This window comes from Burkholderia theae (assembly GCF_048565265.1).
Classification (GTDB): domain Bacteria; phylum Pseudomonadota; class Gammaproteobacteria; order Burkholderiales; family Burkholderiaceae; genus Burkholderia; species Burkholderia theae.
On sequence record NZ_CP183461.1, the window covers coordinates 1186655 to 1301997 of the forward strand.

At 66.5% G+C, this 115343-nt stretch carries 97 protein-coding genes and 4 tRNA genes (2 of these 101 running past the window's edge); 67 read left to right on the forward strand and 34 right to left on the reverse strand.

The features are described 5' to 3' along the window. Positions 1–855, forward strand: the 3' portion of a protein-coding gene (gene rmuC / locus ACN22W_RS05595) for a DNA recombination protein RmuC (RefSeq protein WP_419686644.1). Its footprint begins 624 nt before the window's first position; the window shows 855 of its 1479 coding nt (coding positions 625–1479); the start codon falls outside the window, past its left edge; it ends in the stop codon at positions 853–855. A 90-nt stretch (positions 856–945) separates the two neighbouring features. On the opposite strand, the gene ACN22W_RS05600 is transcribed toward rmuC, so the two are convergent. The 6 genes from ACN22W_RS05600 to ACN22W_RS05625 all read right to left on the reverse strand — a co-directional run bounded on the left by ACN22W_RS05600 (position 946) and on the right by ACN22W_RS05625 (position 8209). Beyond that, positions 946–1431, reverse strand: coding sequence for an N-acetyltransferase family protein (locus ACN22W_RS05600; protein ID WP_419686645.1), 486 nt, complete (start codon positions 1429–1431; stop codon positions 946–948). Continuing rightward, on the reverse strand, positions 1428–1703 hold the full coding sequence (locus ACN22W_RS05605) for a hypothetical protein (RefSeq protein ID WP_006476519.1): 276 nt from the start codon (positions 1701–1703) through the stop codon (positions 1428–1430). The genes ACN22W_RS05600 and ACN22W_RS05605 overlap by 4 nt, the downstream gene beginning before the upstream one ends. Positions 1704–1742: 39 nt before the next feature. Next, a complete protein-coding gene (gene glp, locus ACN22W_RS05610) occupies positions 1743–3041 on the reverse strand; it encodes a gephyrin-like molybdotransferase Glp (RefSeq protein ID WP_419686647.1) in 1299 nt (432 codons plus the stop codon). Positions 3042–3153: 112 nt separating this feature from the next. Further along, a complete protein-coding gene (gene mobA, locus ACN22W_RS05615) occupies positions 3154–3771 on the reverse strand; it encodes a molybdenum cofactor guanylyltransferase MobA (protein WP_193097906.1) in 618 nt (205 codons plus the stop codon). A 35-nt stretch (positions 3772–3806) separates the two neighbouring features. Beyond that, positions 3807–4919, reverse strand: coding sequence for a GTP 3',8-cyclase MoaA (moaA, locus tag ACN22W_RS05620; RefSeq protein WP_419686648.1), 1113 nt, complete (start codon positions 4917–4919; stop codon positions 3807–3809). A 131-nt stretch (positions 4920–5050) separates the two neighbouring features. Further along, entirely contained in the window at positions 5051–8209 is a 3159-nt protein-coding gene (locus ACN22W_RS05625; RefSeq protein ID WP_419686649.1) for an Rne/Rng family ribonuclease, read from the reverse strand. Between the two features lie 721 nt (positions 8210–8930). Here ACN22W_RS05625 and ACN22W_RS05630 point away from each other — a divergent pair. The 4 genes from ACN22W_RS05630 to ACN22W_RS05645 are packed head-to-tail and all read left to right on the forward strand — an operon-like array spanning position 8931 to position 12003. After that, positions 8931–9935: an RluA family pseudouridine synthase gene (locus tag ACN22W_RS05630; RefSeq protein WP_129514054.1), complete on the forward strand. Its 1005-nt coding sequence runs from the start codon at positions 8931–8933 to the stop codon at positions 9933–9935. A gap of 5 nt (positions 9936–9940) precedes the next feature. Then, the gene (locus ACN22W_RS05635; RefSeq protein WP_048249561.1) at positions 9941–10600 is read left to right on the forward strand and encodes an HAD-IA family hydrolase; all 660 of its coding nucleotides are present in this window, start codon (positions 9941–9943) and stop codon (positions 10598–10600) included. After that, positions 10597–10998 (forward strand): Rieske (2Fe-2S) protein, encoded by a 402-nt coding sequence (locus ACN22W_RS05640; RefSeq protein ID WP_048249560.1) that lies wholly within the window; start codon positions 10597–10599, stop codon positions 10996–10998. Before ACN22W_RS05635 ends, ACN22W_RS05640 begins: the two co-directional genes overlap by 4 nt. Positions 10999–11010: 12 nt before the next feature. After that, positions 11011–12003: a S49 family peptidase gene (locus ACN22W_RS05645; RefSeq protein WP_129514056.1), complete on the forward strand. Its 993-nt coding sequence runs from the start codon at positions 11011–11013 to the stop codon at positions 12001–12003. Positions 12004–12054: 51 nt separating this feature from the next. On the opposite strand, the gene ACN22W_RS05650 is transcribed toward ACN22W_RS05645, so the two are convergent. Together ACN22W_RS05650 and ACN22W_RS05655 are read right to left on the reverse strand one after the other, a co-directional pair. Continuing rightward, positions 12055–12777, reverse strand: a complete 723-nt coding sequence (locus ACN22W_RS05650) for an SAM-dependent methyltransferase (RefSeq protein ID WP_048249558.1) — start codon at positions 12775–12777, stop codon at positions 12055–12057. Then, complete coding sequence (locus tag ACN22W_RS05655; protein ID WP_193097910.1) at positions 12774–13406, reverse strand: Maf-like protein; 633 nt, start codon at positions 13404–13406, stop codon at positions 12774–12776. Before ACN22W_RS05655 ends, ACN22W_RS05650 begins: the two co-directional genes overlap by 4 nt. A gap of 230 nt (positions 13407–13636) precedes the next feature. Between ACN22W_RS05655 and ACN22W_RS05660 the strand changes: the two genes are divergently transcribed. The 22 genes from ACN22W_RS05660 (at position 13637) to nagZ (ending at position 33424) form a co-directional block, all read left to right on the forward strand. After that, the gene (locus ACN22W_RS05660; protein WP_419686650.1) at positions 13637–14275 is read left to right on the forward strand and encodes a YceD family protein; all 639 of its coding nucleotides are present in this window, start codon (positions 13637–13639) and stop codon (positions 14273–14275) included. 98 nt (positions 14276–14373) lie between these two features. Beyond that, positions 14374–14553: a 50S ribosomal protein L32 gene (gene rpmF / locus ACN22W_RS05665; RefSeq protein WP_047900174.1), complete on the forward strand. Its 180-nt coding sequence runs from the start codon at positions 14374–14376 to the stop codon at positions 14551–14553. Between the two features lie 129 nt (positions 14554–14682). Continuing rightward, positions 14683–15789 carry a phosphate acyltransferase PlsX gene (plsX, locus tag ACN22W_RS05670; RefSeq protein ID WP_419686652.1) on the forward strand — a complete coding sequence of 369 codons (1107 nt, stop codon included), beginning with the start codon at positions 14683–14685 and terminating at the stop codon, positions 15787–15789. Continuing rightward, a complete protein-coding gene (locus tag ACN22W_RS05675) occupies positions 15790–16779 on the forward strand; it encodes a beta-ketoacyl-ACP synthase III (RefSeq protein WP_419686653.1) in 990 nt (329 codons plus the stop codon). Between the two features lie 83 nt (positions 16780–16862). Further along, positions 16863–17795, forward strand: coding sequence for an ACP S-malonyltransferase (gene fabD, locus ACN22W_RS05680; protein WP_193097912.1), 933 nt, complete (start codon positions 16863–16865; stop codon positions 17793–17795). 36 nt (positions 17796–17831) lie between these two features. After that, positions 17832–18581 carry a 3-oxoacyl-ACP reductase FabG gene (fabG, locus tag ACN22W_RS05685; protein ID WP_129514062.1) on the forward strand — a complete coding sequence of 250 codons (750 nt, stop codon included), beginning with the start codon at positions 17832–17834 and terminating at the stop codon, positions 18579–18581. Between the two features lie 144 nt (positions 18582–18725). Next, positions 18726–18965: an acyl carrier protein gene (acpP, locus tag ACN22W_RS05690; RefSeq protein WP_004197638.1), complete on the forward strand. Its 240-nt coding sequence runs from the start codon at positions 18726–18728 to the stop codon at positions 18963–18965. Positions 18966–19129: 164 nt separating this feature from the next. Further along, positions 19130–20362 (forward strand): beta-ketoacyl-ACP synthase II, encoded by a 1233-nt coding sequence (fabF, locus tag ACN22W_RS05695; RefSeq protein ID WP_129514063.1) that lies wholly within the window; start codon positions 19130–19132, stop codon positions 20360–20362. An 11-nt stretch (positions 20363–20373) separates the two neighbouring features. After that, complete coding sequence (locus ACN22W_RS05700; RefSeq protein WP_129514064.1) at positions 20374–20829, forward strand: hypothetical protein; 456 nt, start codon at positions 20374–20376, stop codon at positions 20827–20829. Between the two features lie 91 nt (positions 20830–20920). Then, positions 20921–21520: an RNA polymerase sigma factor RpoE gene (rpoE, locus tag ACN22W_RS05705; protein WP_006490873.1), complete on the forward strand. Its 600-nt coding sequence runs from the start codon at positions 20921–20923 to the stop codon at positions 21518–21520. An 86-nt stretch (positions 21521–21606) separates the two neighbouring features. Next, on the forward strand, positions 21607–22224 hold the full coding sequence (locus ACN22W_RS05710; protein WP_129514750.1) for a sigma-E factor negative regulatory protein: 618 nt from the start codon (positions 21607–21609) through the stop codon (positions 22222–22224). Positions 22225–22229: 5 nt separating this feature from the next. Next, a complete protein-coding gene (locus ACN22W_RS05715) occupies positions 22230–23282 on the forward strand; it encodes a MucB/RseB C-terminal domain-containing protein (RefSeq protein ID WP_174381896.1) in 1053 nt (350 codons plus the stop codon). A 16-nt stretch (positions 23283–23298) separates the two neighbouring features. Next, complete coding sequence (locus ACN22W_RS05720) at positions 23299–24801, forward strand: DegQ family serine endoprotease (RefSeq protein ID WP_419686703.1); 1503 nt, start codon at positions 23299–23301, stop codon at positions 24799–24801. Between the two features lie 7 nt (positions 24802–24808). After that, the gene (locus ACN22W_RS05725) at positions 24809–25045 is read left to right on the forward strand and encodes a glutaredoxin family protein (protein ID WP_193097916.1); all 237 of its coding nucleotides are present in this window, start codon (positions 24809–24811) and stop codon (positions 25043–25045) included. A 196-nt stretch (positions 25046–25241) separates the two neighbouring features. Continuing rightward, the gene (lepA, locus tag ACN22W_RS05730; RefSeq protein ID WP_412022220.1) at positions 25242–27035 is read left to right on the forward strand and encodes a translation elongation factor 4; all 1794 of its coding nucleotides are present in this window, start codon (positions 25242–25244) and stop codon (positions 27033–27035) included. Between the two features lie 16 nt (positions 27036–27051). Beyond that, positions 27052–27945, forward strand: a complete 894-nt coding sequence (gene lepB / locus ACN22W_RS05735; RefSeq protein WP_419686705.1) for a signal peptidase I — start codon at positions 27052–27054, stop codon at positions 27943–27945. Positions 27946–28098: 153 nt separating this feature from the next. Beyond that, the gene (gene rnc / locus ACN22W_RS05740; protein ID WP_419686707.1) at positions 28099–29325 is read left to right on the forward strand and encodes a ribonuclease III; all 1227 of its coding nucleotides are present in this window, start codon (positions 28099–28101) and stop codon (positions 29323–29325) included. A 60-nt stretch (positions 29326–29385) separates the two neighbouring features. Further along, entirely contained in the window at positions 29386–30285 is a 900-nt protein-coding gene (era, locus tag ACN22W_RS05745) for a GTPase Era (RefSeq protein ID WP_129514070.1), read from the forward strand. Then, positions 30272–31108, forward strand: coding sequence for a DNA repair protein RecO (gene recO, locus ACN22W_RS05750; protein ID WP_048249535.1), 837 nt, complete (start codon positions 30272–30274; stop codon positions 31106–31108). The genes era and recO overlap by 14 nt, the downstream gene beginning before the upstream one ends. Beyond that, the gene (gene pdxJ / locus ACN22W_RS05755) at positions 31105–31881 is read left to right on the forward strand and encodes a pyridoxine 5'-phosphate synthase (protein ID WP_129514071.1); all 777 of its coding nucleotides are present in this window, start codon (positions 31105–31107) and stop codon (positions 31879–31881) included. The genes recO and pdxJ overlap by 4 nt, the downstream gene beginning before the upstream one ends. Positions 31882–31950: 69 nt before the next feature. Beyond that, positions 31951–32379: a holo-ACP synthase gene (acpS, locus tag ACN22W_RS05760; RefSeq protein WP_048249532.1), complete on the forward strand. Its 429-nt coding sequence runs from the start codon at positions 31951–31953 to the stop codon at positions 32377–32379. 16 nt (positions 32380–32395) lie between these two features. Beyond that, on the forward strand, positions 32396–33424 hold the full coding sequence (nagZ, locus tag ACN22W_RS05765; RefSeq protein ID WP_419686709.1) for a beta-N-acetylhexosaminidase: 1029 nt from the start codon (positions 32396–32398) through the stop codon (positions 33422–33424). A gap of 189 nt (positions 33425–33613) precedes the next feature. Here the strand turns inward: nagZ and ACN22W_RS05770 are convergent, their stop codons facing one another. The 3 genes from ACN22W_RS05770 to earP form a co-directional block, all read right to left on the reverse strand. Continuing rightward, positions 33614–34999, reverse strand: a complete 1386-nt coding sequence (locus tag ACN22W_RS05770) for a sigma-54-dependent transcriptional regulator (protein WP_129514074.1) — start codon at positions 34997–34999, stop codon at positions 33614–33616. 268 nt (positions 35000–35267) lie between these two features. Beyond that, entirely contained in the window at positions 35268–35825 is a 558-nt protein-coding gene (efp, locus tag ACN22W_RS05775) for an elongation factor P (protein ID WP_047900193.1), read from the reverse strand. A 126-nt stretch (positions 35826–35951) separates the two neighbouring features. Beyond that, positions 35952–37145, reverse strand: a complete 1194-nt coding sequence (earP, locus tag ACN22W_RS05780; protein ID WP_419686711.1) for an elongation factor P maturation arginine rhamnosyltransferase EarP — start codon at positions 37143–37145, stop codon at positions 35952–35954. A 76-nt stretch (positions 37146–37221) separates the two neighbouring features. Between earP and uvrC the strand changes: the two genes are divergently transcribed. From uvrC to ACN22W_RS05815, 7 genes are all read left to right on the forward strand, one after another. Then, entirely contained in the window at positions 37222–39264 is a 2043-nt protein-coding gene (uvrC, locus tag ACN22W_RS05785) for an excinuclease ABC subunit UvrC (RefSeq protein WP_419686713.1), read from the forward strand. A gap of 99 nt (positions 39265–39363) precedes the next feature. Continuing rightward, on the forward strand, positions 39364–39951 hold the full coding sequence (gene pgsA, locus ACN22W_RS05790) for a CDP-diacylglycerol--glycerol-3-phosphate 3-phosphatidyltransferase (protein ID WP_011544951.1): 588 nt from the start codon (positions 39364–39366) through the stop codon (positions 39949–39951). Between the two features lie 142 nt (positions 39952–40093). Continuing rightward, positions 40094–40169, forward strand: a tRNA-Gly gene (locus ACN22W_RS05795). A gap of 52 nt (positions 40170–40221) precedes the next feature. Further along, positions 40222–40297, forward strand: a tRNA-Gly gene (locus tag ACN22W_RS05800). A gap of 51 nt (positions 40298–40348) precedes the next feature. Then, a tRNA-Gly gene (locus tag ACN22W_RS05805) sits at positions 40349–40424 on the forward strand. Positions 40425–40524: 100 nt separating this feature from the next. Beyond that, positions 40525–40598 (forward strand) — tRNA-Cys (locus ACN22W_RS05810). A 377-nt stretch (positions 40599–40975) separates the two neighbouring features. Next, on the forward strand, positions 40976–41959 hold the full coding sequence (locus ACN22W_RS05815) for a hypothetical protein (protein WP_419686715.1): 984 nt from the start codon (positions 40976–40978) through the stop codon (positions 41957–41959). 206 nt (positions 41960–42165) lie between these two features. Here ACN22W_RS05815 and ACN22W_RS05820 read toward each other — a convergent pair whose 3' ends face one another. Together ACN22W_RS05820 and ACN22W_RS05825 are read right to left on the reverse strand one after the other, a co-directional pair. Next, positions 42166–42714: an N-acetyltransferase family protein gene (locus ACN22W_RS05820; RefSeq protein WP_419686716.1), complete on the reverse strand. Its 549-nt coding sequence runs from the start codon at positions 42712–42714 to the stop codon at positions 42166–42168. A 46-nt stretch (positions 42715–42760) separates the two neighbouring features. After that, positions 42761–43384 carry a helix-turn-helix domain-containing protein gene (locus tag ACN22W_RS05825; RefSeq protein ID WP_419686718.1) on the reverse strand — a complete coding sequence of 208 codons (624 nt, stop codon included), beginning with the start codon at positions 43382–43384 and terminating at the stop codon, positions 42761–42763. A gap of 148 nt (positions 43385–43532) precedes the next feature. Between ACN22W_RS05825 and ACN22W_RS05830 the strand changes: the two genes are divergently transcribed. Together ACN22W_RS05830 and map are read left to right on the forward strand one after the other, a co-directional pair. Continuing rightward, complete coding sequence (locus tag ACN22W_RS05830; protein WP_048249522.1) at positions 43533–43769, forward strand: ParD-like family protein; 237 nt, start codon at positions 43533–43535, stop codon at positions 43767–43769. Continuing rightward, positions 43769–44575 carry a type I methionyl aminopeptidase gene (gene map, locus ACN22W_RS05835; protein WP_412022213.1) on the forward strand — a complete coding sequence of 269 codons (807 nt, stop codon included), beginning with the start codon at positions 43769–43771 and terminating at the stop codon, positions 44573–44575. Before ACN22W_RS05830 ends, map begins: the two co-directional genes overlap by 1 nt. 140 nt (positions 44576–44715) lie before the next feature. On the opposite strand, the gene ACN22W_RS05840 is transcribed toward map, so the two are convergent. After that, positions 44716–45219, reverse strand: a complete 504-nt coding sequence (locus ACN22W_RS05840) for a GAF domain-containing protein (RefSeq protein ID WP_419686720.1) — start codon at positions 45217–45219, stop codon at positions 44716–44718. Positions 45220–45322: 103 nt separating this feature from the next. Further along, positions 45323–46240, reverse strand: a complete 918-nt coding sequence (locus ACN22W_RS05845; protein WP_419686721.1) for a LysR family transcriptional regulator — start codon at positions 46238–46240, stop codon at positions 45323–45325. 109 nt (positions 46241–46349) lie between these two features. Here ACN22W_RS05845 and ACN22W_RS05850 point away from each other — a divergent pair, with 109 nt between their 5' ends. The 3 genes from ACN22W_RS05850 (at position 46350) to ACN22W_RS05860 (ending at position 49146) form a co-directional block, all read left to right on the forward strand. Continuing rightward, a complete protein-coding gene (locus ACN22W_RS05850; RefSeq protein WP_419686724.1) occupies positions 46350–47216 on the forward strand; it encodes a pirin family protein in 867 nt (288 codons plus the stop codon). 114 nt (positions 47217–47330) lie between these two features. Continuing rightward, complete coding sequence (locus tag ACN22W_RS05855; protein WP_419684184.1) at positions 47331–48551, forward strand: ISL3 family transposase; 1221 nt, start codon at positions 47331–47333, stop codon at positions 48549–48551. 103 nt (positions 48552–48654) lie between these two features. Then, positions 48655–49146, forward strand: a complete 492-nt coding sequence (locus ACN22W_RS05860) for a GNAT family N-acetyltransferase (RefSeq protein WP_419686726.1) — start codon at positions 48655–48657, stop codon at positions 49144–49146. 22 nt (positions 49147–49168) lie between these two features. On the opposite strand, the gene ACN22W_RS05865 is transcribed toward ACN22W_RS05860, so the two are convergent. From ACN22W_RS05865 to ACN22W_RS05875, 3 genes are read right to left on the reverse strand one after another with little or no spacing between them, the layout of a single operon-like run. Further along, a complete protein-coding gene (locus tag ACN22W_RS05865) occupies positions 49169–50038 on the reverse strand; it encodes a cytochrome c oxidase assembly protein (RefSeq protein WP_419686728.1) in 870 nt (289 codons plus the stop codon). 10 nt (positions 50039–50048) lie between these two features. Continuing rightward, positions 50049–50495: a copper chaperone PCu(A)C gene (locus tag ACN22W_RS05870; RefSeq protein WP_419686729.1), complete on the reverse strand. Its 447-nt coding sequence runs from the start codon at positions 50493–50495 to the stop codon at positions 50049–50051. A gap of 8 nt (positions 50496–50503) precedes the next feature. Next, the gene (locus ACN22W_RS05875) at positions 50504–51139 is read right to left on the reverse strand and encodes an SCO family protein (RefSeq protein ID WP_419686731.1); all 636 of its coding nucleotides are present in this window, start codon (positions 51137–51139) and stop codon (positions 50504–50506) included. A 278-nt stretch (positions 51140–51417) separates the two neighbouring features. On the opposite strand from ACN22W_RS05875, the gene otsB reads away from it, so the two are divergent. Both otsB and otsA read left to right on the forward strand, forming a co-directional pair. Next, entirely contained in the window at positions 51418–52170 is a 753-nt protein-coding gene (gene otsB / locus ACN22W_RS05880; protein ID WP_419686733.1) for a trehalose-phosphatase, read from the forward strand. Next, complete coding sequence (otsA, locus tag ACN22W_RS05885) at positions 52167–53546, forward strand: alpha,alpha-trehalose-phosphate synthase (UDP-forming) (RefSeq protein WP_419686735.1); 1380 nt, start codon at positions 52167–52169, stop codon at positions 53544–53546. The genes otsB and otsA overlap by 4 nt, the downstream gene beginning before the upstream one ends. A gap of 81 nt (positions 53547–53627) precedes the next feature. Here otsA and ACN22W_RS05890 read toward each other — a convergent pair whose 3' ends face one another. Continuing rightward, on the reverse strand, positions 53628–55460 hold the full coding sequence (locus ACN22W_RS05890; protein ID WP_419686737.1) for an ABC transporter ATP-binding protein: 1833 nt from the start codon (positions 55458–55460) through the stop codon (positions 53628–53630). A gap of 564 nt (positions 55461–56024) precedes the next feature. Between ACN22W_RS05890 and ACN22W_RS05895 the strand changes: the two genes are divergently transcribed. The 3 genes from ACN22W_RS05895 (at position 56025) to ACN22W_RS05905 (ending at position 58639) form a co-directional block, all read left to right on the forward strand. Then, on the forward strand, positions 56025–57089 hold the full coding sequence (locus tag ACN22W_RS05895) for a glycosyltransferase family 4 protein (protein ID WP_006751849.1): 1065 nt from the start codon (positions 56025–56027) through the stop codon (positions 57087–57089). Positions 57090–57325: 236 nt separating this feature from the next. Then, positions 57326–58135 (forward strand): hypothetical protein, encoded by an 810-nt coding sequence (locus tag ACN22W_RS05900; protein WP_419686738.1) that lies wholly within the window; start codon positions 57326–57328, stop codon positions 58133–58135. Between the two features lie 39 nt (positions 58136–58174). Then, entirely contained in the window at positions 58175–58639 is a 465-nt protein-coding gene (locus ACN22W_RS05905; protein ID WP_419686740.1) for a DUF2214 family protein, read from the forward strand. 123 nt (positions 58640–58762) lie between these two features. On the opposite strand, the gene gudD is transcribed toward ACN22W_RS05905, so the two are convergent. Beyond that, positions 58763–60115 (reverse strand): glucarate dehydratase, encoded by a 1353-nt coding sequence (gene gudD / locus ACN22W_RS05910; protein WP_419686742.1) that lies wholly within the window; start codon positions 60113–60115, stop codon positions 58763–58765. Positions 60116–60477: 362 nt separating this feature from the next. Here gudD and ACN22W_RS05915 point away from each other — a divergent pair, with 362 nt between their 5' ends. Then, a complete protein-coding gene (locus ACN22W_RS05915) occupies positions 60478–61239 on the forward strand; it encodes a FadR/GntR family transcriptional regulator (RefSeq protein ID WP_129514092.1) in 762 nt (253 codons plus the stop codon). 142 nt (positions 61240–61381) lie between these two features. On the opposite strand, the gene ACN22W_RS05920 is transcribed toward ACN22W_RS05915, so the two are convergent. From ACN22W_RS05920 to pdxY, 3 genes are all read right to left on the reverse strand, one after another. Continuing rightward, on the reverse strand, positions 61382–62530 hold the full coding sequence (locus ACN22W_RS05920; protein ID WP_048249499.1) for a branched-chain amino acid ABC transporter substrate-binding protein: 1149 nt from the start codon (positions 62528–62530) through the stop codon (positions 61382–61384). Between the two features lie 371 nt (positions 62531–62901). After that, complete coding sequence (locus tag ACN22W_RS05925; RefSeq protein ID WP_343491732.1) at positions 62902–65046, reverse strand: phosphocholine-specific phospholipase C; 2145 nt, start codon at positions 65044–65046, stop codon at positions 62902–62904. A gap of 268 nt (positions 65047–65314) precedes the next feature. Continuing rightward, the gene (pdxY, locus tag ACN22W_RS05930; RefSeq protein WP_048249496.1) at positions 65315–66175 is read right to left on the reverse strand and encodes a pyridoxal kinase PdxY; all 861 of its coding nucleotides are present in this window, start codon (positions 66173–66175) and stop codon (positions 65315–65317) included. Positions 66176–66346: 171 nt separating this feature from the next. Here pdxY and ACN22W_RS05935 point away from each other — a divergent pair, with 171 nt between their 5' ends. Continuing rightward, positions 66347–67408, forward strand: coding sequence for an alpha/beta fold hydrolase (locus ACN22W_RS05935; RefSeq protein WP_129514095.1), 1062 nt, complete (start codon positions 66347–66349; stop codon positions 67406–67408). A 36-nt stretch (positions 67409–67444) separates the two neighbouring features. Here the strand turns inward: ACN22W_RS05935 and ACN22W_RS05940 are convergent, their stop codons facing one another. After that, the gene (locus ACN22W_RS05940; protein WP_193097941.1) at positions 67445–68443 is read right to left on the reverse strand and encodes an LLM class flavin-dependent oxidoreductase; all 999 of its coding nucleotides are present in this window, start codon (positions 68441–68443) and stop codon (positions 67445–67447) included. Positions 68444–69082: 639 nt separating this feature from the next. Here ACN22W_RS05940 and hpnI point away from each other — a divergent pair. The 9 genes from hpnI to ACN22W_RS05985 all read left to right on the forward strand — a co-directional run bounded on the left by hpnI (position 69083) and on the right by ACN22W_RS05985 (position 77956). Continuing rightward, positions 69083–70255 (forward strand): bacteriohopanetetrol glucosamine biosynthesis glycosyltransferase HpnI, encoded by a 1173-nt coding sequence (gene hpnI / locus ACN22W_RS05945; RefSeq protein WP_193097942.1) that lies wholly within the window; start codon positions 69083–69085, stop codon positions 70253–70255. A gap of 157 nt (positions 70256–70412) precedes the next feature. Beyond that, a complete protein-coding gene (hpnJ, locus tag ACN22W_RS05950) occupies positions 70413–71834 on the forward strand; it encodes a hopanoid biosynthesis associated radical SAM protein HpnJ (RefSeq protein WP_419686746.1) in 1422 nt (473 codons plus the stop codon). A 3-nt stretch (positions 71835–71837) separates the two neighbouring features. Next, on the forward strand, positions 71838–72722 hold the full coding sequence (gene hpnK / locus ACN22W_RS05955; RefSeq protein ID WP_419686748.1) for a hopanoid biosynthesis-associated protein HpnK: 885 nt from the start codon (positions 71838–71840) through the stop codon (positions 72720–72722). Continuing rightward, positions 72719–73759: a lysylphosphatidylglycerol synthase domain-containing protein gene (locus tag ACN22W_RS05960; RefSeq protein ID WP_419686750.1), complete on the forward strand. Its 1041-nt coding sequence runs from the start codon at positions 72719–72721 to the stop codon at positions 73757–73759. Before hpnK ends, ACN22W_RS05960 begins: the two co-directional genes overlap by 4 nt. Before the next feature lie 87 nt (positions 73760–73846). Further along, entirely contained in the window at positions 73847–74404 is a 558-nt protein-coding gene (locus tag ACN22W_RS05965) for a hypothetical protein (protein ID WP_419686752.1), read from the forward strand. A gap of 264 nt (positions 74405–74668) precedes the next feature. Next, on the forward strand, positions 74669–75358 hold the full coding sequence (locus ACN22W_RS05970) for an ABC transporter permease (RefSeq protein WP_129514102.1): 690 nt from the start codon (positions 74669–74671) through the stop codon (positions 75356–75358). After that, the gene (locus ACN22W_RS05975) at positions 75355–76068 is read left to right on the forward strand and encodes an ABC transporter permease (RefSeq protein ID WP_419686753.1); all 714 of its coding nucleotides are present in this window, start codon (positions 75355–75357) and stop codon (positions 76066–76068) included. Before ACN22W_RS05970 ends, ACN22W_RS05975 begins: the two co-directional genes overlap by 4 nt. Before the next feature lie 21 nt (positions 76069–76089). Then, complete coding sequence (locus ACN22W_RS05980; RefSeq protein WP_048249483.1) at positions 76090–76890, forward strand: ABC transporter ATP-binding protein; 801 nt, start codon at positions 76090–76092, stop codon at positions 76888–76890. 22 nt (positions 76891–76912) lie between these two features. After that, positions 76913–77956 carry a GlxA family transcriptional regulator gene (locus ACN22W_RS05985; protein ID WP_343491728.1) on the forward strand — a complete coding sequence of 348 codons (1044 nt, stop codon included), beginning with the start codon at positions 76913–76915 and terminating at the stop codon, positions 77954–77956. A 719-nt stretch (positions 77957–78675) separates the two neighbouring features. On the opposite strand, the gene ACN22W_RS05990 is transcribed toward ACN22W_RS05985, so the two are convergent. Together ACN22W_RS05990 and ACN22W_RS05995 are read right to left on the reverse strand one after the other, a co-directional pair. Then, the gene (locus ACN22W_RS05990) at positions 78676–79293 is read right to left on the reverse strand and encodes a type VI secretion system amidase effector protein Tae4 (protein WP_419686755.1); all 618 of its coding nucleotides are present in this window, start codon (positions 79291–79293) and stop codon (positions 78676–78678) included. Beyond that, complete coding sequence (locus ACN22W_RS05995) at positions 79286–79867, reverse strand: PAAR domain-containing protein (RefSeq protein WP_419686757.1); 582 nt, start codon at positions 79865–79867, stop codon at positions 79286–79288. The genes ACN22W_RS05990 and ACN22W_RS05995 overlap by 8 nt, the downstream gene beginning before the upstream one ends. A 735-nt stretch (positions 79868–80602) precedes the next feature. Here ACN22W_RS05995 and ACN22W_RS06000 point away from each other — a divergent pair. The 7 genes from ACN22W_RS06000 to ACN22W_RS06030 all read left to right on the forward strand — a co-directional run bounded on the left by ACN22W_RS06000 (position 80603) and on the right by ACN22W_RS06030 (position 88924). Further along, entirely contained in the window at positions 80603–81835 is a 1233-nt protein-coding gene (locus ACN22W_RS06000; RefSeq protein WP_193097949.1) for an aspartate aminotransferase family protein, read from the forward strand. A 30-nt stretch (positions 81836–81865) separates the two neighbouring features. Further along, the gene (aruF, locus tag ACN22W_RS06005; RefSeq protein ID WP_419686758.1) at positions 81866–82918 is read left to right on the forward strand and encodes an arginine/ornithine succinyltransferase subunit alpha; all 1053 of its coding nucleotides are present in this window, start codon (positions 81866–81868) and stop codon (positions 82916–82918) included. Further along, a complete protein-coding gene (gene astA, locus ACN22W_RS06010) occupies positions 82915–83964 on the forward strand; it encodes an arginine N-succinyltransferase (RefSeq protein ID WP_419686760.1) in 1050 nt (349 codons plus the stop codon). Before aruF ends, astA begins: the two co-directional genes overlap by 4 nt. A 7-nt stretch (positions 83965–83971) precedes the next feature. After that, positions 83972–85435, forward strand: coding sequence for a succinylglutamate-semialdehyde dehydrogenase (gene astD, locus ACN22W_RS06015; RefSeq protein ID WP_129514112.1), 1464 nt, complete (start codon positions 83972–83974; stop codon positions 85433–85435). 14 nt (positions 85436–85449) lie between these two features. After that, entirely contained in the window at positions 85450–86790 is a 1341-nt protein-coding gene (astB, locus tag ACN22W_RS06020; RefSeq protein WP_419686762.1) for an N-succinylarginine dihydrolase, read from the forward strand. A gap of 7 nt (positions 86791–86797) precedes the next feature. Beyond that, positions 86798–87850: a succinylglutamate desuccinylase gene (gene astE / locus ACN22W_RS06025; protein WP_419687372.1), complete on the forward strand. Its 1053-nt coding sequence runs from the start codon at positions 86798–86800 to the stop codon at positions 87848–87850. A gap of 279 nt (positions 87851–88129) precedes the next feature. Next, positions 88130–88924 (forward strand): ABC transporter substrate-binding protein, encoded by a 795-nt coding sequence (locus tag ACN22W_RS06030; protein ID WP_129514115.1) that lies wholly within the window; start codon positions 88130–88132, stop codon positions 88922–88924. A 78-nt stretch (positions 88925–89002) separates the two neighbouring features. Here ACN22W_RS06030 and ACN22W_RS06035 read toward each other — a convergent pair whose 3' ends face one another. Further along, positions 89003–90499: an HDOD domain-containing protein gene (locus ACN22W_RS06035; protein WP_419686763.1), complete on the reverse strand. Its 1497-nt coding sequence runs from the start codon at positions 90497–90499 to the stop codon at positions 89003–89005. Positions 90500–90526: 27 nt separating this feature from the next. Beyond that, the gene (gene cdpA / locus ACN22W_RS06040; RefSeq protein WP_419687374.1) at positions 90527–92269 is read right to left on the reverse strand and encodes a cyclic di-GMP phosphodiesterase CdpA; all 1743 of its coding nucleotides are present in this window, start codon (positions 92267–92269) and stop codon (positions 90527–90529) included. A 278-nt stretch (positions 92270–92547) separates the two neighbouring features. On the opposite strand from cdpA, the gene ACN22W_RS06045 reads away from it, so the two are divergent. Next, a complete protein-coding gene (locus ACN22W_RS06045) occupies positions 92548–93096 on the forward strand; it encodes a peroxiredoxin (protein ID WP_419686765.1) in 549 nt (182 codons plus the stop codon). Positions 93097–93150: 54 nt separating this feature from the next. Here the strand turns inward: ACN22W_RS06045 and ACN22W_RS06050 are convergent, their stop codons facing one another. Then, the gene (locus ACN22W_RS06050) at positions 93151–93780 is read right to left on the reverse strand and encodes an SDR family oxidoreductase (RefSeq protein WP_419686767.1); all 630 of its coding nucleotides are present in this window, start codon (positions 93778–93780) and stop codon (positions 93151–93153) included. 283 nt (positions 93781–94063) lie between these two features. Here ACN22W_RS06050 and ACN22W_RS06055 point away from each other — a divergent pair, with 283 nt between their 5' ends. Beyond that, positions 94064–95530 (forward strand): NYN domain-containing protein, encoded by a 1467-nt coding sequence (locus ACN22W_RS06055; RefSeq protein ID WP_419686769.1) that lies wholly within the window; start codon positions 94064–94066, stop codon positions 95528–95530. A gap of 85 nt (positions 95531–95615) precedes the next feature. Here the strand turns inward: ACN22W_RS06055 and ACN22W_RS06060 are convergent, their stop codons facing one another. The 5 genes from ACN22W_RS06060 to ACN22W_RS06080 form a co-directional block, all read right to left on the reverse strand. Next, entirely contained in the window at positions 95616–95999 is a 384-nt protein-coding gene (locus ACN22W_RS06060) for a VOC family protein (protein ID WP_419686770.1), read from the reverse strand. A gap of 123 nt (positions 96000–96122) precedes the next feature. After that, the gene (locus tag ACN22W_RS06065) at positions 96123–99431 is read right to left on the reverse strand and encodes an efflux RND transporter permease subunit (protein ID WP_419686771.1); all 3309 of its coding nucleotides are present in this window, start codon (positions 99429–99431) and stop codon (positions 96123–96125) included. 104 nt (positions 99432–99535) lie between these two features. After that, positions 99536–102649 carry an MdtB/MuxB family multidrug efflux RND transporter permease subunit gene (locus tag ACN22W_RS06070; RefSeq protein ID WP_412022186.1) on the reverse strand — a complete coding sequence of 1038 codons (3114 nt, stop codon included), beginning with the start codon at positions 102647–102649 and terminating at the stop codon, positions 99536–99538. 15 nt (positions 102650–102664) lie between these two features. Continuing rightward, on the reverse strand, positions 102665–104023 hold the full coding sequence (locus ACN22W_RS06075) for an MdtA/MuxA family multidrug efflux RND transporter periplasmic adaptor subunit (RefSeq protein ID WP_419686772.1): 1359 nt from the start codon (positions 104021–104023) through the stop codon (positions 102665–102667). Positions 104024–104274: 251 nt separating this feature from the next. Then, positions 104275–105099 (reverse strand): IclR family transcriptional regulator, encoded by an 825-nt coding sequence (locus tag ACN22W_RS06080; protein ID WP_048249443.1) that lies wholly within the window; start codon positions 105097–105099, stop codon positions 104275–104277. A 964-nt stretch (positions 105100–106063) separates the two neighbouring features. On the opposite strand from ACN22W_RS06080, the gene ACN22W_RS06085 reads away from it, so the two are divergent. The 3 genes from ACN22W_RS06085 to ACN22W_RS06095 all read left to right on the forward strand — a co-directional run. After that, positions 106064–107647 (forward strand): multicopper oxidase domain-containing protein, encoded by a 1584-nt coding sequence (locus tag ACN22W_RS06085; protein ID WP_412022184.1) that lies wholly within the window; start codon positions 106064–106066, stop codon positions 107645–107647. 66 nt (positions 107648–107713) lie between these two features. Beyond that, complete coding sequence (locus ACN22W_RS06090; protein ID WP_419686774.1) at positions 107714–109363, forward strand: multicopper oxidase domain-containing protein; 1650 nt, start codon at positions 107714–107716, stop codon at positions 109361–109363. A 17-nt stretch (positions 109364–109380) separates the two neighbouring features. Then, positions 109381–115343, forward strand: partial view of a choice-of-anchor Q domain-containing protein gene (locus ACN22W_RS06095; protein ID WP_419686776.1) — the 5' portion only. 2755 nt of this gene lie beyond the right edge of the window; only the first 5963 of its 8718 coding nucleotides appear in the window; the start codon lies at positions 109381–109383; its stop codon lies off the right edge, out of view.

Consider the following 115343-nt stretch of genomic DNA (forward strand, 5'->3'; position numbering starts at 1 on the left):
CTCGTATCGGACCGGCTCGAGCAGGTCCATCGCGGGCTCGGCGAGATGCAGACGCTCGCGGCGGGCGTCGGCGACCTGAAGAAGGTGCTGACCAACGTGAAGACCCGCGGCACCTGGGGCGAAGTGCAGCTCGAGGCGCTGCTCGAACAGATCCTGACGCCCGACCAGTACGCGAAGAACGTCGCGACGGTGCCGAAGAGCACCGAGCGCGTCGAGTTCGCGATCCGGTTGCCGGGCCGCGATGCCGGCACGCGCGATGCGCCGCCGGTGTGGCTGCCGATCGACGCGAAATTCCCGCGCGAAGACTACGAGCGGCTGATCGATGCGCAGGAACGTGCCGATGCGGCGGCCGTCGAGGAGGCGGCCCGTGCGCTCGAGGCGCGCGTGCGGCTGGAAGCGCGCACGATCGCCGAGAAATACGTCGCACCGCCGCACACGACCGATTTCGCGCTGCTGTTCCTGCCGACCGAGGGGCTCTACGCGGAAATCCTGCGCCGCCCGGGGCTGACCGATCTGCTGCAGCGCGACTATCGCGTGACGATCGCCGGGCCGACGACGCTCACCGCGCTGCTGAACAGTCTGCAGATGGGGTTCCGTACGCTTGCGATCGAGCAGCGGTCGAGCGAGGTGTGGCAGGTGCTCGGCGCGGTAAAGACGGAGTTCGGCAAGTTCGGCGACGTGCTCGCGCGCACGAAGTCGCAGCTCGAAACGGTCACGCGTTCGATCGAGGCCGCCGAGCAGCGCACGCGCGTGATGAACCGCAAGCTGAAGCAGGTCGAGGCGCTGCCGGGCGACACGGCGGCCGGGCTGCTCGGCGAGGAAGGCACCGATGGCGCCGATGCGGACGACGCGTGACGCGCGTTGCCGACACCGGCTGGAAAGACAAAACGGGCGCCGCGGCGCCCGTTTTCCTTTGAAGCGATCGCCGGTGCGGCCGGCCCGCGCTCAATGACCGGCGAGCGTGTCCAGCGCGTCGCCCGTCACGCGAACGATGCGCCAGTCGGGCAGCACGGTTGCGCCCATCTTTTCGTAGAAATCGATCGCGGGCTGGTTCCAGTCGAGGACCGACCATTCGAAGCGCCCGCAGCGGCGCTCGACGGCCAGTGCCGCGAGGCGACGCAGCATCGCGGTGCCGAGGCCCGTGCCGCGCTGCGACGGCTGCACGTACAGATCCTCGAGATAGAGGCCGCGACGGCCGAGGAACGTCGAATAGTTGTGGAAGAACAGCGCATACGCGACGATCGCGCCGCCGCGCTCGGCAACGAGCGCTTCAGCCGCGGGCCGCTCGCCGAACAGCGCGTCGGCGAGGTCCGCTTCGGTCGCGACGAACAGGTGCGTGAGCTTCTCGAACTCGGCCAGCTCGTGCATCAGCGCGAGGATCGCGCCGACGTCGCGCGCGTCGGCCGTGCGGATCAGCGGCGTGTCGCTCACGCTTCCTCCGGCGGATCGGACAGCACGATCTCGATGCCGCCGAAGCGCGACGCGACCCAGTTGTATGCGTGGCATGCGATCCACAGCAGCACGAAGCCGAGGATCGCGTTCAGCAGCAGCGCGCTCAGGATCGTGCTCAGTTCGACCATGCCGTAGCGGATATACGCGACGAGAATGCCGAGCAGCACGATCGGTACGCTGAACGTCAGGTAGACGAGGATCAGCGCCTTCGCGGTCTGTCCCGCGGCGATGGACGAGATTTGTTTTTTCATGTGCGGATTGCCCCCGTAGAGATATACCGATTGTGGAATTCAGATCAGGCCGTCGAGCGGCAGGATGTCGACCGGGGCGCCCGCGTCGACTGCCGCGGTATCGTGGCCCAGAACGATGAAACAGTTGGCGGCCGCGAGGCCGCTCAGCGACGCGGAACTCTGCGAACCGGCCGGCGCGACGTGCCAGCAGCCGTCGGCGGCGCGCGTCGCGATGCCGCGCAGGTATTCGGTGCGGCCCGGACGCGTCTTCAGCGCCTGCGTGCTGATGGCCGTGTACATCGCCGGCGGTGGTGTCTGCGCGCCGGCCAGCGTCAGCAGCGCGGGGCGCACGATCGCGTAGAACGTCACGGCGGATGCGACCGGATTGCCGGGCAGCCCGAAAAACAGCGCGTGACCGGCGCCGTCGGCCGCACGTGCGAGCGTGCCGCACGCGAGCGGCCGGCCGGGCCGCAGCGCGAGGCTTGCGAACGTCACGTCGCCGAGCCGTGCCATCACGTCGCGCGTGAAGTCGGCTTCGCCGACCGATACGCCGCCCGACGTGATCACCGCGTCGGCCTGCGCGGCGACGGCGTCGCGCAACGCGGCTTCGAGCGCGGCCGGATCGTCGCGGACGATCCCGAGATCGACCGTGTCGACGTGCAGCCTTTCGAGCATCGCGATCAGCATCCCGCGATTGCTGTCGTACAGCGCGCCGCGGCCGAGCGGTTCGCCGGGCTCGCGCAGTTCGTCACCGGTCGAGAATACGGCGACGCGCACGCGGCGGCGTACCGTGACGTCGGTGATGCCGAGCGACGCGAGCAGGCCGAGATCGGCCGGCCGCAGGATGCGGCCCGCGGCGAGCGCGCAGGCGCCGCGCGCGAGATCCTCGCCGGCCTTGCGGCAGTTCGCGCCGCGCGCAACGTCGTGCGCGGCGAAACGGATCGTGTCGCCGTCGACGCGCACGCGTTCCTGCGGAATCACCGTGTCGCACCCGGCCGGCATCGGTGCGCCCGTCATGATGCGAACGCATGAGCCGGCCGCCACGGCGCCGTCGAACGGATGGCCGGCGAGCGAGGTACCGGCGACCGTCAGCGCGACATCTCCCGGTGGCGACGCGTACGCGCCGGCGCCACCGTCGAACGCATACCCGTCCATCGCCGAGTTGTCGTACGCGGGGATGTCGAACGGTGCGTTCACGTCGGCCGCGAGTACGCGGTCGAGCGCATCGCGCAGCGTCACCGTGTCGCACGCATCGACGGGCACCGCGAAGCGGCACGCGAGCGAGCGCGCGTCGTCGAGCGACAGCGGAGCATCGGAATCGGGTGCGGATCGGGAAGCGGGCGAGGATTGCGTGATCATCAGTCGGACTGCGCCGCAAGGCGTATCGGGTTCGTGGCCGGTGGCGCGAGGAGGATGCCTGGGCGCGGGTTTCGCGTGCGGTGGGCGGCCGGGCGGGAACGGTGCGGGGCCGTCAGCGGCGGGCCAGCGCGGCGAGTTCCTGCCAGGAGTTGGCATTGTAAAACGCACGCTCGTCGTGAAACTCGACTTCGACCGTCTTGTGGCGTGCGTACCACGCACGCACCTTGCGGTCGCCGGCCGCGAGCCGGGCGGCGAGATCGTCGGCCAGCGACGTGCGCAGCAGCGCGAACGTCGGCTGCGGCGAGCGCGTCTGCTGTGCGTCGACGGTCACCGCCATCGCGACGTCGGCCTGCTGCGCGTCGAGCGCCGCATGCAGCCGCGCGACGAGGTCGGCGGGCAGATAGGGCGTGTCGCACGGCGAGCACGCGACGAGCGGCGCGCGCGCCGCCCGCATGCCGGCGAGCAGGCCCGCGAGCGGGCCGGGGAAGTCGGGCGTTTCGTCGGCCACGATGCGCGCGTCGAACGGCGCGCCGAGTTCGGCATAACGGTCGGCATGGCGATTCGCGCTGATCAGCGTCTCGTCGACCTGCGGCGAGAGCCGGCGCAGCACGTGCAGTGCGAGCGGGGTGCCGTCGAGCAGCTGCAGCCCCTTGTCGACGCCGTCCATGCGCGTGGCGCGCCCGCCTGCGAGCAGCAGGCCGGCGATCGAAGGAGAGGCGGAAGCGGGCATCGGGCGAACGCGGAAAGGGGAACGGGCGGTGTGCGTCAGCCGCCGATATACGACATTTCGACGCGCTTGGCCGTGCCGTCGGGGGCGGCTTCGGCCGACGCGCTGCCGCGCAGTTGCGAATAGCGGTCGGTACGGGCCTGCCAGATGCGCGCAATCGCGGTCGCGATCTCGGCGTCGCTCGCGCCGCCGCGCACCAGCGCACGCAGGTCGTGACCCGTCGACGCGAACAGGCACAGGTACAGCTTGCCTTCGGTCGACAGCCGCGCGCGCGTACAGTCGCCGCAGAAGGCCTGCGTGACGCTCGAGATCACGCCGATCTCGCCGCTGCCGTCCGCATAACCCCAGCGCTGCGCGGTTTCGGCCGCCGTGTGCGGCTCGAGCGGCACGAGCGGGAAATGTTCGGCGATGCGTGCGACGACGTCCGCCGACGGCAGCACCTCGGTCATGTTCCAGCCGTTCGACGTGCCGACGTCCATGTATTCGATGAAACGCAGGACCACGCCGGTGCCGCGGAAACGCTCGGCCATCGGCAGGATCTCGCTGTCGTTGGTGCCGCGCTTCACGACCATGTTGACCTTGATCGGCGCGAGGCCCGCGGCCTGGGCGGCGAAGATGCCGTCGAGTACGTCGGCGCTCGCGAACTCGGCATCGTTCATGCGCTTGAACAGCGTTTCGTCGAGCGCGTCGAGGCTGACCGTCACGCGCGTGAGGCCGGCGTCCCTCAGCGCGCGCGCCTTGCGCGCGAGCAGCGAGCCGTTGGTCGTCAGCGTCAGGTCGAGCGGGCGGCCGTCGTGCGTCGTCATGCGCGCGAGGCGCTCGATCAGAAATTCGAGATTCTTGCGCAGCAGCGGTTCGCCGCCCGTGATGCGGATCTTCTCGACGCCATGTGCGACAAAGAGTCGCGCCACGCGTTCGATTTCCTCGTGCGTGAGCAGCGCGCTGTGCGGCAGGAACGGGTAGTCCTTGTCGAACACGGCACGCGGCATGCAGTACACGCAGCGGAAGTTGCAGCGATCTGTCACCGAAATGCGCAGGTCGCGCAGCGGCCTGGCGAACGTGTCGGCCAGCGTGCCGTCAGGGGCATGCGCGACGCCGGAGACGTCCGGCATCCCGCTGACGTCGGCGAGAGGAATGATGCGTCGGGACATGTTGAAAGAAGTGCGAGCCAGACCTGTATTTTAGCCGCAAGCGGCCGACCGGACCGGTGGGCGGAAACCCGCAGCGCGGACGTGAAAAAGCCCGCCGGAGGCGGGCTTTTCCTGGTTGGGCGATGCGCCGGTTAGTGGTGCGTCGTTTCGACCTGCTGCATCGGGGCCGAATCGGCCGCCGGCAGCGCCTTGCGTTCGCGCGGCACGCGGGCCGGACGCGGGAGTCGCGACGCGGCTTCTTGCGCAGCGGCAAACTTGTCGGCGTCCGTGTTCACCCAGACGAGACCGGCCTGCTCCAGCACGACATCCAGGCTCGCCGAAGCGGGCGCGGCGGCCGGTTGCGCGGGAGCCGGTGCCGGTACCGGTGCTGCAACGGCCTCGACCGGCGCCGCTTCGACCGGTGCCGGCTCGACAGCCACCGGAGCGGCTTCGATCGTCACCGCCGGTGCGGCTTGCTCGACGGGCGCGGACTGCGGCGCCTCGACAGCGATCGGCACTGCCGGCACTTCGAACGCGTCGGTCGGCGAAACCGCGACCGGGGCCGGACCGGCTTCCGTATCGACGGCCGGTGCGACCGGTGCCGGTTCTGCAGCTTGGGCTGCAACGACCGGCTCGACCGGAGCGGCCGGAGCCGCTTCGACGTGTACCGGTGCCGGTTGCGGCTCGACCGCGGCCGGTGCGACCGGTTCGGCATGGTGCTCGACCGCTGCTTCGACGGCGACGGCGCCTGCCGCGGCCACGGCCGCGACGACTGCCGGTGCGGCCGTGTGAGCCGGTTCGGCGGCGACCGGTGCTGCCGGCGTCACGGTTTGCGCTGCGGTTTCGCCATCCGTGCCTTGCTCGGCCTGGTCGACGAGTGCGCCGTCTTCGTCACGCTCGCGACGACCGCCACGGCGGCCGCGACGACGACGACGACGTTCCTCGCCGTCACGCGCGACGGCTTCCGCGTCGGCGGTCAGGTCGGCGCCGGGCAGCGCTTCCGCGACAGCCTTGTCGGCTTCCGATTCCGGATGGTTTTCGCCACGGGTGACGGTCTCGAGCGTGGCCGCATGCTGGGTCGGCTTGCGGCGTTCGCCGCGCTCGCGACGCTCGCCGCGTTCCTGGCGCTCGCCACGGCCGGCTGCGTCGACGGCTTCCGGCTGCTCGGCACGCTCGCGCGGTTCGCGGTTCTCACGCGGTTCGCGCGGCTCACGGCTTTCACGCGGCTCGCGCGGTTCGCGGCCTTCACGCTGGCCACGGCCCTCGCGACCTTCGCGTCCCTCGCGGCCTTCACGACCCTCACGGTTCTCGCGACCTTCACGCGGTTCACGGGCCTCGCGCGGTTCACGGCCTTCACGCGGTTCGCGCGCTTCCTTGCCTTCGCGTTCCAGGCGTTGCGGCTGGCCACGGCCTGCCGCGGCCTGGTCGCGGCCGCCTTGTGCCTGCTGGGCGCCGCCGCGACGGTTGCGGTTGCGATCGCCGCCGCGCTGCTCGGTCTTCTCGGTACGCTCGCGCGCCGGACGGGCTGTCTGCTCCTTCGCCGGTGCCGGAGCAACCGGTGCGGGCGCCGGAGCCGACGACACGCCGAACAGGCCCTTCAGCCAGCCGATGAAGCCGCCGCTTGCCGCGGCGACCGGTGCGGGCGCCGCAACGGGCTCGACCGGGCGCTGCGGTGCCGGGGTCGGTGCCGGGCGCTCGGGCGTGATGCCCTTGACCGCGGCTTCCTGCTTCGGCTTCACGTCGGCCGTGCGCTTGCTGTAGCCGGTTTCCGACTCGAGTTCGCGAGCCGCTTCCTCGGCCATCTTCCACGAGGCGCGCGGATCGTCGAGGCGCGCGTCGTCATGGCGCAGGCGCTCGAGCTTGTAGTGCGGCGTGTCGAGGTGCTTGTTCGGGATCAGCACGATGCCGACCTTGAAGCGCGACTCGATCTTGTTGATTTCCTGACGCTTTTCGTTGAGCAGGAAGGCGGTCACCTCGACCGGCACCTGGCAGTGGATCGCCGCGGTGTTTTCCTTCATCGCTTCTTCCTGAATGATCCGCAGGACCTGCAGCGCGGACGATTCGGTATCGCGGATGTGGCCGGTGCCGTTACAGCGCGGGCAGGTCACGTGGCTGCCTTCCGACAGGGCCGGGCGCAGACGCTGGCGCGACAGCTCCATCAGGCCGAAGCGGGAGATCTTGCCCATCTGCACGCGGGCGCGGTCATGCTTGAGCGCGTCTTTCAGGCGCTGCTCGACTTCGCGCTGGCTCTTCGCCGATTCCATGTCGATGAAATCGATCACGATCAGGCCGCCGAGGTCGCGCAGGCGGAGCTGGCGGGCGACTTCGTCGGCCGCTTCGAGGTTCGTGCGGGTTGCCGTTTCCTCGATGTCCGCGCCCTTGGTCGCGCGCGCCGAGTTCACGTCGATCGCGACGAGCGCTTCGGTGTGGTCGATCACGATCGCGCCGCCGGAAGGCAGCGGCACCGTGCGCGAGTAGGCCGTTTCGATCTGGTGCTCGATCTGGAAGCGGGAGAACAGCGGCACGTCGTCGTGGTAGCGCTTCACCTTCGACACGTTGTCCGGCATCACGATGTCCATGAACGCACGGGCCTGATCGTGGATCTCGGTCGTGTCGATCAGGATTTCGCCGATATCGGGCTGGAAATAGTCCCGGATCGCGCGGATCACGAGGCTCGATTCCAGGTAGATCAGCATCGGCTGGCCGGAATTGCCGCTTTGCGATGCCGCTTCGATCGCGCGCCACAGCTGCAGCAGGTAGTTCAGGTCCCACTGCAGTTCCTCGGCGCTGCGGCCGATGCCCGCGGTACGGGCGATCATGCTCATCCCGTCGGGAATCTGCAGTTGCGACATCGTCTCGCGCAGTTCCTGGCGCTCGTCACCCTCGATCCGGCGCGACACACCGCCGCCGCGCGGATTGTTCGGCATCAGCACCAGATAACGACCGGCGAGCGAGATGAAGGTCGTGAGGGCGGCGCCCTTGTTGCCACGCTCTTCCTTCTCGACCTGGACGATCAGTTCCTGACCTTCGCGCAGGGCATCCTGGATGCGCGCGGAGCGCATGTCGATGCCTTCCTTGAAGTACTGGCGGGCAACTTCCTTGAACGGCAGGAAACCGTGGCGATCTTCGCCGTAGTTGACGAAGCACGCTTCGAGCGACGGCTCGATGCGGGTGATGACACCTTTGTAGATATTGCCTTTGCGCTGTTCGCGCCCGGCTGTTTCGATGTCGATATCGATGAGCTTTTGCCCATCGACGATGGCGACGCGCAGCTCCTCCTGCTGCGTCGCATTGAACAGCATGCGTTTCATGAACGACTCCAGGCAGCTCCGCGCCGGCGCTTCGCGGTTGTCAGTCGCGAGAGCGGGAACGACGGCAGGCCGCACCTTGTTGTGTTGTCACAAGCACGCTGGAGCGGGAACGATGGCGGGGAGAATTGCCTGAAGAGGCGCTTGGGCCCGATAGACGGGGCCGGCGGCCGTAGGGCACCTGCGAATACGGCTTCAAAGCACGGCGTTCACACACCGCACGCTGCAAAAGCGCGCTAAGCCTGAGTCCGGGCATTGCCACGGGCGCGCGCAATGCGTCGCGCGCGCCGACGGGCGGCAGATGCTGCGGCTTGGGCCGCAGCGGGGAGTATCGAATCCAGCCCGACTTTCCCGCTTGGGGTGTACTTCCCTGGTTTGACGTCGCCAAGCCCCGCACGCTTCGCGGGGCCAAATCGGGCGCAACGCCGTAATTTTCGCAACCTGCAGCCTGCGGACGCACTTCGCGCCGTCGGGCTGCCGATCAAATTCTTTTCAACCAACTTTCCGTTACCGCGGCGCCTTGCCGACCGAATCCGCCTGTGGGCGCGATCCTTGCCGACGGTCGGCGCCGTGCGTGCAACTTGCTGCATCTCTTTGATTAGGGGCGAGCAGCGGACCCCCGGCGCAAGTAAAATAACGGTTTCCGCTTGCGCCTTGCCCGACTCGGTCGGGGCCGGCCGATCAGGCCACCCTCAACGTCAGGCTGGGCAAAATTATATTCAGTATGAATGAGTTAGGCAAAATATCCCAGAATTCGGTCGCAAGCGGCCAGGTATCGATGATCCAGATCGACGAAAACTCGGCCGGTCAGCGGATCGACAACTTCCTGTTGCGCGTCTGTAAGGGCGTGCCGAAAAGCCATATTTACCGGATCCTCCGCAGTGGCGAAGTGCGTGTGAATAAGGGCCGGGTCGATGCGCAGTATCGCCTCGCGGACGGCGACATCGTCCGCGTGCCGCCGGTGCGCGTGGCGGCGGCGGACCTCGCGCGCGCCGACACGCCGGTCGTGCCGCCCGCGAATTTCGACGTGCTGTACGAGGATGATGCGATGCTCGTCATCAACAAGCCGGCCGGGGTCGCGGTGCACGGCGGCAGCGGTGTCGCGTTCGGCGTGATCGAGCAGATGCGCCAGGCGCGCCCGCGCGCGAAATTCCTCGAACTCGTGCACCGGCTCGACCGCGAGACCTCCGGGATCCTGATGCTCGCGAAGAAGCGCACGGCGCTCGTGGGCCTGCACGAACAGATCCGCGAGAACCGGATGGACAAGCGCTACTTCGCCTGCGGCCACGGCGAATGGCAGTCCGACTGGGGCCGCCGTCGCGCGGTGAAGGTGCCGCTGTTCAAGTATTCGACCCCGGAAGGGGAGCGCCGCGTGCGCGTGCAGGACGACGGGCTGCCGTCGCATACGGTGTTCAACCTCATCGACCGCTGGCCCGACTACGCGCTCGTCGAAGCGGAACTCAAAACGGGTCGGACCCATCAGATCCGCGTGCACCTCGCGCATCTCGGCCTGCCGATCGCCGGCGACGCCAAGTATGGCGATTTCGCATTGAACAAGGCGCTGGCACGCGCGAACGCGCAGCCGTCGTTGAAACGGATGTTCCTGCATGCATACCGGCTGCGGCTCGCTCATCCGCTGACCGGCGAGGCACTGCAGTTCGATGCGCCGCTGCCGGACGAATGCCGGCGCTTTCTCGACCAACTCAGCGCACTGCGCGATACCGCCTGAACCGCATGGCTCGACAGCAATTTGACCTGATCGTCTTCGACTGGGACGGCACGCTGATGGATTCGACTGCGCACATCGCGCACAGCATCCAGGCCGCATGCCGCGATCTCGGCCTGCCCACGCCGTCCGACGAGGCGTCGCGCTACGTGATCGGCCTCGGCCTGCGCGATGCGCTGCAGATTACCGCTCCGACCCTCGATCCGTCCGACTATCCGCGGCTGGCCGAGCGCTACCGCTTTCACTATCTGCTCGACGACCAGCGCATCGAGCTGTTCGCCGGCGTGCGCGAACTGCTCGCCGAGTTGCGCGACACGGGCTACCTGCTCGCCGTCGCGACCGGCAAGGGGCGGGTCGGGCTGAATCGCGTGCTGGACCAGTCGAAGCTGACGAGCCTGTTCGATGCGACGCGCTGTGCGGACGAGACGTTCTCGAAGCCGCATCCGGCGATGCTGCAGGAACTGACTCGGGAACTGGGGCAGGATCTGTCGCGTACCGTGATGATCGGCGACACGACGCACGACCTGCAGATGGCCGCGAGCGCCGGAGCGGCCGGCGTCGGCGTCGCGTACGGCGCGCACACGGCCGATGCGCTGGCGGCGCTCACGCCGCGCTTCGTCGCGCCGGACGTCGTCGCGCTGGCTGCGTGGCTGCGGGAGCACGCATGAGCGCGGCACCGGACGCCGTGCGCGTGTGCGCATCGGACGCGCTGGCCGACGGCGGCGCCGGCGTGCGCGTCGACGCGACGCTGCGCGGCGAGCAGGCCGTCGTGTTCTTCGTGCGCTACGACGGTCGCGCCTACGGCTACCTGAACCGCTGCGCGCACGTGCCGATGGAACTCGACTGGGCCGAAGGGCAGTTCTTCGAGTCGTCGGGCCTCTACCTGATGTGCGCGACGCACGGCGCGATCTATGCGCCGGATACCGGCAAGTGCGTCGGCGGCCCGTGCCGCGGCGCCCGCCTGCGGCCGGTCGAGGTCGACGAGCGCGACACGCCGGACGGGCGTGCGGTATTCTGGGTGCCCGACGCCGACCTGCGTCCCGCCGTTCCCGCTACGACCGACTAACGACAATATTGCATGGCCGACCAACCGAATTCCCCGGAATCCTCCTCCCGTCCCGACAGCCGCGAACCGAACTGGGAGCGCGCGGCGCTCGAGCGGATCGCGCTCGCGGCGGTCAAGGAACAGCGCGCCGCGCGTCGCTGGAAGATCTTCTTTCGCTTCGCGTTCCTCGGCGTGTTCGTGCTGTTCGCGTTCGCGCTGATCGATTTCTCGAGCGATTCGAAATTTTCGTCGAGCGGCCGGCATACGGCACTCGTCACGATCGACGGCGAGATCGCGGCCGGCGTCAACGCGAACGCCGATGACATCAACACGGCGCTCGACGCCGCGTTCGACGACGACGGCACGGCCGGCGTCGTGCTGCGGATCAACAGCCCGGGCGGCAGTCCGGTCCAGGCCGGCATGGTCTACGACGAGATCCGGCGGCTGCGCGCGAAGCACCCGGACAAGCCGCTGTACGTGGTCGTGACCGACATGTGCGCGTCGGGCGGTTATTACATCGCGGCCGCGGCCGACAAGATCTTCGTCGACAAGGCGAGCATCGTCGGGTCGATCGGCGTGCTGATGGACGGTTTCGGCTTCACGGGGCTGATGGGCAAGCTCGGCGTCGAGCGGCGCCTGCATACGTCGGGCGAAAACAAGGGCTTCTACGATCCGTTCTCGCCGGAGACGCCGAAGATGGACGCGCATGCGCAGGCGTTGCTCGACCAGGTGCACGCGCAGTTCATCAAGGCCGTGAAGGATGGCCGCGGCAAGCGGCTGCACGAGACGCCCGACATGTTCTCGGGCCTGTTCTGGACCGGCGAGAAGAGCGTCGAGCTCGGGCTCGCCGACGGCTACGGCACGACCGACACGGTCGCGCGCGACGTGCTGAAAGCGCCCGATCTCGTCGACTACACGGTGAAGGAAAGCCTGACGAACCGCGTTGCGCGCAAGTTCGGCGCGGCCGTTGGCGGCGCCGCGATGAAGGCGCTCACGGCCGGCGGCGCGTCGTTCAACTTGCGCTGAGCGGCGGCCGGCGGGCCGCCATGGCCCGCGCGTCAGCCGCCGGCCGTGGCGTCAGTTCGCGAGCAGCAGGAAGATCGCGGGGCGCTTGTGCAGATTGGGTGCAGGCGCCTTTTTCCAGTCCGCCACGGTGCGGCTCGCGATCGTCTCGGTTGCGAGGGTCAGGTCGGCCGCGACGCAGATCTGCGTCGACGGCGCGCAAGTCGCGACGAGTGTGTCGAGCATCGCCTGATTCCGGTATGGCGTTTCAATGAAGATCTGCGTCTGGCGCGCCTTGCGCGACAACTGCTCGAGTTCGCGCAGGCGTTTCGCGCGTGCGGCCGCGTCGACCGGCAGGTAGCCGTTGAACGCGAAGCTCTGGCCGTTCAGGCCTGACGCCATCAGCGCGAGCAGGATCGAACTCGGTCCGACGAGCGGCACGACCTTCACGCCGCGCTCGTGCGCGCGGCGAACCAGCAGTGCGCCGGGGTCGGCGACGGCCGGGCAGCCGGCCTCGGACACGAGACCGGCGTCCGCGCCGGCCAGCACGGGCGCGAGCAGCCGGTCGATTTGGCCGGCCGGCGTATTGACGTTCAGCTCGCTGATCTCGATTTCCTGGATCGGGCGCGTCGTGCCGATCTTCTTCAGGAACGCACGCGTCGTTTTCGCGTTTTCGCCGATGTAATAACCGAGCGTGCCGGCGCGTGCCTGAACGGCCGCGGGCAGCACGGCGGCGAGCATCGATTCGTCGCCTTCGCCGAGCGTGTTCGGGACGAGGTAAAGCGTGCCGGCCGTCATGCGCGGTCTCCACGGTTGGTTGCAAACAAAGGGAATTCCGTGGCGCGCAGCATCCGCGTGAGCGCGATCAACGGCAGGCCGACGAGCGCGGTCGGGTCGTCCGAGTCGATCGCGTCGAGCAGCGCGATGCCGAGCCCTTCGGACTTCGCGCTGCCGGCCACGTCGTATGGCGTCTCCGCGCGCAGGTACGCGTCGAGTTCGGCCTCGGACAGCGTGCGGAAACGCACGCGCGTGACGACGTCCTCGACCTGGGCTTCGCCCGTGCGGCTGTCGTACAGGCAGAGCGCGCTGTGGAATTCGACTTCGCGGCCCTGCATCGACACGAGTTGCGCGAGCGCACGCTCGTGCGTGCCGGGCTTGCCGATCTGAAGCCCGTCGAAGGTCGCGACCTGGTCCGACCCGATCACGAGCACGCCGTCCGGCGCGTCGATCGTCGCGGCGACGGCGCGCGCTTTCGCGCCGGCGAGGCGCAGGGCGGTCATGGCGGGTGTTTCGCCGTCGAGCGGGGTTTCGTCGAGGTCGGGCGACACGACGTCGAACGGTACACCGAGGCGCTCGAGGAGCGCGCGGCGGTAGCGGGAACTGGAGGCAAGAATCAGCCGCGGCAGGCGGCAAACGGTTTCCGGCATGGTCGGTTGGATCGGTGAGTCGTGAGGTGTTGTGCGGCGTTGCGCGGACGCAAGCTTAAGTGATTGACCGCAAAAGGTAAAACAGGTATGCTTTCCCGCTTTTCGTCGACAGGCTTCCGTGTTGGTGGCGCCTGTCGGGTCTTCGGAAGTAAAGTACGTCATCCGCGGATGAGCCGTACGTGAGCGGCGCCAAGCCGGATTCGCAAGTCAGCCTGTAGGCAGGAGCGCACATGAACACTTCTTCTGGCAAACCTGCTGCGGCACCACTTGATCCGCACGCAGTCGACCTGTTCGAATTCGCCCGCAGCGGGCGGCAGGCAGCAGGTGCGGTGCACCTTTCGCAACTGCCGCGCATGTTAAACGAAGTGCCGATGGACGCGCCAGATCGCGACACGGTCTTCACGTGGCAGGCGGAAGGGTTCACCCAGAAAGAGTTGCAGGACGACGGCGCCGATGGGCAGCAGCCGTATCTGCGCCTCGCGGTACATGGCCATGCATGGCTCACGTGCCAGCGCTGCGTGACGCCGTACGACCAGACGTTCGGCGTCGACATGGTGTACCGGGTCGTCGCGACCGAAGAAGAAGCTGAAGAATTTCCGCTCGACGACGATGAAGCCGATGTGATCGTGGGCTCACGCCAGTTCGATCTCGTCGACTTGATCGAAGAGGAATTGCTGCTTTCGTTGCCGCTCGTGCCCAAGCACGAGGTTTGCCCGGCAGTTCACGAAAGCCTCGTGTCGGGTGCGAGCGGTCCTGAGGAAGAGGCGGGCGAAGAGTCCGGCGAAGCCGAGGGCGAAGGCAAACGGCCGAATCCGTTCGCAGCGCTGCAAGCGCTGAAGAAGGACGGTGACGGCACCAAGAAACACTAAGCAGTTGTGGCGCGGGAAGGCGTAAGGGCTTTGGGCCAGGGTAGTTAAGCGCCGGATCGGGCTGTGTTAGAATCCGGAAAATTATTTAGGAGTTAGTCATGGCAGTCCAGCAAAACAAGAAGTCGCCGTCGAAGCGCGGCATGCATCGTTCGCACGATTTCCTGACGGCGTCGCCGCTGGCAGTCGAGCCGAGCACGGGTGAAGTGCATCTGCGTCACCACGTCAGCCCGAACGGCTACTATCGCGGCAAGAAAGTCGTCAAGACGAAGAACGACTAAGCGTCAAGTCACGCGTTGCGCGCTACGTTCGCCGTTCGCGTGACAACTGGTTCGCTTGACACTTTCCTGGCGCAACAAAAAGGCGGCATTCAACTGCCGCTTTTTTGTGCCTGAAATTCGTCGCATTCCATGACCGTAAAGCTCACTATCGATTGCATGGGAGGCGACCACGGCCCGTCCGTGACCGTTCCCGCGGCAGTCAAGTTCGTCCGCGCGCATCCCGATGCGCACCTGATGCTCGTCGGCATCGAAAGCGCAATCCGCGCCCAGCTGAAAAAGCTGAAAGCCCTCGACGATCCCGCATTGACCATCGTGCCCGCCACCGAAGTCGTGGCGATGGACGACCCTGTCGAAGTGGCGCTGCGCAAGAAGAAGGATTCTTCGATGCGTGTCGCGCTCAACCACGTCAAGGACGGCGCGGCGCAGGCCTGCATCTCCGCCGGCAATACCGGCGCGCTGATGGCCGTTTCCCGTTACGTACTCAAGACGCTGCCCGGCATCGAGCGGCCCGCGATCGCGTTCGCGCTGCCGAACCCGACCGGCTACACGATGATGCTGGACCTCGGCGCGAACGTCGATTGCGAGCCGCAGCACCTGCTGCAGTTCGCGGAGATGGGGCACGCGCTCGTGGCCGCGCTCGAAGGCAAGGAGCGGCCGACGATCGGCCTGCTGAACATCGGCGAAGAGGTCATCAAGGGCAACGAGACGATCAAGCGCGCAGGTGAACTGCTGCGCGCCAGCACGCTGAATTTCCGCGGCAACGTGGAAGGCAACGACATCTACAAGGGCACCGTCGACGTGATCGTGTGCGACGGCTTCGTCGGCAACGTCGCGCTGAAGACGTCCGAGGGGCTCGCGCAGATGCTGTCCGACATCATCCGCGAGGAGTTCGGCCGTTCGCTGATGTCGAAGCTGATGGCGCTGCTCGCGCTGCCTGTCCTGATGCGTTTCAAGAAGCGCGTCGATCACCGCCAGTACAACGGCGCGGCGCTGCTGGGGCTGAAGAGCCTCGTGATCAAGAGCCATGGTTCGGCCGATGCCTACGCGTTTGAGTGGGCAATCAAACGCGGGTATGATGCCGTCAAAAACGGCGTGCTGGAGCGCCTCACGCGTGCGATGGCGGATAATTCGGTGTCGCTCGGCGACGGCGAACACAACGCGGGCGGCGCGGGCCAGGCGAGCCCGGCCGCAGGCCATCACGCCGAACCTTCCGCTGCGCTATCCTCTAAAGCATAAATGGCCCAATCGACTCTCTATTCCCGCGTGCTCGGCACGGGCAGCTACCTGCCGCCCGACCGCGTCACGAACCAGCAGCTGACCGATCGTCTTGCGAAGGAAGGCATCGAGACGAGCGATGAGTGGATCGTTGCGCGCACGGGCATCCATGCGCGCCATTTCGCCGCACCCGACGTCACGACGAGCGATCTTGCGCTCGAGGCGTCGCGTCGCGCAATCGAAGCGGCCGGAATCGATCCGCAGTCGATCGACCTGATCATCGTCGCGACTTCGACCCCCGATTTCGTGTTCCCGAGCACCGCGTGCCTGCTGCAGAACAAGCTCGGCATCAAGAACGGCGGCGCCGCATTCGACGTGCAGGCCGTGTGTTCGGGCTTCGCGTACGCCATGGCGACGGCCGACAGCTTCATCCGCAGCGGCCAGCACCGCACGGCGCTCGTGGTCGGCGCGGAGACGTTCTCGCGCATTCTCGACTTCAAGGACCGCTCGACCTGCGTGCTGTTCGGCGACGGCGCGGGCGCGGTGATCCTGTCCGCGTCGGAAGAGCCGGGCATCCTCGGCAGCGCGCTGCACGCGGACGGCAGCTATTCGCATATCCTTTGCACGCCGGGCAACGTTAATCGCGGCGTGATCGAAGGCAGCGCGTTCCTGTACATGGACGGGCAGGCCGTGTTCAAGCTCGCGGTCAACGTGCTCGAGAAGGTGGCGATCGAGGCGCTCGCGAAGGCGAACCTCGCGCCCGAGCAGATCGACTGGCTGATTCCGCACCAGGCCAACATCCGCATCATGACCAGCACCTGTCGCAAGCTCGGCCTGCCGCAGGAACGCATGGTCGTGACGGTCGACCAGCACGGCAACACGTCGGCCGCGTCGATCCCGCTGGCGTTCGACACCGCGGTGCGCGACGGCCGTATCAAGCGCGGCCAGCACGTGCTGATCGAAGGCGTCGGCGGCGGCTTCACCTGGGGCGCGTCGGTCTTCCGCTTCTGATCCGCGGCGCGCGACTGCTGCGCGCGGATCCCACCGGCGCGCCGTTCGTGCGCGCCGTTCGAATCGATTCAATTGGGGACGATATGAAATTTGCATTCGTTTTTCCGGGGCAGGGCTCGCAGGCGGTCGGCATGCTCAACGCATTCGCCGATCTGGCCGTGGTGCGCGAGACGCTCCAGGAAGCGTCCGATGCACTCAATCAGGACCTCGGCAAGCTGATCGCCGAAGGCCCGGCCGAAGAGCTGAATCTCACCACCAACACGCAGCCCGTGATGCTGACCGCCGCGTACGCGTGCTACCGCGCGTGGCAGCAGGCAGGCGGCCCGGTGCCGTCGATCGTCGCCGGCCACAGCCTCGGTGAATACACGGCGCTCGTCGCGGCCGGCGCGCTCGCGTTCAAGGACGCGGTGCCGCTCGTGCGTTTTCGCGCGCAGGCGATGCAGACGGCCGTGCCGGTCGGCCAGGGCGGCATGGCCGCGATCCTGGGCCTCGACGACGACACGGTGCGCGCGGTGTGCGCCGAAGCCGCGGAAGCGGGCGTCGTCGAAGCCGTGAACTTCAATGCGCCCGCGCAGGTCGTGATCGCAGGCAACAAGGCCGCGGTCGAAAAGGCGTGCGAGATCGCGAAGGCGAAGGGCGCGAAGCGCGCGCTGCCGCTGCCGGTGTCGGCGCCGTTCCATTCGTCGCTGCTCAAGCCGGCATCGGATCAACTGCGCGACTATCTCGCGAACGTCGACGTCAAGGCGCCGCAGATTCCGGTCGTCAACAACATCGACGTCGCCGTGGTCAGCGATCCGGCCGCGATCAAGGATGCGCTGGTGCGCCAGGCCGCGGGCCCGGTGCGCTGGGTCGAGTGCGTGCAGCACATCGCCGGCACGGGCGTCACGCACGTGATCGAATGCGGTCCGGGCAAGGTGCTCGCAGGCCTGACGAAACGCATCGACGGCAACCTGACGGGTGCGTCGGTGTTCGATCCGGCTTCGCTCGACGACGCGCTCAAGCTGGTGACCGCCTGACGCGGCGCCTTTACTCAAGAGACGGATATTCGATTCATGGAAAAGACTCTCGATAAACAGGTTGCGATCGTAACCGGCGCGTCGCGCGGCATCGGCCGGTCGATCGCGCTCGAACTCGCGCGCCAGGGCGCGACGGTGATCGGCACGGCAACGAGCGAATCGGGCGCCGCCGCGATCACCGCGGCGTTCGCGGAAGCGGGCGTCACGGGCCGTGGCGCCGTGCTGAACGTGAACGACGCGGCAGCCGCCGAGGCGCTGATCGATGCGACCGTGAAGGAATTCGGCGCGCTGAACGTGCTCGTCAACAACGCGGGCATCACGCAGGACCAGCTCGCGATGCGGATGAAGGACGAGGACTGGGACGCGGTGATCGACACCAACCTGAAGTCGGTGTTCCGCCTGTCGCGCGCGGTGCTGCGCCCGATGATGAAGGCGCGCGGCGGCCGCATCATCAACATCACGTCGGTGGTCGGTTCGGCCGGCAACCCGGGCCAGGTCAACTACGCGGCGGCGAAGGCCGGCGTCGCAGGCATGACCCGCGCGCTTGCGCGCGAGATCGGCAGCCGCGGCATCACCGTGAACTGCGTCGCGCCGGGCTTCATCGACACCGACATGACGAAGACGCTGCCGGAAGAACAGCAGGCCGCGCTCAAGACCCAGATTCCGCTCGGCCGCCTCGGCAGCCCGGAAGACATCGCCCATGCCGTCACGTTCCTCGCCTCGCCGCAAGCCGGTTATATCACCGGCACGACGCTGCACGTGAACGGCGGCATGTACATGTCGTAACGATTTTCGTTTACCATCCGCGCCGTATCCCGTTTTTCAGGCGGATCGGCGCTTGATCGACCATCAAGCCAACGCGCGTTTTGGCGTCAGCAAACCTGATAAAATGCGCGCACTTGTAAATCTGAACTTTCCCTCGGAGGGGTAATGGACAACATCGAACAACGTGTCAAGAAGATCGTCGCTGAACAACTGGGCGTCGCGGAAGCCGAGATCAAGAACGAAGCTTCGTTCGTGAACGATCTGGGTGCCGACTCGCTCGACACGGTCGAACTGGTGATGGCTCTCGAAGACGAGTTCGGCATGGAAATCCCGGACGAAGAAGCAGAGAAGATCACGACCGTTCAGCAAGCGATCGACTACGCTCGCGCAAACGTCAAGGCGTAAGCGCCTTTCGCGCTTGTTCGCCACGTCGCCGCGATCTTCGCGATTGACGCGCCATCCTGCCGGCTTCGCGCCGGACGGACTAACAGCCACAGGGCTCGCAGGGCTGGTTCCTGTGGCCACTGTGGCTTTTGTTTTTGTCATCCAATAATGGAAAAGAGGTTACCGTGAGCCGCCGTCGTGTTGTCGTTACAGGCCTGGGGCTTATTTCGCCTGTTGGCAATAGTGTTGCCGACGGCTGGGCCAATCTCGTCGCCGGCAAGTCCGGTATCGCCACCGTCACGAAGTTCGATCCGTCGAACCTCGCCGTGCATTTCGCGGGCGAGGTGAAGGGGTTCAACGCCGAGGAGTACATCCCGGCGAAGGAAGCCCGCAGCATGGATACGTTCATCCATTACGGCATCGCCGCCGGCGTCCAGGCCATCAAGGACAGCGGGCTGGAAGTGAACGAAGCCAATGCCGAACGCATCGGCGTGCTGGTCGGTTCCGGCATCGGCGGCCTGCCGATGATCGAAGATACGCACCAGACCTACGTCGATCGCGGCGCGCGCCGGATTTCGCCGTTCTTCGTGCCGGGTTCGATCATCAACATGATCTCGGGCCACCTGAGCATCATGTTCGGCCTGAAGGGCCCGAACCTCGCGGCCGTGACGGCCTGCACGACCGGCCTGCACAGCATCGGCCTCGCGGCGCGCCTGATCCAGGCCGGCGACGCCGACGTGATGGTCGCGGGCGGCGCCGAATCGACGGTGTCGCCGCTCGGCATCGGCGGTTTCGCGGCAGCACGTGCGCTGTCGACCCGCAACGACGATCCGGCTACCGCGTCCCGTCCGTGGGACAAGGACCGCGACGGCTTCGTGCTGGGCGAGGGCGCAGGCGTGATGGTGCTCGAAGAGTACGAGTCGGCGAAGGCACGCGGTGCGAAGATCTACGCGGAAGTCTCGGGCTTCGGCATGACGGGCGACGCGTACCACATGACCGCGCCGAACATGGACGGCCCGCGCCGCTGCATGGTCGCGGCGCTGCGCGACGCCGGCGTGAACGCGGATGAGGTCCACTACCTGAACGCGCACGGCACGTCGACGCCGCTGGGCGACAAGAACGAGTCCGACGCGGTGAAGGCGGCCTTCGGCGAGCACGCGTACAAGCTCGTCGTGAACTCGACGAAGTCGATGACGGGCCACCTGCTGGGCGGCGCGGGCGGCCTCGAATCGGTGTTCACGGTGCTGGCGCTGCACAACAACGTGTCGCCGCCGACCATCAACATCTTCAACCAGGACCCCGAGTGCGATCTCGACTACTGCGCGAACACCGCACGTGACATGAAGATCGACGTCGCCGTGAAGAACAACTTCGGCTTCGGCGGTACCAACGGCACGCTGGTATTCAAGCGCGTCTGACGCAGAATCGCTTGACGAGTCCATTCGATGCTCCGGCCGGGCGTCCGCAGCGCTTTGCGTTGCGGGCCTCGGCCGTGTCGTATCTCGTGCTGGCCGCGTTCGTTGCGGCGGCTGCCGCGTCGGCTTACCTGTTCTGGGCGCCGCGCGCGGGCGCTGCGGCAGGCGCAGGCGTGTCGGCTGCGACGGCCGCGCTGCTGGCCGTGTGTGCCGCGCGGGCCTGCGCCCGTCGGCTGCCGGCCGAATTGCGGATCGACGCATTCGGGGAAATTGCGGCGTTTGGTCGCACCGGGCGGCTGCTCGCCCGCGGCCGCGTGACGGGCCATGCGCACTGGAGCAGCCTGCTGCTGGTGCTGTCGGTCGGGCAGGGCGCCCGGCGGGCCCGGCCGCTGCTGATTCCGGCCGATGCGCTCGACGCCGCGTCGTTCAGCGCGCTTGCCGTGCTGGCGAGGACGGCGGGGCGGGCATGACGGCGGCGCGGTTACGTACCGTAACCAGCGTCCGGCGCGGGAACGTTACAATGACGCTCCGCGTTGCATCCCTAGTTAATGGATTTGTCAGGTGAGTGAAAAAGAAATCGATCAGGCTCTGGTCGAACGCGTACAGAAGGGCGACAAGGCAGCGTTCGAACTCCTGGTCTCCAAATACCACCGCAAGATCATTCGGCTGATCTCGCGCCTCGTGCGGGATCCCGCCGAGGTCGAGGATGTGGCCCAGGACGCGTTCATCAAGGCGTATCGTGCGCTGCCGCAATTTCGCGGCGAATCCGCGTTCTATACGTGGTTGTACCGGATTGCCGTCAACACGGCGAAGAACTACCTTGCGACGCAAGGCCGCCGGGCGCCGACCTCGACCGAGGCCGATGCGGAGGAAGCGGAAACTTTCTCCGACGCAGACCAACTAAGGGATATCAACACGCCTGAATCGATGTTGATGAGCAAGCAGATTGCCGAGACGGTCAACGCTGCAATGGCTCTCCTGCCCGAAGAACTGCGCCAGGCAATCACGCTGCGCGAGATCGAGGGCTTGAGCTACGAAGAGATCGCGGAAATGATGGGCTGTCCGATCGGGACGGTCCGGTCGCGGATCTTCCGCGCACGCGAGGCAATCGCTGCTAAATTGCGTCCGCTGCTCGATACGCCCGAAGGCAAGCGCTGGTAAGCGCGACAGGCGAATCGACGCGGGTCGGGGTCTAGTTACGGATAGAGTCGTGAAGTCACGACGGGGTGTGCAAGATGGGGAGCATCATGGGGTCGGTCAATACGCAGTCGCAAGCGTGCTCGCGCGGCGAGCGCCTTTCCGCGCTGGTCGACGGCGAAATGTTCGATGGCCCGGATCACGGGCAGTTTCTGGCTGAGCTCAACGGCGCGGATCGCGCTGCGTGGGCCGATTACCACCTGATTGGCGATGCGCTGCGCTCGGACGAGCTTGCGCTGTCGCCCGCGCTGAGCGTCGCGTTCACCGCGCGCATGTCGGCTGCACTCGCAAGCGAGCCGCACCTGCTCGCGCCGGCGGCCGCGCCGGTCGCGCGCAAGCTGCTGTCGCTGCGCCGGCGCGTCGTGCCCGCGTTCGCGGTAGCCGCCGCGGCGGCCACGCTGACGTGGATCGTCGTCCCGCAAATGCAGACGGCCGGCACGCCGGGCGCCGTCCAGGTCGCATCGGTCGGTGCGCCGCAAGGCGGCGACCTGCAGCGCGTGACGGTTGCGCAGGCATCGGCCCAGCCGGGGCTGCAGGACGTCAACATCATTCGCGACGCCAGTCTCGACCAATACCTTGAAGCGCACCAGCAATTCGCGCAGCAGCCCGTCGTCACGGGTTCGATGCCGCTGATCCGCGCTGCCGTGACCACCACGCCAGGCCAATAAACCCGATGCGGACATTGCAGTTGAATCACGCCATCTCCGGATGGAAGCGGCTGCCGGCCCTCCTGCTTTGTGCAGCCGCCCTGTTGTCCGTTCAATCCCTCCCTGCCAGCGCCCAGCAACCGGACGATCCCGTCGCGACCCGCAAGGGCGCCGCGGACTGGCTCGACCGTGTCCAGCAGGCGGCACAGCAGCAGAGCTACGAAGGCACGTTCGTCTATCAGCGCGGCGGGTATGTCCAGTCGTCGCGCATCGCGCATGTCGCGTCCCGCGACGGCGAGTTCGAGCGGATCGAGACGCTCGACGGCAAGCCGCGCAAGCTGCTGCGGCATAACGACGAGCTGTACACGTTCGTGCCGGAGCGCAAGCTGTGCGTGGTCGAGCGCCGTCAGACGCGCGATTCGTTCCCCGCGTTGCTCGGCGCGAGCGGCGATCATGTAATGTCCGTCTACGACGCGAAGTCGCTCGGCAAGGACCGCGTGGCCGGGATCGACGCGCAGGTCGTCGAGCTCGTGCCGAAGGATGCATACCGCTTTACGTACAAGCTGTGGGCCGACGCGCGCACCGGGCTGCTGCTGCGATCGCAGACGCTCGATGCGAACGATCACGTGCTCGAGCAGATTGCGTTCTCGCAATTGCAGACGGGCGGCGCAAGCGGCGACAAGGCCGCGATCGCGGCCGGCATGCGCAACCTGAGCGGCTGGACGGTCGTGCGCCCGCCGGTTGCGACGGTCGACATGGAAGCGCAGGGCTGGCAGCTCGCGCCGAGCGTCGCCGGCTTCCAGAAGATTCGCGAAGTGCGCCGGCCGATGGCCGCGCGTGACGCGGGCGATCCGCCGATCCCGGTCGACCAGGCCGTCTTCACCGACGGTCTCGCGACGATCTCGGTGTTCATCGAGCCGGCCGAAAAGAATACGCGCAAGGAAGGCGCGGGCAGCACCGGTGCGACGCACGTGCTCGTGAAGCGTCGCGGCGACTACTGGATCACCGTGCTCGGCGAAGTGCCGCCGGCTACGTTGCAGCAGTTCGCGTCTGCCATAGAATACAAGGCTTCCAAGTAACGCTACGGCTTCCGACATGATGAAACTCACGCTGCGCAAATGGCTCGCGGCGGCGGCGCTGTCTGCCTGCCTGCCGCTCGTGCCGCATACCGCTGTCGCGGTGACGCCTCCCGCCGCGAGCCTGCCCGATTTCGCCGATCTGGTCGAAAAGGTCGGGCCGGCCGTCGTGAACATCCGGACCACCGCCAACGTGCCGACGAGCAACGGCCCGCGCGGGATGCTCCCGCCGGGCTTCGACAACGGCGACATGTCGGAATTCTTCCGGCGCTTCTTCGGCATTCCGCTGCCGCAGGCGCCCGGCAGCGGTAGCGGCAATGGCAGCGGCAACCCGAAGAACGCGCCGGCGCCGGACAATCCGCCCGACACCGAACAGAATCGCGGCGTCGGCTCGGGCTTCATCGTATCGGCCGACGGTTACGTGATGACCAATGCGCACGTCGTCGACGATGCGGACACCATCTACGTGACGTTGACCGACAAGCGCGAATTCAAGGCGAAGCTGATCGGCGTCGACGATCGCACGGACGTCGCGGTCGTCAAGATCCAGGCGTCGAACCTGCCGGTCGTCGCGATCGGCGACTCGAACAAGGTGCGCGTCGGCGAATGGGTCGTCGCGATCGGTTCGCCGTTCGGTCTCGACAACACGGTGACGGCCGGCATCGTCAGCTCGAAGAGCCGCAACACCGGCGATTACCTGCCGTTCATCCAGACCGATGTGGCCGTGAACCCCGGCAACTCGGGCGGCCCGCTGATCAACATGCAGGGCGAGGTGATCGGCATCAACTCGCAGATCTACAGCCGGACCGGCGGCTTCATGGGTATCTCGTTCGCGATTCCGATCGACGAGGCGATGCGCGTGGCCGACCAGCTGAAGGCGACGGGCAAGGTCACGCGCGGCCGGATCGCGGTGGCGATCGGCGAGGTGACGAAGGACGTGGCCGACTCGATCGGGCTGCCGAAGGCCGAGGGCGCGCTCGTCAGCAGCGTCGAGCCGGGTGGCCCGGCCGACAAGGCGGGCATCCAGCCGGGCGATATCATCCTGAAGTTCAACGGCCGGCCGGTCGACACGGCGTCGGACCTGCCGCGCATGGTCGGCGATACGAAGCCCGGCGCGAAGGCGACGGTCAGCGTATGGCGCAAGGGTCAGGCGCGCGATCTGCCGATCACGATCGCGGAGACGCCGGCCGAGACGACGGCGAAGGCGGAGCAGCGCAAGAACGCGCCGCAGAAGCCGCGCCAGACCAATGCACTCGGTCTGACGGTCAGCGACATTTCGGCGGATCAGATGAAGTCGCTGAAGCTGAAGAACGGCGTGCAGGTCGACGGCGTCGACGGCCCGGCCGCCCGTGCGGGGCTGCAGCGCGGCGACATCGTGCTGCGCGTCGGCGACACCGACATCACGAGCGCGAAGCAGTTCGCCGAAGTGACCGCGCAGCTCGATCCGCAGAAGGCGGTCGCGGTACTCGTGCGGCGCGGCGACAACACGCAGTTCGTGCCCGTGCGGCCGCGCCAGAAGTAACGCGCCGATGTTCACGCTCTACGGCCGCGGCTGGTGCCACCTGTGCGACGACATGCGCGACGCACTGGCGCCGGTGGCGGCCGAATTCGGTGTCAGGGTCGACTATGTCGACATCGACGCCGATGCGGCGCTCGTCGCGCGCTACGATGAAGACGTGCCCGTGTTGCTGCTGGATGGCACGGAAGTGTGCCGCCACCGGTTCGACGACACGAAGGTGCGCGACGCGCTCGCGGCCCGGCGCTGAGCCAGACCTGCCGCGAGTGTCGCTTTCCCCGGGGCCTTGCCCGATGAATGCCCCCGACAGGGCCGCCGCGCGGCCCGGCGTCCGAAATACCGCCCGGCGAAGGCCTTTTCGGCTAAAATAAGCTGTTTTTTCACCGACTTACACAAGGCGTGCTCCGCAGTCGTCGAGCGCGCCTTTTTCGCTTGATCGGCACTGAATGGATCATATTCGCAATTTCTCGATCATCGCGCACATCGACCATGGCAAGTCGACGCTCGCGGATCGCATCATCCAGGTCTGCGGTGGCCTCGCCGACCGTGAAATGGAAGCGCAAGTGCTCGACTCGATGGATATCGAGCGTGAGCGCGGCATCACGATCAAGGCGCAGACCGCTGCGCTGTCGTACCGTGCGCGCGACGGCAAGGTCTACAACCTGAACCTGATCGATACGCCGGGGCACGTCGACTTCTCGTACGAGGTCAGCCGTTCGCTGTCCGCGTGCGAAGGCGCGCTGCTGGTCGTCGACGCGAGCCAGGGCGTCGAGGCGCAGACGGTCGCGAACTGCTACACGGCGATCGAGCTCGGCGTCGAAGTCGTACCCGTGCTGAACAAGATCGACCTGCCGGCCGCGAACCCCGAGAACGCGATCGAGGAGATCGAGGACGTGATCGGCATCGACGCGACCGACGCGACGCGCTGCAGCGCGAAGACCGGCCTCGGCGTCGAAGACGTGCTCGAAGCGCTGATCGCGAAGGTGCCGCCGCCGAAGGGCGATCCCGACGCGCCGCTGCAGGCGCTGATCATCGATTCGTGGTTCGACAACTACGTCGGCGTCGTGATGCTGGTGCGCATCGTCAACGGCACGCTGCGTCCGAAGGACAAGATCAAGATGATGGCGACCGGCGCGCAGTATCCGGTCGAGCACGTCGGCGTGTTCACGCCGAAGTCGCGCAATCTCGATTCGCTGTCGGCCGGGCAGGTGGGCTTCATCATCGCCGGCATCAAGGAACTGACGGCCGCGAAGGTCGGCGATACCGTCACGCATGTGGCCAAGCCGGCGGTCGAAGCGCTGCCGGGCTTCAAGGAAGTGAAGCCGCAGGTGTTCGCCGGGCTCTATCCGGTGGAAGCGAACCAGTACGATGCGCTGCGCGAATCGCTCGAGAAGCTGAAGCTCAACGATGCGTCGCTGCAGTACGAGCCGGAAGTGTCGCAGGCGCTCGGCTTCGGGTTCCGGTGCGGCTTCCTGGGTCTCCTGCATATGGAGATCGTGCAGGAGCGCCTCGAACGCGAATTCGACATGGACCTCATTACCACGGCACCGACCGTGGTCTACGAGGTCCTGATGAGCGACGGCTCGATCGTGATGGTCGAGAATCCCGCGAAGATGCCGGAACCGCCGAGGATCGAGGAGATCCGCGAGCCGATCGTCACCGTGAATCTCTACATGCCGCAGGATTACGTCGGCTCGGTGATCACGCTTTGTACGCAGAAGCGCGGCTCGCAGATCAACATGCAGTATCACGGCCGCCAGGTGCAGCTGACCTACGAAATCCCGATGGCCGAGATCGTGCTCGATTTCTTCGATCGCCTGAAGTCGGTGTCGCGCGGCTACGCGTCGATGGACTACGAGTTCAAGGAATACCGTTCGGCGGACGTCGTGAAGGTCGACATGCTGATCAACGGCGACAAGGTCGACGCGCTGTCGGTGATCGTCCACCGGTCGCAATCGCAGTATCGCGGCCGCGAAGTGGCGTCGAAGATGCGCGAGATCATTCCGCGCCAGATGTACGACGTGGCGATCCAGGCTACGATCGGCGCGCACATCATTGCCCGCGAGAACATCAAGGCGCTGCGCAAGAACGTGCTGGCGAAGTGTTACGGCGGCGACATCTCGCGTAAGAAAAAGCTGCTCGAAAAGCAGAAGGCCGGCAAGAAACGCATGAAGCAGGTGGGTTCGGTCGAGATCCCGCAGGAAGCGTTCCTTGCGATCTTGCGCGTCGAAGACAAATAACAGGACTGTTCCTTTTATGAATTTTGCGCTGATTCTTTTTGTGCTCGTCGTCGTGACGGGCGTAGCGTGGGTGCTGGACAAACTGGTGTTCCTGCCGCGGCGACGCAAGGCGGCCGACTCGGCGATGGAGGAGTTCGATCGCCAGCAGTCGCGTATCGACAAGCGTTTCGCGGACGAAAACGCCGTGCAAACGCGTTCGAAGCTGCGTGACGAGAAGCTGCGCCAGCCGTGGTGGCTCGAGTACACGGCGAGCTTCTTCCCGGTGATCCTGGCGGTGTTCGTCGTGCGTTCGTTCGTCGTCGAGCCGTTCAAGATTCCGTCGGGCTCGATGGTGCCGACGCTGCTCGTCGGCGACTTCATCCTCGTCAACAAGTTCGAATACGGGCTGCGCCTGCCGGTCACGAACACGAAGATCACGCAGGGCAGCCCGCTGTCGCGCGGCGACGTCGTCGTGTTCCGCTATCCGAAGGACGAGTCGGTCGACTACATCAAGCGCGTAATCGGCCTGCCGGGCGACACGGTCGCGTACCAGGACAAGCAGCTGACGATCAACGGCCAGCCGGTGCCCGAAACGCCGCTGCCCGACTTCTTCGACGACGAGCGCCAGAACTACGCGAAGCAGTTCGAGGAAACGATCGGCAACAAGAAGAACGCGATCCTCAACAACCCCGCCGTGCCGCCGTTCGTGATGGGCGCATACGACTATCCGTATCGCGACAACTGCACGTACAACAGCCGCGGCGTGATCTGCAAGGTGCCGCCCGGTCACTACTTCATGATGGGCGACAACCGCGACAACAGCGCGGACAGCCGCTACTGGGGTTTCGTGCCGGACCAGAACATCGTCGGTCGCGCGTTCTTCATCTGGATGAACTTCAGCGATCTGAAGCGCATCGGTTCCTTCAACTGATCGCATTCGATGCACACGCAATACGCGACGCACGGGCCGTGTCGCGTATTGCCGAACTACTTTAAGAACCGGCGGTAACACCGCCTCGTCACGCCTTTTCGCGTCCGGCCGCGCCGTTTCGGCCCGACCGGCGCCCGCGTTATACTCCTGCACATGCCCCTATCCCAGTTGGAAAGCCGGCTGCGCTACGAATTTCGCAATGCGGAATTGTTGCGCCAGGCTTTGACCCATCGCAGTCACAGTGCCACGCATAACGAACGGCTCGAGTTTCTCGGCGACTCCGTTCTGAATTGCGCGGTGGCCGCCCTTTTGTTCCAGCGTTTCAGCAAGCTGGACGAAGGCGACCTGTCGCGCGTACGCGCCAATCTCGTCAAACAGCAGTCGCTGTACGAAATCGCTCAGGCCCTGAATATCGCGGACGGACTGCGGCTGGGCGAGGGCGAACTGCGCAGCGGTGGCTTCCGCCGCCCGTCGATCCTCGCGGACGCGTTCGAAGCCATCATCGGGGCCGTGTTCCTCGATGGCGGCTTCGAAGCCGCCCAAGGGGTCATCAAGCGCCTCTACATCCCGATTCTCGACCACATCGATCCGCGCACGCTCGGCAAGGACGCGAAGACGCTGCTGCAGGAGTACCTGCAGGGGCACAAGATCGCATTGCCGACCTACACGGTCGTCGCGACGCATGGTGCAGCGCACAACCAGCAATTCGAAGTCGAATGCACGGTGCCGAAGCTCGACGTGAAGGTATCGGGCTCCGGCGCGAGCCGGCGTGCAGCCGAGCAGGCCGCGGCGAAGAAGGCACTCGACGAGGTGATGGCGGCCGCGCCGATGCTGGCCGCGAAGCCGAAGCGCTCGAAGAATGCGCGCGGGTCGAAGCATGTCGAACCCGAAATCGTGCCGGGCGTGAAGGGCGTGCAGGAAGCGCTCGACCTGCGCTCGCCCGAACGGAAGGAACGTGCGGCGGTGCGCGAGGCCAAGGCGGCCGGTGCGGCGCCCGCGGCAGCCACTGCGACCGGAGCCGGCGTGGAGCCGGCCGCGGCGCCGATGGCCGCGATTCGCGCGGCGCATGTCGAGACGGCTATGGACAAGGGCGAACGGGCGACGAAGCCGGCAATCGACAAGGTTGCCGACAAGCCGGCCGACCGGCCCGACAAGGTCGCGGAAAAACCCGCGGAAGGCGCGCCGCGCGCAACCGACAAGCCGGCGGGCCATGCAGCCGATCCGGCCTCCGCGTCCGCCGACAAGTCGTCCGCCGGTTCCGACCCTGCTTCGCGCGCGACAGCGCGCGCACGCGATGCCGCGGCGCCCGACTCCGAAACGCCGCCGGGCGGCGCGAGCCTCGCCGCCACGCAGGCGCGCGTGGCCGATGCCGACCACTGAATTGCCCATCGATCGTGCCGCGCACCGCGCGGCCGTTTCCGAACCTGTCTCCCAAACGATATGAACACTCCCGCTCCTACCGGTTTCCGTTGCGGCATGATCGCGATCGTGGGCCGCCCGAACGTCGGCAAGTCGACGTTGATGAACGAACTCGTCGGCCAGAAGATCAGCATCACGTCGCGCAAGGCGCAGACGACCCGCCATCGCATCACCGGCATCAATACGTTCGACGACGCGCAATTCGTGTTCGTCGACACGCCGGGCTTTCAGACCCGTCACAGCACCGCGCTGAACCGTTCGCTGAACCGCGCGGTCACGTCGACGCTGACGTCGGTCGACGTGATCCTGTTCGTGATCGAGGCCGGCCGCTTCGGGCCCGACGACCAGAAGGTGCTCGACCTGATTCCGCCCGGCATGCCGACGCTGCTGATCACGAACAAGATCGACCGCGTCAACGACAAGGCGACGCTGTATCCGTTCATGCAGAAGATGAGCGCGCTGCGTGAATTCGCCGAGCTCGTGCCGCTGTCGGCGCAGCGGCCGGAAGACATCAAGCGCCTGCTGGAAACGATCAAGCCGTACCTGCCGGAAGGCGCACCGATCTACGGCGAGGACGAGCTGACCGACCGCAGCTCGCGTTTCCTCGCGGCCGAAATCCTGCGCGAGAAGGTGTTCCGTTGGACCGGCGACGAACTGCCGTACACGAGCACCGTCGTGATCGACAAGTTCGAGGAGGAAGGGCGCCTGAAGCGCATCTTCGCGACGATCCTCGTCGAGCGCGATTCGCACAAGGCGATGGTGATCGGCAAGAAGGGCGAGAAGCTCAAGCAGATCAGCACCGAAGCGCGGATGGACATGGAAAAACTGTTCGACGGCCCCGTGTACCTCGAGACCTTCGTGAAGGTGAGAAGCGGCTGGGCCGACAACGAGGCGGGGCTGCGCGCCTATGGGTACGAATGACGCGCTGACGTCGACTGAAGACGCGGTGACGGCCGGCGCGAACGACGCGCCGCTGCCGGCACCGCCCGAACCGCCGCGCAAGGCGCGGCGTGCGACGTCTCGCACGTCCGATTTTCGTGTGGCCGAGCAGCCGGCGTACGTGCTGCACAGCTATCCCTACCGGGAAACGAGCCTGATCATCGACGTGCTGACGCGCGATCATGGCCGGCTCGCGCTCGTCGCGAAGGGCGCGAAGCGCCCGCACTCCGCGCTGCGCGGCGTCCTGCAGACCTTCCAGCCGCTGCTGCTGTCCTGGTCGGGCAAATCCGAGGTGCGCACGTTGACGGGTGCCGAGTGGGTCGGCGGCATGCTGCCGCTCGGCGGCGACGGCTTGCTGTGCGGCTTCTACGCGAACGAGCTGCTCGTGAAATTCTGCGCGCGCGAGGATCCCCAGCCGCCGCTGTTCAATCATTATGTGTTGACCCTCACGCGCCTCGCGCACGGCGAGCCCGCGGTGCAGGTGCTGCGCTCGTTCGAGCGCGTGCTGCTGCGCGAGACCGGTTATGCGATGGCGCTGAACCGTACGGTCGCGCGTCGTGCGGTCGAGCCCGACCGCCGCTACGTGTTCGATCCCGAGCGCGGCGTGCGCAATGCGGACGATGATGTGCCGTCGCACTGGCCGGTCATCACCGGACAGACGTTGCTCGACATGGAGCAGGACGATTACCATCGAGCCCAGACGGTTGCGCAAAGCAAGACGCTGATGCGCTTCCTGCTGAATACCTATCTCGGCGGTACGCCGCTTGCCACGCGTCAGATCCTGATCGACCTGCAAAACCTATGAGCTTCTTCCTGACAACGCCCACCGCCATCGACCTCGGCGTGAACATCGACCACGTCGCGACGCTGCGCAATGCGCGCGGCACGAGCTATCCCGATCCGATCCGTGCGGCGCTTGCCGCCGAAGAGGCCGGTGCGGACGCGATCACGCTGCATCTGCGCGAGGATCGCCGCCACATCGTCGACGCGGACGTGCGCAAGCTGCGCCCGCTGCTGAAGACGCGCATGAACCTCGAATGCGCGGTGACGGCCGAGATGCTCGACATCGCGTGCGAAGTGCAGCCGCACGATGCGTGTCTCGTGCCCGAGAAGCGTGAAGAACTGACGACCGAAGGCGGTCTCGATGTCGCGGGCCACTTCGAGGCCGTGCGCGCGGCGTGCAAGCAGCTCGCCGACGTCGGCGTGCGCGTGTCGCTGTTCATCGACCCGGACGAGACGCAGATCCGTGCCGCGCATGAAGCGGGCGCGCCGGTGATCGAACTGCATACGGGCCGTTATGCCGAGGCGCACGACGAAGCCGAGCAACAGCGCGAATACGAGCGCATCGTCGCGGGCGTACAGGCCGGCGCGCAGCTCGGCCTGAAGGTCAACGCGGGTCACGGGCTGCACTACACGAACGTGCAGCAGATTGCTGCGATCGACGGCATCGTCGAGCTGAACATCGGCCATGCGATCGTCGCGCACGCGATCTTCGCGGGTTGGGACAACGCGGTGCGCGAGATGAAGGCGATCATGGTCGCCGCACGCGTTGCCGCGTTGCACGGCGGTGCGCGCTGAAGATGAAGTGCCTCCGCATGCGCGATGTTCGCAACCCGGCCCCGCTGGGATGCCCCGGCGCGTACTGACATGGCGATCTACGGCATCGGTACCGACATCGCCCAGGTGAGCCGCATCGCGGCCGTGCTCGAACGCACGGGCGGCCGGTTTGCCGAGAAGGTGCTGGGCCCCGACGAACTGCGCGTGTTTCATGCGCGCCGCGCGCGCTCCGAGGCGCGCGGCATCGCGTTTCTCGCGACGCGCTTTTCCGCGAAGGAAGCGTTCTCGAAGGCGATCGGGCTCGGCATGCACTGGCCGATGACGTGGCGTGCACTGCAGACCCTCAACCACCCGAGCGGCGAGCCGTACGTGGTCGCGTCGGGCGAGCTGGCCGACTGGCTCGCCGCGCGCGGCATCACGGCACGCGTGACGGTCAGCGACGAACGCGATTACGCGGTGTCGTTCGTGATCGCCGAGACGGACGCCGCACCTGCACCTGTTTCCCGAACCCCCTCCTGACGGAATTCCCGATTCGATGAAAACGACTCCCGGCCCGGTCATGCTCGACGTCGTCGGCACGGCCCTGTCGCGCGACGATGCGCGGCGCCTCGCGCATCCGAATACCGGCGGCGTGATCCTGTTCGCGCGGCACTTCCAGAATCGCGCGCAGCTGACCGCGCTGACCGACTCGATCCGCGCGGTGCGCGAAGACATCCTGATCGCCGTCGATCACGAAGGCGGGCGCGTGCAGCGGTTCCGCACCGACGGCTTCACGGTGCTGCCCGCGATGCGCCGCCTCGGCGAGCTGTGGGATCGCGACGTGCTGCTCGCGACGAAGGTCGCGACCGCCGTCGGTTACATCCTGGCCGCCGAGCTGCGTGCGTGCGGGATCGACATGAGCTTCACGCCCGTGCTCGACCTCGACTACGGGCACTCGAAAGTGATCGGCGATCGCGCGTTCCATCGCGACCCGCGCGTCGTCACGCTGCTCGCGAAGAGCCTGAACCACGGGCTGTCGCTCGCCGGCATGGCGAACTGCGGCAAGCACTTCCCGGGGCACGGTTTCGCGGAAGCCGATTCGCACGTCGCGCTGCCGACCGACGATCGCACGCTCGACGCGATCCTCAAGCAGGACGTCGCGCCGTACGACTGGCTCGGCTTGTCGCTGTCCGCGGTGATTCCCGCGCACGTGATCTACACGCAGGTCGACAAGCGGCCGGCCGGTTTCTCGCGCATCTGGCTGCAGGACATCCTGCGCGGGCAGCTCGGCTTCACGGGCGCGATCTTCAGCGACGACCTGTCGATGGAAGCCGCTCGCGAAGGCGGCACGCTCACGCAGGCGGCCGAGGCCGCGCTCGCTGCCGGTTGCGACATGGTGCTTGTCTGCAACCAGCCGGATGCGGCCGAGGTCGTGCTGAACGGACTGAAAGCGCACGCATCGGCCGAGTCGACACGGCGCATCAAGCGGATGCGCGCGCGCGGCAAGGCGCTCAAGTGGGACAAGCTGATCGCGCAGCCCGAGTATCTGCAGGCGCAGGCGCTGTTGAGCAGCGCACTGGCGTAAGCGGGAAGGGGATGGCGCGCTGTGCGTCATTCCGGCCGCTGAAACAAAAAGCCGCGCTGTTGCGCGGCTTTTTTGCGGGTTGCGGCAGGTGCGAATCGGACGGCAGCGGCAGTCAAGCAGGCCGGTGCGGCGAGCTTTGATGCAACTAACGGTCAGAACCGATCAGCGCCCGCATTCACCACCGTTCGCTCAGTTCACCTTCATCCGCTGCAGCTTGTTGTACAGCGTCTTCGGGCTGATGCCGAGCAGCGTCGCAGCACGGTGGCGCGTGCCACCGACCGCGTCGAGCGTCGCGCGGATCAGCAGATCCTCGACGTCGGACAGCGGCGTGCCGACCTTGATCTGCACGCTGCTGCCATTCAGCGCGGCGCCGGCGGAGAAGCTTGCCTCGCCCGCGCGCAGCGTCTCGATGAAGTCGCCCGATGCGTCGTATGCGAAGCGCACGCGCTCCTGCAACTCGCGCACGTTGCCGGGCCATTCGTAGGACAGGCATTCGCGCACGAAGCCCGGTGCCGCCCGTTTGTCGGTGATGCTGCGGCCGGTTGCGCGCGCTTCGCGGTTCAGTTCGTCGATCTGCGCGTCCGCGATCGCGAGTGCGTCGCCGTCACGCTCGCGCAGCGGCGGCATCGTGATCGACGCCGCATCGAGGCGCAACCACAGATCCTCGCGCAGCGTGCCGTTCGCGACCGCTTCGCGCGCCGGGCGGCGCGTGGTCGCGATCAGCCGGAAATCGCTCGTGATCGAACTCGTGCCGCCGATCCGCATGAAGTTCTGCGAATCGAGCGCATGCAGCAGCGCTTCCTGCAGCACGAGCGGCAGCGCCGTGATCTCGTCGAGGAACAGCGTGCCGCCGCCGGCCTGTTCGAACAGGCCCGATTCGCGTCGCTCGGCGCCGTCGAACGCGCCGCGCTCATGGCCGAACAGCACGCTGTCGAGCGATGCGCCGTGACGGCCGGCCTGCGCGATCATGCGGCAGTCGAACGATACGAACGGCCCCTTGCGGCGCCGGCTCAGCTCGTGCAGCGTGCGCGCGGCCAGCTTCTTGCCGGTGCCGGCTTCGCCCGAGAACAGCACGGCCGTTTCGGTGCGCGCGTTGTGCTCGATCATGTCGTACACGTGCTGCATCGCGTCGCTGCGGCCGACCAGCGCGCCGAAGCGGCCGAGGTGGCGCAGCGAGGCACGCAGCGACTGCACTTCGTCGATCAGTTCGTACGGACGGGGAATCCGCGCGAGCAGGCTGCGCAGGCGCGGGATGTTGATCGGCTTCAGCAGGTAATCCCAGATGCCGTGACGCAGGCCCTCGATTGCGCTCTCGACCGTCGCATTGCCCGTCAGCACGATGACGGGCAGCGAACCGTTCGGCTGCTGCTGCGGCAGGTGCTGGAGCAGGTCGAACCCGCTGCCGTCCGGCAGGTTCAGGTCGACGAGGACGACATCGGGAATCGAGCGGCCGAGCGCCGTGCGCGCTTCGGCGAGCGACGTGGCCGTGTCGACCGAGAAGCCGTCTGCAGCGAGCAGCGCGGTGAGGCCGGACAGACTGTTGGGATCGTCTTCGACAATCAGGGCGTGTGGCATGGTGGACGCGAGTCGAGTCAAAAGAGGCGGGCTGTCGGCCAACGGGGCCGCAGCCGCATGTCAGATTAAAAACTGATTTTATGCCCCACCGAACGCGTAACGCGCATTATTTCTCCGGCGCTATAAAACAGTTACCGATGATACAAATTGAATATCTTTAGCGGTGGATTTTGTGCTTCATATGGCACTGGTTTTCGGTCGCTGTTTGCGACAGGCAAACAAAAAGCGCCCCGAAGGGCGCTTTGTTCGATGCGTGTAACGCTGGCGATTACGCGCGGCTGCGGTATTCGTTCGTACGCGTATCGATTTCGATCTTGTCGCCGGTGTTGCAGAAGAGCGGCACTTGCAGTTCGAAGCCCGTTGCGAGCTTGGCGTTCTTCAGCACCTTGCCCGACGACGTGTCGCCCTTGACGGCCGGTTCCGTGTAGGTGATCTCGCGAACGAGGACCGTCGGCAGGTCGACCGAGATCGCCTTCTCGTTGTAGAACACGACTTCGCACGCCATGCCGTCTTCGAGGTAGTTCAGCGCTTCGCCCATCATTTCGGCTTCGACTTCGTACTGGTTGTAGTCGGCGTCCATGAACACGTACATCGGGTCGGCGAAGTACGAATACGTCACTTCCTTGCGGTCGAGCACGACGACGTCGAACTTGTCGTCTGCCTTGTAGACCGATTCCTGGCCTGCGTTGGTCAGCAGGTTCTTCATCTTCATCTTGACGACGGCGGAATTACGGCCCGACTTGTTGTATTCCGCCTTGGCGATGACCCAAGCATCGCTGCCGATCTGCACGACGTTGCCTACGCGGAGTTCCTGTGCGGTCTTCATAAAAACTGTCCTGATCAAATCAAATAAATAGGTGCCTGAGCGTTGCGCAACGGCTGACGGCGCAAGCGGCGCGTTCCGGTGGACGCCAAAAGCGAGCGCTTGCCTGGTCAGCCGTCGGATAACCGCTTATTTTAACTGAGATTTTGCGTATTCCGCCAGCTTTCCGGCGAGATCGCCGACGGCCGCGAGCGTGTCGGCCCAGCGGGCCGCGTTGGTGTCCAGGGCGGCACGGTGCTGGTGCAAATCGGCCCAGTCGGGCGTGCCGGCGCCGTTCCATGCATGCCAGAACCGCTCGAGCGCCGCGCGCGGCGCGTCGGCGAGGCCGGCCGACAGGTGCGCGAGCGCGGCGTCGAGCTTCGGCAGGTGCACGTCGTCGGCCTGCGGATAGATGTGCCACACGAACGGCTTGCGCGCCCACTGCGCACGGACGAACGAATCCTCGCCGCGCACGAAATTGATGTCCGCCACCCACAGCAGCGGATCGTAGTCGGCCTGGGGGACGAATGCGAGGCCATGTGCGACCAGGTTGCCGCTGTGCGCATGCGCGCCCGCGCCGAACGAATCGACCCCGAAAAAGCGCGCGACGGCGGGCGACACGCGGCCGGTCGGCACCAGCGCGACGACCGGTGACGGGCCGTCGCGCCACTGCGCGAGCAGCGCGTCGACGGCCGGATTCTCGTAGGCGAACAGGCTGACGACCGTCGTGCCGGGTGCCGGCGGCGCGCCGCCGGTCGCGCGCTGCCACCACGCGGCACGTGCGGCCGGGTCGGTTTCGAAGGCCGTGCGCCGCGCGTCGAGGTCGTGCTCCTTCGGCACGCCGCCCGTGCCGGCCGACAGGCCCGGGAAGAAGAACGTCTTCAGCAGCGGGTAGCGCGGATGCGGCGATGGCCGTAAATGGAAATCGGCGACCCAGTCCTCGGCGCTCAGGTATTCGAGGTTGATCCACACGGGACGACGTTCCCGGCGCGCCATCGCCGCGAGATACGCACCGGGCAGCTCGCATGCGAACGCCTCGATCACGACATCGGCGATCTCCAGCGCGTCGCCGACTTCCGCATGCCAGTGCTCGATCACGATCGCATCGACCGTCTGCCGCCCCGCGTCGGGATCGACCCCCGGCAGCAGGCGCGCGAACGTGCGCAGGTCGTCGACGAACAGGCGAACCTGCCAGCCGTGCTCGTGCGCGAGCTGGCGCGCGACGCGCCAGCACACGCCGATGTCGCCGAAATTGTCGATCACCGTGCAGAAGAGGTCGCAGGCGATCGGTTCGTTCGGCGCGAGCGGTGCGGTGGAGAGGGGGGCAGCGGAGGTGCGTGGCATCGAAGCGGGCCGGTGAATGCTCTAAACTGGCGATTCTAATAGACCCGTTCCGCGTTACAAGGCGCCCGGATCACGCATGACATCCCCAGAAGCCTCCGATACTCCGTTCGAACCGAAGAAGATCCTTGCGCAGTTGCCGCACATGCCGGGCGTCTATCGCTATTACGACACGGCGGGCGCCGTCCTCTACGTCGGCAAGGCGCGCGATCTGAAGAAGCGCGTATCGAGCTATTTCACGAAGACGCAGCTGTCGCCGCGCATCGCGATGATGGTCACGCGCATCGCGCGAATCGAGACGACCGTCACGCGCTCGGAGGCCGAGGCGCTGCTGCTCGAGAACAACCTGATCAAGGCGCTCGCGCCGCGCTACAACATCCTGTTTCGCGACGACAAGTCGTATCCGTACCTGAAGCTCACTGCGCACCGTTTTCCGCGGATGGCCTACTACCGCGGCTCGGTCGACAAGCAGAACCAGTATTTCGGCCCGTTCCCGAGCGCGTGGGCCGTGCGCGAGAGCATCCAGATCCTGCAGCGCGTGTTCCAGTTGCGTACCTGCGAGGATTCGGTCTTCAACAACCGCACGCGGCCGTGCCTGCTGCACCAGATCGGGCGCTGCACGGCGCCGTGCGTCGGCGCGATCTCCACGGACGACTACGCGATCGACGTGTCGAACGCCGCGCGTTTCCTGCTCGGCCGGCAATCCGAAGTGATGAAGGAACTCGAGCAGAAGATGCACGCGTTCGCGGCCGAGCTGAAATTCGAGCAGGCGGCGGCCGTGCGCAACCAGATGAGCTCGCTCGCGACGGTGCTGCACCAGCAGGCGATCGAGGTTGGCGGCGACAGCGACGTCGACATCCTGGCCGTCGTCGCGCAGGGCGGGCGCGTGTGCGTGAATCTCGCGATGGTGCGTGGCGGCCGGCATCTGGGCGACAAGGCGTATTTCCCGACGCACGTCGAAAGCGCGCTGACGCTCGCCGAGGGCGGTCTCGGCGATGAAGGCGAGGTGGCGGAGTCAACCGACGCGACCGATGCGGTTGCCGGCGTGCTGCCCGACCAGCCCGCGGAAGAAACGGTCGGCGCACGCAGCGACACGGTGGCGTCGATCGAGGCCGAAGTGCTCGACGCATTCATCGCGCAGCACTATCTCGGCAACCGCGTGCCGCCCGTGCTCGTCGTGAGCCATGCGCCCGCGAGCCGCGACCTGCTCGAGCTGCTGTCGGAGCAGGCCGGCCACAAGGTGTCGCTGGTGCGGCAGCCGCAGGGGCAGCGGCGCGCGTGGCTGTCGATGGCCGAGCAGAATGCGCAGCTTGCGCTCGCGCGGCTGCTGTCCGAGCAGGGCTCGCAGCAGGCGCGCACGCGCTCGCTCGCGGAGACGCTCAGCTACGAATGCGACGATCTCGCGACGCTGCGGATCGAATGCTTCGACATCAGCCATACGATGGGCGAGGCGACGCAGGCGTCGTGCGTCGTCTATCACCATCACAAGATGCAGTCGAGCGAGTATCGCCGCTACAACATCACGGGCATCACGCCGGGCGACGATTACGCGGCGATGCGGCAGGTGCTCACGCGCCGCTACGAGAAGATGGTCGAGCAGGCCGCGCAGGCGGCCGCCGCCGACGATGCGGCCGGCATCGATGGCGAGTCGACGCGTCAGGCCGAGGCGTCGAGCCTGCTGCCGAGCATCGTGCTGATCGACGGCGGCAAGGGTCAGGTCGAAATCGCGCGCCAGGTGTTCACCGAACTGGGCCTCGACACGTCGATGCTGGTCGGCGTCGCGAAGGGCGAGGGGCGCAAGGTCGGCCTCGAGACGCTCGTGTTCGCGGACGGCCGCACCGCACTCGAACTCGGCAAGGAAAGCGCCGCGCTGATGCTCGTCGCGCAGATTCGCGACGAGGCGCACCGCTTCGCGATCACCGGCATGCGCGCGAAGCGGGCGAAGGCACGCCAGACGTCGCGGCTCGAGGAACTCGAAGGCGTCGGCGCGAAACGCCGGCAGCGGCTGCTCGCGCGGTTCGGCGGGTTGCGCGGCGTCGTTGCCGCGAGCGTCGAGGAACTGGCGAGCGTCGAGGGCATCTCGCACGCGCTCGCCGAACAGATCTACAAGCAGCTTCACTGACGCCGCCCGTGCGGCCGGCAGCCTGGCACGCGTTTTCGCGTTCTTGTGGCAGGCCGGTCGACACGGCACAATTGCGAATCCTTTACTGTCCCGGATGCCATGCCGTTCAATTTCCCGATTTTCCTGACGTGGGTACGGATCGTGCTGATTCCGCTCGTCGTCGGCGTGTTCTATCTGCCGGACACGGTGATGGGCGGCGCGCACCGCAATCTCGCGGCGGCGGCGATCTTCATCCTCGCCGCGCTGACCGACTGGTTCGACGGGTTTCTCGCACGCAAGTGGAACCAGACGTCGTCGTTCGGCGCATTTCTCGATCCGGTGGCGGACAAGCTGATGGTGACGGCCGCGCTGCTGATCCTCGTGCAGATTTCGCGGGTCGACGCGGCGATCGCGCTCGTGATCGTCGGCCGCGAGATCGCGATCTCGGCGCTGCGCGAGTGGATGGCGCAGATCGGCGCGTCGAAGAGCGTCGCGGTGAACCAGCTCGGCAAGTTCAAGACCGCGTGCCAGATGGTCGCGATTCCGATGCTGCTGTTCTACGGACCACTGCCGCTCGGCGTCGTGACGATCGACACGCGCGTGTGGGGCGAGTGGCTGATGTATCTCGCGGCGGTGCTGACGATCTGGTCGATGCTGTACTACATGAAGCTTGCGTGGCCGCAGATTCGCGAGCGCGGCGGCGCGTGACCTGTGCCATGAACTCGTCGGCGCAGGTTTTTGGAAAAAGGGCAGGAAAAGTCCTTGACACACGAATGTGCCTTCGACATAATCTCGCTTCTCCGCTGCACGGCGAAGTAAGTGCGACGGGGAAGCAGTAGCGCAGCAATACGCGGGAGTAGCTCAGTTGGTAGAGCGCAACCTTGCCAAGGTTGAGGTCGCGAGTTCGAGACTCGTCTCCCGCTCCAGATTTTTCTGGCGGCGTGTTGGTCGGCGAAGCGCTGCAGATGCAGGACAAATGCGGGAGTAGCTCAGTTGGTAGAGCGCAACCTTGCCAAGGTTGAGGTCGCGAGTTCGAGACTCGTCTCCCGCTCCAGGATTTTTTGGCAGCGTGTTGGTCGGCAAAGCGCTGCAGATGCAGGGCAATGCGGGAGTAGCTCAGTTGGTAGAGCGCAACCTTGCCAAGGTTGAGGTCGCGAGTTCGAGACTCGTCTCCCGCTCCAAGTAATGGGGAAGCCAAGCTTCCCTTTTTATTTGATGGACCTACGGTCCTCGAATAAAAATCTGTCTCTTGCCTTCACGGCATCCGGACAGTCCGCTTTTGGCGCGATAGCAAAGCGGTTATGCAGCGGCCTGCAAAGCCGTTTAGGCCGGTTCGACTCCGGCTCGCGCCTCCAGGTAGGAAGAGAAAAAGCCCCGCTTCGGCGGGGCTTTTCTTTTTTCTGCGTCGTTTATTCTTGGTCGTCACGGCACTGGTGATCGGCGACGTACGCTGCTTTCTTTTGCTTGGATCTGCTGGTGCCTGACAGGGGTGTCCTGCTCATTGCCCTCTTTCAGGGGCTGCGTTGGCTCGGTAGTTTCGGTCACAGACTGGAAAGTCTCTGGCATCTACGCTGGTTTGGGCGCGCGCCGCTGCGCGTCGCTGCTGAAATTGTCTACAGTGAAGCTTGCGCGCAGGATGCGGTTCGGGCGGATGCGGTTGAACTTGGATAAATCGCCTGACGGCATCCTGAGCTTTCAGGAGCGTCTATTTGAACCATCTCGGCGAGGGGCTATGAAAAAAGCGGTTCTGTATAGAGGTATTCCGGTATTCACGATGGCGATGCTGACACTCACATGGTGCGTGCTGGCCAAGGCGGGCGGGACAGCGGGTGTTCAGTATTACGGATACGACTGGCTTGACGGTATCAACGGCACATCGGTTGAAACGGCATTGAATGACATCACGACAATGCCGAATACAGGGACCTCCGGTAGCCGCACCAACATGAATGTTGTTCACACCATCGACAGCCTGAATTCAGCCGCCTGTACGAACAAGCGTTGTGCGGTCGGCGTCTCGGCCGGTTCGAATGCAGTCTGGCTCGACATCTGTCCGGATCGGACGTCGAACTCCGATTGCACCGGTGCGAACTCGTGGTCGAACATCTGGAATATCGTTAACCGAATCGCGCATGCCGCGAACGCACCGGCCGCGATCTATTTCATCGACGAGCCGTTCAATAACTCGGCGCTGCAAAGTAACGGACAGTATGTCGCCTGGCAGTATCCAAGCTACGTTTGTACGCTTCGACAGGCAATGGCGGCGAACAACCTCAACGTGCCGGTATACACGATCCTGACCACGTCGAGTGCAGCAAACCCGGCAGGCATTAACGAGATTCGAACGCAAATGCCGGTTACGGGTTGTGCGACGCCGACCAGTAGCCGGCTTGACTGGGTTAGAATCGACAACTACACGTGGACAAGTTCGGATCAGATTTACAACGCGTACAACAATGTCGCGCCGGCCACAGACCCGCAATCGCCGAAGTGGATCATCGTGCCTCCCACTTCGCTGACGGTGCTGCCGTCGCCGCCGACGGATGCTGCTATCAAGAACCATATTCAGCCATATTGGGACGTATTATTTGCCTATCCCAACGCACCAATCATCGGGGTCATGAATTTTCGGTTCGATCCGGAGGTGATCGCGACGTCGAAGTATCCCGCTACCGCGGCACTGCTATCGTTCATGGGCAATAGCCTGACGAAGTGATGGCTTTCTTCGGACGTTGCAGGATGCGTCTGGGTAACGGATGTAGCGCACTAAACTCTCGCAATATCTGACGGCCAACAAAGCCGTTTAGGCCGGTTCGACTCCGGCTCGCATGTCCAGGTAAGAAGAGAAAAAGCCCCGCTTCTGCGGGGCTTTCTTTCTGTGTCGCGTCGCCTGCCGCCGCGCATGCGACGGCGCGCAGGCGCTCAGCCATCCACCGGCTGCGCCGGCGTCTCAAGTTTCAATTGATAGAACGCCGCGTCGAGCCAGCGGCCGAACTTGAAACCCGCCTCCGCGATCGTGCCCGAGTGCACGAATCCCAGTTTCGTATGCAGTGCGATGCTTCCGGCATTGGTCGCATCGATACAGCCCACCACGACATGCACCTGCACTTCGCGCGCGCGCCGCACCACTTCGCGCAGCAGCAACTCGCCGAGCCCGCGGCCGCGCTGGTCGGGATGCACGTAGACGCTGTGCTCCACCGTGTACTTGAACGCAGGAAACGCACGGAACGTGCCCCAGCTCGCGAAGCCGAGCAGCGTGCCCGACGCGTCGACTGCGCCGATGACCGGAAAGCCGCCCGCGCGCTTCGTTGCGAACCACGTGACCATCGCTTCCGGCGGGCGCGGCCGGTAGTCGTACAGCGCGGTCGAATTCACGATCGCGTCGTTCAGGATCTCGAGGATGGCCGCGGCATGCTCGGTCTCGCTGCAATCGATCAGGCGCACGTCGTCGCGCTGTTTCGGGGAATTCATGGGAGCTCCTGTGGGTGTTGAACGGATCGCGCAAACGGTGCGCGCATCACGCGCTTCGCACGCCGGCAGCGGCGGACGCATCGCAGATCACGACGACGTAGCGCGCGGCGTGCGGCAACGGATTGCTGAAAACCAGCGGCCGGTCGAGCCGCATGGCCAGACAGTCGCCTTCGTGCAGTTCGTGAAGCTCGTCGCCGAACGTGACGTCGATACGGCCGCTGACGATCCACACCTGCTGATGCAGCGCGCTTTCGCGTCCACCGCTGTCGTACGCGACGCGAGCACCGGGCGGGAAGTCGACCTCGACGAGCTGGATCGGCGACGGCCAGCCGGGCGGGGAGAGATTGCGCCGTACATAGCCGGATGCCGGATCGCGCCATTCGGCCTGCTGCGCGCGCCGTGCGAGCGGCTGCGCGGGCGCGTCGTCGCGATCGCCGCCGAACAGTCCGGCCAGCGACACGCCGAGTCCGGCCGCGAGCTTGTCGAGCACGACCGCCGTCGGGCTGGCCGACGCGCGTTCGATGAGCGAGATCATCGAACGGCTGACGCCGGAACGCGCCGCCAGCGCATCGAGCGTGTAGCCTCGCAGGGTGCGCAGGTCGCGCACGCGCCGGGCAATGCGCTCGTTGATGCCGGTGTCGTCGGCGGGAGTGGTCACTGATTCTTGCATGATGGATTTATTTTCCAGCAAACTGGAATTCGATGTCAACGGCATTTGCTTCAGCCGGATGAGGGTTGGACGGGATCCGAACGGCTTGCTCGACAGTCCCACGCAGCGTAATATACGATGTGACTACGTTTCGTTTAATTGGGGATATATGGGCATCATCAAGATTTCCGAGCACATGCACGAACGGCTGCGCTCGACGAGCACGGCGCTGAGCCGTTCGATCAACGCGCAGGCCGAACACTGGCTGCGTGTCGGCATGCTGGCGGAACTCAATCCGGCGCTGTCCTATGGCGAGATCTGCCGGATGTTGATCGAGGCCGAAGCACGGGGCGGTGAAGTGGCGCCGGTGGAACCGGTCGCGCACGGCATCGAGCAGGTGGCGTGATGGCGAAGCGCGAAATCCCGATCCGCGGCGCTGCAGAAATCGCCAAGTCGCGCGAAGCCGCGAAGCTCGCGTCGCAGGTGCTGGCGATGATCACCGAGCATGTGAAGCCGGGCGTGACCACCGACGAACTGGACGCGCGCTGCCGCGACTACATCGTCGACGTGCTCGGCGCGATCCCGGCGAACATCGGCTACCACGGTTATCCGAAGACGCTGTGCACGTCGGTCAACCACGTGGTCTGTCACGGCATTCCGACGTCGCGGCCGATGCGTGACGGCGACATCGTGAACCTCGATATCGCGGTGATCAAGGACGGCTGGTACGGCGACACGAGCCGCATGTATTTCGTCGGCGAACCGGGCGAGCTCGCGCGGCGTCTCGTCGCGGCGACCTATGAGGCGATGCATGCGGGCATCCGCGCGGTTCGTCCGGGCGCGACGCTGGGCGACGTCGGTTATGCGATCCAGCAGGTCGCGCATCGCGAAGGGTTCAGCGTGGTTCGCGAGTACTGCGGGCACGGCATCGGCGATGTCTATCACGACGAGCCGCAGGTGCTGCACTACGGGCGCCCGGGCACCGGTGTGCCGCTGCGGCCGGGGATGATCTTCACGATCGAGCCGATGCTCAACGCGGGCAAGCGCGACACGCGCGTGCTGGCGGACGGCTGGACGGTCGTCACGAAGGACCATTCGCTGTCCGCGCAATGGGAGCACATGGTTGTGGTGACGGAGCAGGGCTTCGAGGTGCTGACCGAGGACGCGAAGCCGCAGGCATTCGCGGCGCTTTCCGGCACGCACGCGGCCTGACGCGTGCAGTGCGCCGCGCACGGCGGCGCAATGGATCGGGCCCCGTCGCGGGGCCCGTTTCGTTGGAGGTCGCGCGGTTGCGCTTCACGCGCGATCGCGGCGACCGGCCGCGGGGCGATCAACCGCGGCGTAAAGGCGGCTTAACCGCGCGCCTTCTGCCACGCATGTTCGACGAACACGCGGCACAGCGCTTCCATGCCTTGGCGGTCTTCGTCGTCGAAGCGCGCGGCGACCGGGCTGTCGACGTCCCACACGCCGATCAGCGTGCCGTCGGCGGCCACCAGCGGCACGACGATTTCCGATTCCGATGCCGCGTCGCACGCGATATGGCCGGGGAAGTCATGCACGTCGCGCACGACCTGCGTCTCGCGCGTTTGCGCGGCCGTGCCGCACACGCCCTTGCCGAGCGCGATCCGCACGCACGCGGGCTTGCCCTGGAACGGCCCGACCACGAGTTCCGCCCCGTCGAAGAAGTAAAAGCCGGCCCAGTTGAGGCGGTCGAGCGAGTGGTAGACGAGCGCCGCGAAATTCGCCGCGTTCGCGATCAGGTCGCGTTCGGATTCGACGAGCGCGCGTGCCTGCTCGACGAGCGTTGCGTATTGATCGGCCTTGGAGGCGTTGGGGTCGTTGGACAGCGTGAACATGGCAGGAAAGCGATAGAGGTTGTGAACATGCGCGATGCGCGTACCGCAGTCTACGGCACGCGCGCGCGGTCTGCAGCGCCCGGTTGCGCGTGACGCGGAGTGCTCAATCGGGCTCAAGTTCGGCAAACCGCTCCGCAAGAAAATCGAGCAGCGCCCTCACCGCGGGCAGCAGCCCTCGGCGCGACGCGAACACCGCATGCACGATCTCGCGGCGCGGCGCCCAGTCCGGCAGCACGGTCGCCAGTTCGCCGCGCGCGACTTCGTCGCGCACCATCATCGTCGGCAACTGCACGACGCCGACACCCGCGACCGCCGCCGCGCGCAGCGCAAGCATGCCGCCTGTCACGAAGCGTGGCTGGTGATGGATTTCCGCGTGAGCGCCGTCGGGCCCGCGCAGCCGCCACACGTGCGTGGACTGCGGCACACCGTGATCGAGGCTCGGCAGGCGCGCGAGATCGGCGGGAACGGCCGGCGTGCCGTGCTCGCGCAGCAGCGCGGGGCTCGCGATGAGGCATTGGCCGCGCTCGGCCAGCACGCGCAGCGCGAGATCGCTGTCTTCGAGCGGCGGCGGGCGCACGCGGATCGCGACGTCGATCCCTTCGCCGACCACGTCGACGCGCCGGTTGGTCGCTTCCAGATGGATCTCGACGCGCGGGCACGCGGCCATGAACGCGGCGATCATCGTGCCGACCAGCGAATCGAGCAGCACGACCGGGCAACTGACGCGCACGATGCCGCGCGGCTCCTCGTGCAGCAGCGCGATCGCTTCGTCGGCGGCATCGGCCTCGACGAGCATCGCGCGGCAATGCGCGTAATAGGTCTGACCGACGTCGGTGACCGTGAAGCGGCGCGTCGAGCGCTGGATCAGCCGCATCCCGAGCCGTTCCTCGAGCAGCGCGACGCGGCGGCTCAGCTTCGATTTCGGCATGTCCAGCGCGCGCCCGGCCGGCGCGAAGCCGCCGTGTTCGACGACCTGCACGAAGTAGTAGAGATCGTTCAGATCCCGCTCTTTATCGTTCATGAAATGGAACGCTGAGTGCGATTTTGGCAGTCTACCGGATCGATCGTTCCACCTCGATATTCCTGTTCAGGATGCGAAACACGTGTTTCGCCGCAATTTGGAGAGGGCAATGAAGAAGATCCAGGGTGTGTACAGTGCGCCGCGCGGCCATTGGGTCGGCGACGGTTTCCCGGTGCGTTCGATGTTCAGCTACCAGTCTCACGGCACGCACCTGAGCCCGTTTCTGCTGCTCGACTACGCGGGCCCCGCGACGTTCGAGCCGGCGTCGGCACCGCGCGGTGTCGGCCAGCATCCGCACCGCGGGTTCGAAACGGTGACGATCGTCTATGACGGCGAGGTCGCGCACCGCGACTCGACCGGCGCGGGCGGCACGATCGGCCCGGGCGACGTGCAGTGGATGACGGCCGCGAGCGGAATCCTGCATGAGGAATTCCACTCGGAGGCGTTCACGAAGCGCGGCGGCCCGCTCGAGATGGTGCAGTTGTGGGTGAACCTGCCCGCCGCGGACAAGATGGGTGCGCCCGGCTACCAGACGCTGCTGAACGCGGACGTCCCCGTGGTCGAGTTGCCGGACGGTGCGGGGCGTGCGCGGATCATCGCGGGCGAACTCGACGGGCGGCGCGGCCCGGCTCGCACGCACACGCCGATCGACGTGTGGGACGTGCGGCTCGTGGCAGGCGGCCATGCGCGGTTCCCGGTCGCGGAAGGGCGCACGCTCGCGGTGGTCGTGCTGAGCGGTACCGTGCAGGTGAACGGCGAGACGGTCGCCCGCGAAGCGCAGTTCGTGCAACTGGCCCGTGACGGCCGCGACGTCGAGATCGAAGCGAACGGCGACGCGAAGCTGCTGATCCTGAGCGGCGAGCCGATCGACGAGCCTGTCGTCGGTTACGGGCCGTTCGTGATGAACTCGCAAGCGGAGATCCGTACCGCGATCGAGGATTTCAACAGCGGCCGCTTCGGCCAGATGCCGGCATGACGGACAGCCCCGCGTAATGCGGGGCTTTTTTTTGGTTCATCGCAGGAAACCGTGGAGCGTTTTCGAGCGATTGCATAATCTGACACATGATTTTAAGGATGTCGGAGGAAGCAATTGCTCGATCGAAAGGCACTTCAGGCGCTGGGCTGCTGGACCGGCTATCGGTTGGAACGGGTGGAATGGCCGCAAGGAGAAGAGCGCACGCTGTCGCTATATCTGAGGCCGGTCAGCAAGGTCATGTACTGCGAGCAATGCGGTGCACGCTGCCAGCAAATCCATGAGACGGTGGTTCGTCGAGTGCGCGATCTGCCGCTGTTCGAATATCGGGTGGTGCTGCACGTTCCCCGTCGCCGGGTCTGGTGCGAACACTGCGGCGGCCCGCGACTGGAGAAGCTGGCGTGGCTGGGCCGCTACCAGCGAGTGACGGAGCGGTTCGCCAAGGCTTGCGAGAAGTTGCTGCAAGCGGCCAGCGTACAAGCGGTGGCGGGCTTCTACGATCTGGGCTGGCACACGGTCAAATCGATCGACAAGATGCGCCTGCGAGCACGCGTGGCCGAGCCGGACTGGTCGACGATCCGCTATCTGGCGATGGACGAGTTCGCGCTGCACAAAGGCCATCGCTACGCCACGGTGGTGGTTGATCCGATCGGCCGGCAGGTGCTCTGGGTCGGGCCAGGACGTTCGCGCGAAACGGCGCGAGCCTTCTTCGAACAACTCCCTGAAGGCGTGGCCGAGCGTATCGAAGCAGTTGCGATCGACATGACCACGGCCTACGAGCTGGAGATCAAGGAACAGTGCCCGCAGGCGGAAATCGTCTTCGATCTGTACCACGTCGTGGCCAAGTACGGGCGCGAAGTGATCGACCGAGTTCGGGTGGATCAGGCCAACCAACTGCGAGATGACAAACCAGCGCGGAAGGTTCTGAAGTCCAGCCGCTGGCTGTTGCTGCGCAACCGCCATAACTTGAAACCAGAACAGGCGGTACACCTGAAGGAACTGCTGGCCGCCAATCAATCGCTGCTATGCGTCTATGTGCTGCGCGACGAACTCAAGCGGCTCTGGTTCTACCGAAAGCCAGCCTGGGCGGAAAAAGCCTGGGGGCAATGGTTCGAACAGGCCCAGCAAAGCGGGATTGCCGCCCTGCAAAAGTTCGCCCAGCGCTTGCAGGGGTATTGGCATGGAATCGTGACTCGCTGCCGCCATCCGCTCAATACCAGCGTTGTTGAAGGCATCAACAACACTATCAAGGTCATCAAGCGCAGGGCTTACGGGTACCGCGACGAGGAATACTTCTTCCTCAAGATCCGCGCCGCGTTCCCCGGAATTCCGCGATGAACCTTTTTTTTGCACGCGGGCGGGCGGTCGCCTGCTGTGGGTGCTTCGAGGCATAATCAACGGTTGCCGCGCGCCGGCCGGCGCGCCCGAATCAGGACCGCACATGAACGCATCCGCACCCGCCGCATCCCCGAGCGCCGACGATCTCGACTGGCGCTGGAAATCCTTCGACGCGCTGACGGCGCGCGAAATCTATTCGATCCTCGAAGCGCGCAGCGCCGTGTTCGTCGTCGAGCAGAACTGCGTGTATCGCGACATCGACGACGCGGACCAGGCCGCGTGGCACCTGGCCGCATTCGATCCGGCGGGCCGCCTGGCCGGCTATCTGCGCGTGCTGTTGCCCGATGCACAGCACACCGACGTGCGCATCGGCCGCGTGCTGACGACCGCCGCGTTTCGCGGCGCGGGCCTCGGCAACGGGCTGCTGTCGCGCGCGCTCGAGCATATCCGCGCGCAGTGGCCGGATACGCCCGTGAGCCTGCATGCGCAGGCCCACTTGCAGCGCTTTTACGGGGCATTCGGCTTTACGCCGAGTTCGGACGTGCACGACGACGACGGCATCCCGCACGTGTGGATGAGCAGCGCGCGCGCGTGATTGTCCACGCGCCGCGCCGCAGTCAGTGCGCGGCGTGCGCCACCGGCGGCTTGTCCGCGCGCTGCACGGCCCGTTCGTCGATCAGGCGTCCGCGTGCGGACAACCTCAGCCAGTGCCGCAGCGCGATCAGCGCGCCGATCACGCTCATCATCGAGCCCGGAATCCACAGCAGCAGGCCGCCGATCTGCTGGTCGCGCAGCGGGCTCAGCCACGTGAAGGCGCGGCCGCAGATCGAGTAGATCGGATACAGCTCGTGCGGCGTGAAGAAGATCAGCGCGCCGAGCGCGATCTGCGGCGGGATCGCCGCGACGACGATCAGGATCCGGCGGCCCGGCGACAGCCGCGCGGGCGGCGCCGGGCGTGGATCGACGACGAGCCACCAGAACAGCAGCCCGTCGATCACCATGCTCCAGTTCATCACGCGATAGAGACGCCAGTCGAGCATCGCGATGAAGTGGATCGGCGACAGCAGCCAGAAATAGATCAGCCCGACGAACAGCACGACCGCGACGACGGGATGGAACACCACGTTGAGCGTCGCACGCACGGGCGCCCACGCGAGCGCCGGACGCACGAAGCGTTGCCGCCAACTGAACGGGATGCCTGCGCGAATCGCCGCGCCCGGATAGGACAGCGCGATGAAGAACGGCCCGAGGTGGTGCAGCACGAGGTGCTGCGCGCGATGCAGGAAGAACTCGTGCTCGAAGAAATAGTCGAGCCGCGTATGCAGCGCGATGTAGAGCGCCGTCAGCCCGAACCAGAACGAGAACTGCCGCAGCGGCGACACCTTCGCCTTTTTCACGCCGCGCGCGAACAGCACGGCGGCCGTCAGCACCGCGATGACGACGGTCGGCGACGGTTCCCACGGATCGAGCCAGTACAGGAGGTTCATCGCGCGCGGATCACTTTGCCTGGGCCGGCGATTTCACGGCAAACGGTGCATCGACGGTTTCGCCGTCGGAGAATTTCAGGCGCAGGTGCACGGTATCGCCGGGCTTGATCGCGTGCTTCGGTTCCTCGAGCATGAAGTGATAGCCGCCGGGCGCGATGTCGACCTTGCCGCGGGCCGGGATCGTCAGCTTGTCGACCATTTCCATCTTCTGCGTCGAGCCGTTCGAGACGGTCTGGTGCAGCATCGCCATCCCGTAATCGGGGCTGTCGACGTCGACGAGATCGACCGGCTTGTCGCTGGTATTCACGAGCGTCACGTAGCCGCCCGCGGGCAGCTTGTTCGGCAGCCAGCGCACCCACGCGTTCTGCGCGGTGATCGCGCCGGCGGCATAGGCGTGGGCGCTGGCGCACAGCGCGGCGAGGAGGGCGAACGTCTTGAGTGTCGTCTTCGTCTTCATGTCGGAATTCAGGTCGTGGAGGCGGTGTCGATGATCCGGCGCACATCGGCGGCGATGGCGTCGGGCGAGTCGCGGTCGGTCGCGAGCAGGCGCGCGCGGCCGGTCGCGTCGAAGATGTAGACGGCCGAGCTGTGCGTGACTTCGTAGCCACCGGACGGATCGCGTTTTTCCATCTGGTACGCGACGCGATAGCGTTTCGCGAGCGATTCGATCTGGCGGTCGGTGCCGGTCAGGCCGCGCGCATGCGCGGCGTCGAATGCGGCGACATACGACTGCATCGCCTGCGGCGTGTCGCGCGCGGGATCGACCGAAACGAACAGGATGCGTACGTCGCTCGCCTGCGGGCCGAGCTTTGCGAGCACTTCCATCAGCCGCGCCAGTGTTTCGGGGCAGACATCGGGGCAGTGCGTGTAGCCGAAGTAGACGAGCGCGACACGGCCGCGGAATGCATCGGCGTCGACCGGATGGCCGTCGCCGCCGGTCAGCGTGAACGACAGGTCGGGCAGGTGGCCGGTGACGTTGGTCAGGTTCCAGCGCGGCTCGTCGTGTGTACACGCGGCGAGCGCCACGGCGGCGGCGAGGGCCGCGGCCGTGCGGATGAAGCGGGAGAAGCGCCGGTGCGGCGCGTGACGGGCAGGCGACATCCTGGGGCTCGATCGGACGGAAAGGTGGCTGGCGCGGCGCCATGCGTCGCGCGGCAGGCGGTTGCGACTGTAGCGCAATTCGCGCGCCCGCGTCCTTTCGAAACCGGTACGGCGCGGGCGAGCGGGGCAATATGTCGCAGTTGACGCGGCTCGCGGCGCGAGGCTTGCGATGCACCGGTTTCGCCCATTTCGATGCGCAGGCACGGTAAGATGCGCACAATTCCATTCGCGCAGCGGCGGCCCTGCCTTTACCGGCCGACCCTCAGACTATCGAATCGATGCAATCCGTTCCGGCTTCCCTGTCCCTGACCGATACCGCGTTCTTCTTCGACTTCGACGGCACGCTCGTCGAACTGGCGCCGACGCCCGACAGCATTCACGTTCCGCCGTCGCTGCTGACGCTGCTCGGCGAGTTGCGGCGCCGCTCCCATGGCGCGGTCGCGATCGTGTCCGGGCGCGGCATCGACAACCTCGACACGTTCCTGAAGATGCCCGACCTGCCGATCGCCGGCCTGCACGGCGCGGAGCGCCGCGATGCGAACGGCGACACGCAGCGCATCGGCTTCAACGACGAACGTCTGCTGCGCATCGAGCGCGAGCTGGCGGGGGTCGTCGACCGTCATCCGGGCATGCTGCTCGAAATCAAGGGCGCGGCCGTCGCGCTGCACTACCGCAACGCGCCCGAGCGCGAGGCGGCCGCACGCGAAGCGGCCGAGCGCCTCGTCGCCGACTATGCCGATGCGTATGTGCTGCAGCCCGGCAAGATGGTATTCGAGATCAAGCCGAAGGGCGTCGACAAGGGGCGCGCGCTGGCTGCGTTCCTCAACGAACCGCCGTTCGCGGGCCGCACGCCGCTGTTCGCGGGCGACGACCTGACCGACGAGAAGGGCTTCGCGGTGGTCAACGCGCGCGGCGGCCTGTCGATCAAGGTTGGCGCGGGCGAGACGTCCGCCCGCACGCGGCTCGAGTCGGTCGACGCGCTGCACGAGCAGATCGCGCGCTGGCTCGGCACGGGGCAGCCTGACGCATGAGCCGGCTCATCATCGTTTCAAACCGCGTCGCACCGATTTCGGAAGGCGAGCCGGCGGCGGGCGGCCTCGCGATCGGCGTCTACGATGCGTTGAAGGAGACGGGCGGCATGTGGTTCGGCTGGAGCGGCGAGGTGGTCGCATCCGGCGCGCCGCAGATCCGCATCGAGGAGCGCGGGCCCGTGACGTTCGCGACTGTCGGCCTGTCGCGCCGCGATTACGACCAGTACTACCGCGGTTTCTCGAACGCAACGCTGTGGCCCGCGTTCCATTACCGCGCGGACCTGATCCAGTACGACCGCCACGAATTCGACGGCTACCGCCGCGTCAACGTCTGGCTGGCGCGGCAGCTCGTGCCGCTGCTGCAGGACGACGACGTGATCTGGGTGCACGACTATCACCTGATCCCGTTCGCACGCGCGCTGCGCGAGGCCGGCGTGAAGAACCGCATCGGCTTCTTCCTGCATATCCCGTTTCCCGCCGCGCAGGTGCTCGTCAACGTGCCGCCGCACCGCGAGCTCGTCGAGTCGCTGTGCGCGTTCGACCTGCTCGGCTTCCAGACCGAGCCCGACCTGCGCGCGTTCTGCGATTACGTCGAATTCGAGGCGGGCGGCGAGGTCGAGCGCGACGGGCACACGGTGCGCGTGCGCGCGTTCGGCCAGACGCTGCGCGCGGCCGCCTACCCGATCGGCGTGTATCCGGACGAGATCGCGTCGCTCGCGCAGGCGGGCGAGCAGGGCAAGGCCGTGCGTACGCTCGCGACGTCGCTGCGCGGGCGGCAACTGATCATGAGCGTCGACCGGCTCGATTATTCGAAGGGTCTCGTCGAGCGCTTTCGCGCGTTCGAGAAGCTGCTCGAGCACCAGGCGTCGATCCGCAACCGCGTGTCGTTCCTGCAGATCGCGCCGTCGACGCGCGCGGACCTGCGCGCGTACCAGGACATCCGCCTGCAGCTCGAAGCGGAGTCGGGGCGCATCAACGGGCGTTACGCCGAACTCGACTGGGCGCCGATTCTCTACATTCACCGCCAGTACGACCGCCAGGTGCTGGCCGCGCTGTACCGGCTCGCACGGGTCGGTTTCGTGACGCCGCTGCGCGACGGGATGAACCTCGTCGCGAAGGAGTACGTGTCCGCGCAGAATCCGGACGATCCGGGCGTGCTCGTGCTGTCGCGCTTCGCGGGCGCCGCGCGGGAGCTGACGGGCGCGCTGATCGTCAATCCGATCGATATCGACGGGATGGCCGATGCGCTGTCGCAGGCGCTGACGATGCCGCTCGCCGAGCGGCGTGCGCGTTATGCGGACATGATCGCGCAGCTTCGCGAGAACAACGTGTCGGTGTGGCGCGACAACTTCCTGCGCGATCTGCAGCACGTGTAGCCTGCGGGCGGCTCCCGGCGCAATAAAAAAGCCGCAGTGCATGAAGCACTGCGGCTTTTTTGTCGGCTGCGCGCGGACGCGTCAGGCCGCGCGTTCGCCGGTCGGCGTGCTGCCGTCGGGTGCCGCGTGATGACGGCCGTGCTGCTTCGCGAGCAAGTCGCGATACAGGCCGGGGCGGCTGCGCAGCACGTCGGGGCTGCCGTCGTCGATCACCTTGCCGTTGTTCATCACGATGATCCGGTCGAAGTTGCGCAGCGTCGACAGGCGGTGCGCGATCGCGATCACGGTGCGGCCGACCATCAGGCGGTCGAGCGCGCTCTGGATCGCTTCTTCGGACGCGCTGTCGAGCGCCGACGTTGCTTCGTCGAGCAGCAGGATCGGCGCATTCTTCAGGATCGCGCGCGCGATCGCGATGCGCTGGCGCTGGCCGCCCGACAGCTTGACGCCGCGGTCGCCGACGATCGTGTCATACCCTTCCGGCATCGCCTCGATGAACTCCGCACAGCGCGCGTCGCGCGCGGCGGCGAGCACTTCGTCGCGGGTTGCGTCGGGGCGGCCGTACGCGATGTTGTCGTAGATCGTCCGGTGCAGCAGCGAGATGTCCTGCGGCACGAGCGCGATCGCATGGCGCAGGCTGTCCTGCGTGATCGCCTTCACGTCCTGGCTGTCGACCTTCACGACGCCATCCTGCGTGTCGTAGAAGCGCTGCAGCAGCGCGAGCACGGTCGACTTGCCGGCGCCCGACTTGCCGATCAGGCCGACGCGCTGGCCCGGTTCGATATGGAGGTCGAAGTGGTCGAGGATCGCGCGGCGGTGCGGATAAGCGAACGTCACGCGCTCGAAATCGACGCGGCCGCCCTTGGCCGACAGCGGCTGCGCGTCGGAGTGGTCCTGCATCCCGTGCGGCTCGAGCAGCGTCTTCACGGCTTCGGACAGGCGCGCGATGTGCTGCGTGACATCGACGAGCGCGACCGCGAGATCGCGCGTGCCGTGCAGGATCGTGAAGCCGAGCGAGCTGACGAGCACGATGTCGCCCGACGTCGCCTGGCCTTGATCCCACAGCCACAGCGCCCAGCCGAGCAGGCCGGCGGACAGCATCGCGGTGATCACCGCGTGCAGCAGGCGCAGTTTCTCGAGGTAGAGCAGGCTTTGCTGGCGCGCGTCCATCTCGGCCTTGATCGTCGCGCCGAAGCGCTTCTGTTCGCGCAGGGTCATCCCGAACGCACGCACGAGGCCCATGTTGCCGATCACGTCGACGAGCTCGCCGTCGACCGCCGCGGCCTTCGCCGCGAACGCGTGGTGGCGGGCCGAGCCGCGCCCGGCGAGCTTGAACAGGATGACGGAGAGCACGGCCGAGCAGCCGAGCAGGCCGGCGGCCATCAGCGGATTGACGACGATGATCATCAGGATCGCGCCCATCACCGCGATGCACGGCGGCAGCACGTTCCAGGCCATCGTGTTTTCGGACGTGTAGACCGCGTTCGACGTGGCGGTGATGCGGCTCGCGAGCGTGCCGGGCTGCTTTTCCGAGTAGTAGGTCGGCGAATGGCCGATCAGGTACTGGAACAGGTCGCGCCGCAGGTCGCCGGTGACCGCGACGAACGTGTGCGCGGCGACCCAGCCGCCGACGCGCCACAGCAGGTTGTCGGCCGCGATCAGCCCGACGAGCAGCGCGAACGCGCTCCACAGCGGGCCCGGATGATGGCGCCCGGTCGCCAGCACGTCGATCAGGTGCTTGATCGCGTATTGCGAGCCGAGCGCGCAGCCGACGGCGGCCAGCACGCTGCAGAGCACGATGAGGTGTGCGACAGGATGGAGGCGGATGTAGCGGAACAGAAACGCGATCGGCCGGTGCGCGTAGCTCGACAGCTTCGCGTTGTGGGCGTTGCGCTGGGCAGGGGTGAGAGATTCCAAAATATGCGTGCGGTGATTCGGTGATTGAGCGTGGCGGCGGGATCGCTTGCCGGCGTTCGCCCGGACTGAATAATCCGGCATTGTAAACAAGGCCGTGCGTCGCGCTGCGCGAATCTTGCCTTGGCCAGGGGCTCGCGATCGATTTTGAGATAAAATCCGGCATCCCGTCCTGCCGCATGTGCCGGAATCACGCTGCCGGCAGCCACGGGTGACAAGGGACGCCAAAAGGGCCTTCCACTCTAGAACGGACACCCAAGTCCGCGGGTTGCAAAGTGTTGCACCTTTGTAACAAAGTAAAGTGTTTGAAATGTTGTGCGCCGTATCGGGATTAACCCTAGATAATCGGCTCCGGGTTCGATTCCAGGTTTTTTACGAACCCCTGTCAACGGGTCTTCGTTTCAAACGTTCTATGCCTGTCGCGTCGCCGACGCTCCTTGAGCAGCGCGGGTTTGACGCCCCCGGCAGGCCGATTCGTCCGATCTTCGGACGGAATGCCTCCAGCCCGGACCGCCGGCAGGTTGCCGACCCATACCTGGTTTTTAGCCGATTTTTTAGGAGTTACGCATGCGAATCGCCCAAATCGCTCCGTTGCATGAAGCGGTGCCCCCGAAACTGTACGGTGGTACCGAGCGAGTGGTGTCCTACCTCACCGAAGCACTTGTCGAGATGGGGCATGACGTCACGCTCTTCGCGAGCGGCGATTCGCAAACCTCCGCGAAGCTCGAAGCCTGCTGGCCGCAGGCGCTGCGCCTCGACCCGACGATCCGCGACGTGATGGCCCCGCACATGCTGCTCCTCGAGCAGGTGCGCCGCCGCGCGGAAGAGTTCGATGTCCTGCACTGCCACATCGACTACTACCCGTTCTCGCTGTTCTCGCGCCAGCCGGTCCCGCATCTGACGACGATGCACGGCCGTCTCGACCTGCCGGAACTGCAGCCGATCTTCAATGCGTTCAGCGACGTGCCGGTCGTGTCGATCTCCGACAACCAGCGCATCCCGCTGCCGCAGGCGAACTGGCTGTCGACCGTCTACCACGGCCTGCCGGAAAACCTGCTGACGCCGATCCCGAACGTGAAGCCGAGCTATCTCGCGTTCCTCGGCCGTATCTCGCCGGAGAAGCGCGTCGACACGGCGATCCGCATCGCCGAGCAGGCCGGCCTGCCGATCAAGATCGCCGCGAAGCTCGACAAGGCTGACCGCGCGTACTACGAAGAGAAGATCAAGCCGCTGTTCGCACTGCCGCACGTCGAGTACATCGGCGAAATCAGCGAGTCCGAAAAGACCGAATTCCTCGGCAACGCGCACGCGCTGCTGTTCCCGATCGACTGGCCGGAGCCTTTCGGCCTGGTGATGATCGAGGCGATGGCCTGCGGTACGCCCGTGATCGCGTTCAAGCGCGGCTCGGTGCCGGAAGTGATCGACAACGGCGTGTCGGGTTTCGTCGTCGAAGACGAACTGTCGGCCGTCGCGGCGCTCAAGCGCCTCGATACGCTGCCGCGCGAGAAGGTCCGCGCCGCGTTCGAAGCCCGCTTCTCGTCGAAGGTGATGGCGCAGAACTACGTGAAGGGCTACGAGGAACTGCTGCGCCAGAAGCGCCGTACGGTGCTCCGCGAAGTCAACGCAAACTGATTGCGGGCCGCCGCCGCGCTGCGGCGCGCGGCCTTCATCGACGCCCCGTCCGGGTTCCCGGCGGGGCGTTGTCACATCTGCGGCGCGGATCTGTTGTATTCTCGCCGCGCCCGACACCGCGAACACCCTCCGAAGCGGCCCGGCACGCCATCCTGCCGTCTGTCCAGACGGTAATGTCCCTATAATGGCCGTGCCGTGAAATCCGGCCCCGCACGATTATCCAGAGGAGAGCAGTCTTGGCGAGAACGAAAACCACGCGCGCAGCGCCGGCCCCCGGCGCCGGTGTGATCTTCGCGTTGCGCGCGATCGGTCTCGTGCTGCTCGCGCGCTGGCTGTTCTCGATGTCCCAGATGGGCTATCGCTCGTCGCTGTCGGTGATGGTGTCGTCGCCGTGGGCGTTCGTCTACCTCGTGCTGATCTTCCTGCTGCTCGCGCTGCCGGGCGCCGTCGCGCGCGCCGAGCGGCCGTTCCATCCGCTGCCGCAGTGGCTGCGCCAGGCACTGCGCGTCTTTGCGCTGATCGGTTTCCTGTTCGCCGTCTGGTCGATCGGCATGTTCGCGTGGGCGGCCGGCTGGCGCGGCGCGCTGCATGCGGTGACGGCGACCAACGGCTGGCTTGTCGCCGCGCCGGCGCTCTACGCGGCGATCGTCTGGATCTGCCGTCCGCGGCCGCTGTGGCGGACCAATGTGGCGGCACGCCGCTTCGCGGTCGGCCGTTATGCGATTTCGCTGGACGTGCTGACGCGCACCGCGATCGTCTGGATGGAAAGCCGCAAGGTCGGCCAGTACGACGCGCGCGAGCTGTCGGTGCGCTGGCCCGGCCGGGCGGCGCCCGCCACGGGCGAGCAGGCTGCGCAGGACGTGCCGCCTGCTGCCGTGCCGCCGCGCCGCGGCGGCCTGTTCCAGCGTCCGAAGGTGGAACTGCTGTGGGATTCGCCGGCGGCCGTCGGCCATAACCGGCAGATCGTGATGCGCGCGCCGCTCGCGACCGAGGGCGACCGCGTCGCGGTGCTCGCGCTCGACGCGGCGCTCAAGCAGATCGTCTGACAGGGCCCGCGCACCGCGTGCGGGCGACAAGGAGGCACGATGATCGTCCGTTGGTTGCTGGCTGCCATTCACCTGAGTGCGTTCGGCGTTGCGTTTGCCGCAATCGTGGGTCGCAACCGCGCATTGCGCCGGCTCATTGCGTCGGCGCAGGCGGCCGACCTGCCCGGTGTATTCAAGGCTGACGCTGCCTGGGGCGTGTCGGCGCTCGTGCTGATCGTGACGGGCCTCACGCGCGCGTTCGGTGGTTTCGAGAAAGGCACCGCGTACTACCTGCACGAACCGCTCTTTCACCTGAAGATGACCGCGCTCGTGCTGATCCTGCTGCTCGAGGTCGTGCCGATGCTGGGGTTGATCCGGTGGCGCGTCGCCGCGCGGCAGCAGCAGATGCCCGATATCGGCCGTGCGCGCACCTATGTGCGGATCGGCCATTGGCAGGCGGTGCTCGTGATCGTCATCGTGTTCGCCGCGTCGGGGATGGCGCGGGGGATTGGGGCGGCCGGCTAGGCCTGGCCGGGTAGGTGCGGCCAGCTAGGTCTGGCTGGGTAGTTGTGGCCGACTAGATCCGGCCCGCCACGCGCGGCCAGCCAGACGTGACCGGGCGACCTTGCCGCCCGGCCTTTCCCGTGCTCAGCGCACGAGGCAAGGGCGCTTGTTGTTGAACGTCCACCCCGGAATCAGATACTGCATGGCCGCCGCGTCGTCGCGGGCACCGAGGCCGTGCTGCTTGTACAGCTCGTGCGCGACCGCGACGGCGTCCATGTCGATGTCGACGCCGAGCCCCGGTCGCTTCGGCACTTCCACCAGCCCGTTCTCGATCTTCAGCGGCTCGCGCGTCAGCCGTTCGCCGTCCTGCCAGATCCAGTGCGTGTCGATCGCGGTGACCTGGCCCGGCGCGGCGGCCGCGACATGCGTGAACATCGCGAGCGACACGTCGAAGTGGTTGTTCGAATGCGAGCCCCACGTGAGACCCCAGTCGCGGCACATCTGCGCAACGCGCACCGAACCCTGCATCGTCCAGAAGTGCGGATCGGCGAGCGGGATGTCGACGGCCTGCAACTGCACCGCGTGGCCCATCTGCCGCCAGTCGGTCGCAATCATGTTGGTCGCCGTCGGCAGCCCCGTCGCGCGGCGGAATTCGGCCATCACCTCGCGGCCCGAGTAACCGTTCTCTGCGCCGCACGGATCTTCCGCATAGGCGAGCACGTGATGCTGGTCGCGGCACAGCCGCACGGCCTCGTCGAGCGACCACGCGCCGTTCGGATCGAGCGTCACGCGCGCCTCGGGGAAGTGCTCGGCGAGCGCCGTCACGGCCTCGATCTCGCTGGCGCCTTCGAACACGCCGCCCTTCAGCTTGAAGTCGTTGAAGCCGTAGCGCGCATGCGCGGCCTCGGCGAGCCGCACGACCGCGTCGGGCGTCAGCGCCGGCTCGTCGCGCACGCGCGTCCAGTCGTCGGTCGCGCCGCTGCCGTCGCGATAGGACAGCGCGGTCTTCGTGCGGTCGCCGATGTAGAACAGGTAACCGAGCATCTCGACGCGCTCGCGCTGCTGGCCCTCGCCGAGCAGTGCGGCAACCGGCACACCGAGGTGCTGGCCGAGCAGGTCGAGCAGCGCGGCCTCGAGCGCGGTGACCGCGTGGATCGTCGTGCGCAGGTCGAAGGTCTGCAGCCCGCGGCCGCTCGCGTCGCGGTCGGCGAAGGTGCGCCGCACGTCGTTGAGCACCGCGTGGTAATTGCCGACCGGCTGGCCGACGACGAGCGCGCGCGCGTCGTCGAGCGTGCGGCGGATGCTTTCGCCGCCCGGCACTTCACCGACGCCGGTCCGGCCCGCGCTGTCCTTCAGGATCACGAGGTTGCGGGTGAAGAACGGACCGTGCGCGCCGCTCAGGTTGAGCAGCATGCTGTCGTGGCCGGCGACCGGAATCGCTTGCAGGTCGACGATGCGCGGCGTGTCGTGGGAAGGCGAGGCAGTGACGGCGTTCATGGGCGGCGATGGCGAAAGGGTGGGCAATGCCGTGCGGCAAAAGCTTTGCCGCGCGCGGCGGGAGGTGCGATCATTCGACAACCGACGTGCGCGGCGCGCAAGGCCTGCATGTCGACAGCAACCCGGAACGGGGTGGAAGCGACAACCGAACCAGCGGAGCGCGGAACGCGAACGCTGGCTGATCGTAAGGCATGGGACCGGGCAGGCGCTGAAATGCTGGCTTGAGTCGACAGGAGATCCGTGCATCGATCATCAGTCGTCGGATGACTTGTGACGCAGTATAATGAATCATCGGCTTTCGCTCAAACCCCGCGTAAACCCTCGGCCCACATATTACGATCATTCAAAAAGGAACCGGCCTCATGTCCGTGCCTACGTTTCCCGCAGCGCCGCGCCGTCGCGCACGCAGCCTCGCACAAGATGTCGTCGACGCGCTGACCGCGCAGATCGAAAACGGCACGCTGCGTCCCGGCGACAAGCTGCCGACCGAAACCGAAGTCATGGCGGCGCAGGGCGTGAGTCGTACGGTCGTGCGCGAGGCGATCTCGCGGATGCAGGCGAGCGGCCTCGTCGAAACGCGCCATGGCATCGGCAGCTTCGTGCTGGAGCCGTCGCGCCGGCAGACGCTCGGCATCGATCCCGCGACGATCACGACGCTGCGCGACGTGCTCGCGGTGCTGGAGCTGCGCATCAGCCTCGAGAGCGAGTGCGCGAGCCTCGCCGCGCAGCGCGCGAACGATACCGACCTCGCCGCGCTGCGGCGCGCGCTCGACGCGATCGCGACGGGCGCGGGCGGCGGCCGCGACACGGCGCAGCTCGACTTCCAGTTCCACCTGCAGATCGCGCAGTCCACCGGCAATCGCTATTTCGTCGACATCATGTCGCAACTCGGCACGTCGATCATCCCGCGTACGCGCGTGAATTCGGCGCGCTTCGCCGGTGACGATCTCGAGCGTTATGTCGGCCGGCTGAACCATGAGCACGAGGATATCTACGAGGCGATCGCGCGCCACGATCCGGAGGCCGCACGCGCGGCCATGCGCACGCACCTCACCAACAGCCGCGAGCGGCTGCGCCGCGCGCACGAGGCGGCCGAAGCCGAGCGCGACACGCAGGCCAGCTGACGCGCCGGGCTGCACGGCCTGCGTTGCCGCTGGCCTCGCCCGATCGCCTGAATATCAGTCGTCATACAAGATCGATGTGGCTTCATCGATCCGCAGGGCCGGGCGGCGTTACCGCCGCCGGCCGCCGCCACCAATAAGCCGATCAGCCTCCCTTCGTCACGATCGTCTTCCACGCACCGCTCTTCACCTGGTACAGCGTCGACATCCCGCTCTTCAGCGAGCCGTCGTTCGCGAACGAGATGCGGCCGGTGACCCCTTCGAAGTCGATCTTCTTGAGCGCCGGGCGATAGACTTTCGGGTCGGTCGAGCCAGCCGCCTGCATCGCCTTGATCGCCGCCCAGGCCGCGTCATAGCCGAACTGCGCGTACGACAGCACGTCGACGCCGAAGCGCTTCTTGAAGCGCTGTTCGAAGTCCTTGCCTTGCGGCAGCTCGTCGAGCGGCTGGCCGTATTCCCACGCCATCGCGCCTTCGGCGGCCGGGCCCGCGATCTTGATGAACTCGTTGTCCTTCACGCCGCCGCCGCCGACGAACTGCGCGTTCAGCCCCAACTGGCGCATCTGCTTGATGAAGTTCGCGGCGAGCGAATCGAGACCGCCGAAGAAGATCAGGTCGGGGTTCTTGCCCTTCAGGCTCGTGATCTGCGCGCGGAAGTCGACCGCCTGGTTGCTGGTGAACTCGCGGCCGATGATCGTGCCGCCGGCGGCCTTCACGGCCTTCTCGAACTCGTCTGCCTCGCCCTGGCCGAACGCCGTGCGGTCGTCGATGATCGCGATGCGCTTCGCCTTGGTCACGTCGACCGCGTACTTGCCCGCGTTGCCGGCGTTCTGCCCGTCGGTCGCGATCACCATGAACATGTTCGCGAGCCCGCGCGACGTCAGTGTCGGGTTGGTCGCGGCCGGGTCGATCACCGGAATGCCGGCCTTGTCGTAGACGACCGACGCCGGAATCGTCGTGCCCGAGTTGAAGTGGCCGACCACGACCGACACGTTCTGGTCGACGAGCGCCTGCGCGGCCTGCACGCCGATGCGCGGGTCGGCCTGGTCGTCCTGCACGACGAGATTGAAATGCACGGGCTTGCCGGCGATCTGCACCTTCTGTGCGGCGGCATCGTCGAGCGCGAGCTGCACGCCGTTCTGCAGATCCTTGCCGTAGCCGGCGTTCACGCCCGTGAGCGGCGCGGCGAAGCCGACTTTCACGTCGGTTGCGTCGGCGGCCCAGGCGGCCTGTTGCGAGAGGAGGGCAAGCGCGGATGCAATCGACACCGACAGCAGGGAATGGCGGAATTTCATGTTGTTCCTCTTGTTCGACACCTGCGAGTGGGTACCGCACGCGCTCGTGCGAGCCGGGCGCGTGCGACGGGCGGGCGGTTCGACCGCTTCTCGGAATCGGGCGGGGAGGTTGGCATCGTGCGCCTCGGAAGAATCTCCCGTCAGGCTCTACGAAGAGCCCCGATCGCCTCGATATATAGGTCGCCGATATGCACGGGTCTTGGCAATTTGCCGCGCATTCGGTGAGGATTTGCGCATAGCTTCCGCGCGTGCGGTGGCGGCCGGTATCGGGAGTTTCCCGTCGCGAACGGAATGGGCGGGGAGGAGGGGGTACGGCGCGGGGCAGACGCGCGGCGCGACCCGCCGGGGCCGCGCCGCGCTGGGGGATACCGTCAGTCGGACAGTGCGTCCGATGCGGCTTGCTCGTCGTGATGCGACGCGGTCGTGCGGATCAGCGGATCGCTGGTGCTCGGGCGGCCGGTCTCGACGTGGCCGGCGAAGCGGCGCTGGAAGCCGAGCGGCTTGCCGTCGCTGATGGTCAGGTCGTACCAGCCGTGGCTGCCGCGCAGGTCCCAGTAGTCGTCGACGTGGGTGCCAGGCTTGAGATCGAACTCGCGCGCATGGCCGTGGCCGTAGGCGTTCGTCACCTTGAGCCGTACCGTCCGGTGGCCGCGGTTCATCAGGCGCAGCGTGATGTTGCCGTTCGCGACGTCGTAGCCGTAGACCACCTCGGGGTTGACGCTCGCCGGCCCGACCGCCGACGCGGCAGGGCTGCGGAAGTGGCAGTAGAAGCCGTTCGGGCCGTACACGTCGAGGTCGTACAGGCCGAGCGACGGCGCGGGGCTCCACGTGTCGGACAGCCGCTTGCCGGCGTCGACCGTATAGGCCCACGGGCCGTCGACGCGGTTGCGCGCCTGGACCTGGAACGCCGCGCCCGCGGTGCCGGTGTTCGCGAAGGTCAGCCGGAACTGGCCGCTCGCGTCGTCGATCCGCCCGTGCACGAACAGTTCGTACGGCAGCGCGCGCGCCGGACGCAGGCCGTGCTCCTGCTTCGGCAGATGCTGGACGACCGGCGGCACCGGGATGTAGTCGGGGTGCCGGGTGCGGTCGGGCGGCGCGTAGCCGCTCGTGTCCGGGAGCTGCGGCCAGCTTGCGTCGGGTGTCGAGAAGTCGAACGCGGACGTCAGGTTGCCGCACACCGTGCGGCGCCACGGCGACACGTTCGCCGCCGCGACCGCATGCTGCGCGCCAAAGCGTGCCTCGATGAATTGCAGCAGCGACGTGTGATCGAAGGTCTGCGAGCAGACCCAGCCGCCCTTGGTCCACGGCGACACGACCAGCATCGGCACGCGGGGCCCGAGTCCGTACGGGCCCGCCATGTGCGACGCGTCGCCGGCGAACACCTCGTTGGTCGTCGCGACGGTCGACAGCCCGTTGTCGCGCGACTGCGGCGCGAACGGCGGCTGCACGTGGTCGAAGAAGCCGTCGTTTTCGTCGTACGTGATGAACAGCGCGGTCTTGCTCCACACCTCGGGATTCGACACCAGCGCCTGCAGCACCTGCTCGATGTACCACGCGCCGTAGTTCGCGGGCCAGTTCGGGTGCTCGGAATACGCTTCCGGCGCGCAGATCCACGACACCTGCGGCAGCGTGCCGTTCTTCACGTCCTGCTGCAGCACGTCGAACAGCGTGCCGCCCGCGCTGATGTTGGTGCCGGTGCGCGCCTTGTCGTACAGCGGCGTGCCGGGCAGCGCGGTGCGGTATTGGTTGAAGTAGAGCAGCGAGTTGTCGCCGTAGTTGCCGATGTACGGGTTCTGCGTCCAGCCCCACGAGCCGTTCGCGTCGAGCCCCGTGCCGATGTCCTGGTAGATCTTCCACGACACGCCGGCCTGCTCGAGCACTTCCGGATAGGTCGTCCAGGCGTAGCCCTTTTCCTCGTTGCCGAGCACCGGGCCGCCGCCCGTGCCGTCGTTGCCGACGTAGCCGGTCCACATGTAGTAGCGGTTCGGGTCGGTCGAGCTCGGGATCGCGCAGTGGTACGCGTCGCAGATCGTGAACGCGTCGGCGAGCTGGTAGTGGAACGGGATGTCGTCGCGCTTCAGGTACGCCATCGTCGTGGTGCCCTTGTTCGGCACCCACTGGTCGTAGCGGCCTTTGTTCCATGCGGCATGCATGTCCTGCCAGCCGTGCGGCAGGTCCTGCAGGAACTGCAGGCCGAGCTTGTCCGCGCCCGGGTGGAACGGTAGCAGTTCGGCGGGGCCGACCGGCTGGTGAAACACCGACTTGCCGTTCGCGAGGCGCAGCGGGCGCGGATCGCCGAAGCCGCGGACACCGCGCATCGTGCCGAAGTAGTGGTCGAACGAGCGATTCTCCTGCATCAGAATCACGATGTGTTCGATGTCGCGGATCGTGCCGGTGCGGCGGTTCGCGGGAATCGCGAGCGCATCGCGGATCACGGGCGGAAACAGGTTCAGCGCAGCGGCGCCGGCAGTGCCGGCGGCGGCGCGCAGGAAGTCACGACGGTTCGATCGGGTCATGGTCGTTATCGTGTGATAAAGGGGGGAGCCGATTGGCGGGGCCTACGGGAAGGGCGCGCCCGGGTCGCAGGATGCGGCTGCGCCGGTTTGTGCCGCCGCGAGCATAGCGAGAAATCGGTGTCATTCATGTGAAGTCCGGAAACGTTTGCATCCGCGTCGAAGCCGCATCGGGATGCGTCGCGCCAACGGCGGCGTGCGGGAGGAGCGGGTCGGGAAAGCGGGGCGGCGCGCGATCTGCGCCGCTGAAACGGCGGGTGGTGCCGACGCGTCAGGCGTCCGTCACCCACGCGCCGAACCATTCGCTCGGGCGCGCGATTTCGTCCTGCGCGGCGACGAGTTCGAGCTCGTAGCGGCGCGCGTCGTAGGTGGCCTTCACGACCGCGTGCACGGCCGCGAGCGTGTGCTCGAACGCGGCGCGCACGGAGTCGCCGCGCAGCCGGCACGCGACGAAGATCGCGCTGGTCAGGTCGCCGACGCCGACCGGATGGCGCGGAAACGCGTACAGCGGACGCTGGCCGATCCACGCCTCGGTTTCAGTGACGGCGAGCATGTTGAAACGATCGGCCGGGCTGTTGCGGTCGTGCAGGTGCTTGACGAGGATGATCTGCGGGCCGCGGCGGATCAGCGTGCGGCACGCGTCGACGGCTTCGGCGACGGTTTCGATGCGCCGCCCGGCGAGTTTCTGCAGTTCGGTGTGGTTGGGCGACATGCCGTCCGCGAGCGCCGGCATCTCCTGGACCATGTATTCCTCGACGCCGGGTTCGGGCCGGATGCCGCCCGTCTGGCCCATCGCCGGATCGCAGAAGTACCACGCGTTCGGATTCATCGCCTTCACCGTGCGCACGATCTCGGCTGCCGCACGTGCCTGCGGCGGCGAACCGAGGAAGCCGGACAGCACGGCGTCGCAGCGCTTGAGCGCGCCGATCGCGGCGATGCCGTCGACGAGCTGTTCCATCTTCGCGGCATCGATCGCGCTGCCGGCCCAGTGGCCGTACTGCATGTGATTCGACAACTGGACGGTATTGAGCGGCCAGACGTTGACGCCGAGGCGTTGCATCGGAAACACGGCCGCACTGTTGCCGGCATGGCCGTAGATGACGTGCGACTGAATGCTGAGGACGTTTTTCATGGGAATTCGCCTGCACGCGTTTCAGGGTCACGTCACACGATACCCGAGTTCGTCGCGCACGCGGAAGTTGCGCGGCGCCGGTGTTGCGCGCCGTCGTCACGCGACCGCGTAGAATCGCGGGGCGCGGCGCCGTCCGGCTGCCCGCGTGCGTTTCCAATCACCGTGACCGCCATGCTTCCGATTTGCAAGTTGTTGTCTGTCGCGCGCGCTGCCCTGTTTGGCGCGGGCATTGCCTTCGCATGTGCGACCTCCGCGGCCGAGGCCGCCCCGGTGCCCGCCGGCAACGACGGGCCGGTGTACGGCCCGCGGCTGGAAGGCTTCGACTACCCGGAGCCCGTGCATCGCTACGCGTTCACATCGCAGCGCGAAACCCTCGAGATGACGTACATGGACGTGCAGCCGGCACACCCGAACGGCCGCACCGTCGTGCTGCTGCACGGCAAGAACTTCTGCGCGGGGACCTGGGAAGACACGATCGGCGTGCTGAGCCGTGCCGGCTATCGCGTGATCGCGCCGGACCAGATCGGCTTCTGCAAGTCGTCGAAACCCGATCGCTACCAGTACAGCTTCCAGCAGCTTGCGCGCAATACGCACGCGCTGCTGGAATCGATCGGCGTGAAAGCGGCGACGATCGTCGGGCACTCGACGGGCGGGATGCTCGCGATGCGCTATGCGCTGATGTATCCGAAGGCGACCGACCAGCTCGTACTCGTGAACCCGATCGGCCTAGAGGACTGGAAGGCGCTCGGCGTGCCGCCGCTGTCGGTCGACTACTGGTATGCGCGCGAACTGAAGACGACGGCCGAAGGCATTCGCCGCTACGAACAGTCGACGTATTACGCGGGCAAGTGGTCGCCGTCGTACGAGCGCTGGGTGCAGATGCTCGCCGGGATGTATCGCGGCGCCGGTCGCGATGCGGTTGCGTGGAACTCCGCGCTGATCTACGACATGATCCTCACGCAGCCGGTGGTCTACGAACTCGGTGCGATTCGCGTGCCGACGCTGCTCATGATCGGCGACAAGGACACGACCGCGATCGGCAAGGACGTCGCGCCGCCCGACGTGCACGCGAAGCTCGGCCACTATCCGGAACTCGCGAAGCGCACGCAGGCGGCGATCCCCGGCGCGCAGCTCGTCGAATTCCCGGCGCTCGGGCACGCGCCGCAGATCCAGGATCCGGACGCATTCCACAAGGCGCTGCTCGACGGGCTGGAAGCCGTGCACCCGCAGTGACGCGGGGCGGGCCGCAGCCCGCCCGCGCCAGTACCGTCAGCGCGCCTCGTTCGCGAGCTCGTCGCGGATCTGCGCGGCCAGTTCGAACGAGCGCAGCCGCGCGGCGTGATCGTAGATCTGCGCGGTGATGATCACTTCGTCGGCGCCCGTCTGCGCGATGCGGTCGCGCAGCTTGTCGCGCACCGTGTCGCGCGAACCGACCGCCGCGAACGACAGCGAATGCGCGACGTTCGCGAGTTCGAGCTCGTTCGCCTCGAGCACGTCGACGGGCGGCGGCAGCTTGCCCGGCGTGCCGCGCCGCAGGTTGATGAACTGCTGCTGCAGCGATGTGAACAGGCGCCGCGCCTCGTCGTCGGTATCGGCCGCGAACACGTTGACCCCGACCATCGCGTGCGGCTTCGGCCATGCGGCCGACGGCCGGTACTGGGCACGATAGATCTCGAGCGCGCGCATCAGGTAATCCGGCGCGAAATGCGACGCGAACGCGAACGGCAGCCCGAGCATCGCGGCGAGCTGGGCGCTGAACAGGCTCGAACCGAGCAGCCAGACGGGCACGTCGAGCCCTGCGCCGGGCACTGCACGCACGCGCTGGCCGGGCACCGGCTCCGCGAAGTAGCGCTGCAGTTCGGTGACGTCGTCCGGAAACGAGTCGGCGCTGCCGATCAGGTCGCGGCGCAGCGCGCGCGACGTGGTCTGGTCGGTGCCGGGCGCGCGGCCGAGGCCGAGGTCGATGCGCCCCGGATACAGCGACGCGAGCGTGCCGAACTGCTCGGCGATCACGAGCGGCGCGTGGTTGGGCAGCATGATGCCGCCCGAGCCGACGCGGATCGTCTTCGTGGCGCCCGCGACATGGCCGATCACGACGGCGGTCGCCGCGCTCGCGATGCCGGGCATGTTGTGGTGCTCGGCGAGCCAGTAGCGCTGGTAGCCCCAGCGTTCCGCATGCTGCGCGAGATCGACGGTGTTGCGGAAAGCCTGGGAGGCGTCTGCGCCGTCCGGAATGGGGGCGAGATCGAGTACGGAAAACGGAGTCATCGGGTGGCCTTCGAGTGGGGGCGCGCGGTGATGCGCTTACGCAACAAATGCCAAGGATTTTGCCAAAGGGTTCCGGAACGTGCTTGCGACGCGCCGATACCCATGCGCCTTTCAGGGGTGCCGGGGCGATTTGGGTCATTGTTGCAAAAATAAAGCTAATCGCCAAAGAATTACCAATCTTTACGGCGATTGGATGTGAATCCGCATCGACCTACAAATTTGCACGAAACGTTTGATTTTCAAGACTGCAATACGCCTGCAAAGCGCTTACGCTAACGTGAACGCGGTTGCGCCCAAATGGTTCTCCGGCAGCACAGCTTTGCCGGAATTGCACCAGTCCGTTTCTCGTAGTGCCGAGCGCGGTATGCCGCAGGCTGCTAAAATCCGGCGCCTGCCCATGTTGTGCCGATGGTAGCCATTCGAGTCTTCCCGCATCCCGTCCGGGCGGCGCGCGAAGATGCGCCAAGCGAAGCCGGGCATGGTCGTACCCGAGGAATGGGTCGTGCCTCCCCCATACACAGACGCTGCTGGAACAAGGAGTCGGGTCGTGCCCGCGTTCGTCGTTGTCGGAATACCGCATCACGCTGAATCACGCTCAAGCGTTCTCCGTGGCGATCAGGTCGCCGGGAGGCGTTGCGCATGACGCAAACCGCAACGCTGCTCGACTGGCTCCTGATCGTGTTCACGCTGGCCGCGGCCGGCTATGCGCTCGTCGCCGCGTTCGCGCCGCGGCCGCGCACGCCGCGCACGGCCGCGCGCGACGGCTTCGATCCGGTCAGCGTGCTCAAGCCGCTGTGCGGCGCGGAGCCGCACCTGTACGAAAACCTCGCGACGTTCTGCGAGCAGCGTCATCCGCGGTATGAAGTGCTGTTCGGCGTCCAGTCGGCGGCCGATCCGGCCATTGCCGTCGTCGAGCGGCTGCGCGCCGACTATCCCGAGTGCGACATCACGCTGGTGGTCGATTCGCGCGTGCATGGCAAGAACCTGAAGGTCAGCAACCTGATCAATCTCGCCGAGCGCGCGAAATACGGCCGCATCGTGATCGCGGACAGCGACATCGCGGTGAAGCCCGACTACCTGGAGCGCGTGACGGCACCGCTCGCCGATGCGTCGGTCGGTGTCGTCACGTGCCTGTATCATGCGCGCAGCGTCGGCGGGTTCTGGACGCGGATCGGCGCGCAGTTCGTCGACGCCTGGTTCGCGCCGTCGGTGCGGATCACGCACCTCGGCCGCTCGAGCCGCTTCGGCTTCGGCGCGACGCTCGCGCTGACGCGCGACACGCTCGACCGGATCGGCGGTTTTCTCGCGCTGAAGGACGAGCTGGCGGACGACTTCTGGCTTGCCGAGCTGCCGCGCCGCCTCGGGCGGCGCACCGTGCTGTCGGAAGTCGAGGTCGCGACCGACGTGATCGAACCGTCGTTCGGGCCTTTGTGGCACCGCGAGACGCGCTGGCTGCGCACGATCCGTTCGCTGAACCCGGCTGGTTTCGCGTTCCTGTTCATTACGTTTACGGTGCCGTGGCTCGCGATCGGCGCGGCACTTGCGCTGCGTCTCGATGGCACCTTCGCCGGCACGCTGGCGGGCGGGGCGGCCGTGGTCGGCGCATTCGGGCGGCTGGTGCTGCACGCGCGCGGCGAGGACGGCTGGCGCGCATTCTGGCGCGACCTGCCGCTCGTCGCAGTACGCGACACGCTGCTCGCGCTCGAGTGGCTCGCGGCCGCGTTCGGCACGCACGTCGTGTGGCGCGGTGCAAGGATGACGGTCGTCGGCGGCGAACGCGCGACGGCGGTGGAAGCGGTGGACGGCCGTTAGGGCCGTTCCCGATCGAACCGGCCCGAGGGCCGAGACGCGTTGCGTGGCGAGGCCGCGCGGCGCGACATGACAGAGAGGCGGGCGCCGGCAGGGCGGCCCGCGGTTTATTGACTGAATCGTTGTAACGAATCGAACTATGCAGGCTACCGGAGCACTCATGAAAACGCTGTTCTTGCAGGCCCCTTCGTATGACGGCTTCGACGGCGGAGCCGGCTCGCGCTATCAGGCGAAGCGCGAAATCCGTTCCTTCTGGTATCCGACGTGGCTCGCACAGCCGGCCGCGCTCGTGCCGGGCAGCCGCGTCCTCGATGCGCCGGCCGACGGCCTGTCGGTCGAGGAAACGCTGAAGATCGCGAACGACTACGACCTCGTGATCATCCACACGAGCACGCCGTCGTTCCCGACCGACGCGATGTTCGCGCAGGATCTGAAGAAGATGAAGCCGTCGATGCTGGTCGGCATGGTTGGCGCGAAGGTGATGGTCGATCCGCACAACTCGCTGACGGCGAGCGACGCAATCGACTTCGTGTGCCGCGAGGAATTCGACTACACCTGCAAGGAAATCGCCGAAGGCAAGCCGTTCCCCGAGATCAAGGGCTTGAGCTGGCGCGCGAAGGACGGCTCGATCGAGCACAACGAAGCGCGTCCGATCCTCGAGAACATGGACGAACTGCCGTTCGTCGCGCCCATCTACAAGCGCGACCTGAAGATCGACAACTACTTCATCGGCTACCTGAACTACCCGTACGTATCGATCTACACGGGCCGCGGCTGCAAGTCGCGCTGCACGTTCTGCCTGTGGCCGCAGACGGTCAGCGGTCATCGCTACCGCACGCGCTCGGTCGAGAACGTGCTCGCGGAAGCGAAGTGGATCCGCGACAACATGCCGGAAGTGAAGGAACTGATGTTCGACGACGACACCTTCACCGACGACCTGCCGCGTGCCGAAGCCATCGCCATCGGTCTGGGCAAGCTCGGCATCACGTGGTCGTGCAACGCGAAGGCCAACGTGCCGTACAAGTCGCTCAAGGTCATGAAGGAAAACGGCCTGCGCCTGCTGCTGGTCGGCTTCGAATCCGGCGACGACCAGATCCTCGTGAACATCAAGAAGGGCGTGCGTACCGATTTCGCGCGCCGCTTCAGCGCGGACTGCAAGAAGCTCGGCATCAAGATCCACGGCACCTTCATTCTCGGCCTGCCGGGCGAGACGCAGGAAACCATCAAGAAGACGATCGAGTACGCGAAGGAAATCAATCCGCACACGATCCAGGTCTCGCTCGCCGCGCCGTATCCGGGCACGACGCTCTACAAGCAGGCCGTGGAAAACGGCTGGATGGAAGAGAACAAGACCATCAACCTGGTGAGCAAGGAAGGCGTGCAGCTCGCGGCGATCGGCTACGCGCACCTGTCGCGCGACGAGATCTATCACCACCTCGAGCAGTTCTATCGCCAGTTCTACTTCCGTCCGTCGAAGATCTGGGAAATCGTCCGCGAGATGTTGACGAGCTGGGACATGATGAAGCGCCGCTTGCGCGAAGGTGTCGAGTTCTTCCGCTTCCTGCGTGCGCACGAGGCCTGATTCGTGGCGACGCAGCGGGCGGCGCGGGCGCTGATCTTTACCGCGGACGACTTCGGGCTGCACCCGCGCGTCAACGCGGCGGTCGAGCGTGCGCACCGCGACGGCGTGCTGAACGCCGCGAGCCTGATGGTCGGCGCGCCCGCCGCGCAGGATGCGATCGAACGCGCGCGGCGGCTGCCGTCGCTCGCGGTCGGCCTGCATCTCGTCCTCGCGGACGGGCCGACCACGCTGCCCGCGCATGAGATTCCCGCGCTCGTCGGCCCCGACGGGCGCTTCGGCGACGCGATGGCGAAGGACGGCTGTCGCTTTTTCTTCCTGCCGCACGTGCGTGCGCAGTTGCGCCGCGAAATCCGCGCGCAGTTCGACGCGTTCGCGGCGAGCGGTTTGCCGCTCGACCACGTGAACGCGCACAAGCATTTCCACCTGCATCCGACCGTGCTGTCGCTGATCATCGAGATCGGCCGCGACTACGGGCTGCGTGCGGTGCGGCTGCCGTACGAAACGACCGCGCCCGCACTGCTCAAGCCGTGGATCGCGCTGGTGCGCGCGCGGCTCGACCGCGCGGGGCTCGCGCACAACGACTACGTGGTCGGGATCGAGCACACGGGCGCGATGGACGAGGCCGTGCTGCTCGACGCGCTCGCGTCGCTGCCGCCGGGTGTCGGCGAGATCTACTGCCATCCGGCCGAGGCCGGCGACGGCCCGATCACGCCGACGATGGCCGGCTACCGTCCGGTCGACGAACTGGATGCGCTGCTGTCGCCGCGCGTCGCGGCCGCGCTGAAGGCCGCGGGCGTCGCGACCGGCGGTTTTGCCGACGTGTTCGGCCAGCCCGCGGCACGGCGGGGCGCGCATGCGCCGCGCGCACCGGGAGCGCAGCCGTCATGACCAAGTGGATCAAGTGGCTCGGCTGGCCGATCGGTATCGGCATCCTGCTCGCGCTGGGGCTGCACGAAGGCGTCGGCGACGTGTCGCAGATGCTCGCGCGCGCCGGTTACGCGCTGCTGTGGCTCGTGCCGTTCCACGCACTGCCGCTGCTGCTCGATGCGTACGCGTGGCACCTGCTGCTCGACCGGCGCAGTTCGCTGCCGTTCCTGTGGTGGATCGCGACCGTGCGCGAGGCCGTGAACCGGCTGCTGCCCGTGGTCGGGATCGGCGGCGAGCTGGTCGGCATCCGGCTCGCGCGCTGGCAGGTACCCGACGCGAGCCGCGTGACGGCGTCGGTGATCGTCGAGGTGCTCGTGACGATCGTCGTCCAGTATGCGTTCGCCGCGCTCGGCCTCGTGCTGCTGCTCGCGACGACGGACAACATGGGCGGCGGCACGATCGGCCTCGCGCTGCTGTTGACGTTGCCGCTACCGGTGCTCGGCGTCGTGCTGATGCGCCGCGGCGGCATCTTCCACGCGATCGAGCGTTTCGCGGGCCGCCTGCTCGGCGATTCGCACCGGCTGCTGCAGGGGGTCGACGGCCGCCGGCTCGACGCCGACATCGACGGGCTGATGTCGCGCACGGGCCTGCTGTTCAGCGCGTTCTTCTGGCAACTGGCCGGTTATGTGCTCGGTGCGCTCGAGATCTACTGGGCGCTCGCGCTGCTCGGCCATCCGGTGTCGATCGGCGGCGCGATCGCGATCGAGGCGATGACGCAGGCCGTGCGGCACGCGGCGTTCATGGTGCCCGGCGGCCTCGGCGTGCAGGAGGCGACCGTCGTGCTGCTCGCGCAGATGTTCGGCGTCGATCGCGAGACGGCGCTGTCGCTCGCGCTGGTCAAGCGTGGCCGCGAGGTGCTGTTCGGCTGCCTGGCGCTCGGTTCGTGGCAACTCGCCGAACTCGTGCGCACGCGCCGCCGCGTCAATGTGCCGCCGGCCGTGCCGCACGCGACGAGCCGCGTGACCGAACCGGAAACTGAAACTGAAACGACGCATTGAACACGAGACGGGCCGCGCGCCCGTCTCGCGCTTTTGGCGCCGCACGGGTATGCTTGCCGCGTGTTTTCTCGACGTGCATTTCTTCCGATGATTTTCCGTTTCCGGCTGCTTCCCGTGACGATGCTGGCCGCCGTGCTGGCGCTGACCGGCTGCGACGACAAGCAAGGTAACCTCGACGTGCAACGCATCAGGGACTTCTTCAATGCGATCAAGCCCGCGCCGCTGCTGCTGAAGGGGCTGAAGGTCGGCGAATCGACCGAGGCCGACGTGCGCGGCACGATGGGCAAGCCCGAGACCGAGCGCGAGTTCACCGATGGCTCGAAGCGCCTCGAATATCCGCGCGGCCCGATGGGCAACCAGACGTGGTTCGTCGATCTCGACGCGAACGGGCGCTATACGGGCGCGACGCAGGTGCTGACCGCCGAGAATTTCGCGAAGGTGCGCCCCGGGATGAACGAGGACGAGGTGCGGCGCCTGCTCGGCAAGCCCGGCGACATCGCGCAGTACCCGCTGAAGCCCGAGACGGTCTGGAGCTGGCGCTGGCTCGAGGACGGCGTCAACACCGACGCGTTCTTCAACGTCCATTTCGGCCCGGACGGGCTTGTCTATACGACCTCGCGCTCCGACATCCTGAAGGGGCGGTAAACCGCCGCCGGCGCTATATCGAAAAAGCGACCGGAAAATTGCAAAAAGTCCGCTTCCCTGCGTGTCATCCGACTGTCAGGAAGCGGCTTTTTCCCTTTTGAAACAGCGGCGTAGATTGCATCGCAAATGGTGGGGCGGGTTGCTGCAATGCAGCAATCGCGTGCAAGGTGATTTGAGGCAATCAATTTCGCTTGCGACTATCCGCGTCAACCCGGCGCGGGACAGGCATACGCGCCGGCATCCATTCCAACTCTGGAGACGCGCGTGTTCCTTTACGGCTTTGGTCCTGTCCTCTGGGCCGGCACCGTGCAGACCATCGAGCTGTCGGTGCTGTCGCTCGCCACTGCGGTGGTGCTGGGGCTGATCGGCGCGGTGGCGAAGCTGTCGCACAACCGGGTGCTGCGAGCGATCGCGACCGGTTATACGACGCTGATCCGCTCGGTGCCCGATCTTGTCCTGATGCTGCTGCTGTTCTACAGCATCCAGATCTGGCTGAACCAGTTCACCGACCTCGTCGGCTGGGACCAGATCGACATCGACCCGTTCGTGGCCGGCGTGCTGACGCTCGGCTTCATATACGGCGCGTACTTCACCGAGACCTTTCGCGGCGCGTTCCTGTCGGTGCCGCGCGGCCAGCTCGAGGCGGGTGCCGCGTACGGGATGAGCGGCGCGCGCGTGTTCGCGCGGATCATGTTTCCTCAGATGATGCGTTTTGCGCTGCCTGGGATCGGGAACAACTGGCAGGTGCTCGTGAAGGCCACCGCGCTGGTGTCGATCATCGGCCTTGCGGACGTCGTGAAGGCCGCGCAGGACGCCGGCAAGAGCACGTTCAACATGTTCTTCTTCATCCTCGTCGCGGCGCTGATCTATCTCGCGATCACGACCGTTTCCAACCTCGTGCTGATCCAGCTCGAGAAGCGTTATTCCATGGGCGTGCGGCACGCAGAACTATGATCGAGATCCTCCAGGAATTCGGCAAGGCGTTCCTTTACTGGGACGGCCAGCGCCTCTCCGGCCTCACGGTGACGCTGTGGCTGCTCGTTGCGTCGATTTCGCTCGGCTTCGTGTGCGCGGTGCCGCTCGCGGTCGCGCGCGTGTCGAGGAAGAAGTGGGTGTCGATGCCCGTGCGGTTCTACACGTACGTGTTCCGCGGCACGCCGCTCTACGTGCAGTTGCTGCTGATGTACACGGGCATGTACAGCCTCGAGTTCGTGCGTTCGCACTCGCTGCTCGACGCGTTCTTCCGCAGCGGCTTCAACTGCGCGATTCTCGCGTTCGCGCTGAACACCTGCGCGTACACGACCGAGATCTTCGCGGGCGCGATCCGCGCGATTCCGCACGGCGAGGTCGAGGCCGCGCGTGCGTACGGGATGACGTCGTTCACGATGTACCGCCGCGTGATTTTGCCGTCGGCGTTGCGTCGTGCGCTGCCGCTGTACAGCAACGAGGTGATCCTGATGCTGCACGCGACGACCGTGGCGTTCACGGCGACCGTGCCCGACATTCTGAAGGTCGCGCGCGACGCCAATTCCGCGACCTACATGGCGTTCCAGTCGTTCGGAATCGCCGCGCTGATCTATCTTGCGGTATCTTTCGCACTCGTCGCGGCGTTTCGCCGTGCGGAGCGCCACTGGCTTGCGTATCTCGCGGCCGGCCGTCATTGATTTCACTTCGAGGAGAGCCAGTTGGCCGAGATCACTCAAACGAGCGCTTCCGCTTCCACCAAGCTTGCGGCGGTCGATATCCACAAGCGCTACGGCGACAACGAGGTGCTCAAGGGCGTGTCGTTGAATGCGAAGGCCGGTGACGTCATCAGCATCATCGGCGCGAGCGGCTCGGGCAAGAGCACGTTCCTGCGCTGCATCAATTTTCTCGAGCGGCCGAATGCGGGGCAGATCGTCGTCGACGGCGAGACCGTGCGCACGAAGACCGACCGGGCCGGTGCGCTCGAAGTCGCCGATCACAAGCAGTTGCAGCGCATCCGCACGAAGCTCGCGATGGTGTTCCAGCACTTCAACCTCTGGGCGCACATGAACGTGCTCGAGAACGTGATGGAAGCGCCGCTGCACGTGCTCGGCATTTCGAAGAAGGAAGCCGAGGATCGCGCACGCGAGTACCTGGAAAAGGTCGGCTTGCCGCCGCGCGTCGAGAAGCAGTATCCGTCGCACCTGTCGGGCGGCCAGCAGCAGCGTGTCGCGATCGCGCGTGCGCTCGCGATGCATCCGGACGTGATGCTGTTCGACGAGCCGACGTCGGCGCTCGACCCGGAGCTCGTGGGCGAAGTGCTGAAGGTGATGCAGAAGCTCGCCGAGGAAGGCCGCACGATGATCGTCGTCACGCACGAGATGGGCTTCGCGCGCAACGTGTCGAACCACGTGATGTTCCTGCATCAGGGGCGGACCGAGGAAGAGGGCGATCCGAAGGAGGTGCTGGTGCGCCCGCAGAGCGAGCGGCTGAAGCAGTTCCTGTCGGGCAGTCTCAAGTAACGCGACAGGGCGGGTTTCATACGTGGTACCGGTGTCTCGTCCCGCAGGCGCCACCCGCACGACGCAGGTGGCGATCGTTGCATTGCCGCCCGTGTCGATGTCGGGCGTGGGCCCGATCGTCGATGCGCTGAATCTCGCGAACGAGATCGACGGGCGGTTGCTGTATCGCTGGCAGGTCTGTTCGTGGGACGGGCGGCCGGTGCCGCTCGCGGGCGGTGCGCAGTGGCATGCCGATGCGGCGTTCAACGATGCGATCGCGTGCGACTGGCTGATCGTCGTGTCCGAGCGGTTCCAGCAGTTTGCCGATTACCGGCTCTTTCTCGCGAGTCTCGCGCGGGTCGGGCAGCGCACGCCGCTCGTCACCGGCATTCATCACGGCGTGTGGTGGCTCGCGATGGCCGGTCAGCTTTCAGGGTATCGCGTGAGCGTGAACTGGGAGACGTATCAGCAGTTCGCCGAGCAGTTCGAGCGATCGATCGTCACGCAGCAGATCTTCGAGATCGATCGCGATCGGGCGACCTGTGCCGGCGGGCAGACCACCGTTGATTTCATGCTGGCCGTGATTGGCCGGGAACATGGCGTCGATCTCGCCGAGAGAATCGCCGATGCGCTCGGTGCGGGGACGTTGCGGAGCGGCGAGGAACGCCAGCGGATTCCTTTCGTGACCGCGCCCGGCGAGCGGCATCCTCAGTTGAACGATGCGTTGCTGCTGATGGAAGCCAATGTCGAGGATCCGTTGACGACCGATGAGATCGCCGAATTGGTCGGCGTTTCGCGCCGACAGTTGGAACGGTTGTTTCGGCAGTATCTTGGGGCGATGCCGTCGAAGTATTACCTCAATCTTCGGTTGCTCAAGGCTCGGACGCAGTTGCAGCGTACGAGCAAATCCGTCGTGCAGGTGAGTCTTGCATGTGGGTTCTCTTCTGCTGCGCATTTTTCCAATGCTTATCGGGAGAGGTTTGGGGTGACGCCTCGGGAGGATCGGCGAGCGTGGCTCGAGAAGCAGACTGGCGGCGGTGCGGAGCCCCGGGGCGGCGCGCTTGTTGAGCGCGATGGGAAGGAGTGAGTTTCTGGTGGTTCGCTTTTGTTTGTCGTGAAGCACCTGTGATGGTGTCGGTCTATTAGCGTCGCCCCTGCGCGGGGCGGCGGTTACTTTTCTTTGTCTTGCCAAAGAAAAGTAACCAAAAGAAAGGCGCTCGGACAACGCATGACTTCCCGGTGCCGTGGCCCTCTGAGTGGCCCCCGCCTAAGTGTCCGCGCCAGGCCAGAACCCGGAGTGGTTCGAGCAATGGTTCCGACACCACTCACCACCCAACAGAGCGGTATACCTCCCGCCAGCTCCATCCTCGCTACGCTCGGCTGCAAGGTGCTTCAATGCGCTAAGGACAGTGTTTGCGGCAGCCTTGCCAAGCGGCGATCTAGAGCGCACACCCGACTTCCAAGAATGGCGCAGCTAGTCGGTGAGGCCCAGGTAGGGTACGACGTAAGGCTTTCCGTAGAACAGTATGGCAAGCAACGTTACTACGAAAAATGCCCACCTCCAGTAACGCCCCGGCCACCGCTTATACGCTATCGCGTTTAATACCGCACACACGACAGCGGGCCATAGCAACGTGGCAAGCATGCCCCACACGAACTTCGTGTGCGATGTGCAGTGTTCCATGTCATCGCAGCCCGTTGCATGCGATTTCATCTCGGTCCAATGGATGTGATTGAGGACGTAGATGGTCGCCCATGTAATGAGCAAGCCCCATACGAACCCGAGTACAGCAAGCGCCATCCGTTTCATTTCACTTCCCAGAAAAGGATTTCTTTCGAATTGGCGAGATCGGAGAACCAGTTGCCGTTTGTCAGCGGGTTTCTGAATTGCGACATGCCAATGCGGAAGCGTAAGAAGCTCACGACGGATGGCGTAAGCGTGTCCTTGTTCCACAGGTCGATATGACCGCCGCTCAGCGCGTCGGCTGAGTCGCCATCCTGTCGCCAGTAGCCGAAAAAGTAGATGATACCGGTTCGGTTTTTTATCTTGGTTTGCCAATCCGGGCCGGTGATGTTTTCCGGGTTGCCAAGCCCCAGGAATGGACGAAGCTTTAGCCATTCGGCCAGTTCGTACGCGCGCGTCGCCGTTGCTTTGCCGCCAAGTATCAGACGCCCCAACGTTCTCTTTCCCGGCATCGGCTGCAACACATGTTGCGAAAACGACTTCATGTCGCTTCCGACGCCGTGAAACGTCACGCTCATGCGGATAGCGCATTGATTCTCATATTCGCCAGTGGGGTCGTCGTAGGGGTCTTTCTTCGGGTATGCGTTCCAAAGCTCTTGGAAGGACAACGCTTTGAGCTGTACAGATTTCTTTGATTTTGGTGTGTCGTTCGTGCGGACATTCGTGGATGGGTTAGGCATGGCTTACCCCGTCGTGTTTTTTTGCAATTGCTTCATCTCCCCAGTAGACGGTGTAGTCTCCGGATCCGTCACCGGTGTGGACGCGCGGTAGCTCGCCGCTTGCGTCGAGCACGCCGGAATGGATGCGACCGTCCGCTGTCTCGATGTAATAGGGGTAACCCTCTGGCCCCTGAGCGGCACTGCCGCTAGTCTTTGCCTCGACCTGCTCGTCAAATGCGCCTTTCTTGACCGACACGACGCGGCCCGCCATCGTTCGACTCGAAATGACCTCTCCGAGTCCTTTTAGCCCGTCATCACACCAGGCTTCGCCGGCAAGCAAAGCAACGATGCTCGGCGGAGTCGAGCAGCCGCACAGGACAATATCGCGGTCTAGTGCGACCTCCCCTCGAAACTTGAGCCGATATGGTCCGCCAGCTTTTGCGATGATGCCGGTGCTTTGACATGCAATGCAGAACACGCTCCCGCCGATCAAGGCTGCTTGATGCCCGTGGACCAGGAACGGTGGTCCGCTGTATGGGCTAATTGATCCGCCGCTTGAAAGGCTGTCGCCCACGACTGCAATTCTTCTATTCATCGTTTGGCCCTCTCGGAAAGTCACAATCGTAGCGGCAGGGCACAAGGACGCATCTCGATATTGTTCGAAGTGCTTGAGATGGAATTGTCGCGCTGGGTGTGCTGTTTGCCGCCCGGAGCGCATTGGACGGTGTCGCCAGGCAATGTGCTGGCTGCGTTATTCCTCGGTTGGCAGCTGCGTCATTCGTGTGGGTGTTGAGAATGACTGGTTGCTTGTACATTGGATTCGTGGCGTCAAGCCGACCAACAGCGCTGCTTGAGGGGGGGCGTACCTTGCAGCCGAGCGCAGCGAGGATGGAGCTAGCGGGGGGTATACCGCTCTGTTGGGTGGTGAGTGGTGTCGGAACCATTGCTCGAACCACTCCGGGTTCTGGCCTGGCGCGGACACTTAGGCGGGGGCCACTCAGAGGGCCACGGCACCGGGAAGTCATGCGTTGTCCGAGCGCCTTTCTTTTGGTTACTTTTCTTTGGCAAGACAAAGAAAAGTAACCGCCGCCCCGCGCAGGGGCGACGCTAATAGACCGACACCATCACAGGTGCTTCACGCCGCCGCAAGCGAACGACCCCAAAAGAACCACCCCGACACCAAAACCCACAGCTCCCCGCCCGGAAGGGCAAAATAGCAGCGGAAAAAGGGGCTTCCGATAGAACCCGTCGCAATTCCGCAAGACGCTTGCGTCACCCTTACCTAAACTTGATCCTGTTGAACCCTCTTACGAAACCGAAAGGAACGACCATGACGACCTCGACCGTGAACCGCCAGACATTCGACGAAGTGATGGTGCCGGTATTTTCTCCCGCCCCGTTCGTGCCGGATCGCGCAGAGGGCTCCCGCGTGTGGGACACGGCCGGCCGCGAGTACGTGGATTTCGCATGCGGCATCGCGGTGACGTCCCTCGGTCACGGCCACCCGGAACTGCTGAAGGTCCTGGACGAACAAAGCCGCAAGCTCTGGCACATCGGCAACGGCTACACGAACGAGCCGGTGCTGCGCCTCGCGAAGCGCCTCGAATCGCTGACGTTCGCCGACCGCGCATTCTTCGCGAACTCGGGCGCGGAAGCGAACGAAGCCGCACTGAAGCTCGCCCGCCGCGTCGCGTTCGATCGCCACGGCGCCGACAAAGCCGAAATCATCTCGTTCGTGCAGTCGTTCCACGGCCGCACGTTCTTCACGGTCAGCGTCGGCGGCCAGCCGAAGTACTCGGAAGGCTTCGGCCCGGTGCCGGCCGGCATCACGCACCTGCCGTACAACGACATCGAAGCCGCGAAGGCAGCGATCGGCCCGCAGACCTGCGCGGTGATCGTCGAGCCGGTGCAAGGCGAAGGCGGCGTGATCCCGGCCGATCCGGCGTTCCTGAAGGCGCTGCGTGAAGCGTGCGACGCCAACGGCGCACTGCTGATTTTCGACGAAGTGCAAACGGGCGTCGGCCGCACGGGCCAGTTCTACGCGTACATGGACACGGGCGTCACGCCGGACATCCTGACGACCGCGAAGGCGCTCGGCAACGGCTTCCCGATCGGCGCGATGCTGACGACGAACGAACTGGCCGCGCACTTCAAGGTCGGCGTGCACGGCACGACGTACGGCGGCAACCCGCTCGCGTCGGCGATCGCCGACAAGGTCGTCGAACTGATCGGCGACCCGGAACTGCTCGAAGGCGTGCGCGAACGCAGCGTGCGCCTGAAGGGTGCACTCGAACGCGTCAACGCACGCTTCGGCATCTTCAAGGACATCCGCGGCAAGGGCCTGCTCGTCGGCGCCGAACTTACCGCCGCGTTCGACGGCCGCGCGAAGGACTTCGTCAATGCAGCAGCCGAGCAAGGCCTGATCATGCTGATCGCCGGCCCGAACGTGCTGCGCTTCGTCCCGTCGCTGGTGATCCCGTTCGACCTGCTCGACGAAGGCGTCAAGCGCTTCGAGAAGGCAGTCGAACAAGTGCTCGCCGCGCAGGAAGCCACCGCGCGCTGATCGGCGCACCCATCGCAGACAGGAACGACGATGCTATTTGTTCGCCCCGGCAAACTCACGGATCTCGATGCGCTCGCGCACATGGCGCGCACGGCGCAGCCGGTCCTGCACTCGCTGCCGCACGACCGCGCGGCGCTCGAAGCGCGTGTGGCGCTCTCCGAGGATTCGTTTCGCGCGGACGTCGACTTCGCCGGCGAGGAGTTCTACCTCTTCGTGCTCGAGGATTCGACGACGGGCAAGCTGCTCGGCACGGCGAGCATCGTGGCCGCGGCCGGCTACTCGGAACCGTTCTACGCGTTCCGCAACGACGCACTGATCCACGCGTCGCGCGAGCTGCACGTGAACCGCAAGATCCACGCGCTCACGATGTCGCACGAGCTGACCGGCAAGAGCCGGCTCGCCGGCTTCTACGTCGATCCGTCGCTGCGCGGCGATGCGGCCGCGCACCTGATCTCGCGCGCACGGATGATGTACATCGCCGCGAACCGCCGCCGCTTCACGCCCGAAGTGTTCACGCTGCTGCTCGGCGTGAGCGACGGCAACGGCGCATCGCCGTTCTGGGAAGCGGTGGGCCGCAAGTTCTTCGGCCGCGACTTCACCGACGTCGACATCGCGTCGGGCGGGCGCAGCCGCACGTTCATCGCGGAAGTGATGCCGGCCTATCCGCTCTACGTGCCGCTGCTGCCGGAAGCCGCGCAGCGCGTGCTCGGCGAGCCGAACGAGACGGCACTGCTCGCGTACGACATCCATCTCGAGGAAGGCTTCGAGCCCGACCGCTTCGTCGACATCTTCGACGCGGGCCCGGTGCTGACCGCGCAGGTCGACCGCACCGCGTGCGTGAAGCACGGCGCCGAGCGCACCGTGCGCGAAGCCGCGCGCGAGCAGGGCGACGTCGCGTACATGGTGTCGACGGGCAGCGGCGAATCGTTCCGCTGCGTGCTGACCGACCTGCCGGGCGCGACGGGCGACGCGCCGCTGGCCGGCGACGTGCGCGCGGCGCTCGACGTGAAGGACGGCGATGTCGTGCGCTGTGTGCCGCTGCACCGCCGCGACGATGAAGATTTGAAGGGAGACGCAGCATGATCGTCGTTCGGGTCGTACAAACGGGCGACGTCGATGCGCTCGTGTCGCTCGCGAAGGAAACCGGGCCGGGCCTGACCACGTTCAAGCCCGACCGCGACGCGCTTGCCGCGCGCATCGAACGCACGCGCCGCACGCTCGCGGGCGAGGCCGAGCCCGGCGAGGCCGGCTACTTCTTCGTGATGGAAGAATCGAAGACGGGCGACATCGCGGGCGTGTGCGGAATCGAGTCGCAGGTCGGCCTCGAACAGCCGTTCTACAACTACCGCGTGAGCACGGTCGTGCACGCGAGCCAGGAGCTCGGCGTGTGGACCCGGATGTCCGCGCTGAACATCTCGCACGACCTGACCGGCTACGCGGAGGTGTGCTCGCTGTTCCTCAGCCCGCGCTATCGCACGGGCGGCGTCGGCGGCCTGCTGTCGCGCTCGCGCTTCATGTTCATCGCGCAGTTCCGCGACCGTTTCCCGGAACGCATCTGCGCGGAACTGCGCGGCCACTTCGACGAAGACGGCACGTCGCCGTTCTGGCGCGCGGTCGGTTCGCACTTCTACCAGATCGATTTCAACGCGGCCGACTATCTCAGCTCGCACGGCCGCAAGTCGTTCCTCGCGGAACTGATGCCGCGCTACCCGGTGTACGTCGATCTGCTGCCGCAGGACGCGCAGGATGCGGTCGGCCTCACGCACCGCGATACGCTGCCCGCGCGCAAGATGCTCGAGGCGGAAGGGCTGCGCTACCAGAATCACGTCGACATCTTCGACGCGGGCCCCGTGCTCGAATGCCACGTGAACGACCTGCGCACGGTGCGCGAGAGCGTCGTCGTGCCGGTCGCGATCGGCGTGCCCGAAGCAGGGGCCGGCCATCCGGAAGGCGAGCGCCCGCCGACGTCGCTGGTGTCGAACACGTCGCTCACCGATTTCCGCGTCGGCGTCGCGCCGGGCGTGGTTGCGAACGGCGCGTTCGTGCTGTCGGCCGACGATGCCGCCGCGCTCGACGTGAAGGCCGGCGATCCGGTCCGCGTGCTGCCGCTCAAAGTCAAACAGGGATAAACGAATCATGACGGAACTCTTCATCGACGGCGCCTGGGTCGCAGGCTCGGGCCCCGTCTTCGCTTCGCGCAACCCGGGCACCGACGAAATCGCGTGGCAGGGCGAAAGCGCATCGGCGGCCGACGTCGACCGCGCGGTCGCGAGCGCACGTCGCGCATTCGCCGGCTGGTCGGCGCTCGACTTCGAATCGCGCTGCGCGATCGCCAAGCGCTTCGCGGCATTGCTCAACGAACGCAAGGAAGCGATCGCGACCGCGATCGGCCGCGAGACGGGCAAGCCGCTGTGGGAAGCGCGCACCGAAGTCGCGTCGATGGCCGCGAAGGTCGGCATTTCGATCCAGGCGTACCAGGAACGCACGGGCGAGAAGCGTCAGGACATGGCCGACGGCGTCGCGGTGCTGCGCCACCGTCCGCACGGCGTCGTCGCGGTGTTCGGCCCGTACAACTTCCCCGGCCACTTGCCGAACGGCCATATCGTGCCCGCGCTGATCGCCGGCAACGCGGTGGTGTTCAAGCCGTCGGAGCTCGCACCGGGCGTCGCGCGCGCGACGGTCGAGGTGTGGAAGGAAGCCGGGCTGCCGGACGGCGTGCTGAACCTCGTGCAGGGCGAGAAGGACACGGGCATCGCGCTCGCGAATCATCGGCAGATCGACGGGCTGTTCTTCACGGGCAGCTCGGATACCGGCACGCTGCTGCACAAGCAGTTCGGCGGCCGTCCGGAAATCGTGCTCGCGCTCGAGATGGGCGGCAACAACCCGCTCGTGATCGGCGAAGTTGAAGACGTTGACGCGGCCGTGCATCACACGATCCAGTCGGCGTTCCTGTCGGCCGGCCAGCGCTGCACGTGCGCGCGCCGCATCTTCGTGCCGCAGGGCGCGTTCGGCGACCGCTTCCTCGCGCGCTTCGCCGACGTCACGTCGAAGATCACGGCCGACGTGTTCGACGCCGATCCGCAGCCGTTCATGGGCGCGGTGATCTCGGCCCGCGCGGCCGCGAAGCTCGTCGATGCGCAGTCGCGCCTGATCGAGCAGGGCGCGAAGCCGATCATCGCGATGACGCAGCGCGATCCGCGCCTCGGTTTCGTGAACGCGGCGATCGTCGACGTGACGGGCGTGGCCAGCCTGCCCGACGAAGAACACTTCGGCCCGCTCGCGCAGATCGTGCGCTACGCGACGTTCGACGAAGCGATCGAGCGCGCGAACGACACGGCGTTCGGCCTGTCCGCCGGCCTGCTCGCCGACGACGCGCACGCATGGGAACACTTCCGCCGCACGATTCGCGCCGGGATCGTCAACTGGAACCGGCCGACCAACGGCGCGTCGTCCGCCGCGCCGTTCGGCGGCACGGGCCGCTCGGGCAACCATCGCCCGAGCGCGTACTACGCGGCCGACTATTGCGCGTTTCCGATGGCGTCGGTGGAAAGCACGCAACTGACCTTGCCCGCGAGCCTGTCGCCGGGCCTGCATTTCTGATCGAGGGAGCGACGATGAACGCACAAGAAGCCAATTTCGACGGACTCGTCGGCCCGACCCACAACTACGCCGGGCTGTCGTTCGGCAACGTGGCGTCGCTCAACAACGAGAAGTCGGCCGCGAATCCGAAGGCCGCCGCGAAGCAGGGGCTGCGCAAGATGAAGCAGCTCGCGGATCTCGGTTTCGCGCAGGGCGTGCTGCCGCCGCAGGAGCGGCCGTCGCTGCGCCTGCTGCGCGAGCTCGGTTTCTCGGGCAAGGACGCGGACGTGATCGCGAAGGCCGCGAAGCAGGCGCCCGAACTGCTGGCCGCGGCGAGCTCGGCATCGGCGATGTGGACCGCGAACGCGGCCACCGTCAGCCCGTCGGCCGACACGAGCGACGGCCGCGTGCACTTCACGCCGGCGAACCTGTGCAGCAAGCTGCATCGCGCGATCGAGCACGACGCGACGCGCCGCACGTTGTCGACGCTGTTCGCCGATCCCGCGCACTTCGCGGTGCACGAAGCGCTGACGGGCACGCCGGCGCTCGGCGACGAAGGCGCGGCGAACCACACGCGCTTTTGCGCCGAATACGACAAGCCGGGCATCGAGTTCTTCGTGTACGGCCGCGCGGAATACCGCCGCGGCCCCGAGCCGAAGCGCTTCCCGGCACGCCAGACCTTCGAGGCGAGCCGCGCGGTCGCGCATCGCCACGGGCTCGCCGAAGAAGCGACGGTGTACGCGCAGCAGGATCCGGACGTGATCGACGCGGGCGTGTTCCACAACGACGTGATCTCGGTCGGCAACCGCGACACGCTGTTCACGCACGAGCGCGCATTCGTCAACAAGCAGGCGATCTACGACACGCTGACCGCCGCGCTCGACGCACGCGGTGCACGCCTGAACGTGATCGAGGTGCCCGAGGCCGCCGTGAGCGTGAACGACGCGGTGACGTCGTACCTGTTCAACAGCCAGCTGCTGTCGCGCGCGGACGGCTCGCAGGTGCTCGTCGTGCCGCAGGAATGCCGCGAGAACGCGAACGTCGCGGCCTATCTCGACCGTCTCGCGGCCGGCAACGGCCCGATTCACGACGTGCTCGTGTTCGACCTGCGCGAAAGCATGAAGAACGGCGGCGGCCCCGCGTGCTTGCGCCTGCGCGTCGTGCTGAACGAAGCCGAGCGCGCGGCCGTCACGTCGAACGTGTGGATCAACGACACGCTGTTCGCATCGCTCGACGCGTGGATCGACAAGCACTATCGCGATCGCCTCGCGCCGGAAGACCTCGCCGATCCGGCGCTGCTCGACGAATCGCGCACCGCGCTCGACGAGCTTACGCAGATCCTGCGCGTCGGGTCGCTGTATGACTTCCAGCGCTGACGCACCGATGTCCGCCGCTGCGCCGCTCGACGACTTTCTCGCGTTCACGCTGGCCGGCGGCACGCCGGCCGTGAAGGACGGCGCCTGCGCGGGCGGCGCGGTGCGCTGGTCATGGCTCGGCGACGGGCTGCTCGCGCTCGAACCGGCGGCGGCTGCCGACGCGGCGCGTGCGAGCGTGCTCGTGTCGGCCGGCGTGCACGGCGACGAGACTGCGCCGATCGAACTGCTGTCGATGCTCGTGCGCGATCTCGCGTCGGGCGCGCTGCCGCTCGCGTGCCGGCTGCTCGTCGTGCTCGGCAACGTGCCGGCGATGCGCGCCGGCGAGCGGTATCTCGACGACGACCTGAACCGCCTGTTCAGCGGTCGTCACACTCAGGTGCCCGCGAGCCGCGAAGCGCCACGCGCCGCGCAGCTCGAAGCGGCCGCTGCCGCGTTCTTCGCGGCGGCGCCGGCGGGCGGCGCGCGCTGGCACATCGACATGCATACGGCGATCCGCGCGTCGGTATTCGAGCAGTTCGCGCTGCTGCCGCACACGGGCACGCCGCCGACGCGCACGATGGTCGAATGGCTCGGCGATGCGCGCATCGCGGCCGTGCTGCTGCATACCGCGAAGGGCAACACGTATTCGCATTTCACGGCCGAGCACTGCGATGCGCTGGCGTGCACGCTGGAACTCGGCAAGGTGCGCCCGTTCGGCCAGAACGACCTGACGCGCTTCGCGTCGACCGATCGCGCGGTGCGCAAGCTGGTGTCGGGAGCGTCGGCCGGGCATCCGCCGGGCAGCGATCCGCAAGACGCCGCCGCGTTGCCGCGCGTGTTCACGGTGATCGACCAGATCACCAAGCAGAGCGACGCGCTCGAACTGTTCGTCGCGGCCGACGTCGCGAACTTCACCGCGTTTGCGCGCGGCACGGTGCTCGCGCAGGACGGCGACTACCGCTACACGGTGACGCACGACGAGGAACGGATCGTGTTCCCGAACCCGAGCGTGAAGCCGGGCCTGCGTGCGGGCCTGCTCGTCATCGACACGACGCGCGAGACGATCGCGGCGCTCGTCTGACCCATCGGCGCGGCCGCGGAGCAGTGCGGCCGCGCTTGCGTATTTGCGACATCGTCTTGCAAGTTCCGCGGCCGGCCCCGGCCGGCGTCGTGTGCGCACCGCAGCATCGCGCGCCGACGGCCGCTTTGCCATACCGGGCCGCGCGGATTGGTACAATCGCGGCCTTGCGGCTGTTGCGCCGCATCACGGCGCGGCAGCCGCATTGTCCAGGTCATCTGGCCCTGCAATGATGTACGCGCCCGTAGTTCCGGAACATTCGAGTATCGAGGAGAGCACCTGATGAAGTTGGATTGGCGTAAAGTGGCCGCGCATGCGGTGGTGGCGGCATCGGCCGTGGCGGCAGGCAGCGCGTTTGCCGCGGATCTGAAAGAGATCCGGTTCGGCGTCGAGGCCTCGTATGCACCGTTCGAATTCAAGACGCCCGACGGCAAGCTGACCGGCTTCGACATCGACATCGGCAACGCGGTGTGCGCGAAGCTGAAGACGAAGTGCGTGTGGGTCGAGAACGACTTCGACGGCCTGATCCCCGCGTTGCAGGCGCGCAAGTTCGACGCGATCAACTCGGACATGACGATCACCGACCAGCGCAAGCACGCGATCGCGTTCACCGATCCGATCTACACGATTCCGAACCAGCTGATCGCGAAGCAGGGCAGCGGCCTGCTGCCGACCCCGCAATCGCTGAAGGGCAAGCGCGTCGGCGTGCTGCAGGGCACGATCCAGGAAGCGTACGCGAAGAAGAAGTGGGCGCCGGCAGGCGTCGAAGTCGTGCCGTACCAGACGCAGGATCTGGCGTATGCCGACCTGAAGTCGGGCCGTCTCGATGCGACGTTCCAGGATTCGGAAGCCGGTTCGAAGGGCTTCCTGACGAAGCCGCAGGGCCAGGGCTTTGCATTCGCGGGCGGCACGGTCAGCGATACCGAGATCCTCGGCTCGGGCGTCGGTTTCGGTCTGCGCAAGAACGACGCGGCGCTGAAGACCGCGCTCGATCAGGCGCTGAAGGACCTGAAGGCCGACGGTACGATCGACAACCTCGCGAAGAAGTACTTCAGCGTGCCCGTGACGCTCAAGTAAGCGTTTCGTCTTATCGCACGATGCAGCCGGCCGCTTATGCGGCCGGTTTGCTTTTGTGGGGTGGAAACGGCGGCCGCGTCAGGCAGGAAAGAACCGGCCCAGTTCGCGCGCGAGTTCGTTGAGCACGCTCATCTCCTGCTGCGTGATCTTGCGCGCGGGCTGCGCGCCGGCCCAGTCGCCGTACAGCAGCGCGACGCTCGTCGTGCCGACGCGCACGGGCAGCAGCACGAACGCGCGCGTGTCGTCGAACGCGTCGAGATACCACGCGGGCAGGCGCTTGAGCATCTTCGGTTCCTGCGCCTGCTCGATGAAGATGCCGACCGAGTTCGAGATCGCGAGATGAAACACGTCCGGCTCGAAGCGCTCGTCGAAGCGCAGCCGGTCGAGCGCCGTATCGACGCCGGGGCCGAAGCCGAGGCGCGCGGCGAACGTGCCGTCGTCGTGACGCACGAACATCACGGTGCGCGTGAACGCAAGGCCGGCCAGCAGGCTTTCCGACGCGAGCGCGAGCACCGGCGTCAGTACGTGCTCGGACGGCAGCGCGCGCAGGTCCGCGAGGCCGGCTTCGAGGCATGCCTCGGGCTCGGCCTGCGCGCGCGCGATCGCATCGGCGTTCGCGCGCAGCTCGACGATCTCGCGCATCACGGTGTCGCTCGCTTCCTCGCGCGCGAGCCGCTCGGCGATCTCGACGAGCGCGTCGGGCTCCATGTCGAGCTCGGTGCCGTAGTGCTGCGCGAGCGCCGCGATGCGTGCGTCGCGCTGCGCGCTGGCCGGCATCACGAGCGCGCTCGCGACGTCGGTCGAACAGCGGCTCACCGCGCGCAGCCAGCGGACGCGGTCGGCTGGGCCGTCCTCGGCCGCATGGCCCGCGTTGCGGTCGTCGTCGTCGTCGTATTCGTCGTCGCGGGCCGCGTGGTCGTCATTGGCCATCCCCGCGCGGATCACGTCGGGCAGCCGCCAGCGCGTGGCTGCCTCGAGCCCGATTTCGTCGAAGCTGACGCCGAGCACGTCGGCGCAGGCGGCCGCTTCGTCACCGTTCAGTTCGGCCGCGCGCCGGCGGATCCGATCCCATTCGCTGTCGAGATAGCAGACCACGAGCAGCTTGCCGACCTGGCGCATCAGCGTGCAGACGACGGCTTCCTCGCCCGCGCGCAGTTCGGCGCGCTCGGTGAGCTTGCGTGCGACGCAGCCGGACAGCAGCGCCCGGTTCAGTTCAAGCTTCGCGTCGATGCGCCGCGGCGTGCTGTGGTGGAAATGGTCGACGAGCTTCAGCCCGACGACCAGATGGCCGACCGCGTCCATGCCGAGCACCATCAGTGCGCGGGTCACGGTCGTGATGTTGCCGCCGAACGCCATGTACATCGCGGAGTTCGCGAGCCGCAGCACTTTCTGCGTGAGCGCGAAGTCCGACAGGACGACGCGCACGAGCGCGGTGAAGTCGAGGTCGTCGTTCTTCATCGCGGCCATCGTCGCGCGCAGCGATTCCGACAGCAGCGGGAAATCGCCGCGTTCGCTCATCCGGGCCCACAGCTTGTCGATCAATGCGGTGCGGGGCATGTGTTCGGTGATTGACATACGGATCTGTCCGGTTCGCCGCGCGCGTCAGGCGGCGGCGTGCAGGTGCAGCTGGTGCGCCTCGAAGCGCCGTGCGAGTTCCTCGGACGGCAGCGCCTGGCAGACGAGCCAGCCCTGGATATGGTTGCAGCCCATCTCCGTCAGCAGCTCGCGCTGCGCCTCGGTCTCGACGCCTTCGGCGACGAGCTCGAGATCGAGCGTCTGCGCGAGGCCGACCACCGCCGACACGATCGCGCGGTCATTGCGCGACGTCAGCAGGTTCTCGACGAAACTGCGGTCGATCTTCAGCTTCGCGAGCGGGAAGCGCTGCAGGTACGCGAGGCTCGAATAGCCGGTGCCGAAATCGTCGATCGCGAAGCGGATGCCGAGATCGGTCAGCTCCTCGAGCAGCCCCTTCGCATGCGCGGGATCGTGCATCAGCAGGCTTTCGGTGATTTCGAGCACGATGCGGCGCGGGTCGATACCCGTCAGCGCGATCGCCTCGCGCACGCTTTGCGTGAAGCGCGGGTCGCGGAACTGCTGCGGCGACACGTTGACCGCCACGTACTGAAGCGCGAGCCCCTGGCGGTCCCATGCGACGAGCTGCATGCACGCGGCCTTGAGCACCCAGTTGCCGAGGTAGTTGATCAGGCCGGTCGATTCGGCGAGCGGAATGAAGGTTGCCGGCGGCACGAGGCCGTGCACCGGATGGCGCCAGCGGATCAGCGCCTCGACGCCGACCACCGCGCCCGACTGGCTGCGCGTGATCGGCTGGAAATGGAGCGAAAACTCGCCGTTGCGCACCCCGTCGTACAGGTCGGCTTCGAGCTTGAGCCGTTCGGCGTCGGCCGGATCGTCGACGGGTGCATGGAACGCGAGCGCGTTGCCGCCCGACGCCTTCGCCTGCGCGAGCGCGTGGTCGGCGCGGCGCAGCAGCGGGCTGTGGTGCTGCGCGCGATGCGGCGCGGCACGTTCGTCGGGATAAAGCGCGATGCCGATGCTCGCGGACAGGTGCACGGTCTGCCCCTGGTACACGTAGGGCTCGCGCACCGCGGCCTGCAGCCGGCGTGCGAGCGCATCGGCGGCATTGCTCGCCTGCGTGCGGTTCGCCGCGCCGAGCACGACCGCGAACTTGTCGCTCGCGACGCGCGCGAGCCGTTCGTTCGGCGTGACGAGCGCCTTCAGCCGCTGCGCGGTCTCGCGCAGCAGCGTGTCGCCCGCGTCGTAGCCGAGCGCGCGGTTGATCCGCTGGTAGTCGTCGAGGTCGAGCAGCAGCAGCGCCGCGCAGGTGCCGTCCTCGTCGGCGGTCTGCTGCGCGCGCATCAGCGCCGGCACGAGCGCGGACAGGTTGTCGAGCCCCGTCATCGGATCGTGGTGCATTTCGTACGTCAGGCGCGCCTCGAGCGCGCGCCACGACGACACGTCGAACGCCGCGATCGCGAAGCCGTCGACCCCGTGGTGGCGGCTCTTGAACGCGCGGACCTCGACGTCCAGCGGGTAGGTGAGCGACTTGACGATGCACATTGTCGCCTTCTCGACCTGGCCGGAACGTGAGGCGCGCGCAAGCAGGCCTTCGAGTGCCGAGGTATCCTGTTCAGCGATCAGGTCGCGCAGCGTCAGCGTGTGCAGGTAATCGCGGTGGTAGCCGATGAAGCGCAGGCTCGCGTCGGACACGTACAGAAAGCGCAACTCGCGGTCCACATGGGCGAGGAAGTCCACCGTGCCGACCGTCTGTTCCAGCCAGTTGCGCACGGAGTCGTCGCGGCGCGGCGCACCGGCGCGTGCGGGCATCAGCGCGCCGCCCGACCAGGCGAAGCGGCGCAGCGTATGCAAGGCACTGCGCCAGGAGCCCTTGCGTGACGTCTGTTTCCTGTTGGCTTCCATGTTTCTCGCTGACGTGAAGGGCTGGAACCGGTTGTCCGGAAGGAATAACGGCAGACTGTGCGGAATCTTTAACCGGCCGGGCGCGGATGGCGCTGCCGCCGGGCCGGATTGTACTCGGGGCGTTCGACAGGCGAACGCCGGCGTGGCCTACATCGAGGCTGACTTTATAAGAAATGAGGACGCAGATGAAGCGAAAACTGTTGCTGGGCGCCGTGGCGGCGCTGGTGGCCGGCCATGCGCTGATGGCGCAGGCGGAACTGAAGCCGGGTGCCGCGGCGCCCGACTTCACGACGCAGGCGTCGCTGGGCGGCAAGACTTACACGTACTCGCTCGCGGACGCGCTGAAGCAAGGGCCGGTGGTGCTGTATTTCTACCCGGCCGCGTTCACGAAGGGCTGCACGATCGAGGCGCATGCGTTCGCGGATGCCGTCGACCGTTACAAGACTTACGGTGCGACGGTGATCGGCGTATCGGCAGACAATATCGATACGCTGACGAAGTTTTCGGTGAGCGAGTGCCGGAGCAAGTTCCCGGTCGCGGCCGACCCGGACGCGAAGATCATCCGTGAATACGACGCGAAGCTGCCGGCGATCGACCGCGCGAACCGCGTGTCGTACGTGATTTCGCCGGAAGGGAAGATTCTCTACGAATACACGAGCATGTCGCCCGACAAGCACGTCGAGAACACGCTCGCCGCCGTGAAGGCGTGGGCCGACGCGCATCCGAAGCAGTAAGCCCGGCGCTGCCGGCCTGGCCGGCGCCGCCGCCCGGCAGCGCGCGGCGGGCCGCTACGCGCGCAAGGCCTGCTCGATCGGCACGCTGCCGCCGACGAAGCCGATGGTCTTGCGCGAGATGCCGAGCTTGATCGCCTCGATCGCGGCCCATGCCACGTCCTGCCGCGACACCGGCGGCGCGGGGTCGAGCCACGCGTCGGTCAGTGCGATCTTGCCGACACCCGGCCCGTCCGCGAGCGGGCCCGGGCGCAGGATCACGTAGTCGACACCCGACGCGATCACGCGGTCGTCGCCTTCGCGCTTCATCTGCGAATAGTGATGCAGCGCGTCCGGGCCGAGTTCGGGCCGGTACGCGGACAGCGAACTGATCACCACCAGCTTTTGCGCGTTGTAGGCCAGCGCGTAGTCGGCCGCGCGGGCGACCGCGTCGCGGTCGATCTGCTCTTCTTCGGCCGCGCCGTCCGATTCGGCCGAGCCGGCCGCGTAGATCACGTGCGTGATGCCCTGGAATGCGTGCGAGAAATCGTTCGTCAGGTCGGCCTCGACGACCCTTGCGCCGGCCAGCGCATAGCCGTGCCGGCGCACCAGCGCCGTGACCTCGAACTCCGGCTGCTTGAGCAGCAGATCCGCGCAGGCCTGGCCCGTTCGGCCGGTCGCGCCAATCAGCAGTAGCTTCGTCGTCATGAAACCGCTCCTTGCTCGATGCGTCATCCTTCCAGATAGGGACGGACGACCAATAACTCAAGTGTAATGTCGATTTGCCCCGGCGGCGGGTGTGTATTAAGGGGCGTACCGGCTCGGGCGCACCGGCGCGGGCGTCCCGGCGCCGGCATATTGTTGCGACGGCCGTTCACGCCGTCATTCATTCACACGGATTCGGGAATGACGCGCCGACCGGCTATCATGTGCGCGATGCTTTTTTCGCCGCTACGTCATACAACGCGTCGGCCAACCGGTTGGAGTACACATGGCATTACCCCTGGACAACGTCAGCATGGCCGTGTTCTGCGACTTCGAGAACGTCGCGCTCGGCGTGCGCGACGCGAAGTACGAGAAATTCGACATCCAGCCCGTGCTGGAGCGCTTGCTGCTGAAGGGCAGCATCGTCGTGAAGAAGGCCTATTGCGACTGGGATCGCTACAAGGGCTTCAAGGCGTCGATGCACGAGGCGAGCTTCGAGCTGATCGAGATTCCGCACGTGCGCCAGTCGGGCAAGAATTCGGCCGACATCCGGCTCGTCGTGGACGCGCTCGACCTCTGCTACACGAAGTCGCACGTCGATACGTTCGTGATCATCAGCGGCGACTCGGATTTCTCGCCGCTCGTGTCGAAGCTGCGCGAGAACGCGAAGAAGGTGATCGGGGTCGGCGTGAAGAAGTCGACGTCGGACCTGCTGGTCGCCAACTGCGACGAATTCATCTTCTACGACGATCTGGTGCGTGAGCAGCAACGCGCGCTCGCGAAGCGCGAACAGCAGCGCACGGGCAACAGCCCCGCGAAGCGGCCCGACGAACCGTCGCGCAAGCACGAGATGGACGCGCGCAAGGCCGAGGCGATCGCGCTGGCGGTCGAGACGTTCGACGCGCTCGCGTCGGAGCGCGACGACGTCGGCAAGATCTGGGCGTCGGTGCTCAAGAGCGCGATCAAGCGCCGCAAGCCGGATTTCAACGAGTCGTATTACGGGTTCCGCGCGTTCGGCAACCTGCTCGACGAAGCGCAGGCGCGCGGCCTGCTCGAAGTGGGGCGCGACGACAAGTCGGGCGCGTTCGTGTCGCGGGCACGCCAGCAGGCGGCCGCGGATCATGCTGCAACGGCCGGTGACGGCGGCTCAGCCGCGCACCACGGCACGCGCGAGCCGGCGCGGGCCGATCGCCAGTCGCGCCGTCGCGGGCAGCGCGCGGAAGCGGTCGTGCACGAAAGCGTGCAGGTCGAGGCGGAGGTGGAGGAGGTGGCCGTCGCCGAACTCGCCGATGCAGCGGCGCTCGCGCCGGTCGAAACGACCGACGCCACCGAAGCGGCCGATGCGCACGGCGACGCGAAGGATGGCCGCAAGCGCGCACGCAAGAGCGCGGCCAAGAAGGCCGGTGCGAAGAAGGGCGCCGCCGCGAAGAGCGCCGGCCGTCAACCGGCCGGAAAGCCGGACGACGCCACGCAGGGCGGGGCGAAGCACGGTGAAGGGAAGCACGCGCACGACAAGCATGCCGACGACACGCATCGCGACGCGGAGCAGCGCGACGAGCGGCACGCCGCGGTGACGCACGCCGAGCCGGCGGCCGCCCGGCCGTCGCATGACGCCGCGCCGGTTGAATCGGCTGTCGAGTCGGTTGCTGAAGCGGCGGTCGAAGCACCCGCCGACGCGAAGCCGAAGAAGCCGGCCCGCAAGGCGGCGCCGCGCGCGCGTCGTCCGCGCAAGACGGCGGCGACCGCCGAGTAACGGCGGCTGGCCGGGTATCGTCCGCAACAGGTCGGCACCCGCGCTGCGCCCTACCGGCCGGTGCAACGCCGGCCGGCCTGACGAACTAGCCGTTCAGCACGTACGGCCGGGTCATCACTTCGAGGAAGTGGCCGTCCGGATCGTCGAAATACACGCCGCGGCCGCCGTTGTGGCGGTAGATGTCATCGGGTTGCCGCTTGGCCGGATCGGCCCAGTGCGGCAGCCCGCGCTCGCGAATGCGCGCGATTACGCGATCGAAGCCGGCTTCGTCGGTCAGGAACGCGTAGTGCTGCGACGTGATCTCTCCCGCCGTTTCGTAGAAATCGAGCGACACACCGTTGTCGAGCGGCACGACCAGCATCGCGCCGAACGGCGTCGGCGGCGGCAATTCCAGCAATTCGGTGAGGAAGCGGCTCGACGCGTGCTTGTCGCGGCACCAGACGATCGTATGGTTGAGCTGGACGTTCATGGTGTGTCCCCGTGACGGGCACGGCGGTGGGCATGGACTCACGATAGTCGATCGCCGCCGGTGTTCAAGCGCGGCAAGCGGGAAAAACGCGAAAAGCGGCCGCCTCACGGGCGGCCGCTTCCATCACTCCCCGGCGACCGCCGGCCCGCCGGAATTCCCGCGGCGGTTGCGGCGCTTCTCCGCCCGCACGCGCAGCCGGTCCATGTACAGATAGACGACCGGCGTCGTATAGAGCGTCAGCACCTGCGACACGATCAGGCCGCCGGCGATCGCGATCCCGAGCGGCGCGCGCAGCTCGGCGCCGTCGCCGCTGCCGAACGCGAGCGGCAACGCGCCGAGCAGCGCGGCCATCGTCGTCATCATGATCGGGCGGAAGCGCAGCAGGCACGCCTCGTGGATCGCGTCGAACGACGACTTCTGGTTGTTGCGCGTCTGGTCGATCGCGAAGTCGACCATCATGATCGCGTTCTTCTTCACGATGCCGATCAGCAGGATCACGCCGATCAGCGCGATGATGCTGAACTCGGTCTTGAACAGCAGCAGCGCAAGCAGCGCACCGACGCCGGCCGACGGCAGCGTCGACAGGATCGTGATCGGGTGGATGTAGCTCTCGTACAGGATCCCGAGCACGATATAGACGGCCAGCAGCGCGGCGAGGATCAGGATCGGCTGGTTGTCCAGCGACTGCTGGAACGCCTGCGCGGTGCCCTGGAAGCTGCCGACGATCGTCGGCGGGACGCCGATCTGCGCCATCGTCTGGTAGATCACCTGGGTCGCCTGCGACAGCGACACGCCCGGCGGCAGGTTGAACGAGATCGTCGTCGCGACGAACAGGCCCTGGTGGTTGACCGACAGCGGCGTCGTGCTCGGCCCGAACGTGGCAATCGCCGACAGCGGGATCATCGTCGATTTCGACGTCGACACCGATGCGCCCGACGACGCGCTCGACTTGCCGCTGGCCGCGATCGCGTTGAGCGCCTGGTTGCGCGCGGAATCGGACGCGATCGCCGCGGCGCTCTGCGTGGCCGTGCCGGCGCTCGACGTGCCGGCCGACGTCGCGACGTAGGTGCCGGCCGCCGCGTTGGTGGTCTGCGAACCGTTCGCGCTGCCGCCCGACGTGCTGACCCACACCTGGTTCAGCATCTCGGGGCTCTGCCAGTATTTCGGCGCGACTTCCATCACGACGTGGTACTGGTTCAGCGGGTTGTAGATCGTCGAGACCTGACGCTGGCCGAACGCGTCGTACAGCGTGTTGTCGATCTGCGCGGGCTTGATGCCGAACCGCGCGGCCGTCGCGCGGTCGATCGTCACCATCGCCTCGAGGCCGCCTTGCTGCTGGTCGGAGTTCACGTCGGTCAGCTCGGGGCGCTTCTGCAGCGCCTCGGTCAGGATCGGCCCCCACTTGTACAGGTCGGCGCTCGAATCGCCGAGCAGCGTGAACTGGTACTGCGCGTTGCTCTGCCGGCCGCCGACGCGGATGTCCTGCGCGGCCTGCAGGAACGTGCGCGCACCCGCGACGTCCGACAGCGGCGGGCGCAGCTGCTGGATCACCTGGTCGGCCGTCAGCTTGCGCTCGGTGCGATCCTTCAGCGTGACGAACATGAAGCCGGAGTTGGTCTGCGTGCCGCCGGTGAAACCCGCGACGCTCTTCACGTTCGGGTTGCTCTGCACGATCCGCATCATCTCGGAGAACTTCAGCTTCATCGCCTGGAACGACGTCGACTGGTCGGCCTGGATGCCGCCGATCATCAGCCCGGTGTCCTGCTGCGGGAAGAAGCCCTTCGGCACGACGATGTACAGGTAGACGTTCAGCCCGATCGTCGCGAACAGGGTCATCAGGATCAGCAGCGGCCGGCGCAGCGCCCACGACAGCGAGCGCTCGTAGCCGCGCTGCATGCGCGCGAAGCAGCGCTCGAGGAAGCGCGCGAAGCGGCCTTCGGTTTGCGGGTCGTGCGATTCGGCCAGCAGGCGCGCGCACATCATCGGCGTGACGGTGAGCGATACCGCGAGCGACACGGCGATCGCGAGCGACAGCGTCAGCGCGAACTCGCGGAACAGGCGCCCGACGATGCCGCCCATCAGCAGGATCGGCAGGAACACCGCGACCAGCGAGATGCTCATCGACAACACGGTGAAGCCGACTTCGCGCGCGCCGTCGAACGCGGCCTGCATCCGCGACTTGCCGTTCTCGATGTGCCGCGAGATGTTCTCGAGCACGACGATCGCATCGTCGACGACGAAGCCGGTCGCGACGATCAGCGCCATCAGCGACAGGTTGTCGATCGAGAAGCCGAGCAGGTACATCGCGCCGAACGTGCCGATGATCGAGATCGGCACCGCGACGCTCGGGATCAGCGTCGCGCGCCAGTTGCGCAGGAACAGGAACACGACCATCACGACGAGGCTGATCGCGATCAGCAGCGTGTGCTCGGTGTCCTTCAGCGATGCGCGGATCGTCGTCGAGCGGTCGAGCACGGGCGTGACCGTGATGTCGGCCGGCAGCGACGCGGTGAGTTGCGGCAGCGCCGCGCGCACGCGGTCGATCGTCTCGATGATGTTCGCGCCGGGCGAGCGGTAGAGGATCACCAGCACCGCGCGCTTGCCGTTCGACAAACCGAGGTTGCGCAGGTCCTCGACCGAATCGACGACGTCGGACAGGTCGGACAGGCGCACGGCCGCGCCGTTGCGGTAGGCAACCACGAGGTCGCGGTATTGCGACGCCTCGGACGCCTGGTCGTTCGTATAGAGCTGATAGCGCTGCGGGCCGAATTCGATCGCACCCTTCGGCGCGTTGGCGTTCGCGGACGCGAGCGCCGCGCGCACGTCCTCGAGGCCGATCCCGTAGTGGAACAGCGCCTGCGGTTCGAGCTCGACGCGCACGGCCGGGTTCGCGGAACCGCTCACCGAGACCTGGCCGATCCCGTCGATCTGCGACAGCGACTGCTGCAGCACCGTCGACGCGGCGTCGTACAGTTTCGCGGGCGACGAGGTTTCCGACGTCAGCGACACGATCATGATCGGCGAGTCGGCTGGGTTGACCTTGCGGTAGGTCGGGTTGCTCTTCAGCGCGGCGGGCAGGTCGGCGCGCGCCGCGTTGATCGCGGCCTGCACGTCGCGCGCGGCGCCGTCGATGTCGCGGTTCAGGCCGAACTGCAGGATGATCCGCGCATTGCCGACCGTGCTCGTCGACGTCATCTCGGAGACGTCGGCGATCGAGCCGAGGTGCCGCTCGAGCGGGCTCGTCACGCTGGTCGCGACGGTCTCGGGGCTCGCGCCCGGCAGCGACGCCTGCACCGAGATGGTCGGGAAGTCGACCTGCGGCAGCGGCGACACCGGCAGCTTGATGAACGCGAACAGGCCCGCGAGCGCGACGCCGATCGCGAGCAGCGTCGTCGCGACGGGGCGGGTGATGAAGGGGCGCGACAGGTTCATGTCGGCACTCGCTGGGCCGCCGCGTGTTCCGACGGATGCGTTTTCGGGAGATGGGGGGGCTGCGCCCCCCCACGCGAACGAAGTAAGCGTGGGGGTCGTTTCATTTACGCATCCGTGCGCTTGCCGGCATCGGGGCCGTGGCGTTCGAACCAGCCGCGCACGCGGCGCGCGAGCGAGTCGAAGCCGAGATAGATCACGGGTGTCGTGAACAGCGTCAGCACCTGCGACACGATCAGGCCGCCGGCGATCGCGATCCCGAGCGGCTGGCGCAGCTCGGAGCCCGCGCCGGAGCCGACGATCAGCGGCACCGCGCCGAGCAGCGCGGCGAGCGTCGTCATCAGGATCGGCCGGAAACGCAGCAGGCACGCCTGGTAGATCGCCTCGCGCGGCGGCTTGCCTTCGACGCGTTCGGCCTCGAGCGCGAAGTCGATCATCATGATCGCGTTCTTCTTCACGATACCGATCAGCAGCACGATGCCGATGATCCCGATGATGTCGAGATCGTGCCCGGTGATCATCAGCGCGAGCAGCGCGCCGACGCCGGCCGACGGCAGCGTCGACAGGATCGTGATCGGGTGGATGTAGCTCTCGTACAGCACGCCGAGCACGATGTACATCGTGATGACCGCCGCGAGGATCAGGAACAGCTGGTTCGACAGCGATGCCTGGAACGCGAGCGCCGCGCCCTGGAAGCGCGTCTGGAACGACGCGGGCAGGGCGATGTCCTTCTCGGCGGCGTCGATCGCCTTGACGGCCTCGCCGAGCGATGCGCCGGCCGCGAGGTTGAACGAGATCGTCGTCGACGGGAACTGCGACAGGTGCGCGACCAGCAGCGGCGACGGCCGCTCGTGGAACGCCGCGATCGACGACAGCGGCACCTGGCCGCCGCCGGCCGACGGCAGATAGATGTCGTTCAGCGATTGCGCGTAGTGCTGCTCCTTCGGTTCGGATTCGAGAATCACGCGGTACTGGTTCGACTGCGTGAAGATCGTCGACACGATGCGCTGGCCGAACGCGTCGTACAGCGCGTTGTCGACGGTCGCCGGCGTGATGCCGAAGCGCGCGGCGCTCGCGCGGTCGATCTCGATGTAAACGGACTGGCCGTTGCTCTGCAGGTCGGTCGCGACGTCGGCGAGCGACGGCTCCTGCTGCAGCCGCGCGACGAGCTTCGGCACCCAGGTCGCGAATTCGTCCGGGTTCGGGCTCGTCAGCATGAACTGGTACTGCGTCGGGCTGACGGTCGAGTCGATCGTCAGATCCTGCACCGACTGCATGAACAGCGAGATGCCCGTGATGTTCGCGACGCGGTGCTGCAGGTCGCGGATGATCTGCGCAGCGGTTTCGGAGCGGTCGTCGCGCGCCTTCAGGTTGATCAGCATCCGGCCGCTGTTCAGCGTGATGTTGCTGCCGTCGACGCCGATGAACGACGTGAGGCTGTCGACGTTCGGATCCTTCAGGATCTCGGCCGCGAGCGCCTGCTGGCGTTCGGCCATCGCGCCGTACGAGATCGACTGCGGCGCCTGCGTGATCGCCTGGATCACGCCCGTATCCTGCGCGGGGAAGAAGCCCTTCGGCACGTACACGTACAGCAGCCCGGTCAGCACGAGCGTCAGCACGGCGACCACGAGCGTCGAGCCCTGGCGGTTCAGCACCCATTCGAGCGCGACCCCGTAGCGCGCGATCACCCAGTCGATCGCGCGGTGCACGCGTGCCTCGAAGCGGTGGCTCTCGGGCGGCGGGGAATGGCGCAGCAGCTTCGCGCACATCATCGGCACGAGCGTGAGCGACACGATCGCCGAGATCACGATCGTCACCGCGAGCGTGATCGCGAACTCATGGAACAGGCGCCCGACCACGTCGCCCATGAACAGCAGCGGGATCAGCACCGCGATCAGCGACACCGTCAGCGAGATGATCGTGAAGCCGATCTGCTTCGAGCCCTTCAGCGCGGCCTCGAGCCCCGAATCGCCTTCCTCGACGTAGCGCGCGATGTTCTCGATCATCACGATCGCATCGTCGACGACGAAGCCGGTCGCGATGGTGAGCGCCATCAGCGACAGGTTGTTCAGCGAGAAGCCGGCCATGTACATCACCGCGAGCGTGCCGATCAGCGACAGCGGCACCGACAGGCTCGGGATGATGGTGGCGTAGATGTTCGCGAGGAACAGGTACATCACGAGCACGACGAGCCCGACCGCGAGCAGCAGCTCGAACTGCACGTCGCGCACGGCCGCGCGGATCATCGTCGTGCGGTCGGTGACGATCTGCACGTCGAGCGCGGCCGGCAGCGTTTCCTGCAGCTTCGGCAACTGCGCCTTGATCGCGTCGACCGTCTGGATCACGTTCGCGCCGGGCTGGCGCTGCACGTTCAGGATGATCGCGGGCTCCGAATTCACCCACGCGCCGAGCTTGGTGTTCTCCGAGCCGGCGACGACCGTCGCGACGTCGGTGAGCATCACCGGGCGGCCGTTCTTGTAGGCGACCACGGCGCTGTTGTACTGGTCGGCGCTCGTGAGCTGGTCGTTCGCGTTGATCGTGTACGCGCGCGTCGGGCCGTCGAAGTTGCCCTTCGGCGTGTTCACGTTCAGGTTCGAGATCGTCGTGCGGAGATCGTCGAGGTTCATCCCGTACTGCGCGAGCGCGGTCGGGTTCGCCTGGATGCGCACGGCCGGGCGGTTGCCGCCCGACAGGCTGACGAGGCCGACGCCGGCGATCTGCGAGATCTTCATCGCGAGGCGCGTGTCCGCCAGATCCTGTACCTGCGTGAGCGGCAGCGTCTTCGACGTGACCGCGAGCGTGATCACCGGCGCGTCGGCCGGGTTGACCTTCGCGTAGATCGGCGGGGCAGGGAGGTCGGACGGCAGCAGGTTGCCGGCCGCGTTGATCGCGGCCTGCACTTCCTGTTCGGCGATATCGAGCGGCAGGTCGAGCGAGAACTGCAGCGTGATCACCGACGCGCCGGCCGAGCTTTGCGACGACATCTGGTTCAGCGACGGCATCTGCCCGAACTGCCGTTCGAGCGGCGCGGTGACCGACGAGGTCATCACCTCCGGGCTCGCGCCCGGGTAGAAGGTCTGGACCTGGATGGTCGGATAGTCGACCTCGGGCAGTGCGGCGAGCGGCAGGAAACGGAGTGCGACGAGACCGGCCAGCATGATCGCCGCCATCAGGAGGGCGGTGCCGACCGGCCGGAGAATGAAGAGGCGGGATGGATTCATCGAGCGGCCCGCGCGTTATTGGGCCGCTGCTTGCGACGCACCGTGCTTGTGTCCGCCGCGATGGCCGCCCGCGCCCGATGCACCCGACGCCGCACCGGCGCCGTGCGCGCCTGACGCGCCTTTCGGCTTGTCGGCCGGAATCGAGATCGTCGCGCCTTCGCGCAGGCGGTCGGAACCGTCGGTCACCACGCGCTCGCCGAGCGCGACGCCGCTGACGATGCTCGTGCGTTCGCCGTCGACCGGGCCGGGCGTGACCTTGCGTACCGTTACCGTGTTGTCGGGTTTCACGACGTAGACGAACTGGCCGATCGAGCCTGTCAGCACCGCGGACGTCGGTACGATCGTCGCATTGCGCATCACGTCGACGAGCAGCCGCGTGTTCACGAACTGATTCGGGAACAGCATGCCTTCCTTGTTATCGAAGTTCGCGCGCAGCTTGACCGTGCCCGTGCTCGTGTCGATCTGGTTGTCGAGCGTCGCGAGCGAGCCCGTCTCGAGCGGCACGGTGTTGTTGCGGTTGTACGCGGTGACCGACAGCTTCTGGCCTGCGTTCACCTGCTTGATGATCTGCGGCAGGTTGTCTTCCGACGTCGTGAAGATCACGCTCATCGGCTGCAACTGCGTGATCACGACGATGCCGTTGCTGTCGCCCGGCGTCACGTAGTTGCCGGGGTCGACCTGGCGCAGGCCGACGCGGCCCGACACGGGCGCCGTGATGCGTGCATACGTGAGGTTCAGCTTCGCGGAATCGATCGCGGCCTGGTCGGTCTTCACCGCCCCTTCGTATTGCTTGACGAGCGATGCCTGCGTATCGACGGTTTGCGATGCGATCGAATCCTGCGACAGCAGCGTCTGGTAGCGCTTCAGGTCAAGGCGGGCCGTCGCGAGCAACGCCGAGTCGCGCGCGTGCGTGCCTTCGGCGTTCTCGAGCGACACCTGGTACGGACGCGGGTCGATCTGCGCGAGCACGTCGCCTTTCTTGACGATCTGGCCTTCCTGGAACGCGACCGACTGCAGGTAGCCCGACAGCTGCGTCTTGACCGTCACGTTCGCGAGCGGCGTCACGGTGCCGAGCGCGGACAGCACGATCGGCATCTCGCCCTGCGTCGCGGTCGCGACCGACACGGGCTGCGGCAGGTTCGCCATCGCGGCGGGGCCGCCACGGCTGTGACGCGCGCCACCGCCGCTGCTCGCCCCCTGGGCCGCGCTGCCGGCGGCGGTGGCGGCGGGCGTGCGGTTCCACGGATGCCACCACAGCAGGCCGCCGATGACGACGACCGCGATCGTCCCGACCAGCAGCGTGCGGCGCGGACGTCGTGCAGCGGGTGCGGCAGGATCCTTCGAAGGGGGCGTGGGCTTTTGTTCGTTATCCATCGTTTCTGTCAGGAAGACGGCGCGGGGTGCCGGGAAGCGGACTGCTTGCTGGGCTGCGCGTGGGCATGCGGTGTCGGGAGGGCCGGCTCGGTCCGGGGCCCCGCCGACCCGCGCGGGAAAAGAGCGGTGCGCACCGCGAATGCGGCGCGACGATGGGCATGATCCTACGTGCCGTCCCCGTTACAGTCCAGTGGTCTATCTTTCAACGGGTTACGGTCGTTACAGAACACGGCAGAACGATGACGAATCGATTACATGCTGACGCGCCGGGCCGGTGCGCCGCCGATCTCGCGCGTGATTTTCGCGATGCATTCGTGCAGCGCGGGCACCACGTGTTCCTGCAGCCATTCGGGCGGGCACTGATGCGACGCGCCACCGCAATTCACCGAATAGCGCTGGCCCGACGGGCCGACGAAACCGGCCGCGACCGCATTCAGGCCCTCGCGCCATTCGCCGATCGCGATCGCGTGACCCTCGCGCATCGCGTCGTCCAGCGCGGGGTTCAGGCGCGCGGACACATGCGGCCAGTCGTCGCCCGCCGTGGTGCGCAGCGAGTCGAGCAGCAGGCGGCGCTCGTCGTCCTCGAGTGCGGCGAGATACGCGCGGCCCACCGCCGTGCGCGCGATGTCCATCCGCGAGCCGATCTCGAGGCGCGTGACGAGCACGGCCGAGCGCGGCCGGATCACGTCGATCGCGACCATGTCGAGCCGGTCGCGCACCGCGAGGTGCACGGACAGCGACGTGCGTTCGGCCAGCTCGATCATGAACGGCCGCGACCGCGCGCGGATGTCGAAGTTGCGCAGGAAGCCGTGGCTCAGCTCGAGCACCGACGCGGTGAGCACGAAGCGCTCGCTGTCGGGCAGCTGGAACAGGAAGCCGGCGCTGACGAGCGTCGCGGTGATGCGCGACACGGTCGGCTTCGGGATGCCGGTCAATTCGGTCAGTTCGCGGTTGCTGACGGGGGCGTCGGCAGCCGCGATGCGGCGCAGCACGGCGAGGCCGCGGGCGAGCGCGGTGATCTCGTCGGGCGACGATTCGCGTTCTCGGGATACAGGCGGGGTTACAGTGGTCGACACGAGGGATTCTCTCTAATTCCGAAACTCGATTTCAATTTTGTTGGTATTGTAGGACTATTGTCAAAAGATGCATGTTCCATGGGCGAACCGGTCATTGGATGAGATTTTACGGGTTCACCCTTGGTTTATTAGGAAAACGCTCAAATGAGCATTGCCGGAAAGTACATGAACCGGTGCAAATACCGCTTGACTTGTCGGGCGGAAACGGAAAGAATGTCTCACGTTTTCGAAACATCGTTTCAAGAGTTTAACCGGCAACGATGTTTCGCGCAGTCTCTCAGGTTCTAGCACGGCCCTCGGAATGGCTAGAACTTTTTTAGCGCCACGGTCTCCGTGGCGCTTTTTTTTGCCCGTTGTTCGGTGAAAGTCCAGCCGGCCGGGATCGAAAGAATACCGTTCCACGGCAGCGAAGTCCGCGCCGTTCGACGCGCCCGACATTGCCCGGCCCATGATTTTAATTAATTTCGGCTATCGGGACGATTTCCACAATACGCCGTCGATCTTCCTTCCCCCCGCACTGCGCGCGCCAGTCCGTCGGCGGGCGGCGTGGACAACGGCTGTCGTGACTCCCGCCATGTTCCGTCGCACGCTGCTGTGACCCGGTCCGAGCGCTTGTCGCCCGACGATCCGCCGCGCGGCACGCCCACCGATCGCGGGTCCGCCAGGTAGCCCCGATCCGTCCGGATCCGCCCGCTGCGCCGGCGCACGACGCCGGTCCGCCGCACGCCCGACTGGCGCCGGCCGGGCGCGGCCAGCGGGCCTCGCACCCGCCGCCGTACCGAGCATGACACCCCCGCTCGCCGGGGGCCCCCTACGCAAAAGTAGGGGGGTGCCCCATGCCGGGCCGACGCGTCCATCTGCAGAATCCAGATACGGGTCAGTGCGATAACGTCGCCAGCCCGCGTCCGCAGCAGAGCATGACGTCCAGCGCGTATCGCTGGTTGACCCCTAGGATGGAGGTCATATGTTCAGTACCCGCGCGTATTGCAGCAGTGTGGCGGCACTGTTGCTCCTCCTGTGCGCCGTTCCTTCGTTTGCCCAGTCGTTTCGAGTTCAGTGCCCGCCCACCACGCCGTCCCATCCGACCGCGCTGGCGCCAGGCGTCGGCGAGCCCGCCTACACGCAGCCGTCCTATACGGGCCAGGGTTCCACGTCGACCGGCGCCGTGAACGGCGCGATCAAGTGCCAGCAGATCTCGGGCGGCGACGGTTACGCCACGATGGCCAACGGCGTGCAGACCTACCTGTTCGCGTTCGGCCCGCTGTCCGGGCTCGCGGACATCAAGGCCGGCCTGCCCGGCACGCAGCTCGCGTCGGTGTTCAACACCGTCGGCGATCCCAGAACCGACCCGACCTACAACGGCGCGGTCGGCCTGGCCCCCGATCCGGATGCGGGCGGCGCGCTGACCGGCCACGTCGACCCGCGCCCGATCATGGACATCGGCGTGATGAACGGTAACCAGCCGGCGCCGATGATGGCGATCGACGAGGACGACGAGTTTTTCCTCACGCTCACGAACGTCGGGATGATCATGCGCCCGGACCTGTTCGAAAAGCACACGGTGCACTTCCACGGCTATCCGAACGCGTCGTCGTTCTATGACGGCGTGCCCGATGCGTCGGTCGCGATCAACATCGGCGCGAGCTTCACCTACTATTACCTCGCGCCGGATGCGGGCACCTACTTCTGGCACTGCCACATCACACCGCCGGAACACCTGCAGATGGGCATGGTCGGCCAGATCTACGTGCGGCCGCGCCAGGACCGCGTGCCCGCGGGCGTGTCGCTGTACGAATCGCTGGTCACCCAGCAGTCCGACCTGCGCACGCGCTGCGGCAACGACATTCTCTGCTCGACGCCGCTACCGAAGCAGGACACTGGGCTCGTGCGCGCGGCCAACCCCGCCATTCCGCCGACCACGCCGGCGACGCTGTCGCTGTACGCGTACAACGATGGCGACGGCTCGACCGCGTATGACGTCGAGTATCCGATCCAGATCCACGGCTTCGATCCGAATTTCCACTTCGTCGGCATGACGTTCAATCCTGAGCCGTTCACCGACATGAAGGACAAGTTCTTCCTGCTGAATGGCCGCAGCTATCCGGACACGGTGACCGAAGGGGCGATGTCGACGCCCGCGTCGGACAGCTCGATGCACCCGTCGCAGCCGTTGTCGACGCTGATCAACATCCCGGCCGGCGGCCGGGCGCTGCTGCGGATCTCGGATCTCGACGTGACCGAATACCAGACGCTGGCATCGCTCGGGATTCCGATGCATGTGGTCGCGATCAATGCCCGCATGCTGCGCGACATGGCCGGCAACAACATGGCCTACGACACGAATTCGATCACGCTCGGTGGCGGCGAGTCGCTCGACCTGATTCTCGACGCCAGCGACAAGTCGAAATACCACTCGGGCCAGATTTTCTATCTGTACACGCCGAACCTCGATCACCTGTCGAACGATCAGGAGAATTTCGGCGGCCTGATGACCGAGGTTCACATCTGCAGTGCGGTGGATCCGATCACGAAGCATTGCACTCTTTGATGACCTGGGCCTGCCCGAGTCGTCGGGCAGGCCCGGCCGGGAAGTCCTGCACTGAGGAGAAAAGCCGTGGGACACATCACTCACCATGCGTGGACCGCGACGCTCGCCCGCCTTGGACGGCTCGCCCGCGTCGGCGTCGCGACGCTCGCCGCGTTGCTGTCGATGCACGCGCAAGCTGCGGCGCCGGGCATTACCGGCAAGGTATTCAACCTCACTGCCCAGGAGGCGCGCATCACCCAGCCCGATGGCACGAGCGTCTATTCGTGGGGCTACGGCTGCGCGGCGACCAGCGCGACGCCGCTCGTGTTCTCGCCGGCGACGATTACCGGCGCGACCTGTCCGACGATGCAGATTCCCGGTCCGACGCTGATCGTCAGGCAGGGCGACATCATCACCGTGACGCTCACCAACAACCTGCCGGCGGCGGCCGGCAACACGTCGATGCTGTTTCCCGGCTTCGTCGTGTGCACGGGCACCCTGAGCCCGGACGGCAAGACCTGCACCGGCACCTCCGGCGTTGCCGGGCTGCTGGCGCAGGAAGCGCAGCACGGCGCGACGGTGACCTACACGTTCGTCGCGGCGACGCCGGGCACGCATACGTACTACAGCGGCACGCAGGGCGATCTGCAGATCGAGATGGGGCTGTACGGCGCGATCATCGTGCTGCCGAACACGGCGGTCAACACGGCGGGCTGCATGGCGCTGCCGGATTCGGGCAGACCGTTCGGCCAGCACGATTTCCGCAACGCAGCGGCGGCATTCGACAACAGCGCGGCCTGCTATGACCGTGAGTATCTTTTTCAGTTCTCCGAAATGGATCCGCGCATCCATCAGCAGGCGGAGCAGCAGGTCGCGGCGAATACGTCGTGCACCCGGCCGAACAGCTGCATGACCGTCGAGACCGAGCCTTATCACCCGGCCTATTTCATGGTCAACGGCCGTTCGATGCCGGACGACATGGATCCGAACTACGCGCCGCAGTACCCGCACCAGCCGTACAACGGCAACCCGCACATGCACCCGGGCGAACTGGTGCTGCTGCGGATCATCGGCACCGGCCGCTGGCAGCATCCGTTCCACGAGCACGGCAATCACGTGCGCGTGCTCGCGCGTGACGGCAACCTGCTGCTCAGCCCGGTCGACCCGAACCACCCGGCGAACCCGCGGCAGCCGGCCGGCCCGCTGCTGTTCACGACCACCACGACGCCGGGCGTCACGATGGACGGGATTTTCTACTGGACCGGCAAGGGCCTGAACTGGGACGTCTACGGGCATTACGCGGGCGACGGCTCCGTCTGCGTGCCGGACGCGAACGGCTACTACACGACGGCGTCGAACCCGCCGGCCCCGCGCAACGCGCCGAACTACTACGAGTGGTGCCAGGACCACGGCAAGGCGCTCGAGAAGGCGCCGTTCGGCAAGGTCGCCAGCGGCGGGCCGGTCACGTTGCCGGACTCGAACATCCTGACCAACGGCGCCTGGTATGGCGGCAGTCCGTATCTCGGTCCGGACGCCACGACGCGCGCAACGGCCCCGACGGGCACGACGCCGCCGAGCGGCGTACAGCTGAACCCGGCAGCAACGGAAGCAGGCTTCGCGTTCATGTGGCACTCGCATAACGAGCGCGAGATCACGACGAACAACATCTTCCCCGGCGGAATGATGATGATGATGCTCGTTGATCCTCCGGTATTTCCGATCGACGAATCCAATTAGGGGTGGGGAGAAAGGCGATGAGATCCACCAAGCTCACGGCGACGCTCCTTGATCTGTTCAAGGTGGGGGTCGCGGCATCCATGTTGCTGACGGCAGGCGAAGCATGTTTCGCGCAAGCGGTCGTCAATCTGACGGCGAAGGCGTCCACGGCGTTGATGCCGGACGGGCAGTCCGTGCCGATGTGGGGCTACAGCTGCACGCCGGCCGCCGTCGCGACGGTGCCGGCCGCGAATGCCACCTGCGCGGCGGCGAATCCGGCCGCCGGCGCGAACTGGTCGCCGGTGGTGATCACCGTGCAGGCAGGGCAGTTGCAGATCAACCTGACGAACAACCTGCCGGCGCCCGTACCGACCTCGCTCGTCATCGTCGGCCAGCTGGGCGGCGGCCTGGGCGACAAGCCGACGACCACGCCGAGCCCGGCCCATCCGACGCAGACTGCCACGACCTGGCCGATCGTCACGGCGACCTCGACCGCGCCGATGGCATCGTTCGTGCCGCCCGCGCAAGGGCCGCGCGTCGAGTCGTTCGGAACCGAGGTGGCGTCGTCGACCGATCCGAAATCGCACACGACGCTCACCTGGGCCAATCTCAAGCCCGGCACCTATCTGCTCGAGTCGGGCACGCACCCGTCGATCCAGGGGCCGATGGGCCTCTACGGGGTGCTGGTGGTGAAGAGCCCGAGCGTCCCCAGTTCGACGTGCGCATCGACGAACCAGGCCTATCCGACATCGACGTCCTGCTATGACGCCGACGTACCGCTCGTGATGGGCGAGATCGATCCGGTGCAGAACGCCGCGGTCGCCGCGGCCGTCGCGACCAAGGGCTTCAGCGAAACCGCCGCGTGGTCGGGTCAGCCCGGCGGGTGCGGCGACTCGAAGTCGGTCACGTTCGGCACCTGCTATCCGCCGGTGGTGAACTACGATCCGCGCTATTACCTGATCAACGGCGTGGCCTTCGATCGCACCAACCCGAACGCGTCGGCCTTTGCGCCGAGCGCGACGGTACCGGCGTCGACCGGGCAGGTGCTCGTGCGCCTGGTGAACGCCGGGTTGCGCATGCACGTTCCGGCCGTGGTCGGCGCGCAAACGGGCAATCCGTCTGTTCCCGGCTTCGCGCTGATTGCCGAGGACGGCAACGTGCTGCCCGGCGCCGCGCGCATCCAGAACGCCGTGTTCATGGCGGCCGGCAAGACCTACGACGTGATGGTGAACGCGCCGGCCGCGGGTGCGATGCCGGTGTACGACCGCGAGTTGAGCCTGTCGACCAACAATCAGCGCGATGGCGGGATGCAAGGCTACATCGCGGTCAACAACGCCGAACCGTCGGCGACCGCCGGCATCGGCGAAACGCCGACCGCCGCAGGCGCGAACTACTACTTCGTGCCGGGCACGACGCTCACCGTGTCGGATCCGGCCAAGGGCGTGATCGCGAGCGACTCCGGCGTGTACGGCGTGAAGGTCCAGACGCCGCCCGCGAGCGGCACGCTCACGCTGAACACGGACGGTACGTTCACCTATCTGTCGAGCAGCGCGACGAACGACAGCTTCGTCTATCAGTCGACCAACGGCACGCCGCCGGTGACGGCGAAGGTGACGTTGACCGCCTGCACCACGAGCAACAAGTGCCTGTCGATTCCCACCGCGGGCAATGCGAGCTTCGCGAGCAACATCGCGTCGCAGATTCAGGTCGGCGCGCCCGGCGTGCTCGCCAGCGCGAGCGATCCTGCCGGGTTGCCGCTCACCGCGCAAATCGTCGCGTCGAGCGCGACGAACGGCACCGTGACGCTGAATCCGGACGGCTCGTTTACCGCGGTGCCGACGACGCCGCCGCTGGCCGGCAACGGCGCGGCCGCGCAGACGATGACGTTCCAGTACCAGGTCACCAATACGCAGAACCAGAAGAGTGCGAATGCAGGGACGGTGACCGTGACCTTCAATCCCGGCAGCGGGCTGGTCGTGAACGTGATGGATGCGCCGAGCATGGCGCCGGACGCGACCGCGCCGAACAAGGCGGTCAAGCTCACCGACTATCGCTGGATCATCGAGGAAGACCGCACGATGCAGATCGATCCGGCCTGCCAGGTGAATTCGACGACGTCGCGGCCGGCGAACTGTCCGCCGCTGCCGGTCCCGAGTCTCGGCACGAACTTCCACACGAGCTACATGCCGGTGGTGGCGGCGGGCTGCGTCGGCACCGTGGCATGCGAATCCGGGCAGACCGTGTACGACCCGGTCTCCAACACGCATGTGGCGACCGTGTGCGACGTCGGCAACGGCGTATGCCGCACCGGCCCGAACGTGTCGCAACAGACGCCGGTCGATCCGAAGTACGTGGCGCTCGATCCGACCAAGCATTACTACCTGTCGATCCTGCCCGGCGATGCCGGCAACACGTTCACGAACGGCGGCGGCGTGCCGCCCAACACCACGCGGCCGTTCAGCATCGCGCTCGACTGCCCGTCGGGTCCGAGCGGCGCGGATTTCGCGCCGGGCACCGGCAAGTGCGGCCACAGCATGGGCGGCGCGCCGATTTCGCCCGCGCAGGTCGCCGCCGCGAAGGCGGGGCAGACTGCCGCCGGACAGGCCGGGCAGCTCAACGTGCTGCTGACGGAAACGCCGTACCAGACCGCGAAGCTGTCGGTGTTCGTGTTCGAGGACGATGCGCCGCTGAACGGCGAAGTGGATGTCAGCGGCGGGTCCGACGGATTCGGCACCGCGCGCGAGCCGGGCCTCGGCGGATTCGAGGTCAAGCTCTGGGACGATGCCGGCGGCACCGGCGACCCGACCGGGCAGATGACCTACGACATGTTCAACATGCCGCTGTCGAATTCGCTGCAGGGCACCATCGACCCGATTTCCGGGCTCAATGCGTGCCCGATCACGACGGCGACCGACGGCCTGGTCGGCATGATTCCGACCTGCCCGAAATACGAATCGGATGGCAAGACGCTGTCGCCGCTCGTCGGCCAGGCCGTCATCGCCAACCTGATGCCGGGCCGTTACGGCGTGGTCGCGACGCCGGCGGCCGACCGGATCGGCCGCGGCGAGGAATGGCTGCAGACCAACACGCTTGACGGACAGAAGGCGCACGACGCGTTCGTCAAGGTCGGCGGGCCCGCGTACTTCCAGGAGTTCGGGCCGGCTGGCTATCACGTGTCGATCGGCTTCGCGAATCCGAAGATCATCAACGCGCGCAGGAGCAACGCGGCCAAGACCGGGCTGTGCGACACCGGCGCGTGTCCGAACACGATTACGGGCCACGTGACGAACCTGCACTACGGCCGCCCGCCGAACGAGAACCTGTACAGCAGCGGGTCGCACGATTCGCTGGCGTTCTCGCAATGTTATGTGAGCGTCGGCGATCCGGACGGCGAGGATTACGGCTTCACGAAATGCGATAACCAGGGCCGGTTCACGATCAGCGGCCTGCCGAACGGCACGACGCGCATCACCGTGTTCGATCAATGGAACGACCAGATCGTCGACGGGTTGGCCAAGGCGGTCCAGCTGCCCGCGGCCAACGGGAGCACGACGGTCGACATCGGCGACCTGTCGGTGCTGCAGTGGCAGACGAACCTCTATACGCGGACCTTCATCGACCTGCACGGCGACGGCATCTCGCATCCGGACGACCCGGGCATCGCGCTGGCGTCGGTCAACATGCGGTTCCGCGACGGCAGCTACTCGAACTTCAATTCGACCGACGCCAACGGCTATGCGCCGTTCAACGAGGTGTTCCCGCTGTTCAACTGGTATGTGGTCGACGACGACCAGACGCGCTACAAATCGTCCGGCACGCACGTGGTGTATGACGCGGGCGGTCCGGTCGACCGCACCGGCGTGCCCGGCAGCGGGAACTCGACGATCGCCGCGAACTTCGCGAACACGGTCGAAACCGTGCCGCTGCCGTCGAACCTGCAGGTGCCGGGCGCCCGGTATTGCGCGGACGCGGACTGCGCGTCGACCGGCAGCGGCTCGACCGGGCGGGTCGATCCGCCCTGGGTGAACTCGGAGGCATGGCAGGGCTTCTCCGGCCAGAACTCGTTCATCGAGTTCGGCAAGACGCCGTTCGGGAAGGGCGAGAACGGCGGGATACGCGGCGAGGTGATCTATGCGTCGACGCGGCCGTTCGACGATCCGACGCTGCTGATCCACACGAAGTGGACTCCCAACGTACCGAACGTCACGGTGAACCTGTACCAGGAGGGCACGGCGACGGACGGCACCACCAACCTGACGCTGGTCGATACGACCAAGACGGCGAGCTGGGACGACTGGGCGCAGGGCTTCCGCGCGGACGGCGCGACGCCGAACATGAACTGCCCGGGCCAGGATCCGAACGACCCGTTCTACTTCACGCTGAAGAACAGCACCAACTGGCTCGATCCGCAACATCGCCAGCTGCCCGCGAACGCGCAGTACAAGTGCTACGACGGCATGCACGTGTTCAACCAGATCCAGCCGGCACCGTATGACGGGATGTACAAGTTCCCGAGCGTGACGGCGACGGATTCGAACGGCAAGCCGGTCGCGTCGAACTGCACGATCTGCGTCGGGAAGAACCCCGTCGACGGTACGCCGATGCTGCCTGCCGGCAAGTACGTGGTCGAGATCATCGTGCCGCCGGGCTACGAACTGGTGAAGGAGGAAGACAAGAACATCCTGATCGGCGACAACTACATCGCCCCGGTGACGCAGCAGTTCGGCGGGATCGGCGCGATCTTCATCCTCCCCGACCAGGCCGCGGTGAACTCGACGTACAACAAGAACAACCCGCAGAACATGACCACGGACCTCGGTTCGACGCCGCATGCCGAAGGCGACACCGGCAGCGTCGAGCGGTTCTGGCCGTGCGTCGGCGAATTGCGCATCGTGCCGGACTACATGAGCCTGTTCCCGGGCTCGAAGGAAGTCGCACCGTTCGCGGGCGCTTCCCGGCATCTTTGCGATCGCAAGGAGGTGATGCTCACCGATGAGGAATCGGTGCTCGCGAAGTTCTGGATCTTCAGCTCGACGCATGTCAGCGCGCACTACACGGGCTTCATGCTCGACGACTTCTCGTCGGAGTTCGATCCGTACTCGCCGCAGTTCGGCGAAAAGTTCGCGGTGCCGAACGTGCCGATCTCGTTCAAGGATTTTTCCGGCAACGAAATCTCGCGCACCTACTCGGATCAATGGGGCATCTACAACGGACTGACGTTCTCGACCTGGGAAGTGAATCCCCCGAACCCGACCGGTTATGCGCCGACGATGATGGTCGCGTGCATGAACGATCCGGGCCCGATCCCCGATCCGCAGCACCCCGGCAAGACGATGTCGGACCCGCTGTACAACCCGGCATACAGCCAGTTCTGTTACGAGATTCCGTTCATGCCCGGACAGACGCAGTACATGGATACGCCGGTGGTGCCGGTGCAGTCCTTCGCCGACGGCTACAACCAGCCCGACTGCGCGTATCCGGATGCGACGCCGGCGATCTCGAGCGTGACCGGCGACACGATCGGCGCCGGTGCGGGCCCGTGGGTCAGCGCACCCGGCAAGCAGTTGACGATCAACGCGCTGGGCGACCAGCAGGTGCCGAATCATGCGTACACGGGACCGAACCAGAGCACGGCGCCGTTCAACCAGAAGTTCATTACGCGCCACTACGGCTTCGGCGGTACGCAGGGCACCGGCACGGTCACGATCGCGGGCGTCAATGCGACGGTCGTGTCGTGGAGCGACTCGAAGATCGTCGTTCTCGCGCCCGACCTGAGCCTTCCGTCGCTTCCGTCGCTGACGGTGCCGTCGACCTGCACGATCCAGCAGATGGGCGCGGCCGCGACGCAGTGCGGCGAGCTCGTGATCACGGCCGGCAACGGCAAGCGGTCGATCGATGCGATCACCGTGACGATCGGCGGCAAGGCGCCGACCTACGTGAGCGGCGAGAACGGCGCGAGCAATGCGCTGCAGACCGCGATCAACAATGCGAGCGCGGGCGA

What these genes read in the sequence shown, in the direction of transcription:
- ACN22W_RS06060 (WP_419686770.1), bottom strand. Translation starts at nt 95,999, where the DNA reads ATGAACGTCCAGCTCAACCATACGATCGTCTGGTGCCGCGACAAGCAC.
- rnc (WP_419686707.1), top strand. Translation starts at nt 28,099, where the DNA reads ATGCCCCTATCCCAGTTGGAAAGCCGGCTGCGCTACGAATTTCGCAAT.
- ACN22W_RS05995 (WP_419686757.1), bottom strand. Translation starts at nt 79,867, where the DNA reads ATGAATAGAAGAATTGCAGTCGTGGGCGACAGCCTTTCAAGCGGCGGA.
- fabD (WP_193097912.1), top strand. Translation starts at nt 16,863, where the DNA reads ATGAAATTTGCATTCGTTTTTCCGGGGCAGGGCTCGCAGGCGGTCGGC.
- pdxY (WP_048249496.1), bottom strand. Translation starts at nt 66,175, where the DNA reads ATGAAAAACGTCCTCAGCATTCAGTCGCACGTCATCTACGGCCATGCC.
- ACN22W_RS05830 (WP_048249522.1), top strand. Translation starts at nt 43,533, where the DNA reads ATGGGCATCATCAAGATTTCCGAGCACATGCACGAACGGCTGCGCTCG.
- astB (WP_419686762.1), top strand. Translation starts at nt 85,450, where the DNA reads ATGAACGCACAAGAAGCCAATTTCGACGGACTCGTCGGCCCGACCCAC.
- mobA (WP_193097906.1), bottom strand. Translation starts at nt 3,771, where the DNA reads ATGCCCGCTTCCGCCTCTCCTTCGATCGCCGGCCTGCTGCTCGCAGGC.
- ACN22W_RS05895 (WP_006751849.1), top strand. Translation starts at nt 56,025, where the DNA reads ATGCGAATCGCCCAAATCGCTCCGTTGCATGAAGCGGTGCCCCCGAAA.
- ACN22W_RS06065 (WP_419686771.1), bottom strand. Translation starts at nt 99,431, where the DNA reads ATGAACCTGTCGCGCCCCTTCATCACCCGCCCCGTCGCGACGACGCTG.
- acpS (WP_048249532.1), top strand. Translation starts at nt 31,951, where the DNA reads ATGGCGATCTACGGCATCGGTACCGACATCGCCCAGGTGAGCCGCATC.
- nagZ (WP_419686709.1), top strand. Translation starts at nt 32,396, where the DNA reads ATGAAAACGACTCCCGGCCCGGTCATGCTCGACGTCGTCGGCACGGCC.
- ACN22W_RS05715 (WP_174381896.1), top strand. Translation starts at nt 22,230, where the DNA reads ATGCGGACATTGCAGTTGAATCACGCCATCTCCGGATGGAAGCGGCTG.
- acpP (WP_004197638.1), top strand. Translation starts at nt 18,726, where the DNA reads ATGGACAACATCGAACAACGTGTCAAGAAGATCGTCGCTGAACAACTG.
- ACN22W_RS06070 (WP_412022186.1), bottom strand. Translation starts at nt 102,649, where the DNA reads ATGAATCCATCCCGCCTCTTCATTCTCCGGCCGGTCGGCACCGCCCTC.
- ACN22W_RS05975 (WP_419686753.1), top strand. Translation starts at nt 75,355, where the DNA reads ATGATCGAGATCCTCCAGGAATTCGGCAAGGCGTTCCTTTACTGGGAC.
- ACN22W_RS05915 (WP_129514092.1), top strand. Translation starts at nt 60,478, where the DNA reads ATGTCCGTGCCTACGTTTCCCGCAGCGCCGCGCCGTCGCGCACGCAGC.
- pgsA (WP_011544951.1), top strand. Translation starts at nt 39,364, where the DNA reads ATGCCGTTCAATTTCCCGATTTTCCTGACGTGGGTACGGATCGTGCTG.
- era (WP_129514070.1), top strand. Translation starts at nt 29,386, where the DNA reads ATGAACACTCCCGCTCCTACCGGTTTCCGTTGCGGCATGATCGCGATC.
- ACN22W_RS05850 (WP_419686724.1), top strand. Translation starts at nt 46,350, where the DNA reads ATGAAGAAGATCCAGGGTGTGTACAGTGCGCCGCGCGGCCATTGGGTC.
- glp (WP_419686647.1), bottom strand. Translation starts at nt 3,041, where the DNA reads ATGATCACGCAATCCTCGCCCGCTTCCCGATCCGCACCCGATTCCGAT.
- ACN22W_RS05770 (WP_129514074.1), bottom strand. Translation starts at nt 34,999, where the DNA reads ATGCCACACGCCCTGATTGTCGAAGACGATCCCAACAGTCTGTCCGGC.
- ACN22W_RS05625 (WP_419686649.1), bottom strand. Translation starts at nt 8,209, where the DNA reads ATGAAACGCATGCTGTTCAATGCGACGCAGCAGGAGGAGCTGCGCGTC.
- rpmF (WP_047900174.1), top strand. Translation starts at nt 14,374, where the DNA reads ATGGCAGTCCAGCAAAACAAGAAGTCGCCGTCGAAGCGCGGCATGCAT.
- ACN22W_RS05865 (WP_419686728.1), bottom strand. Translation starts at nt 50,038, where the DNA reads ATGAACCTCCTGTACTGGCTCGATCCGTGGGAACCGTCGCCGACCGTC.
- astA (WP_419686760.1), top strand. Translation starts at nt 82,915, where the DNA reads ATGATCGTCGTTCGGGTCGTACAAACGGGCGACGTCGATGCGCTCGTG.
- ACN22W_RS05660 (WP_419686650.1), top strand. Translation starts at nt 13,637, where the DNA reads ATGAACACTTCTTCTGGCAAACCTGCTGCGGCACCACTTGATCCGCAC.
- ACN22W_RS05925 (WP_343491732.1), bottom strand. Translation starts at nt 65,046, where the DNA reads ATGACCCGATCGAACCGTCGTGACTTCCTGCGCGCCGCCGCCGGCACT.
- ACN22W_RS05905 (WP_419686740.1), top strand. Translation starts at nt 58,175, where the DNA reads ATGATCGTCCGTTGGTTGCTGGCTGCCATTCACCTGAGTGCGTTCGGC.
- moaA (WP_419686648.1), bottom strand. Translation starts at nt 4,919, where the DNA reads ATGTCCCGACGCATCATTCCTCTCGCCGACGTCAGCGGGATGCCGGAC.
- astE (WP_419687372.1), top strand. Translation starts at nt 86,798, where the DNA reads ATGTCCGCCGCTGCGCCGCTCGACGACTTTCTCGCGTTCACGCTGGCC.
- ACN22W_RS05840 (WP_419686720.1), bottom strand. Translation starts at nt 45,219, where the DNA reads ATGTTCACGCTGTCCAACGACCCCAACGCCTCCAAGGCCGATCAATAC.
- lepB (WP_419686705.1), top strand. Translation starts at nt 27,052, where the DNA reads ATGAATTTTGCGCTGATTCTTTTTGTGCTCGTCGTCGTGACGGGCGTA.
- plsX (WP_419686652.1), top strand. Translation starts at nt 14,683, where the DNA reads ATGACCGTAAAGCTCACTATCGATTGCATGGGAGGCGACCACGGCCCG.
- gudD (WP_419686742.1), bottom strand. Translation starts at nt 60,115, where the DNA reads ATGAACGCCGTCACTGCCTCGCCTTCCCACGACACGCCGCGCATCGTC.
- earP (WP_419686711.1), bottom strand. Translation starts at nt 37,145, where the DNA reads ATGCCACGCACCTCCGCTGCCCCCCTCTCCACCGCACCGCTCGCGCCG.
- ACN22W_RS06030 (WP_129514115.1), top strand. Translation starts at nt 88,130, where the DNA reads ATGAAGTTGGATTGGCGTAAAGTGGCCGCGCATGCGGTGGTGGCGGCA.
- ACN22W_RS05635 (WP_048249561.1), top strand. Translation starts at nt 9,941, where the DNA reads ATGGCTCGACAGCAATTTGACCTGATCGTCTTCGACTGGGACGGCACG.
- ACN22W_RS05720 (WP_419686703.1), top strand. Translation starts at nt 23,299, where the DNA reads ATGATGAAACTCACGCTGCGCAAATGGCTCGCGGCGGCGGCGCTGTCT.
- ACN22W_RS06050 (WP_419686767.1), bottom strand. Translation starts at nt 93,780, where the DNA reads ATGACGACGAAGCTACTGCTGATTGGCGCGACCGGCCGAACGGGCCAG.
- ACN22W_RS05860 (WP_419686726.1), top strand. Translation starts at nt 48,655, where the DNA reads ATGAACGCATCCGCACCCGCCGCATCCCCGAGCGCCGACGATCTCGAC.
- fabG (WP_129514062.1), top strand. Translation starts at nt 17,832, where the DNA reads ATGGAAAAGACTCTCGATAAACAGGTTGCGATCGTAACCGGCGCGTCG.
- otsB (WP_419686733.1), top strand. Translation starts at nt 51,418, where the DNA reads ATGCAATCCGTTCCGGCTTCCCTGTCCCTGACCGATACCGCGTTCTTC.
- ACN22W_RS05710 (WP_129514750.1), top strand. Translation starts at nt 21,607, where the DNA reads ATGGGGTCGGTCAATACGCAGTCGCAAGCGTGCTCGCGCGGCGAGCGC.
- ACN22W_RS05875 (WP_419686731.1), bottom strand. Translation starts at nt 51,139, where the DNA reads ATGTCGCCTGCCCGTCACGCGCCGCACCGGCGCTTCTCCCGCTTCATC.
- ACN22W_RS05965 (WP_419686752.1), top strand. Translation starts at nt 73,847, where the DNA reads ATGATTTTCCGTTTCCGGCTGCTTCCCGTGACGATGCTGGCCGCCGTG.
- ACN22W_RS05990 (WP_419686755.1), bottom strand. Translation starts at nt 79,293, where the DNA reads ATGCCTAACCCATCCACGAATGTCCGCACGAACGACACACCAAAATCA.
- recO (WP_048249535.1), top strand. Translation starts at nt 30,272, where the DNA reads ATGGGTACGAATGACGCGCTGACGTCGACTGAAGACGCGGTGACGGCC.
- ACN22W_RS05845 (WP_419686721.1), bottom strand. Translation starts at nt 46,240, where the DNA reads ATGAACGATAAAGAGCGGGATCTGAACGATCTCTACTACTTCGTGCAG.
- aruF (WP_419686758.1), top strand. Translation starts at nt 81,866, where the DNA reads ATGCTATTTGTTCGCCCCGGCAAACTCACGGATCTCGATGCGCTCGCG.
- hpnJ (WP_419686746.1), top strand. Translation starts at nt 70,413, where the DNA reads ATGAAAACGCTGTTCTTGCAGGCCCCTTCGTATGACGGCTTCGACGGC.
- ACN22W_RS05820 (WP_419686716.1), bottom strand. Translation starts at nt 42,714, where the DNA reads ATGAATTCCCCGAAACAGCGCGACGACGTGCGCCTGATCGATTGCAGC.
- ACN22W_RS05920 (WP_048249499.1), bottom strand. Translation starts at nt 62,530, where the DNA reads ATGAAATTCCGCCATTCCCTGCTGTCGGTGTCGATTGCATCCGCGCTT.
- lepA (WP_412022220.1), top strand. Translation starts at nt 25,242, where the DNA reads ATGGATCATATTCGCAATTTCTCGATCATCGCGCACATCGACCATGGC.
- ACN22W_RS05960 (WP_419686750.1), top strand. Translation starts at nt 72,719, where the DNA reads ATGACCAAGTGGATCAAGTGGCTCGGCTGGCCGATCGGTATCGGCATC.
- ACN22W_RS06055 (WP_419686769.1), top strand. Translation starts at nt 94,064, where the DNA reads ATGGCATTACCCCTGGACAACGTCAGCATGGCCGTGTTCTGCGACTTC.
- ACN22W_RS05630 (WP_129514054.1), top strand. Translation starts at nt 8,931, where the DNA reads ATGAATGAGTTAGGCAAAATATCCCAGAATTCGGTCGCAAGCGGCCAG.
- astD (WP_129514112.1), top strand. Translation starts at nt 83,972, where the DNA reads ATGACGGAACTCTTCATCGACGGCGCCTGGGTCGCAGGCTCGGGCCCC.
- pdxJ (WP_129514071.1), top strand. Translation starts at nt 31,105, where the DNA reads ATGAGCTTCTTCCTGACAACGCCCACCGCCATCGACCTCGGCGTGAAC.
- ACN22W_RS05605 (WP_006476519.1), bottom strand. Translation starts at nt 1,703, where the DNA reads ATGAAAAAACAAATCTCGTCCATCGCCGCGGGACAGACCGCGAAGGCG.
- ACN22W_RS05650 (WP_048249558.1), bottom strand. Translation starts at nt 12,777, where the DNA reads ATGACGGCCGGCACGCTTTACCTCGTCCCGAACACGCTCGGCGAAGGC.
- ACN22W_RS05870 (WP_419686729.1), bottom strand. Translation starts at nt 50,495, where the DNA reads ATGAAGACGAAGACGACACTCAAGACGTTCGCCCTCCTCGCCGCGCTG.
- uvrC (WP_419686713.1), top strand. Translation starts at nt 37,222, where the DNA reads ATGACATCCCCAGAAGCCTCCGATACTCCGTTCGAACCGAAGAAGATC.
- ACN22W_RS05935 (WP_129514095.1), top strand. Translation starts at nt 66,347, where the DNA reads ATGCTTCCGATTTGCAAGTTGTTGTCTGTCGCGCGCGCTGCCCTGTTT.
- ACN22W_RS05825 (WP_419686718.1), bottom strand. Translation starts at nt 43,384, where the DNA reads ATGCAAGAATCAGTGACCACTCCCGCCGACGACACCGGCATCAACGAG.
- ACN22W_RS06000 (WP_193097949.1), top strand. Translation starts at nt 80,603, where the DNA reads ATGACGACCTCGACCGTGAACCGCCAGACATTCGACGAAGTGATGGTG.
- ACN22W_RS05655 (WP_193097910.1), bottom strand. Translation starts at nt 13,406, where the DNA reads ATGCCGGAAACCGTTTGCCGCCTGCCGCGGCTGATTCTTGCCTCCAGT.
- ACN22W_RS05725 (WP_193097916.1), top strand. Translation starts at nt 24,809, where the DNA reads ATGTTCACGCTCTACGGCCGCGGCTGGTGCCACCTGTGCGACGACATG.
- hpnI (WP_193097942.1), top strand. Translation starts at nt 69,083, where the DNA reads ATGACGCAAACCGCAACGCTGCTCGACTGGCTCCTGATCGTGTTCACG.
- cdpA (WP_419687374.1), bottom strand. Translation starts at nt 92,269, where the DNA reads ATGCCCGCACGCGCCGGTGCGCCGCGCCGCGACGACTCCGTGCGCAAC.
- efp (WP_047900193.1), bottom strand. Translation starts at nt 35,825, where the DNA reads ATGAAGACCGCACAGGAACTCCGCGTAGGCAACGTCGTGCAGATCGGC.
- ACN22W_RS05675 (WP_419686653.1), top strand. Translation starts at nt 15,790, where the DNA reads ATGGCCCAATCGACTCTCTATTCCCGCGTGCTCGGCACGGGCAGCTAC.
- ACN22W_RS05815 (WP_419686715.1), top strand. Translation starts at nt 40,976, where the DNA reads ATGAAAAAAGCGGTTCTGTATAGAGGTATTCCGGTATTCACGATGGCG.
- ACN22W_RS06085 (WP_412022184.1), top strand. Translation starts at nt 106,064, where the DNA reads ATGTTCAGTACCCGCGCGTATTGCAGCAGTGTGGCGGCACTGTTGCTC.
- ACN22W_RS06075 (WP_419686772.1), bottom strand. Translation starts at nt 104,023, where the DNA reads ATGGATAACGAACAAAAGCCCACGCCCCCTTCGAAGGATCCTGCCGCA.
- ACN22W_RS05645 (WP_129514056.1), top strand. Translation starts at nt 11,011, where the DNA reads ATGGCCGACCAACCGAATTCCCCGGAATCCTCCTCCCGTCCCGACAGC.
- map (WP_412022213.1), top strand. Translation starts at nt 43,769, where the DNA reads ATGGCGAAGCGCGAAATCCCGATCCGCGGCGCTGCAGAAATCGCCAAG.
- ACN22W_RS06035 (WP_419686763.1), bottom strand. Translation starts at nt 90,499, where the DNA reads ATGTCAATCACCGAACACATGCCCCGCACCGCATTGATCGACAAGCTG.
- ACN22W_RS06045 (WP_419686765.1), top strand. Translation starts at nt 92,548, where the DNA reads ATGAAGCGAAAACTGTTGCTGGGCGCCGTGGCGGCGCTGGTGGCCGGC.
- ACN22W_RS05940 (WP_193097941.1), bottom strand. Translation starts at nt 68,443, where the DNA reads ATGACTCCGTTTTCCGTACTCGATCTCGCCCCCATTCCGGACGGCGCA.
- otsA (WP_419686735.1), top strand. Translation starts at nt 52,167, where the DNA reads ATGAGCCGGCTCATCATCGTTTCAAACCGCGTCGCACCGATTTCGGAA.
- ACN22W_RS05640 (WP_048249560.1), top strand. Translation starts at nt 10,597, where the DNA reads ATGAGCGCGGCACCGGACGCCGTGCGCGTGTGCGCATCGGACGCGCTG.